General features: G+C 70.4%; 96 protein-coding genes, 2 tRNA genes, 1 other RNA gene and 6 pseudogenes (1 of these 105 only partly in view). 50 read left to right on the top strand and 55 right to left on the bottom strand.

The features are described from left to right. Nucleotides 1-499 precede the first annotated feature (499 nt). Together BLR33_RS05285 and BLR33_RS05290 are read left to right on the top strand one after the other, a co-directional pair. Nucleotides 500-964, top strand: a complete 465-nt coding sequence (locus tag BLR33_RS05285) for a helix-turn-helix domain-containing protein (RefSeq protein WP_093783068.1) — start codon at nt 500-502, stop codon at nt 962-964. 1 nt (nt 965) lies between these two features. Then, nucleotides 966-1,532: a PIN domain-containing protein gene (locus tag BLR33_RS05290; RefSeq protein WP_093783069.1), complete on the top strand. Its 567-nt coding sequence runs from the start codon at nt 966-968 to the stop codon at nt 1,530-1,532. Between the two features lie 7 nt (nt 1,533-1,539). Here the strand turns inward: BLR33_RS05290 and BLR33_RS05295 are convergent, their stop codons facing one another. Continuing rightward, nucleotides 1,540-3,051 (bottom strand): AAA family ATPase, encoded by a 1,512-nt coding sequence (locus BLR33_RS05295; RefSeq protein ID WP_093783277.1) that lies wholly within the window; start codon nt 3,049-3,051, stop codon nt 1,540-1,542. Between the two features lie 232 nt (nt 3,052-3,283). Further along, a tRNA-Ser gene (locus tag BLR33_RS05300) sits at nt 3,284-3,368 on the bottom strand. Between the two features lie 72 nt (nt 3,369-3,440). Here BLR33_RS05300 and ffs point away from each other — a divergent pair. The 9 genes from ffs (at nt 3,441) to BLR33_RS05345 (ending at nt 14,317) form a co-directional block, all read left to right on the top strand. Beyond that, nucleotides 3,441-3,537: signal recognition particle sRNA small type (gene ffs / locus BLR33_RS05305), an RNA gene on the top strand. 74 nt (nt 3,538-3,611) lie between these two features. Then, on the top strand, nt 3,612-6,218 hold the full coding sequence (locus BLR33_RS05310; protein ID WP_245771167.1) for a DNA polymerase III subunit gamma and tau: 2,607 nt from the start codon (nt 3,612-3,614) through the stop codon (nt 6,216-6,218). A gap of 630 nt (nt 6,219-6,848) precedes the next feature. After that, nucleotides 6,849-7,190: a YbaB/EbfC family nucleoid-associated protein gene (locus tag BLR33_RS05315; RefSeq protein ID WP_093783071.1), complete on the top strand. Its 342-nt coding sequence runs from the start codon at nt 6,849-6,851 to the stop codon at nt 7,188-7,190. Nucleotides 7,191-7,388: 198 nt separating this feature from the next. Continuing rightward, the gene (gene recR, locus BLR33_RS05320) at nt 7,389-7,988 is read left to right on the top strand and encodes a recombination mediator RecR (protein ID WP_093783072.1); all 600 of its coding nucleotides are present in this window, start codon (nt 7,389-7,391) and stop codon (nt 7,986-7,988) included. After that, entirely contained in the window at nt 7,981-8,727 is a 747-nt protein-coding gene (locus tag BLR33_RS05325) for a DUF5063 domain-containing protein (protein WP_245771168.1), read from the top strand. Before recR ends, BLR33_RS05325 begins: the two co-directional genes overlap by 8 nt. Nucleotides 8,728-9,003: 276 nt before the next feature. Further along, the gene (locus BLR33_RS05330) at nt 9,004-10,278 is read left to right on the top strand and encodes an aspartate kinase (protein WP_093783074.1); all 1,275 of its coding nucleotides are present in this window, start codon (nt 9,004-9,006) and stop codon (nt 10,276-10,278) included. 465 nt (nt 10,279-10,743) lie between these two features. Next, nucleotides 10,744-11,310: a SigE family RNA polymerase sigma factor gene (locus BLR33_RS05335; RefSeq protein WP_093783278.1), complete on the top strand. Its 567-nt coding sequence runs from the start codon at nt 10,744-10,746 to the stop codon at nt 11,308-11,310. Then, nucleotides 11,307-12,824, top strand: coding sequence for a hypothetical protein (locus tag BLR33_RS05340; protein ID WP_093783075.1), 1,518 nt, complete (start codon nt 11,307-11,309; stop codon nt 12,822-12,824). The genes BLR33_RS05335 and BLR33_RS05340 overlap by 4 nt, the downstream gene beginning before the upstream one ends. Before the next feature lie 584 nt (nt 12,825-13,408). After that, a complete protein-coding gene (locus tag BLR33_RS05345; RefSeq protein WP_093783076.1) occupies nt 13,409-14,317 on the top strand; it encodes an SURF1 family protein in 909 nt (302 codons plus the stop codon). A gap of 452 nt (nt 14,318-14,769) precedes the next feature. Here the strand turns inward: BLR33_RS05345 and BLR33_RS05350 are convergent, their stop codons facing one another. Beyond that, nucleotides 14,770-16,596 carry a S9 family peptidase gene (locus tag BLR33_RS05350; protein ID WP_407639636.1) on the bottom strand — a complete coding sequence of 609 codons (1,827 nt, stop codon included), beginning with the start codon at nt 16,594-16,596 and terminating at the stop codon, nt 14,770-14,772. 249 nt (nt 16,597-16,845) lie between these two features. Here BLR33_RS05350 and BLR33_RS05355 point away from each other — a divergent pair, with 249 nt between their 5' ends. Then, complete coding sequence (locus BLR33_RS05355; protein ID WP_093783280.1) at nt 16,846-17,295, top strand: universal stress protein; 450 nt, start codon at nt 16,846-16,848, stop codon at nt 17,293-17,295. 119 nt (nt 17,296-17,414) lie between these two features. Here the strand turns inward: BLR33_RS05355 and BLR33_RS05360 are convergent, their stop codons facing one another. Both BLR33_RS05360 and BLR33_RS05365 read right to left on the bottom strand, forming a co-directional pair. Next, nucleotides 17,415-17,981, bottom strand: coding sequence for a TetR/AcrR family transcriptional regulator (locus BLR33_RS05360; protein ID WP_093783281.1), 567 nt, complete (start codon nt 17,979-17,981; stop codon nt 17,415-17,417). Between the two features lie 163 nt (nt 17,982-18,144). Beyond that, entirely contained in the window at nt 18,145-18,666 is a 522-nt protein-coding gene (locus BLR33_RS05365; protein ID WP_093783077.1) for a GNAT family N-acetyltransferase, read from the bottom strand. A gap of 157 nt (nt 18,667-18,823) precedes the next feature. On the opposite strand from BLR33_RS05365, the gene BLR33_RS05370 reads away from it, so the two are divergent. Then, on the top strand, nt 18,824-19,720 hold the full coding sequence (locus tag BLR33_RS05370; protein ID WP_407639637.1) for an NAD(P)-dependent oxidoreductase: 897 nt from the start codon (nt 18,824-18,826) through the stop codon (nt 19,718-19,720). A gap of 23 nt (nt 19,721-19,743) precedes the next feature. Here the strand turns inward: BLR33_RS05370 and BLR33_RS05375 are convergent, their stop codons facing one another. The 4 genes from BLR33_RS05375 to BLR33_RS05390 all read right to left on the bottom strand — a co-directional run bounded on the left by BLR33_RS05375 (nt 19,744) and on the right by BLR33_RS05390 (nt 22,747). Then, the gene (locus tag BLR33_RS05375) at nt 19,744-20,526 is read right to left on the bottom strand and encodes a hypothetical protein (protein WP_093783079.1); all 783 of its coding nucleotides are present in this window, start codon (nt 20,524-20,526) and stop codon (nt 19,744-19,746) included. After that, nucleotides 20,519-20,827, bottom strand: coding sequence for a hypothetical protein (locus BLR33_RS05380; protein WP_093783080.1), 309 nt, complete (start codon nt 20,825-20,827; stop codon nt 20,519-20,521). Before BLR33_RS05380 ends, BLR33_RS05375 begins: the two co-directional genes overlap by 8 nt. Nucleotides 20,828-20,900: 73 nt before the next feature. Continuing rightward, entirely contained in the window at nt 20,901-22,391 is a 1,491-nt protein-coding gene (locus tag BLR33_RS05385; RefSeq protein ID WP_093783081.1) for a C2 family cysteine protease, read from the bottom strand. Then, nucleotides 22,388-22,747: a hypothetical protein gene (locus BLR33_RS05390; protein WP_093783082.1), complete on the bottom strand. Its 360-nt coding sequence runs from the start codon at nt 22,745-22,747 to the stop codon at nt 22,388-22,390. The genes BLR33_RS05385 and BLR33_RS05390 overlap by 4 nt, the downstream gene beginning before the upstream one ends. 465 nt (nt 22,748-23,212) lie before the next feature. On the opposite strand from BLR33_RS05390, the gene BLR33_RS05395 reads away from it, so the two are divergent. Together BLR33_RS05395 and BLR33_RS05400 are read left to right on the top strand one after the other, a co-directional pair. Next, nucleotides 23,213-23,977 (top strand): SAM-dependent methyltransferase, encoded by a 765-nt coding sequence (locus tag BLR33_RS05395; RefSeq protein ID WP_093783083.1) that lies wholly within the window; start codon nt 23,213-23,215, stop codon nt 23,975-23,977. Nucleotides 23,978-24,204: 227 nt separating this feature from the next. After that, the gene (locus BLR33_RS05400) at nt 24,205-25,137 is read left to right on the top strand and encodes a DUF5996 family protein (RefSeq protein WP_093783282.1); all 933 of its coding nucleotides are present in this window, start codon (nt 24,205-24,207) and stop codon (nt 25,135-25,137) included. Here the strand turns inward: BLR33_RS05400 and BLR33_RS05405 are convergent. The 7 genes from BLR33_RS05405 to BLR33_RS05435 form a co-directional block, all read right to left on the bottom strand. Then, the gene (locus BLR33_RS05405) at nt 25,112-25,306 is read right to left on the bottom strand and encodes a hypothetical protein (RefSeq protein ID WP_245771169.1); all 195 of its coding nucleotides are present in this window, start codon (nt 25,304-25,306) and stop codon (nt 25,112-25,114) included. The genes BLR33_RS05400 and BLR33_RS05405 overlap by 26 nt on opposite strands. An 80-nt stretch (nt 25,307-25,386) precedes the next feature. Beyond that, a complete protein-coding gene (locus BLR33_RS05410; protein WP_093783084.1) occupies nt 25,387-26,400 on the bottom strand; it encodes an ADP-ribosylglycohydrolase family protein in 1,014 nt (337 codons plus the stop codon). A 44-nt stretch (nt 26,401-26,444) separates the two neighbouring features. Further along, nucleotides 26,445-27,125, bottom strand: a complete 681-nt coding sequence (locus BLR33_RS05415) for a response regulator (protein WP_093783085.1) — start codon at nt 27,123-27,125, stop codon at nt 26,445-26,447. Nucleotides 27,126-27,177: 52 nt separating this feature from the next. Then, nucleotides 27,178-28,731 (bottom strand): sensor histidine kinase, encoded by a 1,554-nt coding sequence (locus BLR33_RS05420; protein ID WP_093783086.1) that lies wholly within the window; start codon nt 28,729-28,731, stop codon nt 27,178-27,180. A 357-nt stretch (nt 28,732-29,088) separates the two neighbouring features. Then, complete coding sequence (locus tag BLR33_RS05425; RefSeq protein ID WP_093783283.1) at nt 29,089-29,628, bottom strand: DUF1453 family protein; 540 nt, start codon at nt 29,626-29,628, stop codon at nt 29,089-29,091. Between the two features lie 301 nt (nt 29,629-29,929). Next, nucleotides 29,930-32,422 carry an alkaline phosphatase family protein gene (locus tag BLR33_RS05430; RefSeq protein ID WP_093783087.1) on the bottom strand — a complete coding sequence of 831 codons (2,493 nt, stop codon included), beginning with the start codon at nt 32,420-32,422 and terminating at the stop codon, nt 29,930-29,932. Between the two features lie 231 nt (nt 32,423-32,653). Continuing rightward, the gene (locus BLR33_RS05435; protein ID WP_143031630.1) at nt 32,654-33,853 is read right to left on the bottom strand and encodes a hypothetical protein; all 1,200 of its coding nucleotides are present in this window, start codon (nt 33,851-33,853) and stop codon (nt 32,654-32,656) included. A gap of 358 nt (nt 33,854-34,211) precedes the next feature. Here BLR33_RS05435 and BLR33_RS05440 point away from each other — a divergent pair, with 358 nt between their 5' ends. From BLR33_RS05440 to BLR33_RS05455, 4 genes are all read left to right on the top strand, one after another. Beyond that, nucleotides 34,212-37,172, top strand: a complete 2,961-nt coding sequence (locus BLR33_RS05440; RefSeq protein ID WP_093783284.1) for a DEAD/DEAH box helicase — start codon at nt 34,212-34,214, stop codon at nt 37,170-37,172. Then, on the top strand, nt 37,169-38,455 hold the full coding sequence (locus BLR33_RS05445) for an SWIM zinc finger family protein (RefSeq protein WP_093783089.1): 1,287 nt from the start codon (nt 37,169-37,171) through the stop codon (nt 38,453-38,455). Before BLR33_RS05440 ends, BLR33_RS05445 begins: the two co-directional genes overlap by 4 nt. A 440-nt stretch (nt 38,456-38,895) precedes the next feature. After that, nucleotides 38,896-40,029, top strand: a complete 1,134-nt coding sequence (locus BLR33_RS05450; protein ID WP_093783090.1) for a chitinase — start codon at nt 38,896-38,898, stop codon at nt 40,027-40,029. Nucleotides 40,030-40,431: 402 nt separating this feature from the next. After that, nucleotides 40,432-40,665 (top strand): hypothetical protein, encoded by a 234-nt coding sequence (locus BLR33_RS05455; protein WP_093783091.1) that lies wholly within the window; start codon nt 40,432-40,434, stop codon nt 40,663-40,665. 337 nt (nt 40,666-41,002) lie between these two features. On the opposite strand, the gene BLR33_RS05460 is transcribed toward BLR33_RS05455, so the two are convergent. The 8 genes from BLR33_RS05460 to BLR33_RS05495 all read right to left on the bottom strand — a co-directional run bounded on the left by BLR33_RS05460 (nt 41,003) and on the right by BLR33_RS05495 (nt 51,016). Further along, the gene (locus tag BLR33_RS05460; RefSeq protein ID WP_143031631.1) at nt 41,003-42,403 is read right to left on the bottom strand and encodes a hypothetical protein; all 1,401 of its coding nucleotides are present in this window, start codon (nt 42,401-42,403) and stop codon (nt 41,003-41,005) included. Between the two features lie 418 nt (nt 42,404-42,821). Continuing rightward, on the bottom strand, nt 42,822-43,100 hold the full coding sequence (locus BLR33_RS35045) for a hypothetical protein (protein WP_093783093.1): 279 nt from the start codon (nt 43,098-43,100) through the stop codon (nt 42,822-42,824). Between the two features lie 573 nt (nt 43,101-43,673). After that, nucleotides 43,674-44,048, bottom strand: a complete 375-nt coding sequence (locus BLR33_RS05470; protein WP_093783094.1) for a hypothetical protein — start codon at nt 44,046-44,048, stop codon at nt 43,674-43,676. A gap of 788 nt (nt 44,049-44,836) precedes the next feature. Then, nucleotides 44,837-45,628 carry an adenine nucleotide alpha hydrolase family protein gene (locus tag BLR33_RS05475; RefSeq protein ID WP_245771171.1) on the bottom strand — a complete coding sequence of 264 codons (792 nt, stop codon included), beginning with the start codon at nt 45,626-45,628 and terminating at the stop codon, nt 44,837-44,839. Nucleotides 45,629-45,854: 226 nt separating this feature from the next. Further along, entirely contained in the window at nt 45,855-46,499 is a 645-nt protein-coding gene (locus tag BLR33_RS05480) for a hypothetical protein (protein ID WP_093783096.1), read from the bottom strand. A gap of 124 nt (nt 46,500-46,623) precedes the next feature. Continuing rightward, nucleotides 46,624-47,535 (bottom strand): phospholipase D family protein, encoded by a 912-nt coding sequence (locus BLR33_RS05485; protein WP_093783097.1) that lies wholly within the window; start codon nt 47,533-47,535, stop codon nt 46,624-46,626. Then, nucleotides 47,532-49,400, bottom strand: a complete 1,869-nt coding sequence (locus BLR33_RS05490) for an ATP-binding protein (RefSeq protein WP_093783098.1) — start codon at nt 49,398-49,400, stop codon at nt 47,532-47,534. Before BLR33_RS05490 ends, BLR33_RS05485 begins: the two co-directional genes overlap by 4 nt. Then, the gene (locus BLR33_RS05495) at nt 49,397-51,016 is read right to left on the bottom strand and encodes a DEAD/DEAH box helicase (protein WP_093783099.1); all 1,620 of its coding nucleotides are present in this window, start codon (nt 51,014-51,016) and stop codon (nt 49,397-49,399) included. The genes BLR33_RS05490 and BLR33_RS05495 overlap by 4 nt, the downstream gene beginning before the upstream one ends. A gap of 418 nt (nt 51,017-51,434) precedes the next feature. On the opposite strand from BLR33_RS05495, the gene BLR33_RS05500 reads away from it, so the two are divergent. From BLR33_RS05500 to BLR33_RS05545, 12 genes and pseudogenes are all read left to right on the top strand, one after another. Continuing rightward, complete coding sequence (locus BLR33_RS05500) at nt 51,435-52,616, top strand: cysteine desulfurase family protein (protein ID WP_093783100.1); 1,182 nt, start codon at nt 51,435-51,437, stop codon at nt 52,614-52,616. Nucleotides 52,617-52,673: 57 nt separating this feature from the next. Beyond that, nucleotides 52,674-53,774, top strand: a complete 1,101-nt coding sequence (locus tag BLR33_RS05505; RefSeq protein ID WP_093783101.1) for a DUF4007 family protein — start codon at nt 52,674-52,676, stop codon at nt 53,772-53,774. Further along, a complete protein-coding gene (locus BLR33_RS05510) occupies nt 53,771-57,331 on the top strand; it encodes a hypothetical protein (RefSeq protein ID WP_093783102.1) in 3,561 nt (1,186 codons plus the stop codon). Before BLR33_RS05505 ends, BLR33_RS05510 begins: the two co-directional genes overlap by 4 nt. Before the next feature lie 2 nt (nt 57,332-57,333). Continuing rightward, on the top strand, nt 57,334-58,170 hold the full coding sequence (locus tag BLR33_RS05515; RefSeq protein WP_093783103.1) for a phosphoadenosine phosphosulfate reductase family protein: 837 nt from the start codon (nt 57,334-57,336) through the stop codon (nt 58,168-58,170). Nucleotides 58,171-58,766: 596 nt separating this feature from the next. Further along, on the top strand, nt 58,767-60,059 hold the full coding sequence (locus BLR33_RS05520; RefSeq protein ID WP_093783104.1) for a DGQHR domain-containing protein: 1,293 nt from the start codon (nt 58,767-58,769) through the stop codon (nt 60,057-60,059). A gap of 1,004 nt (nt 60,060-61,063) precedes the next feature. Continuing rightward, nucleotides 61,064-61,333: a hypothetical protein gene (locus BLR33_RS34665; protein WP_143031632.1), complete on the top strand. Its 270-nt coding sequence runs from the start codon at nt 61,064-61,066 to the stop codon at nt 61,331-61,333. A gap of 2 nt (nt 61,334-61,335) precedes the next feature. Then, complete coding sequence (locus BLR33_RS05525) at nt 61,336-63,339, top strand: DNA sulfur modification protein DndB (RefSeq protein WP_093783105.1); 2,004 nt, start codon at nt 61,336-61,338, stop codon at nt 63,337-63,339. 140 nt (nt 63,340-63,479) lie between these two features. Then, nucleotides 63,480-63,736: pseudogene (locus tag BLR33_RS35850) on the top strand (transposase domain-containing protein); the annotation flags it as partial. A gap of 273 nt (nt 63,737-64,009) precedes the next feature. Further along, nucleotides 64,010-64,249, top strand: coding sequence for a His/Gly/Thr/Pro-type tRNA ligase C-terminal domain-containing protein (locus tag BLR33_RS37085; RefSeq protein ID WP_245771212.1), 240 nt, complete (start codon nt 64,010-64,012; stop codon nt 64,247-64,249). Nucleotides 64,250-64,555: 306 nt separating this feature from the next. After that, nucleotides 64,556-64,996, top strand: a complete 441-nt coding sequence (locus BLR33_RS05540) for an HAD family hydrolase (protein ID WP_245771172.1) — start codon at nt 64,556-64,558, stop codon at nt 64,994-64,996. Further along, nucleotides 64,993-65,214 (top strand): annotated as a pseudogene (locus BLR33_RS36895) (NAD(P)-binding domain-containing protein); the annotation flags it as partial. The gene BLR33_RS05540 and the pseudogene BLR33_RS36895, both read left to right, overlap by 4 nt. 33 nt (nt 65,215-65,247) lie before the next feature. After that, the gene (locus tag BLR33_RS05545; protein ID WP_322987136.1) at nt 65,248-65,841 is read left to right on the top strand and encodes a DUF1932 domain-containing protein; all 594 of its coding nucleotides are present in this window, start codon (nt 65,248-65,250) and stop codon (nt 65,839-65,841) included. A 21-nt stretch (nt 65,842-65,862) separates the two neighbouring features. On the opposite strand, the gene BLR33_RS05550 is transcribed toward BLR33_RS05545, so the two are convergent. The 3 genes from BLR33_RS05550 to BLR33_RS05560 all read right to left on the bottom strand — a co-directional run bounded on the left by BLR33_RS05550 (nt 65,863) and on the right by BLR33_RS05560 (nt 67,851). After that, on the bottom strand, nt 65,863-66,423 hold the full coding sequence (locus tag BLR33_RS05550; protein ID WP_093783107.1) for a guanylate kinase: 561 nt from the start codon (nt 66,421-66,423) through the stop codon (nt 65,863-65,865). A 27-nt stretch (nt 66,424-66,450) separates the two neighbouring features. Continuing rightward, the gene (locus tag BLR33_RS05555) at nt 66,451-66,918 is read right to left on the bottom strand and encodes an NUDIX domain-containing protein (RefSeq protein ID WP_093783108.1); all 468 of its coding nucleotides are present in this window, start codon (nt 66,916-66,918) and stop codon (nt 66,451-66,453) included. Nucleotides 66,919-67,320: 402 nt separating this feature from the next. Next, entirely contained in the window at nt 67,321-67,851 is a 531-nt protein-coding gene (locus tag BLR33_RS05560) for a suppressor of fused domain protein (protein WP_143031633.1), read from the bottom strand. A 363-nt stretch (nt 67,852-68,214) separates the two neighbouring features. Between BLR33_RS05560 and BLR33_RS05565 the strand changes: the two genes are divergently transcribed. Beyond that, the gene (locus BLR33_RS05565) at nt 68,215-68,904 is read left to right on the top strand and encodes an SUKH-4 family immunity protein (RefSeq protein ID WP_176930136.1); all 690 of its coding nucleotides are present in this window, start codon (nt 68,215-68,217) and stop codon (nt 68,902-68,904) included. A gap of 19 nt (nt 68,905-68,923) precedes the next feature. Here the strand turns inward: BLR33_RS05565 and BLR33_RS37275 are convergent. From BLR33_RS37275 to BLR33_RS05605, 10 genes and pseudogenes are all read right to left on the bottom strand, one after another. Next, nucleotides 68,924-69,097: pseudogene (locus tag BLR33_RS37275) on the bottom strand (ISL3 family transposase); the annotation flags it as partial. Nucleotides 69,098-69,219: 122 nt separating this feature from the next. Next, nucleotides 69,220-70,206, bottom strand: a complete 987-nt coding sequence (locus BLR33_RS05570; RefSeq protein ID WP_245771173.1) for a thiopeptide-type bacteriocin biosynthesis protein — start codon at nt 70,204-70,206, stop codon at nt 69,220-69,222. Next, nucleotides 70,188-71,336: a lanthionine synthetase C family protein gene (locus tag BLR33_RS05575; protein WP_093783111.1), complete on the bottom strand. Its 1,149-nt coding sequence runs from the start codon at nt 71,334-71,336 to the stop codon at nt 70,188-70,190. The genes BLR33_RS05570 and BLR33_RS05575 overlap by 19 nt, the downstream gene beginning before the upstream one ends. Further along, nucleotides 71,333-72,148 carry a thiopeptide-type bacteriocin biosynthesis protein gene (locus tag BLR33_RS35860; protein ID WP_245771213.1) on the bottom strand — a complete coding sequence of 272 codons (816 nt, stop codon included), beginning with the start codon at nt 72,146-72,148 and terminating at the stop codon, nt 71,333-71,335. Before BLR33_RS35860 ends, BLR33_RS05575 begins: the two co-directional genes overlap by 4 nt. Before the next feature lie 234 nt (nt 72,149-72,382). Next, nucleotides 72,383-74,265, bottom strand: a pseudogene (locus BLR33_RS35865) (lantibiotic dehydratase family protein); the annotation flags it as partial. A gap of 78 nt (nt 74,266-74,343) precedes the next feature. Beyond that, complete coding sequence (locus tag BLR33_RS05585) at nt 74,344-74,532, bottom strand: FxLD family lanthipeptide (protein ID WP_093783113.1); 189 nt, start codon at nt 74,530-74,532, stop codon at nt 74,344-74,346. Between the two features lie 64 nt (nt 74,533-74,596). After that, entirely contained in the window at nt 74,597-75,826 is a 1,230-nt protein-coding gene (fxlM, locus tag BLR33_RS05590) for a methyltransferase, FxLD system (protein WP_093783114.1), read from the bottom strand. A gap of 524 nt (nt 75,827-76,350) precedes the next feature. Next, complete coding sequence (locus tag BLR33_RS05595; protein ID WP_093783115.1) at nt 76,351-77,241, bottom strand: helix-turn-helix domain-containing protein; 891 nt, start codon at nt 77,239-77,241, stop codon at nt 76,351-76,353. Between the two features lie 63 nt (nt 77,242-77,304). Then, nucleotides 77,305-77,847, bottom strand: coding sequence for a DUF6907 domain-containing protein (locus tag BLR33_RS05600; protein ID WP_143031634.1), 543 nt, complete (start codon nt 77,845-77,847; stop codon nt 77,305-77,307). A gap of 88 nt (nt 77,848-77,935) precedes the next feature. Then, a complete protein-coding gene (locus BLR33_RS05605; RefSeq protein WP_176930137.1) occupies nt 77,936-78,310 on the bottom strand; it encodes a recombinase family protein in 375 nt (124 codons plus the stop codon). 177 nt (nt 78,311-78,487) lie between these two features. Here BLR33_RS05605 and BLR33_RS05610 point away from each other — a divergent pair, with 177 nt between their 5' ends. From BLR33_RS05610 to BLR33_RS05620, 3 genes and pseudogenes are all read left to right on the top strand, one after another. Beyond that, the gene (locus BLR33_RS05610) at nt 78,488-79,828 is read left to right on the top strand and encodes a transcriptional regulator (protein WP_093783118.1); all 1,341 of its coding nucleotides are present in this window, start codon (nt 78,488-78,490) and stop codon (nt 79,826-79,828) included. A 59-nt stretch (nt 79,829-79,887) separates the two neighbouring features. Then, nucleotides 79,888-80,442, top strand: coding sequence for an NUDIX domain-containing protein (locus BLR33_RS05615; RefSeq protein ID WP_245771174.1), 555 nt, complete (start codon nt 79,888-79,890; stop codon nt 80,440-80,442). A 9-nt stretch (nt 80,443-80,451) separates the two neighbouring features. Further along, a pseudogene (locus BLR33_RS05620) lies at nt 80,452-81,098 on the top strand (HAD family hydrolase). 162 nt (nt 81,099-81,260) lie between these two features. Here the strand turns inward: BLR33_RS05620 and BLR33_RS05625 are convergent. Next, nucleotides 81,261-81,734: an HAD family hydrolase gene (locus tag BLR33_RS05625; protein ID WP_093783119.1), complete on the bottom strand. Its 474-nt coding sequence runs from the start codon at nt 81,732-81,734 to the stop codon at nt 81,261-81,263. Between BLR33_RS05625 and BLR33_RS35870 the strand changes: the two are divergent. Continuing rightward, nucleotides 81,659-82,455, top strand: a pseudogene (locus tag BLR33_RS35870) (transcriptional regulator); the annotation flags it as partial. The gene BLR33_RS05625 and the pseudogene BLR33_RS35870 sit on opposite strands and share 76 nt — an antisense overlap. Before the next feature lie 506 nt (nt 82,456-82,961). Here BLR33_RS35870 and BLR33_RS34670 read toward each other — a convergent pair. The 6 genes from BLR33_RS34670 to BLR33_RS05655 all read right to left on the bottom strand — a co-directional run bounded on the left by BLR33_RS34670 (nt 82,962) and on the right by BLR33_RS05655 (nt 88,991). Beyond that, complete coding sequence (locus BLR33_RS34670) at nt 82,962-83,255, bottom strand: hypothetical protein (protein WP_143031635.1); 294 nt, start codon at nt 83,253-83,255, stop codon at nt 82,962-82,964. A gap of 516 nt (nt 83,256-83,771) precedes the next feature. Further along, nucleotides 83,772-85,496 (bottom strand): relaxase/mobilization nuclease domain-containing protein, encoded by a 1,725-nt coding sequence (locus BLR33_RS05635; RefSeq protein ID WP_093783120.1) that lies wholly within the window; start codon nt 85,494-85,496, stop codon nt 83,772-83,774. Beyond that, the gene (gene mobC, locus BLR33_RS05640) at nt 85,497-86,030 is read right to left on the bottom strand and encodes a plasmid mobilization relaxosome protein MobC (RefSeq protein WP_245771175.1); all 534 of its coding nucleotides are present in this window, start codon (nt 86,028-86,030) and stop codon (nt 85,497-85,499) included. It abuts the gene before it with no gap. 480 nt (nt 86,031-86,510) lie between these two features. Then, a complete protein-coding gene (locus tag BLR33_RS05645) occupies nt 86,511-87,275 on the bottom strand; it encodes a DUF2637 domain-containing protein (RefSeq protein ID WP_143031636.1) in 765 nt (254 codons plus the stop codon). A 103-nt stretch (nt 87,276-87,378) separates the two neighbouring features. Then, nucleotides 87,379-88,071, bottom strand: coding sequence for an ATP-binding protein (locus BLR33_RS05650; protein ID WP_093783122.1), 693 nt, complete (start codon nt 88,069-88,071; stop codon nt 87,379-87,381). Continuing rightward, complete coding sequence (locus BLR33_RS05655; protein WP_093783123.1) at nt 88,068-88,991, bottom strand: hypothetical protein; 924 nt, start codon at nt 88,989-88,991, stop codon at nt 88,068-88,070. The genes BLR33_RS05650 and BLR33_RS05655 overlap by 4 nt, the downstream gene beginning before the upstream one ends. Nucleotides 88,992-89,353: 362 nt before the next feature. On the opposite strand from BLR33_RS05655, the gene BLR33_RS05660 reads away from it, so the two are divergent. The 3 genes from BLR33_RS05660 (at nt 89,354) to BLR33_RS05670 (ending at nt 91,922) form a co-directional block, all read left to right on the top strand. After that, complete coding sequence (locus BLR33_RS05660; RefSeq protein ID WP_245771176.1) at nt 89,354-89,872, top strand: helix-turn-helix domain-containing protein; 519 nt, start codon at nt 89,354-89,356, stop codon at nt 89,870-89,872. 164 nt (nt 89,873-90,036) lie between these two features. After that, nucleotides 90,037-90,384, top strand: coding sequence for a helix-turn-helix domain-containing protein (locus BLR33_RS05665; RefSeq protein WP_093783124.1), 348 nt, complete (start codon nt 90,037-90,039; stop codon nt 90,382-90,384). Nucleotides 90,385-90,407: 23 nt separating this feature from the next. Then, nucleotides 90,408-91,922 carry a LacI family DNA-binding transcriptional regulator gene (locus tag BLR33_RS05670; protein WP_093783125.1) on the top strand — a complete coding sequence of 505 codons (1,515 nt, stop codon included), beginning with the start codon at nt 90,408-90,410 and terminating at the stop codon, nt 91,920-91,922. 225 nt (nt 91,923-92,147) lie between these two features. Here BLR33_RS05670 and BLR33_RS05675 read toward each other — a convergent pair whose 3' ends face one another. The 5 genes from BLR33_RS05675 to BLR33_RS05695 form a co-directional block, all read right to left on the bottom strand. Then, complete coding sequence (locus tag BLR33_RS05675; RefSeq protein WP_093783126.1) at nt 92,148-93,539, bottom strand: Mucin-2; 1,392 nt, start codon at nt 93,537-93,539, stop codon at nt 92,148-92,150. Nucleotides 93,540-93,706: 167 nt separating this feature from the next. Continuing rightward, a complete protein-coding gene (locus BLR33_RS05680; protein WP_245771177.1) occupies nt 93,707-94,678 on the bottom strand; it encodes an EcsC family protein in 972 nt (323 codons plus the stop codon). A 38-nt stretch (nt 94,679-94,716) separates the two neighbouring features. Beyond that, nucleotides 94,717-95,451, bottom strand: coding sequence for a hypothetical protein (locus BLR33_RS05685; protein ID WP_176930138.1), 735 nt, complete (start codon nt 95,449-95,451; stop codon nt 94,717-94,719). A gap of 204 nt (nt 95,452-95,655) precedes the next feature. Continuing rightward, nucleotides 95,656-95,729 (bottom strand) — tRNA-Pro (locus BLR33_RS05690). A gap of 468 nt (nt 95,730-96,197) precedes the next feature. Then, nucleotides 96,198-97,133: a metallophosphoesterase gene (locus tag BLR33_RS05695; protein WP_093783128.1), complete on the bottom strand. Its 936-nt coding sequence runs from the start codon at nt 97,131-97,133 to the stop codon at nt 96,198-96,200. 232 nt (nt 97,134-97,365) lie between these two features. On the opposite strand from BLR33_RS05695, the gene BLR33_RS05700 reads away from it, so the two are divergent. Continuing rightward, a complete protein-coding gene (locus BLR33_RS05700) occupies nt 97,366-97,824 on the top strand; it encodes a GatB/YqeY domain-containing protein (RefSeq protein ID WP_093783129.1) in 459 nt (152 codons plus the stop codon). A 252-nt stretch (nt 97,825-98,076) separates the two neighbouring features. On the opposite strand, the gene BLR33_RS05705 is transcribed toward BLR33_RS05700, so the two are convergent. Then, complete coding sequence (locus BLR33_RS05705; protein WP_093783130.1) at nt 98,077-100,410, bottom strand: transglycosylase domain-containing protein; 2,334 nt, start codon at nt 100,408-100,410, stop codon at nt 98,077-98,079. Nucleotides 100,411-100,996: 586 nt separating this feature from the next. Here BLR33_RS05705 and BLR33_RS05715 point away from each other — a divergent pair. After that, entirely contained in the window at nt 100,997-101,329 is a 333-nt protein-coding gene (locus BLR33_RS05715; RefSeq protein ID WP_093783131.1) for a WhiB family transcriptional regulator, read from the top strand. Here the strand turns inward: BLR33_RS05715 and BLR33_RS05720 are convergent. Together BLR33_RS05720 and BLR33_RS05725 are read right to left on the bottom strand one after the other, a co-directional pair. After that, nucleotides 101,311-102,660: an ArsA family ATPase gene (locus tag BLR33_RS05720; RefSeq protein WP_093783132.1), complete on the bottom strand. Its 1,350-nt coding sequence runs from the start codon at nt 102,658-102,660 to the stop codon at nt 101,311-101,313. The two genes, BLR33_RS05715 and BLR33_RS05720, sit on opposite strands and share 19 nt — an antisense overlap. A 121-nt stretch (nt 102,661-102,781) precedes the next feature. Beyond that, nucleotides 102,782-103,918 (bottom strand): ArsA-related P-loop ATPase, encoded by a 1,137-nt coding sequence (locus BLR33_RS05725; RefSeq protein WP_245771178.1) that lies wholly within the window; start codon nt 103,916-103,918, stop codon nt 102,782-102,784. 92 nt (nt 103,919-104,010) lie between these two features. Here BLR33_RS05725 and BLR33_RS05730 point away from each other — a divergent pair, with 92 nt between their 5' ends. From BLR33_RS05730 to BLR33_RS05755, 6 genes are all read left to right on the top strand, one after another. Then, on the top strand, nt 104,011-104,175 hold the full coding sequence (locus BLR33_RS05730) for a DUF4177 domain-containing protein (RefSeq protein WP_086020382.1): 165 nt from the start codon (nt 104,011-104,013) through the stop codon (nt 104,173-104,175). Further along, a complete protein-coding gene (locus tag BLR33_RS05735) occupies nt 104,172-104,639 on the top strand; it encodes a RidA family protein (protein ID WP_093783134.1) in 468 nt (155 codons plus the stop codon). Before BLR33_RS05730 ends, BLR33_RS05735 begins: the two co-directional genes overlap by 4 nt. Nucleotides 104,640-104,686: 47 nt before the next feature. Next, nucleotides 104,687-105,049, top strand: a complete 363-nt coding sequence (locus BLR33_RS05740) for a DUF952 domain-containing protein (RefSeq protein ID WP_093783135.1) — start codon at nt 104,687-104,689, stop codon at nt 105,047-105,049. Between the two features lie 61 nt (nt 105,050-105,110). Then, nucleotides 105,111-105,971, top strand: a complete 861-nt coding sequence (locus tag BLR33_RS05745) for an NUDIX hydrolase (RefSeq protein ID WP_093783136.1) — start codon at nt 105,111-105,113, stop codon at nt 105,969-105,971. Then, complete coding sequence (locus tag BLR33_RS05750) at nt 105,968-106,804, top strand: MBL fold metallo-hydrolase (protein ID WP_093783137.1); 837 nt, start codon at nt 105,968-105,970, stop codon at nt 106,802-106,804. Before BLR33_RS05745 ends, BLR33_RS05750 begins: the two co-directional genes overlap by 4 nt. After that, entirely contained in the window at nt 106,801-108,099 is a 1,299-nt protein-coding gene (locus BLR33_RS05755; protein ID WP_093783138.1) for a cytochrome P450, read from the top strand. The genes BLR33_RS05750 and BLR33_RS05755 overlap by 4 nt, the downstream gene beginning before the upstream one ends. 105 nt (nt 108,100-108,204) lie before the next feature. Here BLR33_RS05755 and BLR33_RS05760 read toward each other — a convergent pair whose 3' ends face one another. Beyond that, nucleotides 108,205-109,032: a diacylglycerol kinase gene (locus BLR33_RS05760; protein ID WP_093783139.1), complete on the bottom strand. Its 828-nt coding sequence runs from the start codon at nt 109,030-109,032 to the stop codon at nt 108,205-108,207. Nucleotides 109,033-109,167: 135 nt separating this feature from the next. Here BLR33_RS05760 and BLR33_RS05765 point away from each other — a divergent pair, with 135 nt between their 5' ends. Then, a complete protein-coding gene (locus BLR33_RS05765; protein ID WP_093783140.1) occupies nt 109,168-110,451 on the top strand; it encodes an adenylosuccinate synthase in 1,284 nt (427 codons plus the stop codon). Nucleotides 110,452-110,547: 96 nt separating this feature from the next. On the opposite strand, the gene BLR33_RS05770 is transcribed toward BLR33_RS05765, so the two are convergent. Then, nucleotides 110,548-112,590, bottom strand: coding sequence for a serine/threonine-protein kinase (locus tag BLR33_RS05770; RefSeq protein WP_093783141.1), 2,043 nt, complete (start codon nt 112,588-112,590; stop codon nt 110,548-110,550). 585 nt (nt 112,591-113,175) lie between these two features. Between BLR33_RS05770 and BLR33_RS05775 the strand changes: the two genes are divergently transcribed. Beyond that, nucleotides 113,176-113,862 carry a GntR family transcriptional regulator gene (locus BLR33_RS05775; RefSeq protein ID WP_093783142.1) on the top strand — a complete coding sequence of 229 codons (687 nt, stop codon included), beginning with the start codon at nt 113,176-113,178 and terminating at the stop codon, nt 113,860-113,862. Nucleotides 113,863-113,949: 87 nt separating this feature from the next. Continuing rightward, nucleotides 113,950-114,597: a hypothetical protein gene (locus tag BLR33_RS05780; protein ID WP_093783143.1), complete on the top strand. Its 648-nt coding sequence runs from the start codon at nt 113,950-113,952 to the stop codon at nt 114,595-114,597. A gap of 225 nt (nt 114,598-114,822) precedes the next feature. Here BLR33_RS05780 and BLR33_RS05785 read toward each other — a convergent pair whose 3' ends face one another. Beyond that, a protein-coding gene (locus BLR33_RS05785) for an SLATT domain-containing protein (protein ID WP_093783144.1) crosses the window boundary here: on the bottom strand, nt 114,823-115,343 show its 3' portion. The gene runs 223 nt beyond the window's last position; only the last 521 of its 744 coding nucleotides appear in the window; the start codon falls outside the window, past its right edge; the stop codon is at nt 114,823-114,825.

The following is a 115,343-nucleotide window of genomic DNA, read 5'->3' on the forward strand; positions in this document are numbered from 1 at the left end:
GGTGCCTCACCCGCCCCGCCTCGCGACCGACCGACCGACACCACGGCGTCACGCCGAACCGAACCCCGAAAGCCGGCGCTTCGTGCACCCGGGGGTTACGTGACCTTGCCTGGCGCGCGATCAGTGGAGCTCACCCGTTTCCCTGGTCCTGGCGGGTGGGGAGTTCGTGAGCCGGACGGGATGTGTGGCCGAGTCGATGCCATGGCGGCGTCGCACGCGCACGGTGGTAGCCGCGGCCTTCCATACCGCCGATCAGGACTTCAGCCGTCCGGTGGGCATCGGCGTCGATGATCGGTCCGGTCGCGGCACCTGTCCATGCGTACCACCGCCGACCTGCGAATCCCGGAGGTGCTACGAGCACGAGAGTTCCGAGTGCCCGGGTTGCCCCTTCGATCGAGGGGCGAGCCGAAGCGTGACTCGTGAGATCGTTACCATCGGTACGGTTGCGAATATTTCGAATACTGCGGATACTGCGATTACTAGGGGAAGGAGTGTCCACATGGCTGCAGCAACAGAGGGCCGCAAGATCGCTCCCGGGACGGTCGACGCCGGAAGCGCGCAGCGAGCCCTGCGCAGGATCCGCGACTATCTCGCCCACAGCACCGACGCCACCACCGACATCACCATCCTCGGTGAACACGGTGACGACGATCCGCTCGTTCTGCCCCGGGCTACCGTCGAGATGTTCGCAACGATGCTTGCCGCGCTTGCCAACGGCCAGGGTGTTCAGCTCATGCCGGTCAACGCCATGCTGACCACGCAGCAGGCAGCAGACATGCTGAACGTCTCGCGGCCCTACCTGATCGGGCTCCTGGAGAGGGGCGAGATCCCGTTCGAACTCGTCGGTCGGCACAGGCGTGTCACTTTCAACGACGTCATGGAGTACAAGCGCAAGGACGACCGCGACCGCAAGGCCGCGGCCGACTCCCTCACCAGCCTCGACGAAGAGCTGGGGCTCCTCTGATATGGCCTTCGTTGTCCTGTATGACGCCAACGTGCTCTACCCCAACACCGTCAGGGATCTGCTGATCCGCCTGGCCCGGCACGGCATCGTCCAAGCCAAGTGGACCGAGCAGATCCTTGACGAGGTGCAGGAGGCACTGCGGCGCAACGGTGTCGGAGATGAGGAGAAGCGCACAGAGCTCCGCAGTCGTATGAACGCAGCGGTACGGGACTGCCTGGTCACCGGCTACGAGTCGCTCATCGAGGGACTCAAACTGCCGGACCCGAACGACCGGCACGTGCTCGCCGCGGCCATCAAGAGTGGCGCACAGGTCATCGTGACGGACAACCGTAAGGACTTCCCGGCCGACTACCTCACCAATTGGGACATCGAACGCAAGACGGCCGACGACTTCGTCATGGACTTGATCGACCTGGACGACCGGGTCGTCTACGGCTGTGTGATGGAGATAGCGAACAGCCGTACACGGAAGCCGGTCACTTTCGATGACGTCTTGGACCAGTTGGAGAGGTCGCAGTTGATCGGGGCGGTGAGCATGCTTCGCAGCGGCCCGAATTCAGGCGTCTGAGACAATGTCAGCGCGGTGGAACGTTCCCGGCAGACTGGTCCGACGATGATGCCTGGCCGTAGAGAATGGGCAGATCGATCAACCGGACGGCGGGGTCGGCTGCTGCTGCGGCGTGCGCCTTGTCGTTGAAGCCGGCTCCGCTGAAGCACATGAGCTGCGTGTTTGTGGTGTCATAGCGGCCCGTCAGAGTGACCAGGTCGCGGATGTGCCGAAGACGTTCGATGTGAGCAGCACCCATGATGTCGTTCCATTTGGCCTCTCCGACGGCCAGGAGCGGCGGCTTCTCGCCATCGGCGATCCCGATCACCGCCACGTCGACCTCATGACCGGTTTTGGCTTTGGGGTCGTGGACGACGCCTTGTCCGACGCGGGCGGGCAGGCCGCCGAGGAGCTCGGGGTCGGCGTGATGCAGCGCCCAGTCGCGGCAGACCTGCTCGAAGTGCGGTCCGAGAACGTTGCTGACGAAGCGGCGCCGACTGGCCTGCCAGACCCTTGCTGCACTGCCCGGGCGTTCGAGCTGGTCCCAGACCGGCCGCATGATCGCGTGGTAGAAGCCGATCAGCGGTTCGGAGATGCGATAGGTGGGCCTGTTGTCGCGGAAGACGTCAGCATCCCGGTGGAGCAACCCGGCGTCTTCGAGGACGTTGATGGGGTGCGCGATGTCAGTGGCCTTCCGTTCCAGGTAGCCGGCCATGCCCGCGCGGGTGGCGTTGCCGTCCGCGACGGCGGCCAGGACGGACAGGTACAGAGCGGTATCCCGCAGGTCGGGCTCTTCGGTCAGCAGATAGCGCGCCTCACGGAAGAGAGGAGTTTCCGGATTGAGTACGGTGCGGACGACCCAGGCGTCGAAGTCGTCCGGGCCCTTCGGGCTGTCCCCGCGTGCGAACTCGCGCCGGTATGCGGGAGTGCCGCCCACGATCGCGTTCACCTTCATGGCCAGGTGGGGATCGGAAATGTCCCAGAACTCGGCGGCGAGACGGTGGTCGAGGGGACGGACGACCAACTCCAGTCCGGCCCGTCCGCGCAGTGGGGCACTGCCAGACAGCAGCCGGCCCATGAAGGGCAGGGCCGATCCGCACAGCAGCAGCCGGGTACGGGAGCCGGCGCGCTGGTCACGCAGAGGCCGCAGCGCCTCCTGGACGATCGACGGCAGCTCCGGGTTGGCCTTGACGAGGTACGGAAACTCGTCGATCACCACGGGGACAGGACTCTCGGCGTCGAGTGCGAGCAGTGCATCGACGGCCTCTGACCAGTTGGCGAAGTGGAACGGGCTGGCAGGGCGGACGTGAGCGGTCAGCGCCGCGCTGATCCGCCGCAGCGACTCGGCGTCGGCGGCCTCGGTCGCACCGAAGTAGAATCCTCCGGCGGCGCGGCAGGCGGCATCCAGCAGGAACGTCTTGCCCTGGCGACGACGCCCGGAGACCACGCCCAGGGTCGCTCCTGGCTGAGGATCGGTGATGAACCGGCTCAGCGCCGACCACTCGTGGTCCCGGTCGAACATGTCGGCGGGCTTGTCCATGGCCCGCCCCATATAGAGAAGTACGTCTCTATAAAGCGTACCCCTATATCTGCATGGTTGCGGCGCGTACCCGCGGTCCGCGGGCTCCGTGCCCTCCGGGGTGCGCGCAGATGGATCACGGCAAATGTCGCTGATGTCGGAGATGAGCAAGACTGGAAGTGAGACCGGAGAATGCCGAAGACCCCGGCCGCTGGAGCGGTCCGGGGTCTTCGTTCTGGCTGGTCAGCCGGTGCGGAGGATACGAGATTCGAACTCGTGAGGGGTTGCCCCCAACACGCTTTCCAAGCGTGCGCCCTAGGCCTCTAGGCGAATCCTCCGGGGGAGACATTACAGGGTGGAGGGGGGTGGGAGCGAACTCGTTCGCGGGGTGGGGGTGGGGTAGGGTTGGGCGCAGCCCCTCACGTGGCGCTATCTCGCTGAACTCCCCCAGGGCCGGAAGGCAGCAAGGGTAGGTGGGCTCTGGCGGGTGCGTGGGGGGTCTTCGCGTGTCGCACCCCCGTAAAAGCCCCCCACCGCGGCTCGGGGTCCGCTTGTCGGTGGGCGCCGATAGGCTCGTACTCGTGTCGCTCGCCCTCTACCGCCGCTACCGGCCCGAGACCTTCGCCGAGGTCATCGGGCAGGAGCACGTCACCGACCCGCTGCAGCAGGCGCTGCGGAACAACCGGGTCAACCACGCGTACCTGTTCAGCGGGCCGCGCGGGTGCGGGAAGACGACCAGCGCGCGCATCCTCGCCCGCTGTCTGAACTGCGTGGAAGGCCCCACCCCCACCCCCTGCGGCGTCTGCCAGTCCTGCACCGACCTGGCCAGGAACGGGCCGGGCTCCATCGACGTCATCGAGATCGACGCCGCCTCGCACGGTGGTGTGGACGACGCCCGCGACCTGCGCGAGAAGGCGTTCTTCGGCCCCGCGAGCAGCCGCTACAAGATCTACATCATCGACGAAGCCCACATGGTCACCTCCGCCGGCTTCAACGCGCTGCTGAAGGTCGTCGAGGAGCCCCCGGAGCACCTGAAGTTCATCTTCGCGACCACCGAGCCCGAGAAGGTCATCGGCACCATCCGGTCGCGCACCCACCACTACCCCTTCCGCCTGGTGCCCCCCGGCACCCTGCGCGACCACCTCGCCGCGGTCTGCGAGCGCGAGGCGATCCGGGTCGAGGACGGGGTCTACCCGCTGGTCGTCCGGGCCGGCGCCGGCTCCGTGCGCGACTCGATGTCCGTCATGGACCAGCTGCTGGCCGGCGCGGGGGACGACGGCGTGACGTACGCCATGGCCACCGCCCTGCTCGGCTACACCGACGCCGCCCTGCTGGACGACGTGGTGGACGGCTTCGCGGCCGGCGACGGCGCCGCCGTCTTCGAGATCGTGGACCGCGTGGTCGAGGGCGGGCACGACCCGCGCCGCTTCGTCACCGACCTGCTGGAGCGGCTGCGCGACCTGGTGATCCTCGCCGCCGTGCCCGACGCGGTGGAGAAGGGCCTCATCGACGCCCCGCGCGACGTGGTGGACCGGATGAAGGCGCAGGCGTCGGTCTTCGGCGCCGCCGAGCTGAGCCGCGCGGCCGACCTGGTCAACACCGGGCTGACGGAGATGCGCGGCGCGACCTCCCCGCGGTTGCAGCTCGAACTGATCTGCGCCCGCGTGCTGCTCCCCGCCGCGTACGACGACGAGCGCTCGCTGCAGGCCCGGCTGGAACGGCTCGAGCGCGGCGCCGGCCCGGTCGGTACGGGCGGGTACGGCGGAGCGGGCGGCGGTACGGACCCGGCGGCGTACGGTGCGGCAGGCGCGTCGGGCGTCGGCGGCGGCACGGGTACGGGCGGCCCGGCGGGGCCCGCGGGTCCGGCGGCGGCTCGGGCGGCACTCGGCCGTACGGCACCAGGCGCAACGGGTACGGCAGGTACGCCGGCGGCTGCGGCAACCGGGCCGGAGGGGCAGTCCATCGGGGCGCCCCAGGGCGTACCGGCACCGGCGAACCCGGCCGCGTACTCGGCCCCCAGCACCCCGGACCCGCAGGTCGGCCAGGCAGCGGACCCCGCGTACCAGAACGCGGCACCGTCCCCGCAGGCCGCGCCGGCGTACCCGCAGCAGGGCGCCGCGAGCGGTACGGCGGCGGGCGGTACGGCGGAGAACCGTCCGTCCGGTCGCCCCGGCGCCTGGCCCGTGGTGAACCAGGGCGGAGCCCAAGGCGGCCAGGGCGTACCAGGAGGGCAAGGCGGCCAGGGCACCCCGGGCACGAGTCAGCACGGTGCGCCGCAGAGCCCGCCCCCGCAGAGCGCCCCCCGCCCCGGTGCCTGGCCGACCGCGGCGTCCCCCGGCGCCGGCGCGCCGCCTCAGCAGGCCCCGGCGCCCCAACAGCAGCAAGCGCCTCGACCGCCCGCGCAGCAGCAGCCGCCGCCGCAGCCGAGCGCCGTGGCATCCGTCGGCGACCCCTCTCGGGTACGCGAGCTCTGGCCCCAGATCCTGGAAGCCGTCAAGCACCGGCGGCTGACGTGGATGCTGCTGCTCAACAACGCCCGCATCGTCGGGTTCGATGGCGAGACGCTGCAGATCGGCTTCGACAACCCCGGGGCGCGCAACAGCTTCGCCAACGGCGACAGCGAGGACGTGCTGAAGCAGGCGATCGCTTCGGTCGGCGGCGGCCAATGGCGGATCGAGACGCTGGTGGACCCGGGTGGCGGCGGGGGCGGCGGCCGCGGTGGCGCACCTCGCGGCGGCGGTCCTGGTCCGGGGGGAGCGCCCCAGGGCGGGTACGGCGGAGGGTCGTCGTACGGCCAGGGCCCAGGCCAGGGTGCGCCCGGTGACGGGTACGGCGCCCCGCCGGCAGCTCGCCGTGACACCCCGGGTACGGGCGGCGGCCAGGCACAACAGCCGTCGGCTCCCGGCCCGAGCCCGGCGCAGGCCCCGAACAGCCGCGCCCTTTCCGGCGGGCAGGGCAGCGCGGGCCCGGCCCCGGGTGCGGGCCCGGCGCCCGGCGCCGGCACCGCGAACGCGACGGCGTACGCCCCCTCGGGGCCGTACGCCACCGGCATGTCCGAGCCCCCGCCGCTCGAGGACGACATCCCCGAGGACGACGACCCCGATCTGGTCGACTCGGCGCTCAGCGGCCACGACCTGTTCATCAAGGGCCTTGGCGCCACGGTGATCGAGGAGATCCAGCACGAGTGAGCGGGCCCTGCGGGGCAGCGGATCCGCTGCCGCGGCTGGCACGGAGGGAGGGGCGGGGGCGACGCTTCCGTGCGGGTTGTACGGGTTCGATGCGGTCACCCCGTCGGCTTGCGCTCGGGCTGTACGCATGTCGGGGCACCCTCCCAGCCCGCCCTCGGGTTGTACGAACCCGACGTGGGCACCCTGTCGGCTACGGCTCAGGCGGCGCGTCATGACGGGACACCCTTCCCGCTTGCGTGCGGGTGGTACGGACCCGACGAACCCCGTACGGACCCGACGAACCCCGTAGGGACCCACACGAACCCCGTAGGGAACCGCCCCGCTCCGAGAACCGTTTCCCACGTGTGCGGGCCGTACGGAAAACCGCCACAGCCCCGCCACACCGATCCTCCCTACGGCGTAGGGCGCGGCGCCGTACGAGCACGTAGGCTCGACACGCGACCAGAACGCGGTACGGCGCTGCAGCCGGACGGCGGACACGGCACCCCGCCGCGGCCCGCCCGACAGCTCGGCGACCGGCCGTCCGACCGGCCGTGCGAGCACCGGCAGCACCGCAGGTACAACCGCACGTACAGCAGAAGCACGACGAGGCACCCCGCGCAAGCGGCGGCACAAGGCAGGAGCGATTCCGTGATCCCCGGTGGCGGTCAGCCCAACATGCAGGCGCTGCTCCAGCAGGCGCAGAAGATGCAGCAGGACCTCGCGGCGGCCCAGCAGGAGCTCGCCGAGGCGATGGTGGAGGGCTCGGCCGGCGGCGGCCTGGTGCGGGCCACGGTGACGGGCGCGGGCGAGCTGCGCGCGCTGGTGATCGACCCGAAGGCGGTCGACCCCGACGACACCGAGACCCTCGCCGACCTGGTGGTCGCCGCGGTCCACAACGCGAACGAGGCGGCGCAGTCGCTCCAGCAGGAGAAGCTCGGCCCGCTCGCCCAGGGCCTGGGCGGCGGCGGTTTCCCGGGCCTCGGCCTCTGAGCGGAGGCCGGTACGCGGCAGCCGAGCCGAGCGGTACGGCGCCGTACCCGTGGAACGGCGCGGCACCGGCCCGTACGGTGTGGGCCCCGGCGGACGGCCACCGGACCCGGCACCACATCAGTCCGGAACCCCGACCCCTCTGATCATCCGACAACTCCCCCGTAGCGACCCCGAGCGAGCGACCAAGGAAGGCGCGGCGTGTACGAAGGCGTGGTGCAGGACCTCATCGACGAGCTGGGCAGGCTGCCCGGCGTGGGTCCCAAGAGCGCTCAGCGGATCGCCTTCCACATCCTGCAGGCGGACCCGGCGGACGTGCGGCGCCTGGCGCACGCGCTGTCCGAGGTGAAGGCGAAGGTGCGGTTCTGCGCGGTGTGCGGCAATGTCGCGGAGGACGAGCAGTGCCGGGTCTGCCGCGACCCGCGCCGCGACCCGGCGGTGATCTGCGTGGTCGAGGAGCCCAAGGACGTGGTGGCGATCGAGCGCACCCGCGAGTTCCGCGGCCGATACCACGTGCTCGGCGGGGCGATCAGCCCGATCGAGGGCGTCGGCCCGGACGATCTGCGGATACGGGAACTGCTCACCCGCCTCGCGGACGGCACGGTGACCGAGCTGATCCTGGCGACGGACCCGAACCTCGAGGGCGAGGCGACGGCGACCTACCTGGCCCGGATGGTGAAACCGATGGGTTTGCGCGTGACGAGACTGGCCAGTGGCCTACCTGTGGGTGGCGACTTGGAGTACGCGGACGAGGTCACGCTGGGGCGGGCCTTCGAAGGGAGGCGGTTGCTCGATGTCTGACGCAGTCGTGGACAAGGACGACAGGGAAATGACCAGCGCTACGACGGGCACGGCGGGCGCCTCCGGCGCCGCGGGCCGCGGTGGGCGGCCGGACCCGGTGCGGCAGGAGCCGGACGGCTTCGCGGTGCAGATCGGCGACCAGATCGAGAGCTTCATCCTCTCGGTGCGCGAGGTGGCCAAGGGCGACGACCCGGACAGCGCGGTGCCCTACCTGCTGCTGGAGGTCTCCCAACTGCTGCTCGCGGGCGGCAGGTTGGGCGCGCACGAGGACATCGTCCCGGACGAGCGGTACGAGCCGGACGCCGGCCCGGAACCGGACGAGGACGACCTGCGGCAGCGCCTGGCGACCCTGCTGGAGCCGATCGACGTCTACTCCGAGGTCTTCGACCCCTATGTGCCGCGCTCGGCGCCGGTCGCGTGCCGCATCTCCGACGACCTCGCGGACGTCGTCGCCGACCTCGCCCACGGGCTGACCCACTTCCGGGCCGGGCGGGTCTCGGAGGCGCTGTGGTGGTGGCAGTTCTCCTACCTTTCCAACTGGGGGCCCACCGCGAGCGCGTCGCTGCGCGCCCTGCAGTCGCTGGTGGCGCATGTCCGGCTGGACAGCCCGCTGGACGAGCTGGACGGCCTGGACACGGGCAACGAGGCGGACGACGAGGAGACGCTGGCCAAGGAGGCGGGCCGGGTGATGGAGGCCGAGCTCGGCACGATCGGGCTGCGGGAGCGGCGGCGCCGCTAGGTTCCTCCGGGACGTACCGGTACGGCTCAGCGCATAGCGGCACGTACCGGGTACGCACCCGCTCGGCTGGTGGACGGGAGTCGGTGGCGCGGTCCTGGCGCGAGGCACTTGCTGCTGCCCTCACTGGTGCTGGTACTGGTGCCGCTGCCGGGCCTTCGCGGTGATCACCTGCTGGGCCCCGCGTCTCAGCATGCGATACGTCCGGGGCGCAGGGTTGCCGCTCGTTAGACTGGGCTGACCGCATTCGGACGTATTCACCCTGAGCGAGGAGCGCACGTGGCCCTTGTCGTGCAGAAGTACGGCGGCTCCTCAGTCGCCGATGCCGAGGGCATCAAGCGGGTCGCCCGCCGGATCGTGGACACCAAGAAGGCCGGCCACCGGGTGGTCGTGGTGGTGTCGGCGATGGGCGACACCACGGACGAGCTGATCGATCTCGCCGAGCAGGTCTCGCCGATCCCCTCCGGCCGCGAGTTCGACATGCTGCTGACCGCCGGCGAGCGCATCTCGATGGCGCTGCTGGCGATGGCGATCAAGAACCTGGGCCACGAGGCGCAGTCGTTCACCGGCAGCCAGGCCGGCGTGATCACCGACTCCGTGCACAACAAGGCGCGGATCATCGACGTCACCCCGGGCCGTATCCGCACCGCGCTGGACGAGGGCAACATCGCCATCGTGGCCGGCTTCCAGGGCGTCTCGCACGACAAGAAGGACATCACCACGCTCGGACGCGGCGGCTCCGACACCACGGCGGTGGCGCTGGCGGCCGCGCTGGACGCCGAGGTGTGCGAGATCTACACCGACGTCGACGGCGTCTTCACCGCGGACCCGCGGGTGGTGAAGAAGGCCCGCAAGATGGACTGGATCGCCTTCGAGGACATGCTGGAGCTGGCCAGTTCCGGCTCGAAGGTGCTGCTGCACCGCTGCGTGGAGTACGCCCGCCGCTACAACATCCCCATCCACGTGCGTTCCTCGTTCTCCGGACTTCCGGGCACCTGGGTCAGCAACGAACCGCCGCAAGGAGACAGGCCGATGGAGCAGGCGATCATCTCGGGCGTCTCGCACGACACGTCCGAGGCCAAGGTCACGGTCGTCGGCGTGCCGGACAAGCCGGGCGAGGCCGCGACGATCTTCCGGGCCATCGCCGACGCCGAGATCAACATCGACATGGTGGTGCAGAACGTGTCGGCCGCCGCCACCGGGCTCACCGACATCTCCTTCACCCTGCCCAAGGCCGAGGGCCACAAGGCGATCGAGGCGCTGACCAAGGCGCAGACGGTGATCGCCTTCGACTCCCTGCGCTACGACGACCAGATCGGCAAGATCTCGCTGGTCGGGGCCGGGATGAAGACCAACCCCGGGGTCACGGCGACCTTCTTCGAGGCGCTGTCCAACGCGGGCGTGAACATCGAGCTGATCTCCACCTCGGAGATCCGGATCTCGGTCGTCACCCGGATCGACGACGTCAACTCGGCTGTGCAGGCGGTGCATTCGGCGTTCGGCCTGGACAGCGAGAGCGACGAGGCGGTCGTGTACGGGGGCACCGGGCGCTGATCCCGCCCGGCGCCGACTGCCGCGGCTCCAGGCGCCGCCGGCAGTTTGTCGGCGCTCGCGGCTGCCCACAGTTGCCCACTGCTGCCCAGGACTGTTCGTGACAGCGGAAAGCGCTCCTCCTCGGCGGCAAACTCGGCCGCAGCCGGCCGGAACCGTCCGCCGTGGGGGAGCGTCTTCATGTCAGCGCCCTGCCCTAGGGTGGGTGGCACGCCGAGGACGGACCGGGGGGCCGCGCGGCGCTGACGGGGGCACCGAGGAAGAGTTGGTACGCATGGGCATAGTCGGCGGTCGATCGGTGAACCTGCCCTGCGCGTACAACCCTGGCGGGGGGATACGTGTCCAACAGGCGTGGCGGAGGCTTGGGGAATCGAGACGGCGTTCGGGCGACGCGGCGGCACCGTGCTGCCCCCGCGTATCCCGCGGCCGCGCGCGGCGGACCACGGTGCGGGCACCGTACGCGGTGGGCTGCCGGTGATCGCCCCCTGGCCGGTCCGGGTCGCGGGCGCCGAACGGGAGGGTGCTGACGCGCCGATGGCCGTGGGCACCACCGTCGACCACCTCACCGAGACCTACCGCGCGCACTACCGTTCCCTGCTCGGCCTCGCCGCGCTCCTCCTGGACGACACCGCCTCCTGCGAGGACGTGGTGCAGGAGGCGTTCATCCGGGTGCACTCCGCGCGCAGCCGCGTGCGCGACCCCGAGAAGACGCTGGCCTACCTGCGTCAGACGGTCGTCAACCTCTCCCGCTCGGCGCTGCGCCGGCGCATCCTCAGCCTGAAGCTGCTCGCCAAGCCGATGCCGGACATGGCGAGCGCGGAGGAGGGCGCGTACGAGCTGCTGGAGCGCGACCAGCTCAAGGCCGCGATGCGCAAGCTGCAGCGCCGTCAGCGCGAGGTCCTGGTCCTGCGGTACTTTGCGGACATGACCGAGGCGCAAGTGGCCCAGACGCTGGGCATCTCCCTCGGCTCGGTCAAGGCATACGGTTCCCGAGGACTCGCCGCGCTTCGTGTCGCGATGGAGGCGACGACATGACCCGCCCCGCCCCCGAAGAGGGCACCCCGCCCATGCCGGAGCAGCCGGATCGCTCGGAGCAGCGGCAGGTGCGGCCCGAGCGGAGCGAGGGGCCGAACGAGGCTGCGTTGAGCGGGGCCTCGCCGGCCGCCCCGAACGAGGGCGCGCCGGGCGAGGGTTCGTCGAAGGAAAGCGTGCCCGGCAACGAGGGGCCGGGCAAGGACGCTTCGGCGGACACCCCAGGCGCGGGCACGGCGGCCGAGAGCGCGTCGGCGGAGCCGGCAGCGGACGCGGTCGCCCCGGAAGGGGAGCCGGTTGCCGAGTCGGTGCCGGGCCAGGCCGGACGCGGTGGCGAGCCGACAGCGCTCGATGGACCCTTGAACGCGGCCAAGCCAGGCAAGCCGGTTGCCGCGCCCAAGACCGCGGCGCCCGAGACCTCACTACCCGAAACCGTCGTGCTGAAGGCGGCGCCCCGGGCTGTCCCGCCTGTGCCGCACATCTTCGACGTGACGCCCGAGGGGCACGACGACCTCGACGGGCTCAGCGTCGATGAAGCCGCGCTGCGCAGCCTCATGCACCAGGCGGTGGAGGGGCTGTCGGCGTCGCCGGACGCGTTGGACCACCTGCGGCGGGCCGTACCCCTGCGGCGGCAGCGCCGGCGGCAGGCCGCGGTCGGCGCGGTGGCCGCCGTACTGCTCGCGGGGCTGGCGGTGCCGGCGGTGATCCGCGCGGCCGACACCTCGGACCGTACGAACGCCGCCCCCGCCGGGCTCAGTTCGTCCGCGGGTGCGGCCTCGCCCTCCGGTGACCGCGCCCGCACCTCGGGCGCCGAGCCGCCGCGGACGGCAGCCACCTCGGGCGGGGCGACGTCCAAGCCGGTCGCGGGCGTGGGGCCCACCGGCGGGCCGACCCCGAGCGGCACCGGGCAGGCCGTTCCCGACTGCGCCAGCACCCAGCTCGGCGACGGCACCAGTTCGGCTGGCTCCCCCGACGCGGACGGCCGCGTCTACGGCTGGTTCCGCGTCGCCAACGTCTCCACTTCGCCCTGCGCCGTGCCGGGCCCGGGCCTGGTCACCGCCATCCCCCAGGGAACGGGCACCCCGGGCTCGATCCAGGTCGTCGCCCACACCGCGGGCGACGCGGCCACCGGGCTCCCCGTACCCGACTCCATCGGGCCCGTCGTCCTGAGCCCCGGCCAGGACTACGAGGTCGCCTTCGCCTGGGTGCCCACGGCCGGCGGTTGCACCGACGGCGACCCGACCACGCCGCCCGCCAGCCCCACGGCGACCCCGACCGAGACCGCCACCGGCGGTACCGACGCGGGCACCGGCACGGACAGCAACCCGGGCTCCACCGGCCTCGCTCCCACCCACGACACCTCGACCACGGCGGCCCCGCCCTCCGCCATCGAGCTCGACCACACCCCGGCCGCAGGCGCCCCCGTCGTCCCGGGCCCGGTCATCCCCAACGCCTGCTCCGGCACCGTCTACACCACCGCCGCCATCCCGGCCCCCGTGGACGCGCCCGCGTCCTGATGCCGGTCCCCGCGGGGCCGTCCCGAGTGGACGGTCCCGGGCTGACGCTCTCGCTGGGGCCGCGCGCCTGGCCCGCCGTTCAGCGGTTGCCGTCCGGGCACAGGGGCGGCCACAGGCGACAAGGGCCGCGCTCGCGCGGGAGTTCGCCGCTCGCATCGGCCAACGGGTGCCCTTTCATCAGAGCGCCGCAGGTGCTGGCTGCCGGGTACGGGCGGAGGCCGCGGTGCCCTACTGTTCTCGTTCACAGCCGCCCACCCTCCCTGCGAAGTGGCAACTCGCCCGCGCCCACCTCGCCTCCGCCCACATCGGCCCCTGACCCACCTCGCCCGCGCCCACCTCGGCCGCCCTCGCCCCGACAGCGCCCGACACCGCACCCGCGGCTGCGTCCTTCAGGGGACCCCGTCTGCGAACCCGTCCGCGAGCCCGCCGGTGAACCCACCGGCCAACCCGCCGGCAGACCCGCACCCCGTCTCGCCCCTCCGGCCCCCTCCGTACCTCACCGGACACGGCCCTCTACCTGGGGCGCCGTCCGGCCCACGGGGGTGGGTGCCGAGGGCCCAGGAAAGGCACGTACCGTGGGGGCTGTGTACCGGTTCCTGCTCACACCTCGCTGGCTCGCCGTCAGCCTGCTCGCACTGCTGGCCGTGCCGGTGTGCGTGTTCATGGGGAGCTGGCAGCTGAGCCGGTTCGAGTGGCGGGTCAACGAGCACCGCACCGCCGCCCAGGACCAGCGCAAGGTCGCCGAGGCGCCCCCGGTGCCGCTCGCCAAGGTGCTTCCCGACCCGCGGGCCGACGTCCAGGACGACGACGCCAACCGCATCGTCAGCGCCACCGGCAGCTACGACACCGCGCACCAACTCCTCGTCCCCGGCCGCACCCTGGACGACCGCAACGGCTACTACGTGCTCACCCCGCTGCGCCTTTCCGGCGGCGCGGCCCTTCCCGTCGTGCGGGGCTGGCTGCCGGGCAGCGCGAGCGCGGCCCAGCACCGGGGCACCGTGCCGCCCGCCCCCGCGGGGACGGTCACGGTCACCGGCGCCATGCAGTACCCCGAGACCACCGAGTCCCCGGACGTCGACACCAGCGGCACCCTGCCCTCCGGCCAGCTCGGCATCATCAGTGGCGCCTCCCTGGTCAACCTCCTCCCGTACCCCGTCTACAACGGCTGGATCACCGCCACCCACCCCGCGGCACCCCTCAAGGCGGTGCCGCCGGCCGAGGCCCCGGGCAGCAGCCTGGACCTGAAGGCGTTCCAGAACCTCGGCTACACCGGGCAGTGGTTCGTCTTCGCGGGCTTCGTGGTCTTCATGTGGTTCCGCTTCGTCCGCCGTGAGGCCGAGGCCCGGGCCGACGCGGCCCTCGGCATCCTCCCCGGCGACCCGGACGGCCCCGACGACGGTCCCGACACCCCCGAGGCACCGCTCACCCCGGGCCCCGACGGCGCCGAGGCCCCCGCCGAACACGACCCCACCCCGGCCACCCAGGCGTCCTGACCGCCCCATCGGCGGACCGGTTACCCGGCCCATCGGCGGACCGGCTGCCCGGCTCGACAGCTGACCGATTGCGCGGCTCATGGGCGTGAGCCGAGTCCGAACCGTGCCTTCAGACCGGGGCCTGCCCGGCGGGCAGGTGCCCGTCCTTCGGCCGGCCCCGGACCAGCCCCGGCCGCCCAGCACCTGCCCGAGCCCCGGCCGGGAGCCGCCCGCCCAGCACGTGCCCGAGCCTCGGCCGTTGTCCGAGCTTCGGCCGCCGCGCGAGCCTTGGCCGGGAGCCGGCCGCCCAGCACCTGCCCCAGCCTCGGCCGGGAGCCGCCCGCCCAGCACGTGCCCGAGCTTCGGCCGCCGCCCGAGCCTCGGCCGGACCCCGCCCGCCCGGCGCCCGACGAACCGCCCCCGAGCCCACGGCCGGCCCTCATCCGGGGCCGGCCCCGCGCCGACGCCTGCGGCTACGGCGCCACGTGCCGCAGCGCGAAGGCCAGCTCCAGGCGGACCTGCTTGATGCGCTCCTCCACCACCAGCGAGCCGTGGCCAGCGTCGTAGCGGTAGACCTCGTGGGGCTTGTCGAGGGCGCGCAGGCGCTCGACGTAGTTGTCGATCTGGCGTATCGGGCAGCGCGGGTCGTTCGTGCCCGCGCTGATGTAGACGGGGGCTGCGACCTGCTCGACGTAGGTGAGCGGGGACGATGCCTCGTACCGCTCGGGGACCTCCTCGGGGGAGCCGCCGAACAGGGTGCGGTCCAGCGCCTTGAGCGCCTCCATCTCGTCCGCGTACGCCGTGGGGTAGTCGGCGACGGGGACCGCGGCTATGCCGACCGTCCATGACTTCGGCTGGGTGCCCAGGCCGAGCAGGGTGAGGTACCCGCCCCAGGAACCGCCGGTCAGGACCAGGCGCTCGGGGTCGGCGAGCCCCGAGGCGACCGCCCACTCCCGCACGGCCGCGATGTCCTCCAGCTCGATCAGGCCGACGCGGTGCTTGAGCGCGTCGGTCCACTCACGGCCGTACCCGGTGGAGCCGCGGTAGTTGACCCGGACGACCGCGAAGCCGTGGTCGACCCAGGCGGCCGGGCCGGCCGCGAAGGCGTCGGAGTCGTGCCAGGTGGGGCCGCCGTGGATGTCGAAGACGGTCGGGAAGGGGCCGTCCCCGGCGTCGGCGGGGCGCTGCACGAGGGCGTGGATGCGGCCGCCTGGGCCGTCCACCCACACGTCCTCCACCGGCACCGATGCGGGCGCCCGCAGGCCCGGGGCCTCCAGGACCACGCCGCCGGCGGTGGAGCGTACGGCGGGCGGCTGCTCGGCCGAGGACCACAGGTACTCCACCGTGCCGTCCGGGCGGGCGGTGGCGCCGCTGATGCTGCCGGCGGGGGCGTCCAGCGCGGTGAGGGTGTGGTCCGCCAGGTCGTAGCGGAACATCTGGCCGCGGGCGTGGAAGTCGTGCACCAGCAGCAGGGCGGAGCCGTCCGGGTACCACTCGGCGTGCACGTCGCCCGGCAGGTCGATGGCCAGCGGGGTCTCCGTGCCGGTGGCGGTGTCCCAGATCATCGGCAGCCAGCGGTCGGTGCGCTGGTGGCCGACGAGCAGGCGGGTGTCGCCGGGCACGGGTGCGAAGCCGAGGCAGTCGAGGCCGAGCTCGCGCCGGCCGCCCTCGGTGTCGTCCAGCTCGGCGACCGCCGAGCCGTCGGCCACCCGCACCACGCGCAGCGCGCTGTGCATCGCGTCGCCGTGCTCGGTGTGCTCGATGACCAGCAGCGTGCCGTCCTCCGACAGGTCGCCCACGCCCGCGGACTCCGGGTGCCGGTATATCTCGTGATCGGTGCCGTCCGGGCGCACGACGTGCACGGTCGTGCCCTCCTCGTCCGTCGAGCGGCCGACGACGGCGAGGCCGCCGGGCCCGAGGGCGAGCCCGGCGGGGTAGGAGGGGGCGAGGCCGGGGGCCGCGGGGACGTCCTCGCCGCCTTCGAAGGGCTGCTTCATCCAGACGCCGAACTCGTCGCCGTCGGTGTCGGAGAACCACCACACCCATTCGCCGTCCCGGCTCAAGGTGCCGTCCGTCGTACCGTTCGGGCGGTCGGTGACCTGGCGACGACCGCCGGTGGCGCGGTCCCAGGCGTAGATCTCGTACGTACCCGTCACGTTCGAGACGAAGAGGCTGCGGTCGGGGGCGTCCTCGGCCCACTCAGGAAGTCCGACGCGCGGTGCGCGGAACCGCAGCTCCCACGCCGGCATGGCGCCGGCTTCCGACATGGGCCCGACGGCGGACCCGGTGATCTGGTTCATGCCCCCATCATGCTCTGCCGCACGCACATTCGGTGAGGCCCGCTTCGCAGCCTGTGGAAAACTCTGCGTATCCGCTGGTCAGCGCTGCGTGTTTCGAGGGGCCGCGGATGCACGCGGCACGGGTTTGGCGGCCGGCGGCGTGGGCACTCGCCGGCGGTACGGGACCGCGCACGTGAGGAGCAGCACATGGCCGACGCGATGGCCGACCGGCTCGGGGAGCCCGCGAGCGCGCCGACGAGCGAGTCGGCGATGGAGCACGGACGCATCGTGGTGGGTGTGGACGGCTCCGAGCCGTCGCTGCACGCGTTGCGCTGGGCCGACCGGCAGAGCGGGCTCACCGGGGCGGCGCTGGAGGCGGTGACCGCGTGGGAGATGCCGGCGTCGTTCGGCTGGGGCGGCGCGGTGCCGGGCCTGCCCGAGGGGTACGACCTGGGAGCCAACGCCGCCGAGGCGCTCGCCGACGCCGTCGCCCAGGCGCTGCCGCCGGACCGGGCCGACAAGGTCAACCAGGTCACGGTGATGGGCAACCCCGCGCAGGTGCTGCTCGACCGGGGCGAGGGCGCGGAGTTGATCGTGGTGGGCGTCCGGGGCCTGGGCACCTTCCGCGCCACGCTGCTGGGTTCGGTCAGCCACACGGTGACGGTGCACGCCCCGTGCCCGGTCGTCGTGGTGCGCGGTACGTCGGAGCAGGGGGACTGAACGGCCGCCGTGAACACCGGATGCGTAGGCGGCCCCGTTGGCGCCAAGCGCCGCGACACCCGTACGGCGCGGTCGACCACTGTCGTGGGCCCTCTCCGCGCGAGGGACACAACCTGCGGTTACACCCCTTCGCTGACCACCCTGCTGTCCAGCAGCGGGCCCAACTCCCGGGCCACGGTGTGCAGGGGGCCCGGGTCGCGGGCGGCGCGGGACATGATGATCGCGCCCTCGATCGCGCTGATCATGAGTGTGGCGAGCGAGTCGGCGTCGGCCGCCGGGACGCCCATCTCCGTGAGGGCCGCGGCCACCGGGGCGGACCAGGTGCCGAAGGCGGCGGCAGCGGCGGCGCGGGTGGACTCCACCGAGTCGGCGCAGTCGACGGTGGCGGCGGCGACCGGGCAGCCCGCGCCTTGACCGAGCACCTCGTACTCGTCCGTCCACTGCTTGACCATGGCCGCCAACAGCCCACTCGGCGTGGGGTGTTCCATGGCGCCGACGAAGCGGGCGACGCGCCGTCCGGCATAGCGACCGCCCCAGGCCACCGCCTCGTTGACCAACTGCTCCTTGCCGCCGGGGAAGTAGTGCTGCAGTGACCCGCGCGGGGCGTTGGCGTGCGCGGCCACCTCGCGCATCCCGGTGGCGCCGACGCCTCCGCGGCGGATGAGCTGCGCGGCGCTGAACACCATGCGCTCGCGCGGCCCGATGGTCTTCGGGGGCTGCGGGGCGGGTGCGGGGTCCTTTCCGGGGGTCGGCACGGCGTCCTCCTCGGGGGCGGGTGGGGGGTTGCGGCGGGCTTTCAACGGGTGTCGGACGGGCGTGGAGCAGGTGCTGCACGGGATGCGGACGGTTTCAGCCCAGCTTATAGACGCCGGTCAGGCCGTCCGGCCCGTATGTGTGGTGGACAGGTTCGAAACGGCGGGCCAGCACGCCGAGCAGCGCGGAACGGCCGGGCAGGACGAACGCGAGGACGTGGGTGACGCCGCGGGCGCGGGCTCGGGCGGCCAGCACGTCGAGCATGGCGCCGCCGGCCCCGTTGCGCTGCCAGAAGTCGACGACGAGCAGACCGAGTTCGGCCGGGGCACCGGGCTCGCACGGCGCGGCCAGGCTGCCGAGGCCGACCGGCTCCGCCCGGCTGCCGCGATGGGCGATCACCGCGTCGTGCTCCTCCGGGCGGGCCGCGAGCACACCCTTCGCGTACGCGGGCGGCAGCGCGCGCACCGGCGCGAAGAAGCGCCGCTGCACGGTGTCCGGCGAGCAGCGCGCGAACAGCCCGTCGAGCGCGCGGCCGTCCCCCGGCCGTACGGGCTCGACCGTCCACGCCGGGCGACCCGGTGCGGCAGCGGTCTCCGATCCCGCTATGACCGTCGTCATAGAGTCCATTATTATGACGCCGGTCATAGGTCGGCAAGCCCGCGGTGCGCGGGCGGCTACGAAGGGCGGTGGGCGCGTGGGCGCGGTGGAGGGGGCCGGCACGGCCGGAACGGACGCGGCAGGACCCGGCGCAGACGTCACGGGTACGCCCGCGCCGGTGGGCTTCATCGGGCTGGGCACCATGGGCGGGCCCATGGCCGTCAACCTCGCCCGCGCCGGTGTCCCGCTCCTCGTCTGGAACCGCACGCCGGAGAAGTGCGCGGCGGCAGCGGCCGCCGGAGCGCGGGTCGCCGACTCCGCACACGACGTCCTCGCCCGCTGCCGGACGGTGTTCCTGATGCTGGCCGACGAGACCGCGCTCGACGCCGTACTCCGGCGCGGTACACCGGAGTTCGCGGCCACCGTCAAGGGGCGCACCCTCGTGCACATGGGCACGACCGCGCCGGAGTTCTCCGCCGCGCTGGAGGCCGACGTCCTTGCCGCGGGCGGCAGTTACGTCGAGGCGCCCGTGTCGGGCTCCCGGGTGCCCGCGCAGGAGGGGCGGTTGGTCGCGATGCTCGCCGGGCGGGAGGAAGCCGTCGCCGCGGTGCGGCCGTTGCTCGCGCCCATGTGCCACGAGACCTTCGTGTGCGGGCCGGTGCCCGACGCCCTGGTGATGAAGCTGGCGGTGAACCTCTTCCTGATCACCACCGTCACCGGCCTCACCGAGGCGTTCCACTTCGCGGTACGACACGGCCTGGACCGCGACCGCTTTCTCGCCGTGCTCGACGCAGGGCCGATGGCCAGCGCGGTCTCCCGGATGAAGGCGCCCAAGTTGCGCGACCGCGAGTTCTCCGTCCAGGCCGCCGTGGCCGACGTACTGAAGAACAACGCCCTGATCGCGGCGGCCGCCCGCAGTTCCGGCACCGCGTCACCGCTGCTCGACGCCTGCCACGCCCTCTTCGCCGAGGCCGTGCGACTCGGCCACGGGGACGCCGACATGGTGGCCGTGCTGCACGCGATCGAGGCGCGGACGGACGCATCGTCCAAGGCGGAGGCGGTCCAGCAAGCTTGAGGCCCGCCCGCCGCCGCGGGCGTTCAGCCCGTACGGGTCAGCGTCACCGCCGTCTGCCGGACCGCGGTCACCTTGAACGTCACCCCGCCGAACTCCACCGTGTCCCCGGCCGCCGCGTCCTTGTAGGAGGCCACCGCGATCCCGGCGCAACTGGCGCCCAGCACCGCGGTGCCCGCGCCGGTGTCCACCGAAGTGGCGGCGACCGACAGGCCGGTGGGCAGGACGTGCAGGCCACCGTTGACCGGCAGTGTCCAGTCCGAGCCCTTGGGCGGGAAGCCGGCCGAAACAGCCGCGCGCACCGAGGAGTTGGTGCTGAAGCACAGCTTGTCGTCCGCGGCGCCGCCCTTGGACTTCAGCGAGGCGGGGGCGGCCGCGAGCGCGGTGCGCACGGATGCGTCCAGCGGTTCCAGGACGACCCGGTACGAGCAGATCTCCCGTACGGCGTAGGCGTGTCCGCCGAACGAGACCTGGGCGCCCAACTCGGCGGTACGGGTCTGCTGGCCGTCGGCATAAGCGGCGCCGTCGCGCAACGTGGCCGTCCGGGTGGTGCCGTCGGCGCTCGCCCCGGTGTACTGCACCCCGCCGCCCGGCAGTTCGAAGCCGCCGCCGAGCGAGACGTGGACGCCGCCCGCCGGCGCGGTGCCCACGCAGACCGGTCCGGCGTCGTGCGCGGCCGAGCCAGTGGCCGTGGCCGGGGAACCGGTGGGAGTGGCCGGCGAGTCACCGCCGGAGGAGGAGCCGCAGCCTGCGAGAGCGAGCAACACCGCCGCTCCCGCGACCGCGTGGACGGTACGGGCGCTACGCATCGCCGCCGCCGTTCCCGCCGGCGGCCGGCTCGAGCACGATCCGCTCGCGGTAGTCGATCCGCGCCACCCGCCAGGCGTCGCCGGTGATGTCGACCACTTCGCCGGGGACCAGGTCCTCGTAGCGCGCCACCGGCTCGCCGCCGCTGCTCACCATGAGCGTGCCGTGCACCTGCGGCTCCTGGTAGATGCTCGCCACCAGGCTGTAGGAGCGTCCGTCGTGCTCGATGTCGTAGGGGATGTGGTAACGCACCGCCCAACTGCCGTCATCGGCCTGGAACGGGTACTTCACATGCTCGGTCATGGCGCTCTCTCGTCGGTTCTGGCGTCGGTACGGTGCGCACGCGCGCAAAGGATTCTGACGCTGCGTCAGCACGCTACGGGACGTCGTACGACTCGGGGTCCTGGAAGTACTTGTCGAACTGGTCCTGCGTGACCTCGATCGGCGGATAGCCGCTGACACCCCAGGGGTTGCCCAGGATGATCTTGCCGTCGGCGGTGAACCCCCGCACGTAGTAGGCGTGGTTGGAGCAGTAGCGGTTCCCCCACTCGGCCGGGTGGTTCTTGTCCAGGCTCTCGTCGGCCGGTGTGGAGACGGTGATGGCCTTGCCCGAGTCGAAGTCCTTCTTCAGGGTGGAGAAGCGGTCGTCCGGCACCGACTGCAGGCCCAGGAAACCGCCGCTCTTGGTGATGTCGTGGCCCGAACTGCCGGTCAGGAAGGGCGCGGAGGCCTTCGGGTCGTCGCCCTCGATGCCGCCGTAGCCGTTCTGGCCGTTCTCGTCGTGGTAGACCTGCGCGAACGCCTTCTCGTAGTACGCCGGCCAGGTGTCGCCGTTGCCGTAGGTGCTGATCGGGTTGCCGTTGGTGTCGGTCGGCAAATCCGGAGTGACGGTCACCCACTGGTAGTTGCCACTCTTGTCCCACACCCGCACGCTCACCGTGCCGTTGGGGTTCTGCTTGATGCCGTCCTGGATGAACTGCGGGTCCCGCTGGGCGACCGAGGCGAGTGACGCGACGTACCAGCAGTCGCCGAACTGGCGCTGGTTGATGTCGTCCGCGGAGACCGGGCCGTTGAAGAGCGGGTCGCTCGGGTCCTGCCAGTGGATACCGGAGTTGTTCAGGCCGTTCTGGCTGTTGCCGCCGTCCTTGTACGCCGCGGAGTTGGTGAAGGTCGGCTGCACCTCGGGGAAGGCGGTGGTGAACTTGGTCAGGTTGTCCGCGCCGATCCGCGACAGCAGGGTGCTCAGCGCCTTGTCCCGCTGGTCCTGCGGCAGCCCGTTGTGGTCGAAGGGGTTGAGCCAGGAGTCGTCGGTGTTGCTGAGCAGGGCGTTGTAGCGGGCGAGGTCGGCCGGGCTCGCCTTGGCGAAGACCGCGTCGAGTTCGGCGGAGGTCAGGCCGGTCAGCTCGTCGGTCACCTTCTGCAGGTCGTCGCGGTTGCCGTTGGTGCCGAAGTCCTTGTCGTTCAGGGCCTGCAGGTCCTTCAGCGCGTTGTCGACCTTCTTCGCGTCCGGGCCCTTCTCGTCCAGGAAGACGACGCTGGGGTCGACCGGGTAGCCGAGGTCGGCGAACTTCTGCAGCGACTCCAGTTGGGCGATGCGGCGCTTCATCGAGGACTGCATGTCGGACAGTTCGCTGCCCAGCGAGCCCGGCAGCCGGCTGGGCCCGAAGAAGGGGATGCTGACCACCTGGCCGACCAGGTTCTGCAGGTCGGGGTCGCGGGAGGCGCTCTGGCCGGCCGGCAGGTTCTGCTGCGCGGTGGTGAGCACTCCGGCCAACTTGGTGTGCAGGCCGCCCGCGTTCTGCGACAGGCCGTCCAGCTCCTTGGCGAGCGAGGTCAGTTTGACCGGGTCGAACCCCTTGAACGTCATCGCTTGCCTCCGGCCTTGGCGTTGGCGTTGGACTTCGCGGTCTTCGCGTCGCCCTCCAGCCGGGTGGCCTCGCTCTCCCAGCGGGCGGCGTCCGTCACCAGCGCGTTCGCCATCGAACTCAGCTTGGACTGGCGAGCCTTGAGTGTGGCCGTGCACTGGTCGGCGTACGGCCCCTGCCATATCGCGGTGTCGCCGCCCGTGCCGACCACGAAGTCGTCGGCCCGCGGTGTCGCCTTGCGGACGGCGTCGTCCAGGTACGGCCCCAGCGTCTTGGCTATCGCCCGTGCCTGCCTGGCGGCCTCCCTGAGGTTCTGGGCCCGCCTGTTCAGGTCCGCGGCGTCGTCCGTCGCTCCCACGATCTGCCCCCGTCGCTCCACTGCGCCGCCGGTACGGCGGCCTTGCGTTTTCCCCGGCCGCGCCCGGTAAGGACCGCTTCGTCACGGTTACGGGCGCCGCCGCACGGCAGCGGCTGACCGCGGCCAGTCAGGCAGCATAGCGAGGACGCGCCCGGCGGCAAGGCAACGGAATGTCGCAGAACGCCTACGAAATCGGGTGCGGCGGGCTCGGGGCGTGCCCACGCGGCCTCGGCGGGGAGGTCGGCGCGGCCCGTACGCGCGGCCGAGTCGGGCGGTACGGCCGGGTCGGGTGGTACGGCGGGGCCGGGCGTACGGCGGCCACGGCGAGCTCGGCGGTACGACGCGGGTAACGGCGCCGCTGCCGCCCGTACGCGCGGCCGGGCACGGCCCCCCGCTCCCCGCGCGGACGCGCCCCGCCGAAAACCGGTGTCCCGCTCCGGCCCGGCGCGGCTAACGTGCCCGCACATGACCGCACCCGACGGACCGCCCCGGCTGACGCGTCTCACCTTCCACGGACCGCTTTCCGAGAGCCGGGCGGACCGGCTCGTCGCCCGGCTCGCCGCCGGCGCGCCCGCGACCGTGCTCGACATCGGCTGCGGGTGGGGGGAGTTGATGCTGCGGCTGCTGGCCGCGGTACCCGGTGCCCGCGGAATCGGACTCGACCTCAACGAGGAGGACCTGGCCCGCGGGCGGCGCAACGCCGAACTGCGGGGCCTGGCCGACCGGGTGGACTTCCTCGCCGAGTCGGCGACCGGCACCGGGCGCGGACCCGCGGACGTCGTCCTGTGCCTCGGTGCCGCCCAGGCGCTCAGCTCGCTGGAGCCGCCCGGGCACATCCCCGCTGCTTTCGAGGCGCTGCGGGGGCTCGTCGCGCCGGGCGGGCGCGTGCTGTTCGGGGACGGCTTCTGGGAACGGCCGCCGACCGAGGGGGAGTTGGCGGCGATGTGGCCGGGCGCGCATGCGGGGGAGTTCACCGACCTGGCCGGGCTGGTGGACCTCGCGCACGAGGCGGGCTTCCGGGCCGCGTGGATCGACCCGGCGACGCTGGAGGAGTGGGACGAGTTCGAGTCCGGATACCGCGCCGACGTCGAGGAGTGGCTGGCCGCGCACGGGGACCATCCGCTGGCCGCGCAGACGCGGGAACGGGCCGACGGGCACCGCGCGCGGTGGTTGCGGGGCTATCGGGGCGTGCTGGGGCTGGCGTACCTGACGCTTGTCCCCGTGGGGTAGCGGGGCCCCCGCGCGGTTGCAGGTGGCTACGTACGGTCGCTACCCGCCACCGTGCCCGGCCGCACGCCGGTGGGGGAGGTCGCGCAGGTTGCCGTGCCCCACTGGCCGTACGGTCCGCCTCTGGCCGTACGATCCGACCCCCCGGACGGGTCGTGGCGCTGGCGGAGGGCGGGGCGCGGTTCGAGGATGGGAGCGTGCGGGGGCTGGTCGGATGGGTGGAGTGCGTCGTGGAGATGTTTCCCTCGCTGCCGCTCGAGTCGTGGCGGGAGAGCAAGGAGACGCTGCACCGCTTCCTGCAGGTCGTGGGGAAGGTGCGGCTTGAGGCGAGCCAGCGGCGGAACCACTGGTGGAACGTGCCCTTCCACATCACCGGGCGCGGGATCACGACCCGGCCCACCGGACCGTACGGCGGCGGCGACGCCTTCTGCGTGGACTTCGACTTCGTGGCGCACCGGCTGGTGGTCCGTACGCTGAGCGGGCGCGAGGTGTCGTTCCCGCTGGCCGGCCGCTCGGTCGCCGCGTTCTACGCCGACACGGTCGCGGCCCTGGACGCCCTCGGGATCCAGGCGCGGCCGCAGCACCCGTACCCGTACGACCTGCCCGACGCCGGGCGGCCCTTCGCGGAGGACGAGGAGCACCGGTCGTACGACCCGGCGGCGGTCACGCGCTACTGGCAGGTCCTCACGCAGGTCTCCCTGCTCCTGGAGGAGTACGCGGCCGGCTTCTCCGGTAAGACCAGCCCCGTCCACCACTTCTGGCACACCTTCGACATCGCGGTGACCCGCTTCTCCGGCCGGGAGGTCCCCGTCCCACCCGAGGCGGACCCCGTCACCCGGGAGGCGTACTCCCAGGAGGTGATCAGCGCGGGGTTCTGGTTCGGCGACGAGAACGTGCCCGCGCCCGCCTTCTACTCCTACACCGCGCCCGAGCCCGCCGACCTCACCACCCGGCCGCTCCACCCCTCGGCCGCCCAGTGGTCCCCCAACCGCGGCAGCCACCTCGCCCTCCTGACGTACGAGGACGCCCGCGCCACCCCCGACCCGTGGACCACCGTCCTCGACTTCTACGCCACCGCCTACCGCGCGGGCGCCGACCTCGCCGCCTGGGACCGCACCAAGGAGTGCCCCGACGGCATCACGGACCCCCACCTGCGGCCGTAGCCCGCACCCCGGAGGACTCCGCCCGGCGCTCGCGCTCGGCGTGCCGCCGCTCGATTTCCTGCCGCTCCGCCTCGGCCTCGGCCAGTTCCTCCTCGGTGATCCGCCCGTACTCGGACTCCCACCACACGACGGCCTCACGCAACCGCTCCCGCTCGCGCTGCCGCTCCACGGCCGTCCCCTCGTGCCGGTCGCCGTCCGCTTCTTCCCGCCCCGCACCCCGGCGACCAGCGGGAACCGGCGCACGGCGGGTCACGCGTCCCACGCCGTACCCAGGGCGAGGAGGCGGTCGCGGTACTCGAGGGACGCTGTCCATTCCTCGGGCCATGCCTGCGCACCGTGGTGGGCTCCGGCGAAGGCGCCGGCCAGGGCGGCGACGGAGTCGGAGTCACCCGAGGAGAAGGCGGCGCGGCGGACCACCGCGGTGGGGGCGTCGGGCAGGAGGAGGAGGAAGCAGTGCAGAGCGGTGGCCAGGGCTTCCTCGGCGATCCAGCCCGCGCCGGTGGCCAGGCACGGGTCGGCCTCCGGGTCGGGGGAGGCCAGAGCGGTGGTCACGCGGTCGAGTGCGGCCAGGCACTCGTCCCAGCCACGGGTGGCGTACTGGGAGGGGCCGGGGTCGGGCGCGTGGTCGGCCAGGTCCCCGAGCCAGTCGGCGCGGTAGGTACCGCGGTTCGTATGGGCGTACTCCCGCAGGGCGGGCAGGAGCTGGGCCGGCTCGATGCCCTCGGCGAGCACGCGGACGGCGTGCGCGGTCAGGTCGGAGGCGGCCAGCGCCGTGGGGTGGCCGTGGGTGAGGGCTGCCTGCAACTGGGCTGCTCCCGAGCGCTGTTGCGCGTCGAGCCCCGGAACCAGCCCGAGCGGCGCGACCCGCATGTTCGCCCCGCACCCCTTCGAGCCGGTTTCGCTCGCCGTCTGCCAGCGCCCGCCGCGGCTGAGAGCCTCGCAGGCGCGCAGGCAAGTCCCGCCGGGGGAGCGGTCGTTGTCGGGCGAGAGGTACCACCGTACGAAGTGCTCGCGAACGGCCGGTTCCATCCGTGCGGCCGTCAACGGCCCCTCCGCCAGCACCTCCTGCAGTGCCTCGCCCAGTGCCAGCGTCATCTGCGTGTCGTCGGTGACGTACGCGCGGCCTCCGGCGAGCGGCAGCGGCATCTCCCGCCACGGCCCGCACTTGGCCGCGATCTGCGCCATGTCGTTGAACTCGGTCGGGAAACCCATCGCGTCCCCGATCGCCGACCCCACCAGCGCGCCTGTCGCCGCCCGCTTCACCGCATGCCCTCCCCGGATCGAAGACGACCGTACCGCGGGGGAGTTCAGGTGTTCGTCGGGTTGGTGAGGCCGTGGCGCCAGGCCCAGGCGATCAGGGCACCGCGGTCCTCCAGGGCGAGTTTGGACAGGACGTGGTTGAGGTGGGTCTTGACCGTGGCCTGGCTGACCACCAACTCCCTCGCGACCTGACGGTTGTTGAGCCCGTCGGCGACCAGGCGGACCACGTCGATCTCGCGCCGGGTCAGGCCCTCGGCCTCCGGCGGGAGCGTGCGCGGGGCGGCCGCGGCAGGCGGTGCGGCGGACTCGCTCACCACCAGCTGGACCAGCCGGCGCTGCACCGCGGGGTCCAGCACCGTACGCCCCGCGGCGACTTCGCGGACCGCGGCCAGCAGCGCCTCGCTCGTCGCGTCCTTGGTGAGGTAACCGGCCGCGCCCGCACGCAGCGCGGGTATCACGGCGTCGTCGTCGGCGTAGGTGGTCAGGATCAGGACGCGCGTGCCGAGGTCCGCGGCCAGCACCTCGGCTGTCACCTGCGCACCGTCCAGGCCCGGCATCCGCAGGTCGACCAGGGCGACGTCGGGCCGGGTCTCGGCAGCGAGCCGCACCGCGTCGAGCCCGTCACCGGCCTGCCCGACCACCTCGATGTCGTCCGCCGAGCCCAGCAGCAGCACGACCCCGTCGCGCACCACCGCCTGGTCGTCGGCGACCAGCACCCGAATCGTCACGCGTCCGCCTCCCTGCCGCCCGCGCGCGGCGCCCCGACGGCGCCCGGCACGGTCACGCCCCCATCTTCCCGCGGCCGCCCTCGCCGCCCGGGGACGAGGGCCCGGACGTGCCCGCGTGCGCGGCCCCGCCGCCGGGCTCCACCGCGGACGCGGCCCCGGCACCTGGCCCGGCCGCGGCCTCCGGGCGGGACCCGTTCGTACGCGCGGCCCCGGCACCCGGTCCGCCCGCGGGTCCCGGCGCGGCACCGGAATCCGTACGTTCGGGGGCGGCGCCGGAGCCCTCCGTACGCACCGGCCCCGCACCGGAAACGTGTCCAGCCCCTGGTCCAGTCCCGGAACGGTCCACCGGTCCGGCGTCGGAACCGTTCGTACGCCCCAGCCCGGCACCAGTGCCTTCTGTACGCCCCGAAACGGCGCCGGAACCGTCCGCGGGTCCAGCCGCGCCGCTCCCCTGCGGCAGGACCGGCACCCTCAGGACGATGCGCCACCCCGGCTCGCCAGGGACCCGGCCCGCGCTCAGGGAGCCGCCCACCGATTCGATCCGCTCGGCCATGCTGCGCAGCCCCGTGCCGCTGCCCTGCACGCCGGAGGGCGCGCGGCCCGCGGGCAGGCCGTGGTCGCGGACCGCCACCCGCAACTCCCGTTCGGCCCATGCCGCGTTGACCTCGATCGCGCTGCCGGTGGCGTAGCGGGCCGCGTTCGTCAGCGCCTCCTGCACCGCCCGGTAGACCGCGTGGCCCGCCTCCGGCGCGACCCGGCCGGCCCGGCCGGTGACGTGCAGCCGCGCCTCGCCGGGGAAGCCGCCGACCAGCCCGGCGAGGTCGGCCACGCCCCGCAGCGGGGCGGCCCGCAGCGCACCGACCGCAGCGCGCGCCTCCTGCACGCCGTCCCGGGCGAGCTCGGCGGCCCGGTCCAGCGGCTCGGTCAGCGCGGCCGTGGCCCCCTCCCGCCCGGCGATCGCCCGCACCGCCTGGAGCTGCACGGACAGTCCGGCGAGGCTGTGCGCCAGTACGTCGTGCATCTCGCGGGCGATCCGGCTGCGCTCCTCCAGCGCCGCCGCCTCCTGCTGGGCCTGCCGGGACGCCTCCACCTCCGCGAGCAGCGCCACCGCCCGGTCCCGTTCGGCCTGCAGGGCGGCGTGCTCCACGGATCGGTCGGCGATGAACCAGGCGCCGACGCCCGAGAGCAGCCCCGACGTACTGTCCGAGATGACCATGATCGTCACACCGAAGCCGACCGCCAGAGCGGCGACCAGGGCGTTGCGCACCGGCCCCGGCGGCACCCGCAGCGGAAGCACGGAGGCGCCGGCCAGGATGGGCACCTCACCCAGCCCGTTCGGCACCAGGACGGTGATCGCGAAGCCGGCCCCGATGGTCAGGGCGACCCCGACGACACCCCATCGCGGGCCCAGGAAACGGCGCCCCATCAGCATCCCCAGCTCGGCGACCGCGCCCAGCACGCCGACCAGCGTCTTCAGCGCGGCCCCGTCCGCGGCGACCACCGACACCGCCACGCAGGCCACCATGGCCGACAGGCCGATCATCCCGCGGCGATCCAGCCGCCACCGGCCGGCCGGCGTGCTCTCCAGCCCGGCGGTACGTGCCATGGTCGCGGGCTCCTTCCAAGGGGGGCGGGGTCAGGTGTCGGGCGTTGTCGGGATGCTGCCGGGGTCGTACGGGGCCCCGCGCGGGTGCGACGGGAGCTTTACGCGGGTCGCGCTGCGGTCGTACTCCCCCACAGGGGGATCCACACGGTCACCAGGGTGCCAGCCGCGCGAACCGTACGACTGGGCTCGTACGACCCGACTCGTACCACTGGGCTCGTACGACCCTGCTCGTACGACTGGACGCGTACGGACCGTCCCGCTCGTACGACCGCAGGTCCGGGGTGCCCACCGGGCCCGGACCTGCGGTCTGATGTCGCTGCCACTCGGGCCGTACGACCGTGCCCACGCGTACGCGCCTCAGACGTACGCGCCCTCGCGCCGCACCGGCGCCTTCTCGCGGCCCGCGCGGGCCATGGCCAGCTGGCCGCGGACGACGATCGTGCCCAGGCGGACGACGACCTCGCCGAACGCCATGAGGATCAGCGCCACCACCCACGCCTGGCTGCTGGTGATGTCGTGGTGGACGGAGAAGCGGCCGACGTGGGCGGCGCCGGAGGCGTGCGAGGTCCACACCGCGAAAGCGAGCCGGAAGCCCATGCTGATCACCCACAGCGCGGCCGCGCCCAGCGACGCCCTGATCCGCACGTGCCCCTCGGCGACCCGGACGCGGGTGAGGAAGCCGCCGAAGAGGCCGAAGAGCACACCGGCGCCGGCGCCGGCCGCGGCGAGCACCAGGTCGTTCCCGGCGGTCGGGATGTCGTGCAGGTAGGTGCTCGCGGCCCAGCCGATGATCGCCAGGGGCAGCAGGATCGTGCGGGCGGTCAGCCGCTCCTCGCGCATCTGGCGGAAGACGATGAGGACGAGGGCGATGTCGATGATCCAGTCGGTGGTGGTCATGGCATCGAGCATCCGCTCGCGGGCGCCGCGTTCCGTCAACCCAGGGGTGGAACGCAGGTGGAAGTACGCGTCCACCCGGGGCGGGACCGCCCGCGGGCCCGCGCGGCCTCGGCATCACCCTCAGGGCTGAGCGACGGGGCCGCCCGCGTCTCGGGGATGCGGACGGCCCCGGCCTCCTGACCAGGTACGACCCGGGTCGTACTCGGCCACGAGCTGGGTACGACCCGGGTGCGACCTGGGTGCCGTGCGGGTGCTGTCCGGGGAGGACCCCGAGTGCTGTCCGGGGACGACGCTCCCGGTATTACGCCACGATCAGCCCGGTCGGGCCCGTGGTCAGGCCGAGCGGGGTGCTGCCGAGGAGCTTCAGCGACTTCGTGTCGATCGCGTCGATCGTCGCCGAGGCGTTGGTGGCGACCCACACCGTCGAGGCCGTCGCGGTGACCGTCGTCGGGATGTGGGCGACGCCGATCGTCGCCGTCACCCGGTTGCGGGCCGTGTCAATCACCGAGACCGTGTCGTCCGCGGAGTTGGTGACGTACGCGCGCGAGCCGTCCGGGCTGACGGCGACCTGCCACGGGGTGCGGCCGACGCGTACGCGGGTCACCACACCGTGGGTGCGGGTGTCGATCACCGACAGGGTGTCGTGCCAGGTGTTGACGACGTAGAGGCGGGTGCCGTCCGGGTGCACGGCGACACCGTTGGACTCCGCCTGGTCGGCGAGCAGGCCGCGCTGCCGGCCGGTGTGGGCGTCGATGACGGACAGGCCGTCGTAGCAGGTGACGTAGAGCGTGCGGCCGTCCGCGCCGGGCGCGATGGAGTGCGGGGCGGCGCCGGTCCTCCAGGTGGCGGTCACCTTGTCGGAGGCGGTGTCGATGACCGAGAGGGTCTGCGAGCCGCCGGCACCGGTGTCCGGGCCGGTGTTGGCGACGTACAGGCTGCGGCCGTCGGGCGAGGTCGCCAGCCCGTGCGGGTAGGGGCCGACCGCGATGGTCGAAGTGACCTTTCCCGTACCGGTGTTGTAGACGGAGACGGCGTTCTCGCCCGAGCTGCTGATGTACAGCTTGCCGCCGTCCGCGGTCTTCGCCAGGCCGTACGGGCTCACACCGGCCTTGACGCTGGCGACGAGTTGCCGGGTGGCGGCGTCGATCACCGCGAGGGTGAAGCTGACCACGCCGACGGTGTAGACGTGGGTGCCCGTGGTGGGGCCGACGTCCGGCACTGCCTCCTGGATACCGGGGAAGTTGGTGCCCGCGGTGCCGCCGGGGAAGTCCGAGCGGTGCGTGGTGGCGTTCTCCACGATGCGGCTGATCGCGTAAGGGCGGGTGCCGGCAAGGGCCTTGGGCTCGGCGGTGGCCCGCGCGGAGGCCGGCGCGGGCGTGGGCCCGGTGGTGTCCTGGTGCGGGGGCGTCTGGACGGCGCCGGGGATCGTGGCCGGCGGGAGGGTGGCGACCTCGTGCTCGGCCGCCCAGAACTCCCGCTTGGTGTCGGGGAGTTGCGGGAACGGGCGGCGCGGCCTGCCGAAGCCGAGCGCGGAGGTCAGGTCGCCGAAGGTACGGCGGCGCCAGTCACTGATGTTGGTCTCGCGCACGCCGGTGATCCGCTCCAGGAAGCGCAGCACCGAGGTGTGGTCGAAAGGCTCGCCGGCGACGTAACCGCCCTGCGTCCAGGGGGAGACGATGATGCACGGCACGCGCACCCCCGCGCCGATCGGCACGCCGTCCACGAACTCCCCGGGCGTGCCGGCCGGCGGCATCGGCGGGACCATGTGGTCGAACAGGCCGTCGTTCTCGTCGTAGTTGACGATGAAGACGGTCTTGCGCCACACCTCGGGGTTGGCCGCGACCGCGTCCAGCCGGCGGGCGAGGAAGTCGGCGCCGGCGGCGGGCGTGTAGTCGGGGTGCTCGCTCTGGCCGGAGGTCGGGATGATCCACGAGACGGTCGGCAGGCGGCCGTTGATCGCGTCGCGGGCGAACTGGTCGGCGGGGCCGATCGTCAGGCCGTGCTCGTACAGCGGGTCGCCCGGCCGGGCGTCCTGGAAGGTCTGGAACCACTCCAGCGGGTTCGTCGCGTAGTCGTCCTCCTGCTGGTACACGTGCCAGGAGACGCCGGCCCGGGTGAGGCGTTCGGGGTAGGTCGTCCAGCGGAACGGCGCGGGGATGACGTTGCTCGTCACGGGGCCGCCGGCCAGGCCGTCGGGGTCGATGGTGCCGGTCCAGTGGTACAGGCGGTTGGGCCAGGTCGGGCCGAGCAGCGAGCAGAAGTAGGCGTCGCACAGGGTGAAGGACTCGGCGAGCGCGAAGTGGAAGGGGATGTCCTCGCGCCGGTAGTAGCCCATCGTGTAGGGGCCGTTGGCCTGGCCGTCGGCGGCGCGGTGGGCGGGAAGCCACTGGTCCATCCGGCCGCCGTTGACGGCCGCGTGCTGCACGGTCCAGGCGTGGCTCGTGGACGGGATCGCCTGCGAGCTGGTCGACTTGGTGTCGAGGTGGAAGGGCAGCAGGTAGCCGTCGGGGTTGACGGTGTCCGGCTGGTAGAAGACCGAGCGGCCGGTGGACAGGGTGATCGCGTCGGGGTCGTCGAAGCCGCGCACGCCGCGCATCGTGCCGAAGTAGTGGTCGAACGAGCGGTTCTCCAGCATGAGGATCACGACGTGCTCGATGTCGTCGAGGGACCCCGGGTGCCGGGGCGTGTCCGCGAGGGCGCGCTGCAGGTTCGGCGGCAGCAGCGTTGCGGCGGCGGCCGCCCCACCGACACCGAGCGTGGATTTCAGGAGCCGTCTGCGCGAGAAATCAGCCATGACACCCTCACTGCCGAAGATCGTGGTCGGTCCACACAAGACACCACCCGGTCGTACGCCGCCAAAGACCGAGCTGTCGTCGCCGAAAAGGTGTCGTGAACCGCGGGCGGCGGAAGGGGGTGGGGTGACGTGTGGGGTGAACGTTTCCTCGGGGGCGGATGGGGTCTTTTGCGGCAGGTCAGGGACCCTGCCGGAACGTTCCGGCAGGGCCGTTCGTCGTCGTCGGACGCTTCAGCGCGCGGGCGGCGACTTGAGGGCGGGCACCCTCGGCAGGGACGGGGGTGCGGCGAAGGGCACGACGTGCACGGTGGCCGAAGCCGTTGCCGTTTCCTGGAGTTGGTCGCCGGGGAAGGTGATCCGGTAGACCACGGACCCGACCGTGTGGGGCACGTCGGTGAACGCGAAGTGCCCGTCTGCGGAGAGCGGGGCGTCGGGCAGCGCCGTCCCCTTCGGGTGCGCCGGGTCGGTCCGGCTGACGTGCACGACCTCGCCGGCCACGTAACTGCCGGGAGCCACCTGCCCGTTGATGGCCAGCTGGGCCGTTGGAGTGCTTTTCGCGGGCGCGTTCACCCGGATGGTGGTGGCGGCGGGCGCCGGGAGCTGCCAGGGCACGATGAAGCCGTACGAGGATTCACCGATGTTGCCGGCGCCGTCGAGGACCTGCACGTAGAGCGTGTGCGGGCCCCACGAGGGGGCGAGAGTGAGGGTCGCCTCGCCGTCCGGGCCGATGGAGGTGGCCGATCCGCCCACGCCGAGCGGGGTGTCGAGCGACCACCTGAAGGATCGGACACCGCTCACGGCGCAGCCCGGGTTGCCGGCCGCTCCGCATCCCGCGGGCAGGACGTCGTGGGACTCGATGGTGAACGTGGTCGACTGCCCGTCGGACTTCCGCGGCGAGCCGCCGGTGCCCGCCATCGGGTAGTCGGGGTCGGTGACGCTCGTGACGACGGGCCGGCCCGCGTCCACGGTGACGTAGCAACTGTCGGTCGCCGGTGAGTAGTCGGCGCCGTCGTACGTCTGGGCGGACCAGACGTAGGTGTGGCCGTCCACAGGGGCCAAGGGCACATAGACCCACTGGCTGGGCACGTTGAGTCCCTCGACCTCGCCGTCCGCCTGAGCGGTGGGGTCGTCCAGGTCCTGGAGGTGGACGACACCTGTATAGGTGACCCCGTTCACGGTCGGGCGCGGCACCGTGAGGGAGAACGTCTGCCCCGCGGGTGCCGGGATTCTCGTGCTGACCCAGGCCGGGCTGTCGGCGGTGCCGCAGTCCTCGTGCGGGAGGAGCGTGGGCGGCGGCAGCGCGGGGTCGATCGGTCCCTCGTCCGCGTAGGCGGGTGCGCCGGCGAGCAGGACGCCCATTGTCCCCGCGACCAGCGCTTTTTGGGCTGTGCCCCGCCACGTCCCTTGGCGTTGATGCCTGTCGATCCTCATCCCAGCCCCTCCCCCCCCGGGCCGCTCGGGCCCGCTCCGAATACCCCCCCGTGCACGTGTGGTGCGAAGTGAGCAGGATAGGTGCGGGCTCGGACAGCCACCGTCGTTGGGGCTCCTCGCGGGGGTATGGCGGTTCGTTTCCCGGGAGCCCGCGCCGCGTCGGCGGCAAGGGCGGTGGGCTCGCGGTGTGGCCGGTGGGGCGGGGATAGCCTGGAGCTTCGGGGCGTCGCCGGACGTGGCAGGGTTCCGTGCGGCGACGGCTTCGGGAGCGGGTGCGATGGTGGTGGGGCGGCGGGCGCCGGGGCGGGGCGCCGGCGTGGCGGGTGCGGGGCGGGCCGATGCGGGCGGGGCCGGGCGCATGGGGGAGAGAGGCGGGGCCGGGGCTGCGGGAGGCGCGGGCCCGGATCGGGGGCGGTTGCTTGCCGCGCTGGCCGAACTCGCCGCGTGTGACGCCGTGTTCCTGCCCGCCGACCCTCCCCGCGAGGGCCGCGTCGCCTTCTGGAGCCCCGGTGGTGAGCCGCCGGATCTGGGGGTGGAGCCGCAGGAGTTGACCGTGGTCCGCCCGGCGGGGGCGGGCGTGGGCGAGGAGCGCGTACGGGCCGTGGCTGTCGCCGTGGACGACGCCGTGCCGCTGCTCACCCGCTGCCGGGCGCTGGGCGCGAGCGGTCGGGCCTCGGCGAGTACGGCGTTCTGGGGCGCGGCCGCGGTGCTGGGGCTGAATCTGCTCGCCCGCGGGCGGGTGCTGCCCGGCGTATCGCCGGAGGGGTTCGACGCCTGGCGGGTCGGGCCGCTGGACACCGAGGACCGCGAGAAGCTGGACGCCCTCGCGGCTGCCATGCCGCCCGAGGCCCGCGCCGTACCCGTACCGGGTCTGTCACCGCTCGCGCTTCCTGCGGCCGACCCGCTGCTGCGGGCGTTCCTGGACGCGATGGCCGACACGCTGACCCGTACGCCCGCCGCCCGCCATCTGGCCGGCGGGCCGGCCTTCGCGGCGCGTGAACCCCAGCAGGTGCCGGAGCAGCGGGTGTGGGCGGCGGAGGTCGCAGCCGGCCGCGACGCGGGTCTGCAGGTCTCGCTGCGGCTGGAGCTGACCGGCCCGGTCAGCCAGGGAACCGCGGATCAGCCCGGCCAAGGGGAGCCGGACGCTGCGGACTTGGACGCCGGAGGCAGCTCCTTCCGGGCCGTGGTCCAACTGCGCAGTCTCGCCGACCCCACCGTCCTCGCCGACGCCGCGGACCTGTGGGCGGGCAGCGCGGCGGCTCCCGAACTCTTCGGCCCCCGGGCCCGGGTGGACACCCTGCTCACGCTGCGCCGCGCCGCCCGCGCATGGCCGCCGCTCGCTCGGCTGCTCGAAGCCGCCGCCCCCACTGGCCTGTTGCTCTCCGACGAGGAGGCGCAGGCCCTGCTGGGCGAGGCCGCCGAGCACTTGGCGGCGGCGGGGGTCGCCGTGCACTGGCCGAAGAACCTGGTGCGGGAGCTGACCGCGGCCGGCGTCCTGGAACCCGCTCGCAAGAGCACGACGTCGTCCGCCGAGTCGTTCCTCTCCTCCGGCGCGCTGTTGGAGTTCCGGTGGCGGGTCGCGCTCGGCGACGGGCAGGAGCTGACCGAGGAGGAACTGGAGCGGCTGGTCGGCGCGCACCGTCCGGTCGTACGGCTGCGCGACCAATGGGTCGTCGTCGACCCGGAGTTGGTACGGCGGCTGCGGCGGGCCGCCCGGTCAGGAGCACCTTCGCTGTCCGCGGTCGACGCCCTCGGGGCGGCGCTGACCGGGAGCGTGGAGGTGGACGGCGAGCAGGTCCCGGTCGCCGCACGTGGGGTGCTGGAGGAGCTTCGGGCCCGGATCGCCGATCCCGACACCAGCGCCGCACGCGAACCGGCCGCCGCACCGGCGGCGTTGAACGCCACCCTGCGCGCCTACCAACTGCGCGGCCTGAACTGGCTGCACCGGATGACCTCCCTCGGCCTCGGCGCCTGCCTCGCCGACGACATGGGGCTCGGCAAGACCGTGACGCTCATCGCCCTCCACCTGCGCCGCCAGGAGCGGGCAACCACCGCGGGCCCGACCCTCGTTGTCTGCCCCGCCTCGCTGCTCGGCAACTGGGAGCGCGAGATCCGGCGGTTCGCCCCCACCGTGCCGGTCCACCGCTTCCACGGCGCCGGACGCGAACTCCCAGCAATGGAAGCCGACTTCGCGGACGGATTCGTCCTCACCACGTACGGGACGATGCGCCGCGACGCCGTACGGCTGGCCGACCACCCGTGGGGCCTCCTGGTCGCCGACGAGGCCCAGCACGTGAAGAACCCGTACGCGCACACCGCCCAGGCGCTGCGCACCATCCCGTCCCGCGGGCGGGTCGCCCTGACCGGCACCCCCGTCGAGAACAACCTCTCCGAACTGTGGGCACTGCTGGACTGGACGACCCCCGGGCTGCTCGGCACCCTCCCTTCTTTCCGCAGCCGGTACGCCAAGGCCGTCGAGGGCGACCGCGACGAGCGCGCGGCTGGCCAACTCGCCGCCCTGGTACGCCCGTTCCTGCTCCGCCGCCGCAAATCCGACCCCGGCATCGCCCCCGAGCTGCCGGCCAAGACCGAGACCGAGCAGTCCGTGACGCTGACCAAGGAGCAGGTGTCCTTGTACGAGGCGCTGGTCCGCGAGCTGATGGCGGAGATCGAGGGCACAGAAGGCATGGCCCGGCGCGGACTGGTGATGAAGCTGCTCACCGGCCTGAAGCAGGTCTGCAACCACCCGGCGCAGTTCCTGAAGGAGGACGGTGCCCGACTGGAGGGCCGGTCTGGGAAGTTGGAACTGCTCGATGAACTCCTCGACACGGTGCTCGCCGAGGACGGATCGACCCTGGTCTTCACCCAGTACGTCACCATGGGGCGGCTCATCGAACGCCACCTGGCCGACCGCGGCGTGCCGACCCTCTTCCTGCACGGCGGCACCGCGGTGGCCCGGCGCGAGGAGATGGTCGACGCCTTCCAGGCGGGCGAGAAGCGGGTGTTCCTCCTCTCCCTGAAGGCCGCGGGCACCGGTCTGAACCTCACCCGCGCGGGCCATGTCGTGCACTACGACCGCTGGTGGAACCCCGCGGTGGAGGACCAGGCCACCGATCGTGCCTACCGGATCGGCCAGACCCAGGCCGTCCAGGTGCACAAGCTGGTCGCCGAGGGGACGGTGGAGGAGCGGGTCGCCGAGATGCTTCGGCAGAAGCGCGAGTTGGCCGACGCGGTCCTGGGCTCGGGCGAGGCCGCGTTCAGCGAGCTGAGCGACGGCGAACTGGCGGAACTGGTCGCGCTGCGCGGAGCCGGACGGTGAAACGCCGCGGTTCCGGGGCGAATTCGAAAGCCGGCACGCGCACGTTCGAGGCGCTGCCGCCCACCAAGAACAGCCGGGCGCCCTTCGCCGAGTCCTGGTGGGGGCGGGCGTGGGTCGCGGCGCTGGAGGAGTCGTCGCTGGACGCCGGTCGGCTCCAGCGCGGCCGGACCTACGCGCGCGGCGGCGCGGTCGGCGACATCACGGTCGGCCCCGGATCGGCCGCGGCTCAGGTGCGGGGCAGCCGCCCGGCCCCGTACCGGTCCACCATGCGGGTACGGCAGTTCACCGATCAGGAGTGGGACCGCCTGCTCGACGTGATCGCCGAGCGGGCCGCGAACATCGCCGCGCTGCTGGACGGTGAGATGCCGCCCGGGCTCGCCGACGATGCCGAAGCGGCGGGTGTCGTGCTGCTGCCGGGCCCCCAGGACCTCGAACCGCGCTGCAACTGCCCCGACTGGGGCTACCCGTGCAAGCACGCCGCCGCCCTTTGCTACCAGGTGGCGCGCCTCCTGGACCGGGACCCCTTCGTGCTGCTGCTCCTGCGGGGGCGCGACGAGCCGTGGCTGACCGCGGAGTTGGGCCGCCGCAACATGGCCCGGGCGGCAACCGAGGCGACGTCGGGCACTTCGGACGTACGAGCCCCCGCGGCCGAACCCGCCGAGGCCGCCTTCCGCGCCGAACTGCCGCCTCTGCCCGAGCTGCCGGAGCCACCGGTGCGGCCCGGTCGCGGCCCCCGGCTCACCGAGGCGTCGGCTCCCGCGCCCGGTGTGGACCCGCAGGGGCTCGAACTCCTGGCGGCGGACACGGCGTTGCGGGCGTACCGGCTCGCGGTGGCCGCCGCGGACGTCGACCGGCACGCGGACACGGAGTTGCCCGCTCTCCTCACCGAGTGGCAGGACGCGGTGCGCATCGCCGCCGCAGAGCCGGAGGCGTGCGCCCGTATCGCTGCGGGCTGTGGCCGCCCGCGAGCCGAAGTCGCCGTCGCGGCCGAGGCGTGGAGCCACGGTGGGGCACCCTCGCTGGACGTGCTGGAACGGGCGTGGACCCCACCGCCTAGGGCCATGGAGCGGGCGCGTGAGGCGCTGAGGGCGGAGCGGGTGGGCCCGGCGCTGCCGCTGCGGACATGGCGCAACCGCTTGACGGTGGAGGGCCAGGACGCCCAACTGCGCCTGGGCGAGGACGGCTTGTGGTACCCCTACGTGAAGGAGCGCGGTTCATGGTGGCCGCGCGGTGCGCCGGACCCCGATCCGGTGGTGGCCCTGGCGGTGGCGCTGGGTGAGTGAGGCGGGAGTGTGCTCGGCGGCCGGCGGCCGGGTCGGGTCAAGCCGAGCGCGCGGCCGCCTCGGGCGCCCCGGGCGCAGCGCGCGACGACGGCGAGGCTCGGTGTGCGTGGGGCGCTGGCCGGTAGCAATGCCGCTCTGCTGCGCGGACGGCGCAAGTGACCCATGGGTGCCTGCCGTTGAGCGGGCCGTCGGCAGGCACCCGGCCCGCCCCGCGTCCTCAATGGGTCCTCGGTACGTTCTCGGCTTCGTCCGGAGCGGCTCGGCCCTTGACAGATCATTGGCCTAGACCAAATATGGGCGCAGTCAAGCGAGTCAGGTCAATTCCGTTGCTTCGAGGTGGCCTTGACGCGCGAATCTTGCCCGGATGGCCCGCCCGTTCCTGGCCCGATGCTGTTCCGCTGGTAGTTCCGCTGCTCGAATTTCCTCTGGTGGGAGCGTTGATGAGACGATCTGGACCTGTTCGCGCGTTGCTGGCCGCCTCGGCGGCAGCCGCCGTGTCCGCCGGGCTGGTGGTGGCGGCGGGAGGCGCCGCACAGGCCGCTCCGGCATTCCGGGCGCCCATGCCGGCCCATGTGGTCGCGCCGTACTACGAGACGTACTCCGGTGGGAGCCCTGCCGCACTCGCGGCCCAGTCCCACAACACGTACCTGACCCTGGCGTTCCTCCAGACGCCCACCGCCGGTTCCTGCACGGCGACATGGAACGGTGACCCCACGACGCCGGTCTCCACGTCGGTCTACGGCAAGGACATCGCCGCCCTCCAGGCGCGGGGCGGCAACGCCATCCCGTCCTTCGGCGGTTACGCCGCGGACACCACCAACACCGACATCGCCGACAGCTGCACCGACGTGAAGTCGATCGCCTCGGTCTACGAGGGACTGGTCACCACCTACGGCGTCACGCGGATCGACCTCGACGTCGAGGCCGACTCGCTGTCCAACACGGCCGGAATCGACCGCCGGAACAAGGCAGTTGCCCTGACCGAGGCGTGGGCGAAGCGTACGCACCGCAGCGTCGAGTTCTCGTACACGCTGCCGTCGACGACGACCGGTCTCGGCGCCACCGGCGTCGCCCTGCTCCAGAACGCCGTCGCGAACCACGCCCGGGTGGACGTCGTGAACATCATGACGTTCGACTACTACGACGGCGCGTCGCACGAGATGGCGACCGACACCGAGACGGCCGCCGCCGGCCTGCACGACCAACTGGCCGCGCTCTACCCGAAGGTGCCGTCCTCGCGGCTGTGGAGCCGGATCGGCGTCACCGAGATGCCCGGAATCGACGACTTCGGCCCGGCCGAGACGTTCACCCCGGCGGACGCCGTGACGGTGGAGCGCTGGGCCGCGGCAAAGAAGATCAACACCCTCTCCTTCTGGGCGCTCCAGCGTGACAACGGCACCTGCCCCGGCACGACGGGTGCTGGCGCCTGCTCGGGCGTCGCGCAGCCCGACTGGTACTTCAGCAACACCTTCGAGAAGTTCACCCACCCCGACTGGCCCTGGGTGAGCCCCCGTTCGACCACCCCCGCACCGAAGCCCGCCGCGCACCACGCGACCCGCGGCATCCGCATGTGACCTACGACCGGGGTCCCGGGCGGCAACGATGTGTGCTGCCCGGGGCCCCGTGTCGTCTGTGCGTGTTCGGGCAGCCGCATTCGCATCAGGCACTTCTGACCGAAGGCGGCCCGGCTCGTCCCCCGGCCCGGCGTCATCGCCTTCCCACCCGGGCCAAGTCGCCCAGTGCGAGCCGGAGTTGCCGCACCGCAGAAGCCGACGCTGATCCCACCCGCACCAGGTGTCCCTTCGGGCAGACCGCCCCGGCCGAAGTGCAAGCGCACCCTTCGCGGGTGCCGCACGCCGCTGCCGCCGGGATACGTTCTCGTGGGCGAGCCGACCGTCGCTCTCCGTGTGCCCCGTGTACACACCGAGCCATCCGATTCGGCTCCCGATCTGGCCGTGAACGATTCAGGAGTGCCCATGCTCAAGAAGTACGCCGTGGCCGCAGCTGTCGCCGTGAGTGTCGTGGGAGGCGTCTGTCTCTCCACCGGCACCGCGTCCGCTGCGACGTTCGTTCCTGGCGGCGTCTACCCGTCGCTGTCCGCCTGCGCCGACGCCGGCAACGCCGGTTTCCCGGAGGGCCGTTGGGTCGGCTGGCACTGCGACCCGCTCGGCGGCGGCCAGTACGAGCTGTGGGTCCAGCCCACGTACTGATCCGCGCCCGCGCCGCCCCGAACCGCCGGGGCACCGCCGAGCCTTGATCGGAAACGCCCCGCGAAGAGCGCCTGCCTGACGAAGCGCGCTCCTCGCGGGGCGTTTTCCACGGCAGCCGCGGCACCCGATGGCTGGGTTGTCTCTCGCCGAGAGCGAGTTCTGAGGAGTGCGGCCGCCCTCGGGCGGGTGGGTCGTCCGGTTATCGAGAGGCGAGGTTTCTTCTCCGCGGCCACCGGGGCGGGCAACGGCGCGCCCTTGGGCTTGCCTGACGTAGGCGCTCAAGGCCGGAGGGCCGGATCCCGTCGTGGGAACCGGCCCTCCGGGGGTGGGGATGGGCTCAGTTGACGGTGAGCGCCGCCGTGTCGTTCGACGTGTTCGTGTCGAACGCCGGCTGTCCGGCCGGGCCCCAGTTCATGGAGACGGAGCCCTGCGCGCCCGGAATCACCTGGTCGACGCGCACGGTGACGGAGAAGTCCGTGACAGCGCCGGCGCTGGAGACGATGGTCTGGTCCGAGCAGGAGTAACCGCCGCCCTGCTGGCGGCAGTTGGCGGAGGAGCCGACGGGCGACGTGCCCGGCGGCAGCGTCACGTCGACGACGCCGACGATGTCGCCGCTGCGGTAGAAGATGGTCGCGGGACCGTTGTTGGTCATGGAGAAGTTCAGCGTCACGGTGTCGCCCTCGGCGGCGGTGGCGCTTGCGCCGGTCACGGAGAAGTCCGCCGTATTGGCGGCCTGCAGGCTGGTGATGCGGTAGTTGCCGTGCGAGCCGCGCTCGGACAGCGACACGACGCCGGACGGCGCGTCGGTGGCGGTCCCGGGCGTGATGACCCTCAGCGTCAACTGGCCGCCGGTGCCCTGAGTCCACTGGTGCCCCGCGGCCGACTGCTGGATGCCGGGGTCACCGGTCGGCGCGACCATCGAGTCCAAGTAGGTGTAGTACGCGGTCGGTTCGACGTTCAACCGGACGGCCGGCGCGAGCGCGGCCTTCTCCCCCGGCAGCACCACTCCGGGGATGGTGCACAGCGCCATCTCCGCCACCATGGGATCGCCGCCGGTGCTGTACTCGCAGTTGGCGAAGTGCTTTGCGAACCCGACCCCGGGCGACGCCCACAGCAGCACCTGCGTGCCGTCGGCAGCGCGGTCGCCGCGGTTGGTGAAGCGCACCGGCTCGTTGACCGTCGACCCGACAGCCAGGTCGGTCCGGTTGGTCGGCTGGGCCTGGTCGTAGGCCGGTCCGCCGATCTCCACCGTGCCCTGGCCGCCGACGATTTCCGCGTTGTCCGCGGTGCCGCTGATCGTGTAGCTGCCGGACGACCCGACCGGCGCGCCGGCCTTGGCCTTCACGGTCATCTGCGTCTCGGCGCCGATCGTGCCGACACCGGTGAGGTCGTCGTAGTAGAACAACTCGCCGCAGCTGGCGACGTGTTGGACCACGGTGCAGTTGTCCGAGAACGTCACGGTGGCGATCTGGGAGAGCTGCGTCACGTCGATGGTCAGCGTGGCGCTGGTGCTCAGGCTCTTCGCCGTGGTCGTGAACGAGAGGTAGGGCAGCGCGGTCCTCGACACCCCGGTCAGGGTGGCCGGGGAGACCGCGACCGGCGCGATCTGCTGGAGCGCGATGACGGGCTGGTCGGCTGCCTGCGCCGGGACTGCCGCAACCCCGGTGAGCGCGAGGCCCATTGCGGCGCCGACGGCTGCGGTCAGCGCCATGGCACGGCGCTTCGAACTGTGTTTCATGTGGTTCCCCCCACAGAGTGTGCACAGGTTGTGCGCAGGACAGGCTAGGCACTGGCTGCGGCTGTTGACCATGCCGTTCTCGCGCCTGGGCGGGGCCAAATCCGGCTGATCCAGCGTGAACACCCTCTGGCTTTGCGAATATTTGACGAGCGTACGAGGGGGCCGTGACCCGACGCCTTCGCCCCGGCCGCCGCGCTGGTTCCGGTCCGCCGCGCCGTGGAGTACGGGTCCTGGTCCGCCGGGCGGGCGGGTGGAACCGATACGGGGGCCGGGTGCTGGGGTGTCGGTCCCGCTCCGCGTCAGGGGGCGTTCCGGCGGACTTCCCGCGGGAAGGTGGGTGCGAGGTGCCGATTTCCAGGGCGCGACCCGGCTCCGGCCGCAGTTCGGTGAACGATCACGTCCTGGTGCCGGCTGCTGCTCACGCGCGAGTTCGCCTTGACCGGCGGCGGACGGGCGTTGGCAGCTTCCAGCGGTACATGAGGGCGTGCGCGACGCATCTGGCGTCGGCGCGGTCGTACCCCGTCGCTTTGCGGATCTCGACGATCGCTTCCTCGAATTTCCGCTGACGGAGGAGCTCGCGTGCTCGGTCCTGTGCGGATTTGGGGACCGTCAGCCCCAGGCCACGAATGATGTCGCGATCCCAGTGCTGCCTGCGCGCGCGCCTGATCCGCACCCGCGCCGCTACTGACCAGATCATCGCATCTCCGAGGCCCCACCAGCCTGTTCGGGCAACCGCGGGTGAGGATACGCGGGCCTGCCGACGTACGACCCGGGCTTTGGCCCCGGTGTCGGTCCTGCGTTGCGGAGGCTGCGTTCGATGAGGCCCTGGGTTGGTCGATCGTGCCGGTGCAGCGCAGGGCGGCTCCCGTGGTGAGGCCGAACGGTGAGGGGACGGTCCGATTCGGTAGAGACAGTCGTCCGTCGCACAGGCCCGTGGTCGTCATGCGCCGCAGCTGCCCGGAGGTGAGCGCGTGGAAAACGGCCAGGGCGGCCCCGGCCCACCTCCTGGTCGTGGAGGGTGTCGATGTCGACGGGCAGCGGGATGGTGGCGGTCGGCATGCCGCAGACGATCCAGACGACGGGTCCGGGCGGTCGGGCGTACGTAACCCCTGGGCGCGAGGCGTGAGGATGTACAGCAGGAACGGGCCGGCCAGCGGGAGTCTCCGCCTGAGTCGGTCGACGAAGCCAGGGCCGGTCCGGGGCTGAGGTAAGGAGACCGACGGGGATATGGCCGGAAGGTCCATGCCGCCACACGGGAGTCGTGTGGCGGTCAGTCGTCGTCCAGCCGCTGGAGGATCCGTTCGAAGTCGCCTTCGTCGAGGGTGCCGCTGATCGCCTCGGTCATGTTGGTGACGCCGGCTTCGCGAACGATCAGCCCGTCCGAGCACCAGAAGTAGCGGCCGTCCGCTGCTTCGCCGGTCTGGGCCCATCTTTCCATCAGGCGCTGCACCTCGGCGACGGTGAACACGGTTGCGCTCCAGCGCGAGCCGTCGGTGAGGCGGACCTCGACATCGACATTGCACACCGCGTCCAAATCCTCGCCGGCGCTGGGCAGGAAGGACGCCACGAACCTGTCGGTCCGGATCCGGTACCAGGGCTCGTCCCACCAGCCCTTGGCTTTCTCCCGAGGCGCATCGTCCGTCATCGGGCGAGTATCCCGAGCGGATCGCCGGGGGAACAACGAACTTTGCGCGAGGGCTTCAGAGCTGGTCCGGGATGTCGCGCTACCGTCGCGCAACGACCGCCCGACCAGGACGACCAGGACAAAGCCGCGGGCGAATCCGCTTCCGCGCGGCTGCGACAACGAGGTACGACCGCAGCTCCGCCGTCGATCACACGTGCACGGAGCGCTGAGACCCGTGCACGTAGCGCTGAGAGGCGACGGCTCATGCGTTCGTCAACGCAGTGAGGGGCGGTCGCCCGAATCGGAAGACCGCCCCTCACCTGCGTGTTCAGCAGTTCGGGTGGCGGGATTTGAACCCACTGCCTCTTCGTCCCGAATGAGGCCCTGATCGTTCCCTGACCTGCGGGATTCCGGAAACCGCAGGTCAGCGGGTGGGTGGGGGTTGGCCTAAGTGGGTCTGGGGTGGCGGTACTTCCATGATCGTCTCCCAATTTTCTCCCAGGAGTCCCAACCGTGGAGGGCCGGCTATGGCAGTGCTGGCGAAGGAGGGAGGTGGTGGATCTGTGAATGCGCGGGTGGCGTCCAGGTCGTTTGTACGACCTGGACGCTACCCGCGGCGAAGTAGAGCGGTGTTCTGACTGAGGCTCCTGAGCTGCTGATGAAGGGGATCTGCCATGGGAAGTAATGGATGTCGAGTATGAGGGATTGTGACCATATTGCCGCTGGTGCTCGGAGGTTCTCCGCAAAAGTTCCGGCATGGCGAGGAGGGTGCGGCTTCCGAGGTCCCTCGGATCCAGGCCGAACCGAGTTCAGGTCATGCACCAACCGGAGTCGCAGCCGTCGTCCTCCGTTTCCTCCGGCGGGGTCTCACACTGGGCGGGGATGGCCTCCGCAAGTGGCTTACCGAAGCGGGTGAGGTAGACCGAGTCGCGACCGAGGGCGGCGCGTCGGCCGTTCACCGTCTTCTCGAGTGCGATCGCTCGCTCGAAGAGTTCCGGTTCTGTTCTTCGCTGCTGTCGCCAGGCATCGACCGTGCGGAAGGGGCAGAAGAAGCACGAGCTTTTTGGCGGTACAGGGAGGCCAGCGTCCCTGATGATTTGCTCGCAGTCGTTGCGCCGTAGTCGAAGGTCCAGCAGCGGGTAGTCGATCTGCTCGTGAGGTTCGCTTCGGCGGCGGTTCGCGCGGTGGATCTCGTCGACTGAGATGCCGATTCCGACGGTGGCTGGAGCACTAGCAGTTGCTCCGTGCAGCCGGAGCCACCGGCCGACGACCTTGATCTTGAAGTCTGCGGTGCAGGATCTGCGCCCGGGTGCTCCATTGGCCATCCGCACGGGGATGGGGATCGATCGGGTGTCGGGGCGGTTTAGCCTCTGCATGAGTGTCTCGGTGGTGCCGTCCCGCCGTGTGCGCCGAAGCTGGTGGAGTTCGACGCCCGTGCCGGAGGCAAACGGCACGGCTATGTCGCGGATGTAGGCGAGGGTCGCAGGGTGCTCGCTGTCGTCGCCAACGTTGGCGAAGAGGAAGGTTGGGTAGTCGATTTCGCGCTTCGCCGCGAGGACCAGGAGAGCCGTGGACTGGACCCCGCCGCCGTAGGAAATCACTCGCACGAGTTGGCCTCCCGTCCACGGGACGTGGCGTGCTGCGCACCGCCGTTTTGGATGGGCGCCGTGACGGCACAGATGCCGTGTGACATGAAGCCTCCTGACGTGAGTGGATCTCGTGAAATATTCTATGGATGAGACTTCGCGTGTCAACTGTTTATTTCACACGCGGCACACAAGTGCCAGCACTCGGGATCACCCCGAGTAACTGTCGGGCGAGGCGTGCTTACTGCTTTGGCCGGATGACCGTGGTGTGCCCCTCCGAGAGCATCTCGGTCACGAAGGCGACTGCTGCCTCTTGCTCGGAGCGGGTGAAGCTCTGCGGCTTCGGCAGCGGCTTCTTGGGTGGTCGCGGTTTGGTTGCCGTCCCGCGGCCTCGCGGCTTCTGCGGGAGGCGCTCGCCCGACTGAAGCCGCTCGATCGCTTCTGCCACGAGACCGCGCCCGCGCTCGTTGGCGTCGTGTGTGACGGTGTCGAGCAGCCAGAGGGGGGAACGGGACAGCAGCAGGTCAGCGTCGACGATCTGCTTGCGGTGTCGCCAACGGGCTACGGTCTGCTGGGTGGTGCCGAGTACTAGAGCGACTTCCTGAATGCCCAAAATGACGGGCAGGAGCTCTGGGCTCTCGACCCGACGTCCACCGGGAATCTTCGCTTCGTATTGCCGCAGGCGCTCTTCGCTGACGCGTCTGCCGGCCTTGCCATCCAGGGCGAGGACGGAACCCAGCAGCCAGTACGGGTTGCCGGAGGCGACAAGATCCGGGGGCTTCAGCGTACCGTCAACACGCCACTTCGCGGACGTCTGTCGTTCGACGCCAAAGAGTTCAGCCACTTCGGCGTGTCCCAACAGGTACGGGATCTGTGCTGCTCCCATGTCCCGTGCCTTCTCCGCCGTACGCGCCGCGATCGAGCCCTGGTGGGCGCCACCAAGATATCGCGCTGATCAGGTCCGTGCTGGGCCCTGCTGTCGGAACCAGGGACGATCCTCAGCCCGGTCGCTACGTGAGTTCCTTGCCCTGACGGATCTCCCAAGGACCGATGGGAACGAAGTGGACATCGTCGAAGTAGCGGAGCCAGGCCGCAATCGTTTCGACTGCACGCTGGGCCTGCTCGGCGGAGAGGTCTCCTGCAGCGAGCAGCTCAGCTTGCATTTCGGCGAGATTCATCCGCCCTGCAGCTGTGAGTCCCTGCAGCTCGGGCATGGCATGGAGGCGGCCCAGGATTGCGGAGCCGAACGCCTGCTCATCAAGGCCAGGGCCGATGTCGAGGTACGTCAGGTCCCGGATTACACCAGCAAGCACATCGCTCCCGATATGCCGGTGTCGCCCGTTGTAGACGCGGTAGAGCCGATCCGGGTTTCGTGTCTCCGGTAGCCATCGCGCTGGTTGCTCGTCTTGGCCAGGCACGACAACGCGGGGGCTGTCTTCGTCACTCTGCAAGAGGGATGCCTGCTCACGTATCTGCTCCGCCAGCTCAACCGTCCCGGGCACTGCCGTAGCCTCTATGGCGGCCAGTACGCGTTCCACCTCCGGGTGGGCCTTGCCGGTTTCGATGAGCAGTTCGATGTTCGCCGCGGGTACTCGGCCGGTGGCCTTGCCGGTGAGGTTGGCGGACCCCACAAGGCAGCGATCATCGGCTACGTAGAGCTTGGCGTGCAGGTTGTGGCACAGCCGGACGGTGGCACGCCCGTCCCGTTGCGCAAGCTCGGCGATCTCAGGATCGGAGACGCCTGCGGCTACCTCGGGAACGGACCATCGGGTGACGCATGTGATCTCCCCGACTTTGGTCGGCACGGCATCGAGCGCTGCCTGGAAGACCTCTTTCTTGATGAAGGGGGCAACCAGGACGACACGGTCGGTCGCGGTAGCGAGGAGCTGCTCGACCTGCTGCCAGACGTGATCAACCGTCACTCGTCATCCTCGTCGTCGGCGTCGCTGGCGCCGAGGAACTCGCTGGCGAGGCGACCCCAGTCCTGGCGCATCCGCTTCGCGCGTTCGCGGGGTTTCTCTGGCTGCTCGTCTTCGAAGCGAGCCCAGGAGATCAGGATGAGTTTGAAAGCGTTGGCCGCGGCGGTGAGGCGCGCAGCGAGTTCCTCGCGACTCGCGCCCTCGATGTCCCCGTCGAGGACCGAGATCAGGTCGCTGTAGACCGGGTGGTCCATATTGAGGGCGACCTGCAGCATGCCAGGGATGTATTCGACGTTGAAGAAGGCTGGCGAGTCGGGGTTGCGACTGGTGAGGAGGCGGACGTGCTTTCCCTGCGACATCGTCTCTTCGATGATGCGCTGGGCATCGGCCGCGTTGTAGCGGTGTGTCTCGACCAGGCTCTCAAACTGGATCTGCTTACTGATCTCTTCGGGAGTCTCCTCGGCGAGCTGGTCAGTGAGGCTTGGTCGCGTCTCGGTGCGCCGGCGCTGGACCGCTACCTCAGCCTGGATCTCGACGGTCTCGTGCCGCTTGCGGCTGGAGCGCGTGCCCTCGGTCTGATGCGCCAGCTCGGTGCGCAGACGGCCGAGGAGCTTCTCGCGGATGTGATAGACGATCTCGATCAGGGGAAGGCGCCGGTCGCCCTCCTCACGCAGTTCTTCCCGGTACTCCTCCCAGGACAGTCCTGCGGCTTCCTCGCGCCAGTTGAAGTGGGCGAGACTGGAGAAGATGTTTGCGGCCTGCTTGTTGTTGGTGACGCCGAACACCTCGTCGAGAGCCGGGGGAAAGTCGATCTCGACGCCCCACCATCGCTCGACCGGGTCGTAGGAATTGATCCAGCCGGTGTCGAGGTCAAGTTCGCGGTCGGCCCGGATCAGGGAGATCCCGAGGTTCTTCGCGGCGTGTTTGCCCCAAGGGGTGTCACCAGGCTTGAGGCTCGGTGCCACGTTCGCCGGCCAGGGCTCGCCCTCGATGTCGGTTCGGCGGGCGGCGTCAACTGCGATGGAGGAGCGCACCAGGACCGGGTAGTCCTGGCCATCGGCGCCGCGAACCATGAACCTCTCCATGCCGACCTCCCCGGTGTTGCCAGCACCGTAGGCGCGGAACATCGGTTTCTTGTCGAACGGGGTGGGCGTGGAACTCGGGCTCATGAGGTAGAGCGGGTCGTTGGGACGGGTGTCACCAGCACCAGGCAACTGGGCCCAGCCACGCACCGGAACGAGCTTGATCCGCTTGCCCTTGGCGATGAGGCGGCGGTAGATCCGTCCGATCAGATTCTCCGTGTTCGTGACGGTGGTCTGCGCGCCCCGCCACTGCACGCGTTCGAGTTCAGTCCACTGTACAAGGGTGCCGGAGCGGCCGAGGCCCTCGGACAAGTCTTGCCACTCGCCAGGCACCGCGTCGAGCTCGGGTTCCGGTACCTCTTCGCAGCCGGCGGCGATCTCCTTGAGATCCAGATAAGTGTGCAGCGCGTTCTCCGGGCCGTTGGTCCAGGACCAGACGTCCACGCGGTTGCACTGCGAGATGCTGGAGTTCGGCAGGCCGACGCCGAACCGGCCAATGCCTTTGCGTTGCTGTCGGGTGCCGGCACCGAAGCGAAGAGACTGCCGGAGCGTTTCGGGGTCCATGCCGTGTCCGTTGTCGAGGACAGCTATCTTCTCGACGCGATACCGCGTACGGAGCCCGGTGTGCTCGGTGCCCTCGACGACGAACAGCTCGACGAGTTCGGCCTCGGCTTCGAGGCCGTTGTCGATGAGTTCGGCGATGGCGTGCGCGGTGGACTTGTAGCCGCTGTCCTGCAGAGCCTTGACCGTCAAATCGGAGGTGACGATCGAATACTTGGATGTCATCGGGTGCTCCACACGTCTTCCCAGTTGGTGAATGCTTCCGCTACGTCGCCGAAGCCCGGGAGTTCGGGGTCGATGACGGTGACGATGTCGCAGGTCGGGGTTCCGCCGGCCTGCGGGCCGCGGATGACCCGTCCGACCATCTGGCTGTACAGAACCAGGGATCGGGTCGGGCGAGCGATGACGGCCGCGCTCGCGGCGGGTGCATCGAATCCGGTGGTCAGGACGCCGTAGTTCGAAAGGACCATCGGCCGGCTGCTGGTGCCCTTGAAGCGTGCGATGGCCCGGTCGCGGTGACGCGGAGGGGACTCGGCCGTCACCTGGTCTGCGTCAAGGCCGAGAGCGGACAGGATCGCTACAAGCAGGCGGCTGTGTTCGACGGATGCGGCGAAGAGCAGGATTCGTTCATGGTTCTTGCTCAAGTCAAGGACTGTCCGGACGACCTGGAGGTTCCACTGCACGTTGCTGGCGAGCCGGGCCATGAGTGTGTCGGGGATGTCGAAGGATGCGGCGAGGGCCTGCTTATCCCGACTGCTGAGGGTGGTGCCGGATTCCGCGGCGACGGTGCGAAACGTCGGTCGGGCGAGGTAGCCCTGTTCGATCAGGGCGGTGACCGGGTTGTCGTAGCCGTCGATCTCCAGCATCACCTTCTGGTGGGCGAAGAAATCGGCGAGCCTCTCGTCTTCGGTGAGGTCCGCCCAAGTCCGACCGGGGGTCGCGGTCAGGCCCAGCAAGCTGGAGTCGCTGCGAAGGGTGAGCGCATCGACAGTGCGGCGGTAGGTCGGGGCGATGGCTTGGTGGGCCTCGTCGAAGGTCGTGAGGGTAGTACGGATGCCCAGCTTGTCGAGGAACGTCGTATCGGTGTTCGCTGCAGCGCTGGCCTTGTCGAGGCCGAGCACGATGATGCCGTCGTTGACGCCGTCGAGGTCGGTAGGTGCGTCCCCCCACATGCGCACGATGGAGATCTCACGGTTACCGAGGGCGCCCCATGCCCTCTCGGCCTCAAGGGTGGCCTGCTCGAGCAGCTCGCGGCCCCGCGCGAGCCAGACCACGACGGTCGGCTCGTGCCGCCGCAGGTGGTCGCAGATGATGTTCATGGCGGTGCGGGTCTTGCCGACGCCGGTGGGCAGGTGCAGGACGACCCGTCGTTCGCCGGAGTACAGCAGTCGCTGCACCCGGCAGGCAGCGAGCCGCTGGTGGGGGAAGAGCGCGTACTGCGGGGTGCAAACACTGCGCAACGCGGTGGGGATCTCCGGAGCCCGGTCGATGATGAGCCCGAGGAATCCGAGCAGCGTACGACGCTGCTCCTGCGACCACGGCAGTGAGGCGAGGAGATCACTGGAGGGATCTACGATGCCGACGCCGAGACGCTCGGCGAGTTCGGTGATTTTCTGCTCGGGGAGCATCTCGAGGAACCGCGAACGGTCATCCGGATCCCCGATGATCCGCTCGGGTGAGACGGCGGAGGCTGCCACCCTGCGCAGCGCCGTCTCCGCGTCCTGATCGCGGTACAGGAGGTCCAGCAGGTTGCAAGCGTTGTCGCCCAGGAGGCTGCGGACATACGGGAGAGGCGCGGAGTCCAGGACGGACTCAAATGCGATGCCAGGTGATCCGATCACGACCCGACCAGGCTGAGGTCGATCCCGCTGTTACCCACGCTTTGTGCCCCTCCATAACGCTCGTTTGCGCCTCCACGCTGGTGGGAGAGACCCACCTCACACCACCGTCTGCGATCAAACCCTAGCCCTATACGCCGACAGCCTGCGCGTGGTCTCGGAAGTCCGTGAAGGTGGAGCCGAAGACCACGCCCTTCTGTGCAGAACTTGCCTGTCCTGCATGAGCTTTCAACCCTATCGGGGAGGCGTCGATTTATGCGAACATTTGTTCGTAATCAGTGCTTCGGTACCGCATGGAAGCAGCGGAACCGCACGGCTTCCCTCGGGGTGTCGGTCGCTCCGGCTAGGATCACGGGTACAACTGGTGGATGGTCTCGACCGTGAGTTGGAAGCCGCCAGCTCGGCAAGTAGAACAGATTGAATGGGGTGGAAAGTGACTTTTCAGTCACCGGATGTGGGTCTGGTCTACCTCGACTACAACGCTACTGCTCCTACTCGCCCCGAAGCCCTCCAAGCCACTCTTGCCGCGATGAACAGCGTGGGGAACGCCTCGAGTACGCACCGATCCGGCCGCGGTGCCGCCGAACGTGTGGATCTGGCGCGCCGTCAGCTCGCTGACCTGCTGAACTGCTCCCATGGGGAGATCGTCTTCACATCAGGTGCGACGGAGGCGAACAACCTTGCACTGCGTGCGGCGTTCGCATCCGGCGGGCGGCTAGCGACGAGCGCGGTGGAGCACCCGGCCATTCTTGAGACAGCCAAAGCGATCACGGCAGATCAGCCGGGAGCTCTGGTCGTGCTGGCCGTGGACGCCGACGGCCTGGTGGACATGGACGCCCTGCATGCTGCTCTGGCGACTCGGGACGTCGGCGTGGTGTCGCTGATGGCGGCGAACAACGAGACAGGCGTGCTGACCGACCTTGCGCCGGTCACCAAAGCCGCGCACGAGGCGGGCGCCCTGGTCCACACCGACGCGACGCAGATGGTGGGCCGACTGCCGATCGATCTCGCCGAGACGGACGTCGACCTGCTATCGCTGTCTGCTCACAAGTTCGGCGGCCCGCAGGGCGTGGGAGCGCTGTTCGTCCGCCGCGGTGCTGCGCTTCCATACCGCCCGCTGCTGTTCGGTGGTGGGCAGGAGCGCGGCTGGCGGGCCGGCACGCTGAATGTGGCGGGCATCGCTGGTGCAGGGGCTGCGGCTGAGGCTGCCCGCCTCGGCATGGCCGCCGAGGTGCCGCGAATTACACGGTTGCGGGACCTGCTGGAGGCGGCGCTTGTATCGCAGGTTGGCGACTGCCGCGTCAATGGAGCAGCTGACCGCCGGCTGCCGGGCGTCACCAGCATCACCTTCCACAGCGCCCCGGCGGACGCCGTCCTAGCGTCGATGCCTGACGTGGCCGCTTCGGAGGGGAGCGCATGCTCGTCGGGCGCGCCGAGCCCGAGTCATGTGCTCCTGGCCATGGGGCGGAGCCGGGAAGAGGCAGAGTGCACCGTCCGGTTCTCTCTGGGGTACGGCACGACCGCTGACGACATCGACCGAGCCGTAGCCTCGACGGTTCGTGCAGTCCAACATGTGCGCGCCACCCTCGCATCCGCAACGTAGCCGCACCTGCCCAGCAAGATCCACTTTTACCTGAATGGACACGGGAGAACACCTCGCATGTCAGATAGCCGGCTCGCGAACGCCGCCAACTTCTCCTTTGCGCGCCACGAGACCTTCGCACCGCGCTTCGGGTGGCTCCACAAGGCGTACATGCAGGTGAAGAAGAACCCCGAGACGTTCCTTGCCGATGATGCCCCGGTGCTTCTCGGCGTGGGCAAGAACATGGCCAACTCTATGCGGTACTGGTCGAAGGCATTCAAGCTGACCCGCGAGTTCTACGGTGACGACGCCAACTCCCGGGCGATGCTGTCCTTCCCCACCTGGGAGGCGCGCTGGCTGCTCGACGAGGACGGCGCTGACCCATACTTGGAGGAGCACGGCAGCCTGTGGCTGCTGCACTGGTGGTTGCTGTGCTCGCGGCCCGGCGCCAAGAGCTGGGCGCCCTCCTGGTACGTCGCCTTCCAGCTCGCCCCGTTCGCCCGCTTCACGTCCGCGGACCTGACGCAGCTGATCGTGCGTCACGTGAACTTGTCCTACGACGAGGCCCCGGTCGAGGCGTCTGTCGCCAAGGACGTGGACTGCATCACCAAGATGTACGTTCCCGCCAAGCGCGCGAAGGGTGGCGCGCCTGGCGCGTTCGAGGACCTGATGGCCTGCCCGTTCCGTGAGCTCGGCCTGATGGAGGCGGTGGACCGGCCGACATCCGGCAGGCAGGAGTGGGAGTTCACCACTGGCACGCGCATCACGCTGCCCGACCGGATCGTCGCCTACGCGTGCCTCGACTACGCGGCGAGCACCGCTCCCGAAGCCAGCTCCATCTCCTTGGCCCGGCTCGCGAACGAGAACGGCGCCCCAGGGCGTGCCTTCCGCATTCGGGAGCCTGAGCTCGCCGCGGCTCTGGAGCGAGTGGCTGCGACCACCCCGGGCCTGCAGGTCGTCGAAGCCGTGGGCCAGCGCAGTCTTGTCTTCGCATCCGATCCCTTCGAACTCGCCTGGGACGTCCTTGACGCTCAGTACGACAACGTCCGCAAACGGCCGGGCTTCCCTACCCGCGACGAGTGGGCTCGCGCCTACCCGAAGCTCGCCGCGGCCGAAGCACGAGAGCTGCGCCAGGGCGCTACCGAGCAGCAGCTCACCCTGAACGGAGATGACGAGTGACCACCGCGACCCAGCGGCCCAAGACTGTCCGCAAGACCACCGGTGGCCTCGAGTTTCCCATCGGCGTGGAACTCGTAGGTTCCCGCATGCGCTCCACCAACCTAGAACGCGACGTCCTCGACGAGCTCCACTCGCCGTATGTCGGCGCCCGCGCCCTCGACGTACTCGACCGTCTGGGCAGCGCACTCGGGGACCTGCGCCGCACCCGATCCTGGTCGTTCACCGGCCCCTACGGCTCCGGCAAGTCGACGCTCGCCAACCTGATCGACGCGCTCCTTGGGCACGACAAGGTCCGCCGCGCTGAGGCGCAGGAGGTGCTGGCGGGCACCAGCAGCGGCCTCACCCAGCGGTTCTTCGCAGCGTGTGAGGAGCTCGCACCGGTTGGCTTCCTGGGTGCCGTGACGACTGCACGCCGTGAACCGCTCGTCGCCACGCTTTCTCGGGCCCTGCACACCGCAGCCCAGCGTCGCTGGCCTAGCCGCACCCCAAAGTCCGTATCGACGGCGCTCGCGCGTTGCCTGGACCCATCGACCGCGCAGCCGCAGGACATCATCGCGGCGGTCGCCGCCCTGTGCGCGCAGCAGCCGCTGCTTCTGATCGTTGACGAGTTCGGCAAAACTCTTGAGCACCTCGCCGGGAATAGCCAGTTCGCCACTGCCAAGGAGGACCTGTTTCTCCTGCAGGAACTGGCTGAGAGGAGCGCGGGTCCCAAGGGTCTGCCGCTGTTCATGGTGACGCTGCAGCACCTCTCGTTCACCGACTACGCCGCGCAGTCCAGCGAGCTGCAGACCCGCGAGTGGGCGAAGATTCAAGGTCGCTTCGAAAGCGTCACGTTCATCCCCCATCTCGGCGACTCCGTGCAGCTGATGCGGCGGCGTCTCGACCAGTCGGGCGTGGCCGAGACGGGTCAGAAGCTGATCTCCGCCTACGCGCAGGCGGCGGAGGAGGCGTGGCGCGAGCACGGCCTGAACGATGTCGTGGTCCTCGCAGCGCAGGACTTCAAGGACCTGTATCCACTGCATCCTCTGACTGCGATCGCGGCGCCGTTCCTCGCCTCTCAGATCGGCCAGCACGACCGCAGCCTGTCCGGGTTCCTCAACAACGACGAACCCCACACGGTCCGCCGCTCGCTCGACTCGTTCTCAAAGGCCAAACCGCGCCGCGCCAGCACCGTCAAGCTGCCCCAGCTGTACGACTTCTTCCTTGATTCCGGCCGGACGTCACTGCTTGCCTCAAGCAACGCAAGCCGCTGGATCGAGATCGAATCTCGCATCACCCAGGCCAACGGCCTGTCCACCGTGGACCAAGACCTGCTGCGCACCATCGGCATGCTGAACCTGATCGATGAGGACGGTGCCTTGCGGGCTACCGCCGCGATGATCTACTTCGCTTTGCATGAGCCCACCGAGGCTGCTGTAGCAAAGGAGTTCTCCGCCCTCGAAGAGCAGCTACAGGATCTCGTCGAGCGCGGCTTCCTCGTCCACCGGCGCTTCAATGGTGAGTACCGGTTGTGGCGCGGCACCGACGTGGACATCGACGCGCGTTTGCGCGAGGCCCACGGCCACCTCGACGAGCCCACCGTCATCCAACGGCTCGGCGACTACCTTCCGCTCGCGGTCGCGGCCGGCAGACACAGCCAGATCACCGGCATGCTCCGCGCCCTGTTCGTCCAGGTCACCAGTGCACAGACCAAGGCCATCACCGGGCCCGATGAGCTCGCCGACCACGCTGACGGCCTTCTTGTCTTCCACCTTGGCACCGTCGATGACCGGCCCGTCGTGGAGTCCACTCTGCCAGTAGTCCTCGGCGTCACCGAGGAACCGGGCCTCGTCCTGCGAGCCGCGTTCAACCTTGTTGCGCTGGAGGAATTGCAGCTGGACAAGACCCTCGATGCAGTTGCACGGCGGGAGATCAGCGAGCGAACATCCATGGCGAAACGCGAGCTGCTTCAGCTGCTGGGCGCTGCGTTCTTCCCGCCCACCTCGCGGGCGACATGGCGGCTGTGGCGCTCGGGGATCGCCGCCGACTCCGAAGTCGGCGAGGTGATCGAAGGGCGCAGCCTCAGCGGCCTCGCGTCCATCGCCTGCGACCGGGTGTTCCCGGCAACACCGCACATCCGCAATGAAATGCTCGGCCGGCACGAGTTGACCAGTCAGGGCGCCAAGGCTCGCCGCGAACTGCTGACTGCCATGCTGCTCAAGTCCGGTGAGCAGTACCTGGGGATCCAGCTATACCCGGCCGAGCGCGCCATGTACAGCGGCGCGCTCGCGTACATGGGCCTGCACCGGGAGAACGGTGGCGCGCGCGACGACACGTCGACATCACTGCTGCCCTACGGCTTCTCCCGACCAGGCCCGGCCCAGGAACACACCCGTCCGGTGTGGGAGGCCCTGGAGGACGCACTGTCGCAAGCGAACGAGCGCACGAGCCTAGAGCAGATCGTCCGGGTTCTCATGATGCCGCCGTACGGAGTAAAGGCGGGCGTGGTGCCGCTGCTCGTGGTCACCGCGCTGATCGTGCGAAGCCAGGACGTCGCCCTGTTCGAGGATGGCTCCTACCTGCCCCGCCTGACGCCTGACGTGGTCGAGCGCATGGTGAAGGCACCCGGCCGTTTCTCCGTGAAGGCCACGCCGGTCGGAGACGGGCTGCGCCACAGCGTGGTAAAGAACCTGTCCCAAGCCCTGAAGGTGGAGCCGCCGCGCTCTCAGGCGCTGCGCAACCCAGCTCTGCTTGCCGTTACACGAGCGCTGATGGAGCGGGTCATGGTGCTCACCCCATACGCGCGGCGCACTAGGCGTATCAGCAAGGACGCCATCGCTGTCCGCTCCGCCCTCTTCGCCGCGCAGGACCCGGATGAGCTGCTCTTCCAGGCCCTGCCAAGGGCTCTCGGCCTGGACCCGATCACCCCGGAGCAGCGCAAGAGCACGACCGGGAACAAGGGCTACGTCGAGCGCCTGACCGCCGCCGTCGACGAAATCTCCGGTGCCGACCGCGCCCTTCGAACTCAGGTGATCGAAACGATCGCCAAGGAGTTCCGCCTGCCCACCGCGTTGCCCGAGCTGCGCCGCGCCCTTGCATCCAGGCTGAAGGGCTTCGCCGGTGTCGCGCTCAACCTAGAGCTGCGCGGCTTCGTCGCCATAGCTCTCAATGAGGCGCTGCCCGACGAGGACTGGCTGGACCCGATGATCGTCCGGTTGTCCCACGCGGCCCTCGGTGACTGGTCCGACAATGACGTCACCGTCTTCCCACGGAAGGTACGGGAAATGGCCAGCGCCCTCGACCGCGTCAGCCACCTGTACAAGAGCAACGAGCCAGCAGATACATCCCAGGAAGAGGTCGAAGCACGGCTGCTCACCCTGACAGACAAGGATGGGGCGGAACAGCGCACCCTGATCTACCTGCCCAAGCAGGCCCAGCGGGAAGCTGAGACCCTCGCTGTCAGTGTCCTGGAGCAAGCTAAGAAGGCGCTCGGCCCGGACGGTGCTCGAATCCTGCTCGCCGCCCTGGCCCAGCGCGTCACTGACCCCGCGACCAGCGAACTTGAGAGGACGGAGTGACTATGACCGACACCACAGCCTCCGACAAAAAAGTCCGGCACGTCCTGGGCTTGTCGGGCGGTAAGGACTCCTCCGCCCTCGCCATCTATATGCGCGACCGCGTGCCAGAGATGGAGTATTTCTTCTGCGACACCGGCGCCGAGCTGCCCGAGACGTATGAGTACCTCAACAAGCTCGAAGCCGCCGTCGGCAAGCCCATTGTGCGCCTGAACACCGACCGCGACTTCGACCACTGGCTAGAGGTTTACCAGGGCACCCTGCCTAGCCCTCAAATGCGCTGGTGCACCAAGAACCTCAAGATCAAGCCTCTGGAGGAGTGGGTCGGCGACGACGAGGTGATCTCCTACGTCGCCATCCGCGCCGACGAGAACCGCCTCGGCTACGTCAGCACCAAACCCAACATCACGGCGGTCTTCCCCTTCCGTGAGGACGGTATCGACCGTGAAGGCGTCAACCGTATCCTCGACGAGGCTGGCACCGGCCTGCCGGACTACTACGAGTGGCGCACCCGGTCTGGCTGCTACTTCTGCTTCTTCCAGCGCAAGCACGAGTGGCTCGGCCTCAAGGACCGCCACCCAGAACTCTTCGACAAGGCCGTTGCCTACGAGGAGAAGGTCCGCCACCAGGGCACCGCCATGCAGGGCCGTGACTACACGTGGTCCCAGGGCGAGTCCCTGCACGAGCTCATAGAGCGCCGCGAGGAGATCCAGGCCAAGCACGAGGCCAACCTCGCCCGAGCTGCGAAACGGATCAAGCCCAACCGACCCCTGCTCGAGGTCCTCTCGGATGCCCTCGACGCCGACGATGACGAGGCCGGCTGCTCCGTCTGCCACCTCTAGCGAAGAACCATGGTCAAGGGTCCACTTGATGGTGACAAATCATCACCAAGTGGACTCTTTTTCGTTCGGCCGCCCGGCTGTCGGCGCTGCATGTAAGGATGTGTCAGCTCATCACATTACGGTCACCAAACGGAGCACAGGGGATATGGCGACGTCAGACATCGCTGCGTGCGGTCATCCGCCATCAGCCGGACGCCAGGGCGGTTTTCGAGATCCAGTTCGGCGTCACGCAGATGATGGACGTACCGGCACATCAGGTCCTGTGAGACGATCTCAGCTGACTCCCTCCCATCGCCATGGGAACAGCTCTCTGCGATCCAGAACATCGTCAATTCGGTACCCGACGAACCTGCCTCTATATCCGTCAAGTGAGCGGCGCTGGTCAGTTAGGCGACGCACTCTGGGCCTTATGGAGCGCTGGTTGCGACCGTCGAGGACGGTCTGCGATCAAGAACCTGAAGGGCCCTCTCTGCACCCGCACAACCCGCCGGTCAGTATGCCGGGCGGCGCCACTCTTCGAGGGCGGTTCAGCACCGTCCCCAAGCGGGCACTCCGCGCTTAGCCCTCGCACTCCCTCCCCGACAACGAGGTACTTGATGCCGTCCAAGACGTTCGTTCCCGCCTTCGAGGCTAAGGTGGGCAATTGGACTTATTACTCCTGCCTGATGAGCTACGCCCAGGTGGCGCGCGAGATCAACTTCGCGCACGAGCTCGGCGGCAATCGTGATCTCGGCACGATGATCCAGCGTGGCGTCGGTACCCGCACGCAGGAGATCACGGAGTACTTGCTCACCAATGAGAACAGGTTCCTCGGCGCGCTCATCATCGCGGTCTGGGGCGGCGATCCGAACTATCTGCCTGTAACTATGGACGCGGAGAACCAGGCCGTTCTTCAAGGACTGGACCGCAACTTCGGCGTCCTAACGTTCGACGGTACGCAGCAGTTCTTCGCGCTCGACGGTCAGCACAGGCTCAAAGCCATCAAGGATGCGATCAAGCAGAATCCGGAGTTGGGCAACGAAGACATCAACGTCATCGTGGTGCCGCACTTCGACACCGCAGACGGTCGTCGTCGGACCCGGCGATTGTTCACCAACATCAACCGGAACGCCAAGAGTACAAACCTGCAGGAGAACATCGCCCTTGACGAGGACGACAGCTTCGCCATCCTCACTCGCCGCCTGTTGGACGAAGACGACTTCCTCAAACGCGACAGGGTCGTTCTCGTCTTCAGTAAAGTCGGTCAGGATGGCGAACTCGTCCTTGCCCAACGTTCCATCAACCAGGCCAGCCCTGCGTGGAGCACTATCGCCGTTCTCTACGACATCGTCAAGGAGATCGGCTACGACCTGCCCTGCACTGCTGGCGTGGCTAAGCAGCGAGCGACTGATGAACTCCTCGACCAGAGCTTCGAACTCCTGACCGTCCGACTTCACGAGCTCCTCGATGCGTGCGGGAACCTCCGCGAGCGCTACCTTGCCGCTTTGTCGGGAAAGGATCTTCGGGCGCCCAAGGGCCGCGATGGAGCTGGCCACCCGTTCATGCGCCCGGCCGTTCAGAACCAGGTCGCTAAGGTCGTACGACACATCCTTGAGTCGGGAACCCTGGAGTGGCTGGAAATCATGAAGCGACTCTCCGCACTCGAGTGGAAGATGACCGCAGCCCCGTTTTCCTCGATGTGGATTGAGACTCCTGAAGGGACGAAAGCTAAGGGGAAGATGGCCAGCGGCAATACGCAGCTCCTGTATGACCTTCTGCAGGTGCACCTGGCGCCACGTTCCAAGGCCCAGATCAGCAGGGCGTTGCGCGCCTACTCCGACGTGATGAAGGCAAAATACCCCATCACGCCTGAGGATCTATTCGCGCTCCTCCCTGTCGACGCCGACTGAGTCTGGACCCTATGAGGTCGCACGAACGGGGCCGTCCCATCCGCAGGAGGCATCTCCTGATCACAGTCGCTCAGGCGTCCCGATACCGAGAAGGTCCATGCCCTGCGGAAGCTCTGCGCGGTGAGCAGGCAGAGCAGTGGGTGGGTCTCCACGACCTCACGGTTAGGGACCTTGGGGACGGCGCAGGACTCATAAAAGGTGGCGAATGCCGACGCCAGGTTGTGCAGTTACACGTAGAGACAGTTGGAATCGAACGTTGCGATTACCTGGTTGATGCTGTGGGCCGAATTTTTCACAGTGGGCTGCACGAGCTTATAGAAGGCATTTGCTGTCGAAGGCAGATCTCCGGACGCGGTGACGACAACTCCGTGGGCTGCACTCTGGAAAGAGGCCACGGATGGTGTCAGATCCCTGGCTGAGCCCGCTGGTTGCATCGCTGTGACTCAGAGCAAAATATAAACATTCCAAGGGGAATTCGCTTGTTCCACTCGTTTAAGATCGAGCTCCTGAGTGTGCGCGAATATATCACACTGGGTCGAGAACGATCATACGCCATCCCGCGAGTTCCCGGGATTTATATCTGGACGGCCGACCTGCGGGACATAGGCGCCAGCGCTGTGAATCGCGATCCTGACGAAGTTTTCACGGAACTCCAGAAGAGGGTTAGTTCGCCTCGTGGCGAGCCGCTGGAATCCGGAATGGTTGGAAATTATCGACACATTGCGATCCAGGATCGCCCTCCTCAACTGACTCCTGCCTCATCTCGGCGGATGGCTGAAATGATAACCGCAAGAAATCTTCATCTAGAGTGGGCCTTCCTATGTGCGACCATGTTTCAGCGCCCTCTCTATATCGGGAAGGCGGTAAATCTGGCAACCCGAATTAGGAACCACGTTAAGCCCGGTTCGCATCTGAGTGGAGAACTGGAGCGCCTTGGTTTGACGGTTAGTGAGTGCACGGTTCTACTACTCCCGGTCCAGTCTCCCGATAACATTGCCGATCTTGTGGCGGCCGAAGAGGAGCGCATTCGGAATCGACGCAGGGGCGTTCCATATTCTCCCTCGCCTCGTGAGATTCTTAACGACGAGAACCAGCAAGTCGAAGAAGTTGACGTTTATGATTGGGACGTCGATGCCGGAGATGATCTTAACGATGACGTGCAGTTGGAGCCAGAAGCATCAGCCGAACTGAAGCAGGTCGACCAGCTGGTGCGCCTTGCTGAATCACTAACCATCAGAGTTGCTCACCCTCTCCTCAACATGAAGATGGACTAGCCATGAGTATCTCGTCAGCCATGGGCCGGCGCCGGGCAGCCTACACAGACCAATATGCTTTTGTAACTGGCGAATATGCGATCGGTGACGAGCGCGTTCCATACTTCTCGATCTCGATGACGATCCGAGAAGCAGATCAGTTTCTGCGTCTGGCACGAGAGTTGGCTTTCGACGATCGTGAGCCAGTCAACTTCGAGGAGCTATTTCAGCGAGCCGTCGATGAAGACCGTGCCACCGGGCCGATTGCGACATACCTGCTCCAGCCGGGATCTCTAAAATTCTTTAACTCCTTCACGGTGGTTCTTCTGCCGGTTGATCCAGATCAGCGAGGTTCTATCACCGACGGCTATGTTGATGATCCGGATGCGCCGTCCGAAGCTCCCAATTCTGGTTTGACGAGAAAGTCAATTGGACCTGTTCAGATCGACTATCTACCTGAGAGTGATATTGGTTTCATTCGATGGAGTACCAAGCGAACTCGGGCAGTAATCCTGGATGGCCAGCACCGCTTCCTAGCCTTCAAGAAGATCCTCGACTCGGAGCGTCATAATCTGCTCAGGCCGGAGACCACAAAGATCCCGGTCCTGCTCTTGGTTCTAGACCCTAAAGCTGGGTTCGTCCCTGCTCGGGATCACGAGAGCGTCCTACAGGCTTGCCGTAGCATCTTCGTCGCGCTCAACAAGCACGCTGTGGCCGTCTCCAAGACACGCACTTATCTCCTGGATGACCAAGACTTGGTTTCGGTTAGTATGCGCCGCCTCATGACGCAACTTAGGAACTCTGACGTCGATCGGCAGCAGCCGACTTATCGGATCCCATTGGCACTGGTTGACTGGCATTCCGACCAGGCGAAATTTGACCGCGGATACTACCTGACGAGCATTTTGGGACTGCACGATACAATTCGGCATGTCTACCCAAGTCGGTGCGATGAGACAGACTACGAAAAGCTGCTAGATTTCATTACGGACACAACCGCAATGATCACCCCCGGCGCCGACTCCCGATGGTCCGAACTAGCAATAAGGGAACGCGTCAAAAAAGCAGAGGAAGACGCCCTGCCATTTATTTTCTCTGTCGAAGAAGTTTCTGCCGCCGCTGAAGCTTTTTCCCGAGGGGTCGGCCAGGCTATCGTTCGTCCGCTCTTGGAGATCACTCCTTATCGCCAGCTTAGGGAGCGGTACGAACTGGAAGGCTTCGTTGGAGGGGAGCGTGAACTGTGGCTAGGCTCAGATAAAGCCGGAAAGCAGTCCTATGTAACCCGCACAGGCGACGACCCGAGCGACCTGGCCCGCCAGATTTCGGACGAGGTTAAATCGGGCAATAACGCCTTCGCCGTCGTTTTTCAGCGAGGACTTCTTCTTTCTGCCGTGAAGTTCGATACTGCACGATCCGAGTTCACGGAACGCTGGAATCTGCCGTCGACTCGGTTCGCCGTCCTAGATTCCTGGATTGATCGAGTAAACACCCGCATCGTTCCCTTTTTGGCGAATGCCAACTTTTGGCTTGGGGTCGGGGTCAAAGGCGATAGGAGCGTCAACTACACGAAGGTCGGCGAGAAGGGAATCAAGGGTTTCGTATCACTTGCCACGATGTGTCCGATCGAAGTGCTCCAAGCGGATGCCTCGAGACTGACGGATTCCATCATCGAGAGCTTTACCAAAGATGAGGCGGCGGCGTGGAATATGGTATCGGATCCCGAAAATTCTTTTCTTCGCGATGATAGGGCGATGGCTGTAGCCGCAGGCCAGAGACTGCAGTTTGCTGCCTACCAGTGGCTGCGTGATCAGTTTGCGCAAATTTCCCGCGGTCGCGCTTCGGGTGTACTTGCTGGGGTAGTTAGGGAAGCCTGTATGGAATTTCGCAATGCGGCCAAAGCGTACATCAAGAATGATCTGCGCGCGGCCAGTGCAACGGTCACCGACGACGAGGTATTGCTGGCAGTTCTCGTGTTGGGTGCTCGCAGGCTGGCCCTCATTTCGGATGCTTGCGCAGAGCGTATTTGAAGCCAGTGCCGGGAACTTAGGGGGGCGGCCAGGTTGTCAAGCGGTTCGGGGAATTTGATGTAGGGGGTTGGGGCTCCGCGCAGGACGGAAGTCGACCAAGACGCCGTACTCACGGGAGCCCCTTTTCCGTCCAGTGTGGCATGCCCGCATGTGTCGAGGCCGGTCGAAGTGTTTTCGCGGCCGGGCACCTTGGCGAACTGACCCAGCTCGTTCCGCCGGATCTGGTCGATGAGGTGCTGTGCGCGACGGGCCGGGTCGAGAGGCGGGTTCGCAAGCTGCCGTCGCGGGTGATGGTGTACTTCGTGCTGGCAATGGAGCTCTTCCCCTGGGAGGATCTCGCGGAGTGTGGTCTTCGCTGGTCGCCGGCCTGCGGACGACCAGCGCCTACCCCTCGGCTGCCGCGTTGCGGCAGGCCCGACGCCGCGTCGGCCCCGAACCGTTGAGCTTGCTGTTCGACCGCCTCAAGGGCTGCATGCTCGGCCCCGAGGGCGAGCGCGTTGTCCCGATCTTGGGCAGCTACGGGATCGGTGTGGAGTGGGCCTTGGCCTCCAACGTGGAGACGCACCACTACGACAAGGGCATCATCTGGCCCGTCGCTGTCGCCCCGTTCGTGGTCTCCGTTGTCGTCCTCGGTACGAGCGACGAGGCGGTGTCCGAGGCCGGCGTGACCATGTACCGGCAACTCCGGAGCGAGCGGGTCGACGTGCTCCTGGACGACCGTGACGAGCGGCCGGGCGTGAAGTTGTGCGACGTCGAGCTGATCGGCATCCCCTACCGAATCACGGTCGGCGCCCGCGGCCTGGCCGGCGGAACGGTCGAGGTCACCACCCAGGCCACCCGCGAGACCCAGTCCGTGCCAGTGGCCGAGGCGTTGGAACACGTCCACAAGCTGCTGACCGCCGTTGCGTGAGATGCCTGCCCGCTGGCGGCTCAGCCGGTGGGACGACTCGGCGAGGAACCAGGCCTCACGTCGAGCACGCGATAATGCAGGGCATGCGGAGACCAATGGTTCTCTTCGATCTCGACAACGCCCTCGTGGATAGGCAAGGAGCGCTTGCCGACTGGGTCACCCAGTTCAGACGTCGATACGCGCTTGGTGACAGGGATACCTCCTGAGCATCGCGAGCGAGCCCATCCTTCCACCTTCGAGGTGATTCGCGCCCGCTACCTCCTGTCCGTCTCAACCGCCGAGTTGTGGCATGCGTACTGCTGCGACATGGCGGCCCTGCTGTCGTGCACGGATGAGGTCCTCGACGGATTGGACGAGTTGCGCGCGGCCGGTTGGCGGGTGGGGGTGGCGACCAACGGCGCTGTGGACATCCAGTGGGCCAAGCTGGGGGCCACCGGGATCGCGGATCACGTCGACGGTGCCTTCGTCTCCGAGGAGGCCGACGCGCGGAAGCCGGACGTTCGCCACTTCGCTTTGGCCGCGGCGCGGTGTGGCGGCGCGCTGGAGGACGGCGGCTGGATGGTGGGGGACAATCCCGTCAACGACGTGGGGGGTGGCCACGCGGCAGGGCTGCGTACGATCTGGCTCGACAACGGCCGTCCCTGGGATCCACGGGTTCCCGCCCCCGACCACACGGTTGCCGACGTCAGCGGCGCCATAGACCACCTGCTTCAGATGGAGGCAGATCACGTGAGCACCGCCTCGTGACGACGGTCGGGCTGCTGCATCCGGGCATCATGGGGTCCGCATTCGGCGCGCAGCTGCGTGCTCGCGGTCACACGGTCCTGTGGTGCCCTGACGGTCGCAGCGACGCGACCCGTCTCCGGGCGGAGGCCGCAGGTCTCCGGCCCGTCGCACGGGCGGAAGTCGTTGCTCGCTCCGAGGTGCTGCTCTCCCTGTGCCCTCCGGCTGCCGCTGAGGAGGTTGCAGCTGCAGTCGCGGCAGTTCGACCCACGAGCGTGGAGGCGATCTATGTCGAAGCCAACGCGGTGACGCCCTCACGCGTGCAGCGTGCCGCCGATCTGCTCGCGCCCACTCCGTTGGTCGACGCCGCGGTCGTCGGGTCGCCACCGGTTGGAGGCAAGACTCCGACTCTCTATCTCGCCGGCGCCCACGACCGGACCGACCGGATCGTGCGGCTCTTCGCGGGTACGGATATCCGGACCCACGTCCTCGGCGACAGCCTCGGTGCGGCCTCCGCTCTGAAGCTCGCCTACACCAGTTACCAGAAGGTCTCCCGCGTGCTGGCCGCCGTGGCGCACGGGGCGGCCGACGCGTACGGCGTCGGGGACGAGCTGCTGGCGATCGCGGCCAAGCGCACCCGCAGCTACCTCGTCGAGACCGACTACATTCCGAAGACCGCCGCCCGGGCCTGGCGTTGGGGTCCGGAGATCGAGGACACCGCCGGCCTGCTCGCGGACGCGGGGCTGCCGGACTCCCTCATGCACGCGGCTGCCGCGACGCTCGCCCGGTGGGACGCCAGCAAGGACCGGCAGCTCACCATCGCCGAGGCTCTGGAAGCACTGCACGAGGAGCCGGACGATCCCAGGTGAGCCGATTCGGCCTCGCTGCGATCAAGGCTGCGGCGTGGCGCGGCGCACGAACGCGTCGACCTGCCGGGCCGCCCTCCCTGGCATGGTGACGTCCGTGTCCACCTGAACCTCCCACCCTTCCCGCGGGTATGAGGCGAGGTCCTCCCGGGTGGCGTCCCACGCAGCCAGGCGGGCCGCCGTGTCCGTGTCGCCCCGACGCTGTGACCGCTCGGACGTGGAAGCCCGGGAGCACCACAGCAGTACGCGCACCCAGCTCACCCCGGAGAGGGCGGCGACCTGCTCTACCCCCGTCACCTGGCCGAGATGAACGACCGGCACCGCCCCGCCCTCGAAGGCCCGGTCGAGGCCGGGCCGGTCGACGACGTAGACGTTGCCGTACCGCTCATTGCGGTAGATGACGTCGCCGCTTGCCTCCAGGTCGGCCAACTGCGCGGCCGTGCCCATGCGGTAACCCGTCGACTTACCGCTGCCGACCTTGAGCCGCCGGAAGGGGACGTACCGCGCGTCGAGCGCGGCCAGAGCCGCAGTGACTGTGTCCTTGCCCGCCGCCGGCGGCCCGTAGAGCAGGATGCCCGACCTCATGGGAACAGTCTGCGGCGGCGACAGCCGTTACGTACCGGCCGTCCCGTGTTCGAGGTACTGCGTCTCGTCGTTTGCCCGCGCGGCGAACGCGGCGTGGATGCGGCGGGCGAGGCGAGGGATCAGCACCGTGTCGAGTTCGTCCTGAGCGTGGAAGGCGTAGGCGTCGATCTCCACGCCGTCCGGGCGGATCGCTGCCTGGCCGTTCTTCCCGAGGATGCCGCCGTCGAAGACGAAGAGGAGCTTGTCGCCCTCGGCGGGGTGGGGCGCCCAGTCGGCGACGAGGAGGCGTCCGATGGGAGTGGCGAGGTTCAGCTCTTCCTTCAGTTCGCGGGCAGCACCTTCCCTCGGCGTCTCTCCGGGGTGGAGGTAGCCGCCGGGGATTTCCCAGCCCGGCTTGTAGGTGGGGTGAACGAGGAGCACGCGGCCAGCCTCGTCGAAGAGCAGCACGCCTGCCGCGGTGCGGGGCCGGGCCACCGGTTCCTGGGGCTCGCTCATGCGGACGACTGTAGTGGCTGGGGCGGAGCGGCCGATTGCGCTCGATGGGGCGTGCGTGGCCCGCCGTTTGCTTGCTGGCCGTCAGCAGTCCGGGGCATGTCCGGTGGACGGGGGAAGGTGCGGTGGCCGTGCAGCCAGTCGGTGAGCCGTCGCGAGGGCTGCCGGCCCGGATCGAGTTGCCTCCACCTCCGCCACCGCCGCGCAAGCAGGCGGCAGCAGGCACCCTCCCGGGACCCGCTGGAGCCGACTGCGACCCGGAACTGTCCGCACTGCCAGCAGCCGACCACGATCGTCGCGCTGCTGGCCACCCCGGAGGCCGCGAGGCCGACCATGCCCCACCACCGCACCGACGTTATTCCGCTGTGGCGCAATCCCTGAGCAGACCTTCTGCCGGTCCCCGGCTCACAGGTCGAGCTGGGGACGAGCTGGGTCGAGAAGGTCAGGGTCCTGGAGGGCGAGTGCGTCTTCGAATGCTCGCCATCCCTTCTCGCGGACGAAGACGGTCTCCTGCTCCGTGATGGGGATGAGCCAGACGATGACGACATCGCTGCCGTTCTCGATGGTGACCGAGAAGAAGTCGTCGTCGAAGTAGACGGGACGCCCTGCATAAAGCGACGACATGGTTCCACCGGGCAACGGAGCGGGAAGCGCCACCACATCGCCGCGCAGGACCGCCTGGCCGCTGGCCAGCAACTGCCCAGTGACGAATTCCAGCACGTCGGGGAAGTGTCCATAGCCAGTAGCGCGGCTGGTGTTCTCGCAGGCCAGCAGCTCCAAGTGGAAGTGTCGATCCGAAGCCGGATGCCGCAACGGAGTTCGGGAGAGGCCGACCGTCGCGAACGACTGGCAGCCTGCGAGCCGGCCCTCGCGGAAGCACGCCACCTGAGGACTGCCCTGCACGGCGTCCGCGGGCGGGGACCAGGCACCGATCATCCTGCCCAGTCTTCTCTCCAAGTGGTCTATAAGCTCCGGCACCAGGCTCTCCCGTCTGTCCCCGAGCGAGTCAGGCCCGGTGACGACCAATGATCCCCTGGACACCAACGATGGCGACGAGACCTGAGCGAGCCAGGTCGACCAATGCGCGCTGCCTCCACTGCCGCCCCTCACCGATCACCAGGGCCCGGCCACCTTCGGTCGCCGGGCCCTCACCCTGACGCTGGTCGCTCCCACGAATCCCCACACCGCTGAACGCCGAACGAACTGAGGCGAGCAGCGTCCCCGGCCGTTTTCGAGGGTCTGACCGCGATTTCGTGATTGATCTTGAGCTGGGTTGCCAGGCCGGGAGATGCTGCTTCCGTGAACAGCGAGCATGGTCCCGATTGGGCGGCGGTCCAGGATGAACTGCAACTCGTGCTGTCGCAGCCGTTGGTGCGGTTGATCACCGCGGGGGACCAGGTGCTCATACCGAACGCTGTGGACTGGGACATCCCCGAAGGCGACCGGCGAGCCCTGGCTGATCTGGGCCTGCCGCGCCTGCAGCTGTTCACGCCCAGGCCGCAGTCGAGCGAAGATCCCGTCTTGGTGCCCAACCTGGCGGGGCCGTACGAGCGCCGCTTGGCCAACGAAGGCCAGCGGCTATATGACCTGGGATTCTGGGGGCCGAGCCCGGACAGCTTTGTGGTCGCGGTGGTCCCCGGCGAGGGACGTGTCCTTTGCCTTCTTCCTGCGCCCGTCACCGCTGAGGAGATCCCCGAAGTTCTCCGGCCCTACCACCCGGGGCTGCACAAGCCGGCGGTCTCCTTCTTCAGCTCGTCGGTGGCACAGTACGTCGAGACCGCCTGGCGCTGGCATGGAGCGCTCGGGGTCATCCGTAAGGCGGATGAGGCTGCTCCGACAGCTCCGGAGGAAGCAGTTGCTGGGCACTACGACGGTCTCTACGCGTGCGTCGAGTTCGTCGTGGACGCCGTGCGACGCCTTGACTCCTCAGTCGTAGCGGATGGTCCTGAGCCGGTCTGGATCGAGCTGATCCGCGACAACTCCATCTGACCTGGCGGGTGCATGGAGGTCACGTTCGGATGAGGATCCGCGTCCGGAGGAGCCGGAAGGGTGCTCGGCCATACATTGCCCGTTTGAGTGTCTTGACCCGATTCATGTCGCTTTCGACCCTGCCGGAGCTCCATTCAAGGGTGAGTCCCGCGGTGACGGCGTCGAGGTCACGCCGAAGGAAGCCAGCGAATGAGCCTCAGGAGAGGGTGACCGACCAGCAGGCCGTTGGGGCGCAGCTCGGCTACGACACGGACTGTCGGGCGGGTGGGGCGGAGGCCGGTGCGGGGGGCGTTTTCATGCGGGCTGGTGGTGGGCCTATCGGCCGAGGATCGCCTCGCGGGCGGCGCGGGACCAGATGGCCTGCTGGCGGGTGGTGAAGGCCATGCGGTTCCAGTGGAAGAGGACGTGGCGGGCCAGGATTCTGCGCGGGCCGAGGGTGAGGCGGTTCTGGGCTGTGGCGTCGGCGAGGGCTTGGCCGCTTCGTGTGAGGTTGTCGATCCAGGGGCGCACGGGGGTGAGTGGGCCGCCGGCCAGGAGGGGCTCGGCGTCCGTGAGGAGGAGGCGGCGCAGGGGTTCGACCATGGGTGTGATGCGGCTGGTGGGGATGTCGGCGGGGAGCGGGCGGTGGTGCTCGACCTGGCCCCAGACATCGCCTTGTTCGCCGAACTCCAGGCGGGCGGCGCGCATCAGCAGGGTCATGGCCAGCAGCGACGTGGTCTTGGCGTCGGGTACCTCGTGGCGGCCGTCGGCGGTGCGGTGGAGGTAGTCGAGGACGCCGGCGCTGTCGGCGTGGAAGAGGTCGTGCGCGAGCGTCATCCCAGTGGGACCGCCGAAGGCGATGGTCTCGGGTTCGTAGGTGCTGGCTCCCCAGCGCGCGATGACACCGACGGAAACTGCGCTGTTGAGGGCGTCGGCGAGGTGGGCTGCGATGTCGGCTGTGGTCGTGTCGGCGGTGTCAGGGCGTACGCGGAGCCGCCAGTGCGGGTGCTTGCGTACGAACCACCACTTGCCGATGGGCCCCGTCTGGAGGGCCGGGAGAAGGCGGTCCCGGAAGGTGAGCGCTGCGGTCGAATGGTCCGCGAACCGGATGTTCACCTGGTGCCATCCAGAGGGGCGGGCCTCCAGCGCGGCCCGTCCGGCCGCTCGGTAGCGGTCGAGGTCTTCGGCGAGGTCGGCGGTGGGGACGCCGGCGCCGCGGGCCGCTTCTTCCAACTGAGCGGTTCCGGCGAGGACCGCCAGGACCGCGGCCTCGACTTTGTCCGTCCGGCACGCGGAGCTTGCCGTCAGGTCAGGAGCAGGCACGTGTCCCACTGCCCTCGGGGTACGGCGTCGCTGCCGGATTCGGCGTCCAAAAAGGCGAGGGTGGCTCCTGCTTCTCCTTCGAGGAAGCCCGTTTCGGCGAAGGGGGCCGCGGCGGAGGCCCGTTCGACGAGGGCGCTGATGCGGCCGGCGAACGCCTGTGGATTCGCTGCGTCCTCGGCCATGCGTTGCGCGGTGCGCACGATGCCTGCGAGACCATGGCACAAGCCCCGGTCAGCCACCTGATCCAGCTGATCGGGGTCGGCCAGGCAGGCGAGCAGCGCGCGTTCGGCCATCCGCTTGCGGTCGGCGTCTTCGGTGACGATGGCGGCGAGCTGCTGGGCGCGGGCGATGCCCGGAGTTCCGTAGCACCAGGAGGGCCCGGCCGGGGGCGTCGGCGCGGAGCCTCGTCCGCTGGTCCAGCGGGGCCAGCGGACGCCGGAGCGGTCGACTCGCCGTATCCCGTCCAGCCAGGAGCAGATCCGGCGGATTGCGGCCTCGTGGCCGTCGACGGTGACTCCCGCGCGCAGGGCGAGGGAGAGCAGTGCGAGCGGGCCGGTGATGCCGTGGGCCATGCCGGCGTTGGCGTGACCGCCGGGCATGGCGGTCTGGTGGGTGGGTGCGTGGCCGACCCACCAGCCGGGGCGCCGCTCGCCGTTGGCAAAGATCGGTTCGGTCAGGCGGACGAGGTACTCGAGGACGCGTTTCGTCTCCGGGCCGCGTGGGTGTCGGCGCAGGAGCAGGGCGCCGACTCCGGTGAGGCCGCGGAGCAGGTCGTACTCGGCGAACGTGGTGACGCGGCCTGCGTTGGTGCGTTCGTGGGCGGCGGCGAGGCGCCGGCGGGTGTGGGCGGCCACGACCGTGTCGAGGGTGTGGAGGGCGCCGGCGTAGCGGTCCGTGCCGTCGGCTGCGAGGTGGAGGACGAAGGCCATGGCGGGTGCGCCGAGGTAGAGGCCGGCGTCGGGACCGTCGATCAAGGGGCCGACGCCGGACAGGCTGCGGTGCACCTCCTCCCAGGTGCTCACGCCGCGGCGGGCTTGCTCGATATGCAGCAGGGCGGTCCCGAGGGGGCCGTGGGCCAGGGATTGCCCGTACGACAACGAAGTGTCGGCTGCCGGTTGGGCGCCGGTCACCGCAGGGCTCCTTCGGTGCGGACGGTCCAGGAGAGGGCTGCCGCGCGGGCGGTGCGGCGGCATGTGGCCTCGGCAGTGGGGTCGACGCCCGCGACGCGGTTGTGGTGCATGTGCAGCAGCGACGGCAGCACGCTCGCCGGATCGGACCCGGCGTCCTCCAGCGCCTGGCGGTAGCGGCCGAGGGCGTCGCGCCGCAGGTCCCACGCTTCGCCCACACCGGATGCCACCGTGGAGCCAACGAGGCCGGCCAGGGCGCTTGGGGTGTCGGGTCCCGCGAGGTGCGTGGCCAGCGCTTGGGCGTGCTGCGGAGGGGCTTGGCCTTCGCCGCGTGGGAAGGTGCGGACGAGCCAGTCGAGGCCGGCCCGGCGTGAGCCGAGCAACCCGCAGGCGATGTCCACGAACGACGCTGCGGCTGCCCCCGGTTGGTCGACGGGGTCGAGGCGCATCTGCGCGAGCGCTGCGGCAGAGTCCGTGGCGAAGTACGCCTCCGCGGCGTCCAGCGCCGCGCCGGTGCCGTAGCGGCCGGTCTCCGGGCGGTCGGTGTCCCAGGCGATGTGCTGGATCAGTCCTTCGTCGCGGAGTTCGGATGCCCACGCCGCCACCCTCTGCGCTGCAAGGCCGAAGGCGTCAGTGCCCGCCAGGCGAAGTCGCAAGCGGACGTGCGGTTCGGGATCGGTGTATCGGACGAACCATGCCTCGGGGGCGGCGTCCCAGTCCGCGAGCAGGCGCGGCAGGTGCGCGGTCAACAGCTCCGGTACGCGCGCCGCGTTGCCGTAGAGCTTGAGGTACGCCCGATCCGAACCGCCCGGCATGCGCCCGTGGCTCCGCCTTGCCACGACCGCCTTGCGCAAGGCAGGGGCTCGTGTGGGTTGCTGGTCCGCCGCGAACGGCAGCACGACTTCGTGGGCGTGGCCGATCCACCCGAAGGCGCTTTCGTTCGGGGCCTCGTGCAGGACCGCAGTGCCGTGGCGGTCCAGTTCGTGCCGTAAGAGGTCTCGGTGGGCGGCCACGTCAAGGTCGAGCCGCAGGCGTTGGTCGTCGGAGCCGACGTAGACCGTGCGGGGAACGCCGTACTGGATGCGCCAGTTCGTTAAGCCGATCATCCAGTCCTCGGATCGGGCCAGGTCCTGTGTACGCAGTCGCCAGCAGGCGGCGGACAGGACGGCACGGCCGTACCGGACCTCGGGCAGGAATGGGAGGCGTGCGGCGGAGCCCCAGGCGAACGGGACGAGGATCGCGGCGTGCGAGCGGTGCACCTCGCACAGGAAGCGTACGAGGGGATGGGTGGCGTGGCTCAGTTCGACGGCGTTCATCACCGACGGTTCGACGATCCGGCCCGTCGAGAGGGAGACCAGGTAGAGGCGGGAAGCGTCGGCGACGACACCGAGATCGTCCAGGTCGAGGGTGGCCGCGGGGTTGTACTCGCCGACGGACAGCACCTCGGGTGCGACTACGGGGGCGCGGCCTACGTTGAACGTCTGCTGCTTCATCGGGGGTGCGGAGACCTGAGCGCGCACTGCTCCCGCGGTCAGCGTCGGCAGGGCCCTGTACGCAGCCGCGTGCCGATCGAGATCGCTGGCCGGCAGCATCGACAGGAACCGGCCGGTCGTCGTGCCGGCGGCCAGGCTCAGGCCCACCGTCGACAGGCTGAACCGTCCTTCATCCAGGTCATGTGCAGACCTTGCGAGGACGCTGAAGCACAGCTCGACGTGTGCTGGGACCTGGGTCGGCTCGCCGATGGACAGGGCCTTGACGTCCTCTTCGGTGAGGGTGACCTCGCGTCGGCCGGTGAGGGCGGCGTCCTGGGCGAGTGCGAGGAGGTATTCGTCACGCGGCGTCGTGCCGAGGACGGGTCTCGGCAGCACGGTGCCGCGGTAGCCCGCGGGGACGCCGAGCCCGGTGTCGGGGTCGGTGAGGTCCCGCAGGGGCACGATGGTGCCCACGCTGTAGCGCTCGAGGAAGCGCACCCGGTAGTCGTTCCAGGCCGGCGAGCCGTTCGGGTACGGCGTGATGCGCGCCATGATCTTCAGGGCCTGCTCGGCCTCGTGCACGACGGACTGGGGCAGGATGATCTCGGCGTCGGGACGGGTGGTCACCATCAACGGGCGGTCCGTGATCGGCGCGAGAACGGTCATCGCTCCAGCGGCACGTGCGCGGAGGTCGGACTGGTCGTCGGGCTGCGCGCCGTCGTGACGCCGAAGGATGCGGTGGATCTCCCGTAGCGATGCGGACACCGGCGGCTCGGCACCGGCCAGTTCGAGCCGGGAGATCAGGTAACCCAGTGCATTCCCGGTCGTCATCGGTGGCTGGAGGCTGGTCAGGAGGACGCGGTGGGCGACCAGTTCGGCGATCAGCGTCTCGACGGCAGGGAGGGGCGTGTCGGGGTAGTCCGCTCCGACCTTGTCCACGAGGTCACGGACCGGGATGGGGGCGCGGGCCAGCGTGAGCGCCTTCTCGCCGGCCCGCGTGCGACGCAGGCTGGTACTCGTCGGGCCATCCGCGCCCGGCTGGTAGGGGACAACGATACGAGCGCCACGCGCGGTCCACGTCGGGTCCGCGACGACCGTCAGGCTCCGCAGAACGGCCCGGTCGCGCTCCAGCGTCGTGACGATCTCGCCGAGCCAGTCGGCGTCGACGCCCGCGAACGCCCGGTGCGGTACTGCATCCGCAGCAGGTACCGGGCGAGCGAGCGTGCGCAGCTCTCGATGCGCGACGGCTGCGCGGTGCCGTCGAGGACCTTGTGGACGGCCTGCGCGAGCGTGGGCGCCGCGTGGGCGATGGCCTCAGCCCAGGAGGGGTTCGCCCATATCTCCCCTACCCACGTGCGGAGTTGGGCCGGGTCGGCGGAGTCCGTGGGCCAGGAAGGCATTGTGGCCGCGACCGGTACGACGGACGCTCTGATCATTCCGACATCAAGCGCGTGGTACATCGTGCCTCCTTCCGTCTTCCGTCTGTTGGGCCCGGGGCCGCACGGGAGCAACCCGCGCGGCCCCGGACCGGGCTCATGTCATCCGCCGATGCAGGTGCTGTTGGAGCAGGCGGATGCGCAGGTGGAGGTGCAGTTGTCGCTGGTGTCGTTGAGCAACGAGCCCAGGACCGGGGCCGCACTGACGGTCTCGATGTCGAGGTCGAAGTCCTCGTCCGTGCGGTAGTCGGTCGCCGCCTTGAGGACCGTGCCGGTGCTCTGCTGTGCCATCTGGTGCCTCCTGAAGAGGTGGGTAGGGAGGTGCTGTACCGCCTGGCCGCGGGCCTCGGACGGGCTACGGCCAGGTGATCGTGATCCGCGTGTGCCGCCGTTCGATACGGCGGCCCGCGGGAATCCGGTCGTCCGGCGTACCCGCCGGGTGGACCTCGATACGCGCCTGGTCGTTGCGGTGTTCGCGGTCCCAGGTCCGGATCTCGGAAGCCAGGCGCTCGGCGAGCCCCCGGCCGTGGGGGCCGTGCCCGATCGCGCCCAGTTCGTAGCGGTCCTCGGCATCGGTGGCGCGCACGGTGCGGTAGGCGAGGCTGCCGCCGTCCACGAGGGTCGGGACACCGAGGGGCGAGGCGGAGGTGACCAGGCCACGCTTGCGGGCACCGGGCTTCGCCGCCATCAGCGGCAGGTTGTCCAGCGCCGTCGTCAGCCACAGGTCCAGGTGCTCGTTGGACTCCGAGCCGCCCAGCGTGACCCCCGACCAAACCGTTGCCCGCGGCGAGTGCAGGGCCTCGGCGAGAGCCCTGGCATCCGGCTCGGGGTGCCCGTCGAGCCGCAGCGCGATCTCCTCGTCCTCCACGTCGTGGAGGACCGCGAGCCGGACACGGTTCTCGCCGGCGCCCTGCATCGGGACGAACCCGCACAGCTCGAAACCGTCGCTGACCAGTCGGTCGCCCTCTCGGACGAAGGCAACCGTGCGCGTCATGCCCCGCATCCGCAGCGGCACGATGAGCCTGCCGCCCTCCTTGAGCTGGTGCATCCAGGCGGGAGGGATGTCGGCGGCCTGCACCGTGACGACGATCCGGTCGAACGGACCCTGGTCCGGGGCGCCGTTCTCCGCGTCGGCGGTGAGAACGGTGACGTTGCGGTAGCCGGCCGCCTGGAGGAAGCCCGTCGCGCGGGCCGTGACGTCAGGGTCGATGTCCATGGTGATCACGCGGCCGTCCGCACCGACCATCTCCGCGAGGTAGGCGGCGTTGGGACCGCCGGACCCGATCTCCAGGATGGTCATCCCCGGCTGGATGCGGGCCTGCTCGATCTGCATGGCCTGCACCCGTGCGGCCGAGACCGAGCTGATGTCCACCCCGGTCGCGTCCGTCTTGGTCACGGCGGCGAACTCCGCGTCGTACGCCTTGGCCACGTCCACATCGGGGGTGGCCAGGTGCCGGAGGACGGCGCGGAAGGCCGCGATGACCCGCGGGTCCCGAGCGGCGCCGAGTTCGATGAGGTGCTGCACCATGGCGTCGCGCAACTGCTCTGCGGCGAGGTCGCTTTGGTTCGGCTCGGTCGTCGTCATGACGAGGAATCCTTCGTGCGGGGGTCGGTTCGCGTGCGGTGGGCAAAGGCAGCGCTCGGGCAGCCCCGGCCCGTCCGGCGGGAATCGCCGGATACCCGGGTGGCCCGGCGGGGCCAGCATGAGGGCTATGCGTCGGAGGGCGCGGTCAGGCGTGCCGGGGCGGTGTCTTCACCCCGTGGCGGAGCCCTCGCGTTCAACCACAGTTGGGGCGGATCCAGGGCAGGCGGCGGTGTCGTCCAGCCGGAGAGGACCAGGACTGTGACTTGATCGCCCGACGGGGGCCGGATTGGCACGCGCCTCGCACGCGAACACGTCGCGCTCACACCCAGCACCGTGGCTGGCCCCAACCACCCCACGGCGGCATTGCTCCGCGGCGCGATACGGAATTCGCTCTCGTCGGTGGCGGTGCGCAGGAGCGCGAGGTAGGCCGCTTCCAAGTCCGGGAAGCTGGCCGGCGCCAGTGCCGAGTCACGCGTCAGGGGTCCGTGCATGAGTCCTCCGTGAGTTCGTGGGTGAGCGTCGGTTCATGCCGGTCGGGTCTGGGCGTGCGCTGTGGTGTCCACGATCTGGCGGTCGTACTCCAGGCGGAGGCCGTCGATGAGGGAGAGCGAATCGGCGTGCGGAAGGGCGGTGTTGAGGAGGAGGTCGTGGGTCATCCGCGCGAGGGAAACGGTGGCCGGGTCCGCGGTGGCCTTCACGGCCTCGCCGGTCACGATGTGGGCGATCGGGTACTCACCCTCCGTCTCGGTGATGCGCAGGGCGCTGTCCAGGCCGTGGACCACCGATGCCGTGTAGGGCAGGACGTGCACCGCCGCCCGTCCCTGCCGCATGAACTCTGCAAGGGCGTCGAGTTGAGCGGCCATGGTCTTCGGGCCGCCCAATGGCCGCCGCAGGGCGGACTCATGGATCACCGCCCAGTACGCCGGCGAGCTGCGGGTGCGCAGGAGGGGGCGGTGGGCGGTGCGGGTCGTCCACCGCCTGTGCTGCTCGGGGAGGTCACGTGCGGGGCCGTGGGCGCGCCGGAACGCGGCGGAGTACAGGTCGGTCTGCAGCAGGCCGGGGATGAAGTGCAGGTCCCAGTCCCGGATCGTCACCGCGTGCTGCTCCTGGTCCGCGATGTCCAGGAGCACTTCCGGCCCGGGGCCGGATCGGCCGGCTTCGATGTGGCGGACGAAGAAGCCGTTGGTCTCCAGCAGTTCGTCCAGCCGGGGTGCGAGGTCGGGGTGGAGCAGGCGGCGGCCGGTCTCGAGGTTCGCCACGAACGACGGTGTCACGTAGAGCAGTTCGGCCAGCCGTGCCTGGCTCCAGCCCTTGGCCTCGCGGTAGTAGCGCAACTCGGCCCCGTAGAGCAGCCGTGGGGACGCGGAGGACAGGCGGGGTGAGGGATGGCGCTTGCGGGCAGGGGAGTTGGACATGGATATGCCTTCGGAGTGGTCCTGTCTGGGGTCGAGATCGGACGACTGCGCAAAGCGCTCGGGTTACGTGTCTTCGCGGATGCGTTCCCATTCCTCGCGGGCTTCGACGAGGGCCTTGCCGGCGACCTGCTCCAGCAGGTCCAACTGGGCGCGCATCGCCGCCAGGAAGGCAGCCAGCCGGTCGGGGTCGAGGTCGATGACCGAGCACTCCGGCGCCAGCTCGATGTTCAGCAGCGGCACGCGCCGGGCCGGGTCCTCCTCGTAGGGGTAGCAGTCCAGCGAGGCCCGCATGACCGGGTACTCCACGGGTGTCTCCCAGTCCTCGAACGCCTTGGACTGGACCGCGATCGACGTTCCCGGGAACGCCGCCCAGAGGGTGAGGTCCTCAAGATGCCGGGTCAGGGACTCCGGCGGGACATCGGTCTCGCTCGGGTCTTCCTCCGCCCAACTGCCCAGCGGCCCCGAGTGCTTCTGCCCGTCGGTGGTGGTGATCGTCCACCGCCGCACACTCCCCTCAAGGGACGACGCGGACTCGGCAGAGGCAGAGATGCTGCCTTGCAATAGGGTCGGGGCGGCGGGGCCCGCGGCCGAGTTCGTCGTACTCATCGCTTGTCCTCGGACATTGGTAAGCGGTTGGGGGTAAGGCCGACGGAGGCTGGTGATCTGTCGGGCCGGTCGGCAAACCCGGGTTCGGTCATGCCACACGCGCCAGGGAGCGCAGGCGCCCCCGCTGAGTGGACGAGTTGTTGTCGCCGGAGATGACGGTGTTCGTGGTGCCACCGCTGCCGCGGACGCGTCGCAGGTACTCCGCCTGCACAGCGAGGTCGTTCGACAGGCGACTCCAGTCGTAGATCAGCAGGCGCCGGTCGTCTGTGCCCTGCGACATCGAGTGCAGCAGTCGGTCAAGGGCGGGACGCCGGTCGTAGGTGAATGCGTCAGTACCGCTGTCCACGTACCAGCCGACAATCTCCCAGCCCTGTCGGCGTGCGAAGGCGGAGCACGCCTCCAGGCGATGTCGCAGGGCGTCCCGGTCAGGTGTGGTGTGGCGGTCGTAGATGTGGACTGCCACGGTCCGGGGGGCTTCTCCCCGCCCGCGTCGGGCGGACGTATTGGTCATGTGGCCAGGGTTCACCTGTGCGGGCGCGCCCGGGACTGTGTATGCGGCCCGTGCGCGGGTGCGCTGAACACACAGTGTGTGAAGTGAAGGTGGCTACGCTGGAGGAACTGAGAGTGATGCGAGGATCACATGGAACCGAACGCGCTGCTCGACGCCCTGATGGACGAGGCCGGTGTGTCCCGCGCAGGTCTCGCGTCCCGCGTGAACAAGGAACATCTGGCCCGGACAGGTAGGGCGACCCGGTACGACCACACGTCCGTGATCCGCTGGTTGGGCGGCCAGAAGCCCCGCGGCATCGTCCCGGACCTGATCTGCGATGTTCTCGCCGCGAAGCTGGGGCGCCCCGTTGCTGGTGCCGATATCGGCATGGACGCCCCGAACGGTGGCGCGCCCACGGCGACTCCCTTGGCGCGCTTCATCGAGCGCTCAACGGCCATGTGGCGTGGCGACGGCCGCAGTCAAAATGCTGCCCCGCAGCCGCCGGTGATCACTGGGCTGGCTGCAGTCGGGCCGGTCTGGGAATGGGAGAACCCGCCCGATGACCTGGACGTCTCGCGGTCCGGTTCAGTCCGGATCGGGCAGGGCGACCTGGCGATCCTCTCGGTCGCCCGCACCCACTACGAGGCGATGTACCGCCAGGTCGGCGGGATGGCCACTCGTGGGCGGGTCGTGCGGTTCCTCACCGACCACACCGCGCCGCTGCTGCGGGGGTCCTACTCGGACACCACAGGGCGCGAGTTGTACCGCGCGGCCGGGGGCCTCGTCGCCGTCGCCGGGATCTGCGCCTACGACTCCGACGCCCCGGGACTGGCACAGCGCTACTTCCACCAGGCGCTGCGCCTGGCGAAGGCCAGCGGTGACCGGGCTTTTGGCGGCTACGTGATAGCGCTGCTCGTCAACCAGGCCATCTTCATGAAGGACTTCCGGCAGGCGGTGGCCTTCGCGGAGGCCGGCATCCGTACCGCAGGCACCCACATGTCTCCAGCATTGGCAACGGACTTGTACGCGATGCAGGCGAAGGCGTTCTCGCGGATGGGCGACCAGTCGGCAGCGCACCGGTGCATGCTCGCCGCCGAGACCGCTGCGGACAGGATCCGGGCCGCTGAGGAGCCGGCGGAACTCGGGTACGTGCAGCCCGGTCTGGTCGAGGCCCAGCTCGCGGAGGCGCTCATGAGCCTCGGGGACTGGGCTCCGGCAAGCACGTACGCGCAGCAGGCCGTGCAGGCACGGGCCCATGCTCGCGGGTCCGTGCACCGGATGGCGACACTGGCCAGCGCGGAACTCGGGCGGGGGGACACCGATCGGGCCGCGGCCCATGCCGTTGAGGCATTGGAACTGGCGCAGGGGCAGGAGTCGCAGCGGCTGCGGGGCCGGTTCGTCCGATTGCGCCATGCGCTGTCGGGCCAGGGGTCGAAGGCGGGGCGGGACGCCGTCGACCGTATTGACGCCGTCCTCTCCGTGCCGCTGTGACGATCGGCGGTGCGGTAGCGTCGCCAACGACCGGTTCGGGACAAGGCAGGGGCGCGCGCGTGTCGGTGTGGAAGAACCTCGGTGAGAAGACCGTCTACCAGAACCCCTGGCTCACGCTGAACCTCGCCGATGTCGAACTCCCGGACGGGCGCCACCTCGACCACTACCTGATCCGGCAGCGGCCCGTCGCGCTCGCCACTGCCGTGAACGAGCAGGGCGAGGCTCTGCTGCTGTGGCGCCACCGCTTCATCACCGACTCGTGGGGCTGGGAGTTGGCGGCCGGTGTCGTCGAAGTCGAGAAGGGCGAGAGCGCCGAGGCCGCAGCCGCGCGGGAGATGCTGGAGGAGACCGGCTGGCGCCCCGGGCCCCTGAAGCACCTGCTCACCGTGGAGCCGTCGAACGGCCTATCCGACGCCCGGCATCACGTCTATTGGGCACAGAGCGCCGAGTACGTCGGGCATCCCGAGGACGACTTCGAATCGGAGCGCCGCGAGTGGGTGCCCTTGGCCTCGGTGCCCTCGCTGGTCGAACGGGGCGAGATCCGTTCCGCGAACTCCGTCGCGGCGCTGCTCCTCCTCCACCACATGCACGCTGCCGGTACGACAGCCCCATAAGGAGACGCTGTGCGCCCGGTGCTCTGGGACATCGATCACACGCTGATAGCGACCCGTGGCGTCGGCCGCGAGCTGTCGGCACTCGCCTTCGAGCGCACCCTCGGAGAGCCATGCGGACCCAGGCCAGGATCGACGGCATTACCGAGGCGGTGATCTTCCGGGAGACGGCGAGGCTCCACGGCATCGGGACGACCCGCCGCGACTTCGAACGCTTCGCCGCCGCACTTGCGGCCGCCCACGTCGAGCACGCCGCCGGCCTCCGCGAGCGCGGTCACGCACTCCCCGGGGCGGCACTCGTTCTCGACCGGCTGGCGGCCGTGCCCGGCGTCGTGCAGACCGTCGTCACCGGGAACGTGCGAGCCGTCGCCGAGATCAAGCTCGCCGCCTTCGACCTTGACCGCCCCATCCAGTGGGACCTCGGCGCCTACGGCGAGGACGCCGACGAGCGCGCCAACCTGGTGCTCCTTGCGCTCCACCGCGCCGGTGACGTCGACCCCACGGAGGCGGTGCTCCTCGGCGACACCCCCGCCGGCCGGGACGCCGGCGTGCCCGTGATCGGCGTCGCCACCGGAGGCAGCAGCGCCGAGGAACTACACGAAGCGGGCGCAGCGAGAGTCCTCCCCGACCTGACGGACGCGGACCGGGTGATGGAATGAGTGACGGCAGTCAGCCCGTAGGCCGAACGTCCCTGCCGCGGCCGATCCGTAAGAGCGATCAGCGCTCGGATTCCCCGATCCCCATCGGTCCCTGGTCGGCGGGGAGAACCGGTCCGGCAGGAAATTCGGCGCTCTCCGTTCAACTGCCCCCTCTGATCGGGGTCAGCGGGGTAAGCGGCTGGTGGTCAGGCGGTCCGCCAGGTCGGTCAGCGACTCGACTCGCAGGTCGGCGGTGCGCACCAGGTCGGGGTCGTCGGCCCACAGGTACCCACATGGGCCACGTCGCAGGTGCGCGGTGGACAGGCCGGCCGCAGCTGCCGCGTGGACGTCGTTGACCGGGTGGTCGCCCACGTACAGCACCTCTCGCGGTGCGCACTCGGCGGCAGCGACGACCCGGTCGAAGAAGAGGGGATCGGGCTTGGCGACACCCCACTCGCCGGAGGTGGCTGTCACGGTCGCGGGCAGGTCCAGGCCGCGCAGGAGTTCGCCCGCCCGGATGGTCTGGTTGCCTGCCACGATCACGCGGTAGCCAGCGGAGCGCAGTGCGGTCAGGGCGGAGAAACCAGCACGTCTTCCCGCTGTTGCGCCGGACCTATACCGAGGAGGTACGGGGGGCGCTGTGCGAGGCGGCGGCAGAGCAGACCTACCTGCTCGGGTGTATGGCCTACGACAACGGCGAACACGGCATCGCCCAGCGCTACCTGGTGCAGTCCCTGCGCCTGTCCGAGGAATCCCGCAACCCCGCCCTGGGCGCCCACGTCCTGGCCGGCATGGCCGACCAGGCCACCCTCCTGGGCAAGCCCGAGGAAGGACGGCGCCTGGCTCAGGCTGGCCGTGCCGGACTCGCCAAAGGCACCTCGCCTGTGTGCCTGGCAGACCTGTGGGCCGTGGAAGCCCGCGCCCTGGCCATGCTCGGCGACAGGGCCGGAGCCGCGCATGCCATTGTGCAGTCCGAGTCGCCTACAGCCGCGTCCGCCTGGAGGACGAGCAGGAGTAGGTCGCCTTCATCGACCCCGCCTACCTCCACGGTGAACACGCCAACACTTTCCGCGACCTCGGCGACACGGACGCGGTCGAACAGCACGCCCGCCAGTCCATCGACCAGGCCCGCGCCCAACGCCGCGCCCGCCGAGGGGCCATGTCCTAAGCAGCCGTGGCCGCCACCCACCTCCAGCGCGGCGGACTCGAAGCCGCCCACGCTGTCGGCCTGCGCACCCTGTCCCTCTCACGGCACGTGAAGAGCTCCCGGTACGTGGAGGCGGTCCAAGACCTTCGACGACGGATGCAGCTGTTCGGGAACCACCGACTGGTCGCGGACTTCAACGAGCGCGCCAAGGAATTGGTGGCGGCTGCGTAACGGAGTGGTGGAGGCGATGGCTGTTGGGACGCCGCCCACCCCGACCACCTCGTCCTCGGCCTGGGCACCTCCCTCGAACGCCTCGCCTGGACCCGCTCACGTGGCTGCTGGCCGACCCTGATTTCGGTCCCCTCGCTGATGCCACGCCTTACGAAGCGCTGGACGCCATTGCACGGCCACGCTCCTGCCCGCTGCCCGCTGCCGGTCGGCAGCTCGGTCCGCAGATAAAGCACCAACCACCCGGTCACACGTTCGCTCAGCATGACGTACTGGCGACTTTCCAGCACGGAGCGTAACGGCCTATTGGTTACTCTGTGTATCTAGTGCTCGTACTGTCGGCGCGTTTTTGATGGGTCCCTCTCATTGTCTCGGGATCGGCCTGAGAGGTGTGGCTCGGTGAACTTTGCTTGCAGCTTCTAGTGGGCCGGATTGAAGGGATCCTTCTTCTTCAGCCCGGCCCATTTTGCGAGAGCATTCAGTGTTGCTGAGATGCTATATTTCGCGAGTCAGCGGCGTTGGTATTTTTCCCATGCTGCGATTATTGCTGCTGCCGCAGTGCCGATCGCAGTAATTGTTCCGACGCTCGCGTTCAGTGCGACAAGTATGACGCAGAACATCAAAACTAAAACGAGTGGAACGACACTAGCCCAACTACTGCGCCTCGTATCGCCGTCGGTGCCGTCTGCGGTTTCTTCCGTCTGCTCGTTGGTAGGAGGCACAGTTTGGTCGGCCATTATTTCGCCGTCTGTGCTATCATTTTTTTCGTCGGACTCGTTCGGAGTCTCGGCTGCTTCATTCAACTGGCTAGTCCTGGATTGAGTTGAGGCATAAGGAAGCCCCCGGGTGGGTTTCGGGCTAGGAAGCGCCCCGGGGGTTTCCACTATAGCCTCTCGCCTAAGACTCCGTGAAGCTGTACCGGTGTTATGCCTGGACCCGTGGGGGGAATAGCGGTTGACCTGGCTGAACGCGTTAGCGGGCCATGCTAATAGCCAAGATGGCCGATGGGGCAGGTGCCGCTCGATTAGCCGTGGGGGGCCAGCAGCTGTGTGTCGGCTGCCAAAAGGGGCACTTCCACCTCTCTGACCTGCATCTTTGCTAAATTTCTCACCTAACGGCCTATCGGGAACCGACTGGGGCTTTGTGGCGGGCCGCTTCCGTTTGGGTCGTGAGCGGCCTTCCAGAGGTTTTCGCAGGTCAGGGCCTCGGAGGGACTTATGGTTTATGCACTTATGAGCGTTTTATACCAGGCGTCCCGAGGGGGCTGTTCGGCAGTGGCCGACTGGCATGCAGCAGGCGGCAATGACTATCCGTAGTCATTATTGCCTGCGGCGTGGGGAGTGCGATAGAGAGTTTGCACTGTGAGTAGTCGGCGCGATCGTGTTCGACGGTCCTTGAACCGTGCCAACTCCGGTCAACCGGACGCTGCGGGCTTGGGCTGCTTTGGCACGGGGGCTGGGGGCGGGGCGTTGGGTGAGGCGGCGGATGCGCCAGGTCAGCACCTGGGCGGGGGAGCGGGCGTCGGTGAGGGCGCGTTGGTCGGCTGCTTGTTGGAGGAGCCGGGCGGGGTCGTGGCCGGCGGTTTCGGCGTCGGCCAGGGTGGTGGCGAGGGCGGGCCAGGCGGATTCGGTGAGGATGCGTTCGGCGTAGGCGGGGACGGCCTGGCGTATCCGCGCGGCCTGGTTGTGCATGACGGACTCAGTTAGCTGGCGTTGGGTGAGGGTGGCCAGAGGCGCCGGGGCGGTGTGGTCGTAGGCGGTTTGAAGGTGGGTGAGGGTGCGGTGGGCGGCTTGGACTTGCTGGTTGTGGTGGCGGGCGGACTGCCAGCGCTGAATGGCGACGAGGGCAAGGACGGCGGCGTCGAGGAACATCGCCAGTGTCGCGCCGTCGGCGGCGATGGGCTGGCGGGCGATGGCGCGGATGGCACCTCGTAGGGCTTTGGCATGCTGGTGGTCGGCTTTGATGCGGGAGCGGCTGGCGCGTTCGAAGGCCAGAGCCGCCTGGCGGACCTGCGCACGGACGACCTTGGGGGTCACCACCGGGAGGACGTCGAGGGCTTCGGCGAAGGCGGTGATGTGGGCCTGGGCGGTGGCGTCGTTGCTGTGGGTGAGGTGGTGGGGGATGCGTTCGATGGCTGCGGTGGCTTGGTGCCAGGGGTTGGGCCGGCGTGTGCCGACTACGGGGGTGGGCTGGAGTGGGGTTGCGGTGAGGCGGGCGTGGATCTGCGGGTAGGACAGGTCGGGGGCCAGGGTGGAGCCGGAGAACCAGACCGGTTCGCCGGCTGCGTTGGTGTCCCCGGGAAGGGCGACTTTGTAGCCGCGGATGTCGCCGGAGGGGAAGCGCAGCATCTCCACGAGGATGTTGCTGCGGTTGAGGTGGTGGAAGAACTCTTCGGTGCTGGTGGAGACCGCGACGATGGTGCGGATGGTGGCGCGGAGTTGCTCGCGGGGGGTGTGGTGGTGGCCGGTGCGGTGGGCTTTTTCGGTTTCGGCGCGGGTGGGGCGTTTGGCGGCGGTGAGGTCGCCGCGGATGACGATGCGCAGGTTGTAGTCGCGCTCGACGGCTTCGAGCTCCTTGTCGGCGCGCAGGTAGTCGTTCCAGTGGCGGGCGGTGCGCAGGTCGCCGCGGATGGTGGTGGCGGCGATGTGGATGTGGTCGTCGGCGTGGCGTACGGCGACCCAGCGGCACCCGTCCGGGTCGCTGGCGGGGGCGATGCCGGTGGCGGCCACGATGCGGCGGGCGATGTCGGCCCACTGGGCGTCGGCGAGGAGGGGGTCTTCGGGCGCGGCGCGGACCGAGCACTGCCAGACCGGCTTGTCGGGCACCTGCTGGTCTTTGCCGCGTGCTTGGTTCAGACGGAGTTCGAGTGCGTTGGTGAGCTGCTGCATGGCGGTCTTGGAATCGGGGTCGCGGCCGGGGTCGGGGGCGAAGCCGTCCCAGGAGGCGACCAGGTGCGGGTCGGTGTGGTCCTTGGCGCGGACGGTGTCGTAGAGGTAGGCGAGCAGGCGGCGCATCTGCTTGCCCCGGGTGATCTTCGCGATCATTCAGGCCGCCTTCCGGCCAGCCGCGTGGTGGGCGGTTGTCTCGATGTTGGCGATGGCGGCCCGGACGCAGTCCAGGGTGTGCTGGGCCTGGGCGAGCAGGGGGATGTCGGCGGGGTAGGGGGTGCCGCCGGCGTTGAGGCGGTGGGCGATCTGGTTGACGTTGGTGCCGATCCGGGCGACCTGGGTGCGCAGGGCGACGAGTTCGTCGATCAGGTCGTCGGTCTCGGTACGGCGGCCGGGCAGGGGCTGGGTGCCTTCGACGAAGGCCATGACGACCGCACCGACCAGGTGTGCGCCGGCGATCTCCATGGAACGGGCTTTGGCCTTGATGGCCTGCTGCTCGGTGTGGCTGTAGCGGACGTCGACGCGGTATGTGCGCTGCGTGCCGTCGCGCTTACGGCGGCGGGCGATGCGGCGCACGGCGGCTTCGGCAGCGGCGCGGATCAGGCTCGGCGGATCGGCGGGCGGCGCCTCGGCGGACGCGGCGGTGGTTGGTCCCTCCGGTGCTCCCTGGCGCCGGAGTTCCTCCGTCACCCCCGGGGCGGAGGGGCCTGCGGGGGACCGGCCATTGGACGGTCCAGCGCCATACCTTGCTCCGCCGGGGGCTGGGCTGGTCATGGCTGTGGTGACCGCGTTGTTGGGGACGTTGGCACGTACCGTACCGGGTTCGTGGCCAGGCTGGGACCACCTGACACGGGCTGGACGGCGGGTTGGCTGTTCGTGTCGTGGGGCATGGTGTTCGGTCCGTTGCTGTGAGGGCGGCGGTGGGTGTGGCGGGGTCCGCCCTGGTGTCGAAGGACGGGGGAAGGCCGTGTGGGGGTGATGAGTTTCCGAACCGTCGGGCGTTTCGGAACTGAACGGCGCCGCGTGCAGAAATCGAGCAGTGGCGCGGAGGCTGGTTCGGAGGGCGAGGGCTGGGGTGGCTTTCGTGCGTTGGTCCGCGCGCTGGGAGGGATGACCGGATGGGCGGACCAGCTGGGGCCGGTCCGCCGGTTGAGCTGGGGAGACTTCCGGTCAGTGGCCGTCGCGTTCGCGGCGCAGCGTGGCGATGAGCTGGGTGAGGCGGTCCTCGCTGATGGTGTGGCCGGCAGCGCGGATGGCCTCGCGGACCACGGCGCGGGTAGGGATTTCGTGCAGCTGGCAGGCGGGACGGGCGAGGATGAGGAGTTCGTCGAGTTCCGCGCTGGGCGGCCTGCCGATGCGGCGGGCCGGGTGGGCCGTTTCGTGGCGTGCCGGGGTGGGTTCGGGGCGGGTGTGCTGGATCTCCTGCTCGGGGCCGACCGGAGTCTCGTGCTGATGCTCGACGGTCTCGGGCTGCGTGACGGCGCCGGTCGCCGGTGGGGCGTTGTCGGCGCGGGTGATGAGGATGTGGAGGTGGACGGCGCCGGCGAGGGCCAGCGGGGCGATGGTGGACAGGATGCCCACGGTGGTGTCGTCCAGGTGCAGGCCGGTGATGTGGGTCTGCTGGTTGAGGCGGACGGCGTGGAGAGCGTTGGCCCAGACGCTGGCCGTGGTGGCCGCGGCGAACAGGGTCCAGATGTAGAGGCGGGCGCGGAAGGGCGCGGTGCGCAGGACGAGGAGGGCGCGCACCCCGTAGGCGATGAAGCCGTCGATGACCAGGGGGAAGAGGTAGGTCAGGGCGGGGCGTATGTGGATGGCTATGGCGATCTGCTGGAGGGAGTCGTACGAGAGGGTGCAGCCCGCGGCGCCGAGGAGCGCGACGGCTGCGCGGTCCCAGGCGGTCGCCTGGTGGGCTGTGGTGCGGGTGCTCGGGGGCATGCGGGAACTCCGGTGTGGGTTCTGCTTCCGCGCGCGGGCAGGCGTCAGCGGAGGAGCGAGGCGGGGGCGTGACGGCGGGGCCAGGGGGGCGGCCCGGGGCCGGTTACAAAGCGGCGGCGTGCCTTCTGCGGTCGTGGCCGGCGAGGATGACGCGGTCGGTCATCTCGGCGAGGCGGGAGGCGACGCGGTCGCCGACGGCGTCACGGAGCTCGGCGACGGGCAGATTGGTGGTGATCAGGGTCGGCAGGAGCTGGTTGTAGCGGTGGTTGACCAGGCGGTAGGTCAACTCTTCCGTCCACGGGGACTGCTTGGCCGCGCCGAGGTCGTCCAGCAGCAGGAGCGGGCTGCGGGCCAGGCGCCAGAGCTGCTGCTCGGGGTCGCTGCCGTGCTGGGGGCGCTGGGCGGCGTACAGGTCGGCTACGGTCGTCCCCTCCCACCGCAGCCTGACCCCGGCCCGGAGCAGCGTGCGGATCGCACCGTACGCCTGGTGGGTCTTGCCTGTGCCGGTCGGCCCGGCGATCAGCAGCGACGGCCCCGTCGCGATGCCGGGTACCCCACCGGGGCCCGGCCTGCCCGTGCGGGCGATCTCGGTGACCCAGGCGGTGATGCGCGGGTGGTCGGCGAGAGCGTGGCGGTACCGGGGTGGGATGCGGGCATCGGCAAGCTGCAGCGCAGTGACCGGCTCCGGCTCCGCGATGACCTCGGCTCGTGGGTCGATGCCCCGGTCGGTGAGGATCGCGGTGAGACGGCGCACCGCCCCGGCGGCGGTGCGGGGTTCGCGGGTGACGGTGGTCACAGGTCACCGCCGTAGGCGTCCTCGACGTCTGCCGGGTTGGTCCACGCGCGGTGCGGCGTCCGGGGGTTGGCCCCTGCCGGAGTGGCGTTCATCGCTTCGTTGACCAGGCTCGGCAGGACGCTCGGGCTCAGTCCCTTGGCCCGGAGCCGGTCCAGTCCCGCGCGGATATGGTCGGCGGCGATGTCCTCGCCCAGGAGCTGGTGGACTTCCCGGCCGAGGTGCCCGAGGACCTTCTCCGGCGGGCGGTGCGCGCATGCCGCGACGTACTCGCCGATGAGCTGCTTCGCCGAGACGGTGGGGCTGGGCGCGGGGGCGCTCGCGCCCCCCGAAGGGATTGATCCCAGGTCCAGGATCCTAGGTCCTAGATCCGGACCCTGAGGGCTCATCGACGACTCACTGAGTCCTCCGTGAGCCCTCGGTGAGGGCTCATTGAACCCCACCTGACCTGCGGGTCCGCGGTTCAGTGAGCGCTCATGCGTCTGCTGTGAGTCCTCGGCGAGTCCTCCGTGAGGGCTCACTGACTCCTCACGGAGGACTCGCTGATCTCGTCGTGACGGTTCACTGCTCCCGGCGGCCTCGTGGCGGGGGCAGACGGGTGCGCGGAGGCCGCTGGGGCGGTTGATCTTCTGGTGGCGTTGCCAGGTGACGATGTGCAGGTACTGCTTGCCGTCGTCGCCTTCGTAGCGGCAGATGAGGTCGGCTGCGGCGAGCTGGGTGAGGTCGTCCTCGACGCCGAGGGGGCCGTGGTCGGGGCGCAGCGACCACAGCAGGCCGGCGATGACGGCGGGTTGGTCGCGGAATCGGCCGTGGTCGTCGGCCTGGGTGAGCAGGCCGAAGAAGGTCCGCTCGGCCGACAGGGACACCGCGGCCAGGGACTCCGAGGCGAAGGCTTCGGGCTTGATGGTGCGTATCCGGGCCACGCCTCAGCACCCCGCCTTCGGGGCGGGCTGCGGTGAGGGGGATGCGAGCACGGCGGGCGGGGCCGTACGCTGGTTCACAGAAGTTCCTCTCCTGGCGGGCTTCGGGGCGGCAACCCCGGGGCCGTATGCCGGTCGTGATCGTTCAGGGATGGGCGGTCTTCGAGGGTTCTGCTTCAGCCCCCGGCGTGTCAGCGCCGGGGGCTTTGTCGTGTGCGGGTGGTCGGTGGGCAGGGTGCGGGGGATGGTAGGAGAATACCACGTCTCTGCGGATCGCAGCAACTACTTGCAATCGGCAGAACGGCGTGTATCCTAGTAGTCTCCTGCGGATTGCAGTGAGGTACTACGGACGGAAGGAGGCGTGGGTGGGCGACAACGAGGAGGACCTGCCGGGCCCGAGCATCAACCAGCTCGCCGGCGAGGAGAACGTCGCGGTGCGCATCAAGCTCGAACGGGACTCCCGCGGCTGGAGCACCAACGCCCTGTCCGACCGCCTCAACGCTGCCGGCTACGAGATGAACCCCTCCGCCGTGTGGCGGATCGAGAACGGCCAGCGCCGGGTCACGGTCGACGACGCCCTCGGCTTCGCCGAGGTCTTCGGCATCTCGCTGGTCAACCTCGTCGGCCCCCCGAGGCTCGCCGCCCACGCCCGCGCGATGGAGCTGGTCGAGGACATCCGACGCGCCTACCGCGCCTCCCACATGGCCAACCTCGCCGCCGCCCAGGCCCGCGACGCTCTCGACGCCTACCTCGACGAACACCCCGACGTCCGCGAAGAAGCCGAAGCCGCCGCGTCCCTTGCCGTTGCCGAAGAACTCACCGGCCTGCCCCAGCCGTACCAACTGCGCAACCGCCCCAGCCCCAACCGGAAGGACACCGAATAGCCCCGCCTGCAAGCCCCCGCACCGCACCGCCCATCCCTGAGTACCACACCGGCGAGCCCACGGAGTTGCCGCTCCCCGCGCCGCCAGAAGAGGACACCCTGTGCGTCACACCGCCATGCCCGCGATCCCTCCTGCCCGCGCCCGCGCAAAGGAGGCGACCGCCCATGCCTGAACGCCCCCACCACGAGGCCCCCATGTCCCGGCTCTACCGCCCCGAGGACATAGCCGACGTCCTCGGCTGCTCCGCCTGGTGGGTCCAGGACCGTGCCCGCCGACGCCTCATCCCCTTCACACGGGTCGGCCGCGCGTACCGCTTCACCCCCGAGCACCTCGCCGAGATCATCCGCCTCAACGAGGAGCGCCCGACACTGATGCCGAAGCCCGACGTCGCCGCTCCGAGGCCGGCTCCCCAGCCATCCGCGTCCAGGGGTGCCCATCCCGCCCAGGCAGAACGCCTTCGCGCGCGTTCTCCCCGTCGGCTACGCCGCGACCAGTTCGACACGGCCGCGTAGAGCGACACTGGAGAGGAGGACCCATGGGTTTCGCGGAGAAGCGGGGAAGCTACTGGCGCGGCCGGTTCAAAACCGCACCAGGCAAGCACGGCACCGTCGTCGACGCGGCAGGTGCGGTGGTCAAGTTCCCGACCAAGCGGGAGGCGAAGCGGGCCGCGGACGAGGCCGAGTTCGCCTTCCGGCGCGGTAAGTGGCGCGATCCGGGGCTCGGGCAGGAGACGTTCGGCGAGTACGCCAGTCGCTGGTATGCCGCCCAGGACCTTGCCGCATCGACCATGCAGAGCTACCGGCGCCACATCGAGGAGCACCTGCTCCCGGACTTCGAGGACAAGGCACTCGGCGGCATCCTGCGGACCGACGTCGCACTGTGGGAGAAGAAGGAGAAAGCGCGGTATGCCGCCACCAGCGTGAAGACCTGGCGGGCGGTGCTCCACCTCATCCTGGCCGACGCCGTCGACGAAGGCCTCATCGAGGCCAACCCGGCCACGACACGGCGCGGACGGGGCAAACGCGCCGGCCGCTCCCGCAACCGCGGACCGGAGAAGGTCATCACCGATCCGCTCGGCGCCCTGCTCATCGCCGAGCGGGCCGCCCTCCTGTCCGGGCGCGACGACGAGTTCGTCGCCGTGATCCTCATGGCCTTCACCGGTATGCGCTGGGGTGAAGTCGTCGGCCTGGAGACCGGCTTCGTACGCCCCGGTGCCGTCCGCGTCGAGTGGCAGCTGTACCAGCTCGACGACGGTGAAATGGTGCGCTGCCCGCCCAAGGACGACAGCTACCGCACCATCGACCTGCCGCCCTGGCTGACGGCCCTGCTGGCCGACCACATCGCCCGGACCAAGCCGACCCCGTGCTCCTGCCACGGCAAGACGTACGTCTTCCGAGGCCAGCGGGCAGCCCGCACCGGAGGCCACCACGGCGCGAAGCTCGTCGACGTCGCCCGACGGGCCGGCACCTCCGCCGGCACCGTGTCCAACGTCCTCAACCACCCGGACCGGGTCACCGAGTCCACCCGTCTCCGCGTGGAGAAGGCCATCGCCGACCTCGGCTTCGTACGCGGCGGCACCATCGTCGGGCACACCCCGCACTGGCGCCGCAGCAGCTTCGCCACGTGGCTGTTCGCCCCGGCCGTCTCGGGACGGTACCCGGCGAGGGGCGGGTCCCGACCTGTGCCGCTCGTCGGCGAGCCCTGGCCGGGCATCCCGGTGCGGGGCCGCAACTCCCAGGGCCGAGCCGACGCCTGCTGGGCCCCGATCGCCAAGGGGCTCACCCCTCACGGCCTGCGCCACACCCACCGCACGGTGATGGAGGACCTGGGCACGGAGAAGGTCCTCATGGACGACCGCATGGGCCACTTCGACGGCTCGGTCTCGGCACGGTACGCCCACGTCACGCCCGGCATGCGCCAGCGGCTGCGGGCCGGGCTCACCGCGCAGTGGGAGGCGGCGCTCGACGCGCGGCTGAGCATGCACCCGAGCTCACCGGTCGACACGCTCGATCGATTGCTGCGTGCCCGCGCGGCGTCTCGGGAGCCATAGGTCCTCGGATTCGGCAGGAAGGCCGCGGGTAGCTTGCCCCACCACTTGTAATCGGTCCGTGCTGCGAGCACTCGCAGCACGGACCGGTGCGCGATCCGTTCTGGCGATGTTGGCCTTCGCGGGCGGCGAGAAGCGCTCCTTCGGTCGGGGACCCTCAGAATCTCGCCATTGTCTCGCTGATGGACCACGCCGACGACGCGATCGCGTCCCCTGGTCACTCGGTGGTCAGGCAGGAACGTCGGCGCGGTTCAGGACGGCGGTCATCTCGTCCTTGGGGAGGGCAGGGTTGGCACCTGCGGCGAAGGCCAGTTCAGGGACGTGAAGTGCTTCGCGGAGCCGGTCGAGTGGGAGGCGTGGGTCACTGACCGCCGCCTGGCGTGTCCAGACTGCGGGGTCATGGCTGAGCCGTTCGAGCAGCGTGGGAGTGGCGGCCGGGTCCCGGACAGCCAGCCGCCGGTAGTTGCCGTCCGGGTGGTCCGCGTAGCGCGCGGCGAGGCCCTCGCGGGGGAAGCGAGGGTGCGTCTCCGCCATCCAGGATGAGAATGTGCCGCCGAGCCGTGTGTACACACGCATCAATACTTCCTGCGGGGTGTCGGGGTGGTGCACGCTCAAGAGGTCTTCCACCAGGGGGTCTTCGGTGCGTGCGAGCAGGCGTATGAGGTCGGGCGGCAGGTGGGGGCTTTGGGCGGCGGCGCGCAGGAGAAGCGGATGGGCGGAGGTCGCGGCCCGCCGCAGCACCTCGGGGTCGGCGAGACCGTTCCGTACCCACTCCACATTCCTCCTGTCGAAGGCCTCCACCGTGAAGTCGATCGTCATGCGCTGCGTCTCACCGAGTTCGGGCCTGAGGGAGACGGCGAGCCGTACGGCCTCGTCGGTGTCGATGGCGAGCCGCTCCACGAGGTCGGTGGGCAGTGACGGGTTCTCGGCGAGGGAGGCCAGATGCGTCCGCGCGGCGACGCATCGTTCAGCGTCGGCGCGGTGCAGGAGTCCGTGGCGCAGCGCTTCAGCGGCGGACTTCGGATCACGGATGAGTTCGGCGGTGACGCGCGCGTTCCGTCGGCACTCCCACAGTGCGGCGGCCCGCCGCACCTCAGGGGCGGGGTCGGCAAGCAGCGCTGACCGTTCGTCCGGCGGCAGATCCTGCCATGCGCGCACCGCGACTCGGCGTGCTGCCGGATCGCGGTGCGTCGCCAAGGCGGCTATGAAGGACGGGGCGAGATGGGGGGAGTCCAGCAGGGCCGTCCGTACGGAAGGGGCGGAGTCGTCGAGCAGGCGGGCGCACACATTGTCCGGCAGCGGTGCGACCGTCGTACGCGGGTCGCACCACTCGGGTCCGTACGCGAGAGCGGTCCGCACTTCGGGGGAAGGGTCATCCGCGAGCCGGGCCCGTTGCACGGGCTCGGCTCTGGCGCTCATCGCGAAGTTGATCCGAGCGGCCGGGTTCGGGTGAGCCAGGATTATCTCGACGGCCGTCTCGGGGAGTCCAGCCCGCTGGAGGGCGTGGCGGGGCGGGCCGTCACCGCCGCCGTCGAAGGCGAGCAGGCGCAGCAGCAACGGTGTCGGGAGCGCCGGGTTGCGCGCGACTCCGTCCAGCGCGGACGCGTGGAACGCGACCATGATTCCCCTACCCCTGTGTCTCCGCCGGCTGGTCCACGGCCATGATCCCCCGCCCGTCAGGCTGCCAGGCGATCAGGCCGTCATGATCGGTCGGACAGTACCCGAGCCGTGAGACGCGGCTTGCGGAGGACTTCGCGAGCCAGATCAGCCGATGGGGGTCGCCGTCCTCACGCGGTGCCACTCTCGTGGTCGTCGTCCTGGCCGCTCGCGAGCGCGGTTGGCAGTGGCAGCCCGTATTTGTCGCACAGGAACCGGGTCTGGCAATACCGTTGGGCGTCGGCCGCCACTCTGCCGAGGATCGCGGCATTCATGCCGGCTCCGACGAGGACACCCACGACCGGTACGACCTTGGCGACGTTTTCGACTGACACCTTGGACCCGGCCGGGCCGAGCTGCTGCATCAGCTTCTCAAGTGCGGCCAGGAGATGGTGGTCCTGGCGGAGTTTGTCCGACCACCGTATGCGCCCTCTGACTGCCTCCGCTGCCCGAGCGGTGTCACGCAATGGCTCGACCTTGGCTGCCTGTGCCACGAAGGACCGGCGTACCAGGCGCTGGATGAAGATTTGCTCGTCGGGATCTTTAGCGTCGTAGCCGTAGGAGTACGCGATGCGCGCCGCGATCGATGTGCTCAGCACCTGGATGACGAGGATGTCCGCAGTCATCGCGACGGGGATACCGGCGACGGGGACCATGGCCAGCAGTCCCATAGCGCCACCTTCGACTGCGCCGGCGGTGCGCCACGTGAGGGCGTTGAAGGTCAGCAGCCTGTCGCAGGACTTGAGATCCTGCTGCCGCAGGTCGGTGAAATGGTTGAGTTCCACACCTCGCTTGCGAGCGAGCTTCTCGACGTTCTTCGGGTCGTTCAGCTCCAGTGCCCAGTCGTTGACAAGATCGAGCAGCGCTGCCGCCGCCGCGAGTGCCGGTCGCGCCGCCTTGGTGGTGACGGCATCACCTGCGCGACGGATCGGTTCCTTGACGGCCTTGGGCACAGCGCCCCTGACACGGCTCACCGCGCTTCCCGCGGCCTCACCAGTGCGACCGAGTGCCGCATTTGCCCAGTTCGGAAGACCGCGGCGATTGTCGCGGCGCTCCCAGTGCTCGTTGAGCGCGGTCCACACCTGCCCCTCGTAGGCACTCATCCGAGGCGCACCGTCGACGAGCGGGCCGGCGTGAGGGCTCATTGAGGTTCTCCTTTTCGGCTGTGCTCGTCGGATCCGTGCACTGATGGTTGGGTTGGGAGACCCGGCGTTGGCTCGGGGTCGATGAAAACGGCGAGGTAGCGGAACTCGCCCCGGGGCCCGTCCTGCATGGAGTACGGCTGCCAGTTGAGGGCGTAGGAGCCGTGCAGGATTCGCGTGTTCCGCTCGTAGCCGCCCCCGCCCCAGAGGAGTTGGCCTTTGAGGCTGCGGGCTTCGTGGATGCGGAACTCGCGGTCGCGGGTGTTGTCCTGCTTGGGCGGCATCCACAGGCCGGCCTCGTTGGTGATGAGGAGAGCCAGGCCGTTCTGGTCGGGGCGGTCGCCGAAGCGCTCCAGGCGGGTGATGTCGGTGACGAAGCCGAGCCGGGCCAGGTCGGTGGCCGAGTGGGACCTCAGGGCGTAGTCCTCTGGAGGGGACCCGGCTGTGCCGGTCCACGTCGCCGTGCGGTACTTGAACTCGATCGCCGTGCGTGCCGAAGGGCCCATGCACAGCAGGTCGAGGTATTCGGCGCCGACCGCGGCGGGAGCGTTCTGGCGCACCTCCAGTCGGGACTGGATGGTGGGCGCCAGCTCCCACAGGACGCGCGCGAAGCTGTGCTGAAGATCCCGCTCGGAGTGGAAGACGGGTCGGTCCTGGCGGAGCTTGGCCATGACCTTGGACAGTGGCACCTCGCCGGCTATGAGTCCCGGCTCTTGCTGGTCTGTCCCGCGCATGCTTCCCCCTCGGCGGCAACGAAGCCGTGAGGGCGACCGTAGCGCCGTAACGCGGCTCGTCTCAGGCGTTCCGCCGAGTCGAGCCGCTCCTGCCCGGGAGCCGCCTGACGAGTTTGGCTCCCAAATGGCTCCCAAGACGCCCCTGGGAGCGACTCAGGGCCCCGATCCTCGGAAGGATCAGGGCCCTGAGCTGCTGCTTTGGAGTCGGGGTGGCGGGATTTGAACCCACGGCCTCTTCGTCCCGAACGAAGCGCGCTACCAAGCTGCGCCACACCCCGGTGCAACGACGATTACTCTAGCGGACCCGGGGCTGGAGACGAAATCCGGTTTCGGGAGGCCCGGGGGCCCGCCGAGGTCGGGGCCACCGGCGCCGTCTCGGCAGGACGGCCGAGGTCAGGGCAGGTCGTCTCAGGGACTCGGTCAGCCCGCAAGCCCGCCCCTCCGCTGACGGGGCGCCCACATCCCCGACACCTCGGCAAGCCCTCTGCTCGCCGCCAGGCCCGTACATGCCGCCACCCCGCGCCCGGCTCACCGCTAGGTTCGCACCGACAGCTCCGCAAGCCCTCCCGCTCACGGGCGCCGCCCTCCCGACAGCTCGGCAAGCCTGCCTGCGCAAGGCGCCCCACCTCCCGACACCCCGGCGCCCCCTCCCCCTCAAGGGCACCCCCCACCCCGACACCCCGGCGCACCCCCCCGCTCACCGTTCCGTCCGTGCGCGGGCGCTCCCCCACCCCGTCGGCAAAGTGTTAGCTCACGGTCGGGGTCAGTGTCAGCAGGGTTGCCTCGGGGGGGCACGCGAAGCGGACCGGGGTGTAGCGGTTCGTGCCGCAGCCCGCCGACACGTGGAGGTACGAAGTGGAGCCCCCGGCCGTGTGCGTGGAGAGGCCCTTCACGCGGTCCGTGTCCAGATCGCAGTTGGTGACCAGCGCGCCGTAGAAGGGGATGCAGAGCTGGCCGCCGTGGGTGTGGCCGGCCAGGATCAGCGGATAACGGTCCGCCGTGAAGGCGTCCAGCACGCGCAGGTAGGGGGCGTGGACCAGCGCCAGGTTGAAGTCCGCGTCCGGGTCGGGGCCGCCGGCCACCGCCGCGTAGCGGTCCCGCTTGATGTGCGGGTCGTCCAGGCCGGTGAGGCCGATCACCGGGCCGTGGTCCAGCTTCACCTGGCCCCGGGCGTTGCTCAGCCCCACCCAGCCCGCCGCGTCGAACGCGTCCCGCAGCTCGCCCCACGGGTTGCGGACCACGCCGTGCGCGCTGTGGTCCTTGCCGTTCAGCCCGTGCTGGCCGCGGGCCTTCTCCACCAGGTACTTGCCCGGGTTGCGGAACTTCGGGCCGTAGTAGTCGTTCGACCCGAAGACATAGGTGCCCGGGAAGCGCAGCAGCGGGCCCAGCGCGTCCAGCACCTCGGGGACCGCGGTGGGGTCCGAGAGGTTGTCCCCGGTGTTGACCACCAGGTCCGGGCGCAGCCCGGCCAGCGACTGCAGCCACCGGCGCTTCTTCTTCTGGCCCGAGACCATGTGGATGTCCGAGAGCTGCAGCACCCGGATCGGCTGCATGCCCCGCGGCAGCACCGGCACCTCCACCCGGCGCAGGCGGAAGGACCGGGCCTCGTAGCCGGCCGCGTACGCCACGCAGGCCGCGCCGACTGCCGTCACACCAAGGGGAATTCCGTAGAGCGCGCGCATGCCTCCATCGTGTCAGAAGCCGCGCCGCCGCAGTGCCACGCGTCCGGCCGCCTGTGGACAACCGGCCGGGGCCGCCGGCCGGACCGACCGCCGGTGGCAGGGCATTTCATACGGTATGCGTGCACGCCGGGTGTCCGCCCGGTGGGGCTTCCGTGGGGGCACCTCGCCCTCCCCGCTCCCCGTCCCCTTTAATGCGGCGCACTCGCGCCCCCGTGGTGCGAAAATCGGGACCATGACCACGACCCTCAAGCAGCGGCTCCAGGACGACCTCACCACCGCGATCAAGACGCGCGACGAGCTGCGCTCCGCCACGATCCGGCTGACCCTCAGCGCCATCACCAAGGAGGAGGTGGCGGGCGAGCAGGCCCGCGCGCTCTCCGACGACGAGGTGCTGAAGGTGATCGCCCGCGAGGCGAAGAAGCGGCGTGAGGCGGCCGAGGCGTTCGCCCAGGGCGGCCGGGCGGAGTCCGCCGAGCGGGAGCGCGCGGAGGGCGAGGTGCTCGCGGAGTACCTGCCGAAGCAGCTCGGCGACGAGGAGCTGGCCGGGATCGTGAAGGCGGCGATCGCGGAGACCGGCGCGTCCGGGCCGAAGGCGATGGGCCAGGTGATGAAGGCGGTGAACCCGAAGGTGGCCGGCCTGGCGGAGGGCGGCCGCGTCGCCGCCGAGGTCAAGCGCCAGCTCGCCGGCTGACCCGGGCCGCACCGCGGAGCACGCGCGGCCGCGCACCGGGGCTGAGATGCCGTACGCCATGCCGCAGGTGCCGTACCTCGTGCCCTACCTCATGCCGCGCGCCATGCGTCGCGTGAAGCCCCCGTGTGCCAGGAGCGGCCCCCCCGCGGGCCGCACGCAGCACCCCGGCAACGTGTAAGGGGCGCCCTCCCACGGAGGGCGCCCCTTACTTGCGTTCATAGGTGCCCAGGTACGTCACCCAGGCGCCGAGTCCTATGGGCCCGTACCTCCGACGATGTTGCCCCCTGAGGGCAGCATCCCGCCCGTGCCCGAGGTCGTGCCGCCGGAGGTCCCCGCGTCGGTGCCTCCGGTCGTACCCCCGGCGGTGGTCCCGCCAGTGGTGCCGCCGGTGATCACCCCGGTCGTCGCGCCCATGACCGTGAAGCCGCCGTGGCCCCCGTGCCCGCCGTGACCCTTGCCGTTGTCGCCGCCTCCGCCGTTGGCCCCGCCGGTCGCGGCCGTGTTGCCGCCGTTCGGCGGCTGCTGGGACTTGCTCGGGTCCGGGACGTTCAGCGGGACCGTGACGAAGTTCTCGGCCGGCTCGCCCTCCAGGGCGCCGCTGACCGCGTCCTTCCAGATCGGCGCCGGGCCGTCGGCGCCCTGCACCTTGTCGAAGTAGCGCGGGCCGATCGTCACGTCGATCATCTGCCGCTGGTGCTGCGGGTCGCCCATCCACACCGCGGCGGCGAGCTGCGGGGTGTAGCCGGCGAACCAGGCGGCGTAGCGGTTGTCGGTGGTACCGGTCTTGCCCGCGGTCTGGCGGCCGGGCAGGTTGGCCGCGGCGCCCGTACCGTCGTCCACCACGTTCTTCAGCATGGTGTTCAGGGTGTCCGCGGTCTGCTGGGACATCGCCTGCGAGCAGATCGACTTCGGCACCGCCAGGTGCTTGCCCTGCGCGTTGGTCACCGAGTTGATGACGATCGGCGTGCAGTAGACACCGCGGTTGGCGAAGGCGGCGTACGCGCCGGCCACCGTCAGCGGCGAGACCTCGTTGGTGCCCAGGGTCAGCGAGGCGCCCTGGACCAGCGGCTTGCCGTCCGCGCGGCCGACGCCCAGCTTGTCGGCCATCTTCAGGATCGGGCAGAGGCCGACGTCCGCCTCGAGGGCGACGAAGTAGGTGTTGATCGACTTCTGCAGCGCCTCGGGCATCGCGAACGGGCCGACCTCGGTGGTCATCTCGTTCTGCGTGGTCTTGTCGCTGTGCAGGACCTGGCCGCCGCAGGTGGTGACGTCCGGGTAGGGCATCTTGTACGGCGAGGGGTAGACCTGCGACGGCTTGAAGCCCTGCTCCAGGGCGGCCGCGGCAGTTATCGGCTTGAACGTCGAACCGTTCTGGAAGCCGATTCCGCCGCCCATGGACTCGTCGACCGAGTAGTTGATCTGGGTCTCGTTCTTGCCGAAGCCGTACGGCTTGCTCTGGCCCATGGCGACGACCTTGCCGGTGCCGGGCTGGACCATCGTCATCGCCGCGGCGATCGTGTCGCTCTTGTAGACGTGCTGGGCGATGCCGTCGAGCAGCGACTTCTGGGCCTTGGGCTGGAGCGTGGTGCGGATGGTCAGGCCGCCGGTGTCCCACAGCTTCTGCCGGGCCTCCTTGGTCTTGCCGAAGGCCGCGTTCTGCAGGAAGGTCTCGCGGACGTAGTCGCAGAAGAAGCCGGCGCCGTTGACTGCGGTGATGCAGCCGTTCTTGGGGGTGCTGACCTTCAGGCCGAGCGGCTGCTTCTCGGCGGCCTGCGCCTGCGCCGGGGTGATGTCCTTCAGCTGGGCCATCCGCGCGAGCACCGTGTTGCGCCGGTCGGTGGCCGCCTGCGGGTTGCTGATCGGGTCGTAGTTGGTCGGCGACTGCACCATGCCGGCCAGCAGCGCGGCCTGCGTGAGGGTGAGGTCCTTGGCGTGGGTGCTGAAGTAGCGCTCCGAGGCGGCCTCGATGCCGTACGCCTGCTCGCCGAAGAAGGTGATGTTGAGGTAGTTCTCCAGGATCTTCTTCTTGCCGAGTTCCTTCTCGACCTGGATCGCGTACTTCATCTCCTTGATCTTGCGGCCGGCGGTCTGCTGGGTGGCCTGGGCCACCTTGTCGGCGTCGTTGCCCGCCTCCTCCACGAAGACGTTCTTCACGTACTGCTGGGTCAGCGTGGAGGCGCCCTGGGTGCTGCCGTCGGAGGCGTTGTGGCTCAGCGCGCGCAGGATGCCCCTGAGGTCGATCGCCCCGTGCTGGTAGTAGCGCGAGTCCTCGATGTCCACGATCGCGGTGAGGATGTTCGGGCTCATCCGATCGATCGGCACCACGGTGCGGTCGCGCGAGTAGACGGTGGCGATCAGGCCGCCGTTGGCGTCCAGGATCTTGGACGCCTGGCTCAGCGGTGGCTGCTTCAGCTCGCCCGGCAGGTCGTCGAAGCCCTTCACCGTGCCCTTGGCGGACAGGCCGAGGGCGCCGGCGGCGGGCAGCGCGATTCCCGCCAGCACCGCACCGGCCAGCACGCTGACACCGAGGAACTTGGCGGCCTGCTGGGCCGAGGACAGCCCCCCGCCGGAACGCTTGTGAGCCATGGGGTGCAGCCTAAACCGTCAACCTGGGGCCGCCCGAGGCCGAGGACCCTTTCCGGGCGGACGCATACGAGACCGTGACATTACGGGGTCGTGACCCGGTGCGGACGGGGCGGCGGACCATGGCGGACCGGGCGGCGAATCGGGCGGCGGACCGCTGCGGACCGGGGCGGCGGTGCGCCCGGCGTGCGCCCCCGGGCGGGCGGCGGCGCGGAGGTTGCGAATCCCCGGACGCGGCGGGGGTCGGTCGCCTACTCTGGTCCGGACAGCACACGATCTCCCCGTGACCATGCGTCGTCCCACCTCACTCTTGTGAGTGATGAGAACTGCCCGAAATTCGGTATATGCCGGAGGTCTTGGCACTTCCCGACGGCGAAGTGCGGTGATCCGTCCGCAAGAGTCCCTTTTCTCCACCGGTCACTCCGGTGGGTGATCTGCCGCGCACGCATAGTCCATTCGGGCCATGCAAGATTGGGCCTGAAAGGGCTGTTGCGCCGCGCCTACCTTCCGTAACGTCCTCAACTGGCACCGGTGAATATGCCGGGTGCCGCCGTGGGGGAGCCTCGATTCGGGAGAGGACGGCGCCAGCATGAGCAGCTGGGTAACCGACTGGAGCACGCAGGCCGCGTGCAAGACCACTGATCCGGATGAGCTGTTCGTCCAGGGTGCGGCCCAGAACCGGGCCAAGGCGGTGTGCACCGGCTGCCCGGTGCGGACCGAGTGCCTGGCGGACGCGCTCGACAACCGGGTCGAGTTCGGGGTGTGGGGGGGTATGACCGAGCGTGAGCGCCGCGCCCTGCTGCGCCGCCGCCCGACCGTGACGTCGTGGCGCCGGCTGCTGGAGACGGCCCGCACGGAGTACGAGCGCAGCACGGGCCTGCTGCCGATCGAGGACGACGAGGACTACGCGGCGGCCGGCTGACCGCCGCCGAGCCGCAGGCCGATCTCCCGCAGGCCGGCCAGGTCGTGCACGTCGCCCGGCAGGGCCGTGACGTCGACCATCGGCACCTCGGGGTGCACGGAGACGAACCGCTCGCGGGTGCGCCGCTCGCGCGCGACCACCTGCATCCGCTCGGCGTGCAGCCGCAGCAGGGCCGCCGCCAGCAGCTCCGTACGCTCCTGTGCGTCCGCGGGGGTGTCGGCGCCGCCGTGGCCCGCCCGGCCGGTGCGCTCGGCGTCACTGGCCTCCAACTCAGCTTTCCCCGGGGGGAGATCGACAATGCCGGCGCCGTCCGGGTTTTCCGCCCCCGGCCCGTCGGCGCCGCCTGAGCCGCCGCTGCCCGCGTCCTCGCCGCCGGCCTCCGCCTCGGCCACCGCGTCCTCCAGCGCCTCGGCCGCGGCCACCGCCCGCTCCGCGGTGAGCCGGTCCGCCTCGCTGCCGTGCACCCGGTTGAGCACCATCCCGGCCAGCGGCATGTCCTCCGCGGCCAGCCGCTCCACGAAGTAGGCGGCCTCGCGCAGGGCGTCCCGCTCGGGCGCGGCGACCACCAGGAAGGCCGTCCCCGGCGCCTGAAGCAGCCGGTACGTGGCGTCGGCGCGGGTGCGGAAGCCGCCGAACATGGTGTCCATGGCGGCCACGAAGGTCTGCACGTCGCGCAGCAGCCCGGCGCCCATCACCTTGCTCAGGGTGCCGGTCATCATCGACATCCCGAGGTTGAGGAACTTCACCCCGGCCCGCCCGCCGACCTTCGCCGGCGCCGTCAGCAGCTTGATGAACCGCCCGTCGAGGAAGGAGCCGAGCCGCTTGGGCGCGTCCAGGAAGTCCAGCGCGCTGCGGCTCGGTGGGGTGTCCACCACGATCAGGTCCCAGCTGCCGCGGGCCTGCAGCTGGCCCAGCTTCTCCATCGCCATGTACTCCTGGGTGCCGGCGAAACCGGCGGACAGCGACTGGTAGAAGGGGTTCTCCAGGATCGCCCGGGCCCGGGCCGGATCGGAGTGCTGGACCACGACCTCGTCGAAGGTCCGCTTCATGTCGAGCATCATCGCGTGCAGCGAGCCGCCGGCCGACCGATCGATTCCGGCCACCTCGCGAGGGGTGTTGTCGAGTTCCGTCAGACCCATCGACTGCGCGAGCCGGCGCGCGGGGTCGATGGTGAGCACCACCGCGGTGCGCCCGCGCTCGGCGGCCCGCAGGCCCAGGGCGGCGGCCGTCGTGGTCTTGCCGACGCCGCCGGAGCCGCAGCACACGATGATCCGGGTCTTCGGGTCGTCCAGCAGCGGGTCGATCTCCAGCAGGGGGCTTTCCAGGCTCATCGGTTGCTCGTCCGTCGCTCGTCGGTGGGCTGGTCGGTGCGCTGGTGGCCGGGTGGGCCGGCGGTGGGCCGGCGGCTCGTCCGCGGGTGGGGCGCGGGGCCCGCCCGCCGGGCCGGCCCGCTCACCCGTCACCCGGCGGCTGCTCGTCGGTGCCGGCCTGCGCGGCCTCGCGCGCGTCGGCCGCGGCCGCCTCCGCGAGGTCCGGGCCGTCCTCGGGGACCGGCCCGTGCGGCGGCGGCACCGCCACCGCCTGCCGGCGCAGGCTGTCCGCCAGCCGGTAGAGCCCGCCGAGGTCCACACCGTCCCCCAGCAGCTCCAACTCCCGTACCGGCAGGCCGAGTCCGGCGATCTCGGCGCGCTGCTCGCGCTCCAGAACCACCCGCTGGGCATGCTCGTGGGCCTGCGCGAAGAGCGGCTCGACCAGGCGCTCGGCCACCCCGCCGCGCCGGGCCCCGCCCAGCCCCGCCTGGGAGAGCGCCTTGGCGACCGCGGCCCGCCGCTTGCCGTTGCCGCCGACCTGCGCGGCGGCCACCTCGGCCAGCTCCGCGTCGCCGAGCAGCACCGGCCGCACCATGTTGACGATCACCGCGCCCACCGGCAGCCCGGCCGCCCGCAGTTCGGCGACGCCGTCCATGGTTTCCTGGACCGGCATCTCCTCCAGCAGCGTCACCAGGTGGATCGCGGTCTGCGGGGACTTCAGCACCCGCATCACGGCCTGCGCCTGATGGTGTATCGGGCCGACCTTCGCCAGCCCCGCCACCTCGTCGTTGACGTTCAGGAAGCGGGTGATGCGGCCGGTGGGCGGGGCGTCGAGGACGACCGCGTCGTACACCGGCCAGCCGGCGCCGTCCTTGCGGCGCACCGCCTCGCACACCTTGCCGGTCAGCAGCACGTCCCGCAGGCCCGGGGCCACGGTGGTGGCGAAGTCGATCGCGCCGAGCTTCTTCAGCGCCCGGCCGGCCCGGCCGAGCTTGTAGAACATGTCGAGGTAGTCGAGCATCGCCAACTCGGCGTCGATGGCCAGGGCGTGCACCTCGCCGCCGCCCGAGGCGGAGGCGATGCGGCGCTCCTCGTACGGCAGCGCCTCGGTCTCGAATAGCTGGGCGATGCCCTGCCGCTCCTCGACCTCGCAGAGCAGCACCCGCCGGCCCTCCGCCGCGAGGGCGAGGGCGAGCGCGGCGGCGACCGTGGTCTTGCCCGTGCCGCCCTTGCCCGTCACGACGTGGAGTCGGACGGCTGATGACTGTTGAGGGCTCACCCTTGCGAGCCTAACCATTCGGCGGCCCGGCCAGCGCGCGGGCGGCCCGTTCCCCGTGCGGCGGGCCGCGGACGAGGCACTAAAGTCGCGGTATGGCGAAGAAGTGGGAATACGCGACCGTGCCGCTCCTGGTGCACGCGACGAAGCAGATCCTGGACACCTGGGGCGAGGACGGCTGGGAGCTGGTCCAGGTCGTGCCGGGGCCGAACAACCCCGAGCAGCTGGTGGCCTACCTGAAGCGGGAGAAGGACGCGTGAGCGGGACCGTCGCCGCGCGCCTGGCCGAGCTGGGCCTGGTGCTGCCCGACGTGGTGCCGCCGCTGGCCGCCTACCAGCCGGCCGTCCGCTCGGGCGCCTACGTCTTCACCTCCGGCCAGCTGCCGATCGTGGACGGCAAGCTCGCCGAGACGGGCAAGGTCGGCGCGGAGGTCTCCCCGGAGCGCGCCAAGGAACTCGCGGCCACCTGCGCGCTGAACGCCCTGGCGGCCGTCGCCTCGGTCGCGGGTGACCTGGACCGGATCGCCCGCGTCGTCAAGGTCGTCGGCTTCGTCGCCTCCGCGCCGGACTTCACCGGTCAGCCGGGCGTCGTCAACGGCGCCAGCGAGCTGCTGGGCGAGGTGCTCGGCGACAAGGGCGTGCACGCCCGCAGCGCGGTCGGCGTGGCGGTGCTGCCGCTGGACGCCCCCGTCGAGGTCGAGATCCAGGTCGAGCTGGCCGAATAGGCCGGACGGGCAGCCGGGCCGGGGAGCGGGCCGGTTACGGTGGCCGCATGGCGGACACCACGCACTCCCCGGACCGGCCCGCGCCCCGCATCCTGCACCTCACCGAGCGCGCCCTGTGGCAGGAGGCGCAAGCCGGCGGCACCTACGAGGTCTCCACGCGCGGCCGCACCCTCGGCGACGTCGGCTTCATCCACTGCTCGCTGCCGCACCAGCTGCCCGGCGTGGCCGCCCTGCTCTACGCCGACGAGCCCGGGCGCGACGACCTGGTCGTCCTGACGATCGACACGGCGCTGCTGGACGTCCCGGTCCGCTACGAGCCGCCGGTCCCGGGCGCGGAGCCCTTCCCGCACATCTACGGCCCGCTGCCGGTGACGGCGGTCGTCTCGGTGCAGCCCTGGCCGCTCCGCTGAGGCGGAAGCCCAGGTGGGGGACCCCTCGAACAAAGCGGCGCGGCGACGTACGCTCTCGGCCATGACGCCTCAGAACGCCGCACCCTTCTCCGACGGGTGGGCCGACCGGCTGCGCGCCCTCATGAGCGGCGAGCTGGTCCCGGTCGAGCCGCGCCCGTCGGCCACCGTGCTGCTGCTGCGGGACGGGCCGGCGGGCACCCCCGAGGTGCACCTGCTGCGGCGCCGCACCTCCATGGCGTTCGCCGGCGGCATGTACGCCTTTCCCGGCGGTGGCGTCGACCCGCGCGACAAGCGGCGGGTGCGCTGGGCCGGGCCGCCGCTGGACTGGTGGGCCGCCGCGCTCGGCACGGTCGCCCCGCACGCGCAGGCGGTGGTGTGCGCGGCGGTCCGCGAGACGTTCGAGGAGTCCGGCGTGCTGCTCGCCGGGCCCGACGAGCGGACCGTCGTCGCCGACACCACCGGGCCCGGCTGGGAGGCCGACCGCGCCGCCCTGGTCGCCCGCGACCTCTCCTTCGCCGACTTCCTCGCCCGCCACGACCTCGTGCTGCGCTCGGACCTGCTGGCGCCCTGGGCCCGCTGGATCACCCCGGAGTTCGAGGAGCGCCGCTACGACACCTGGTTCTTCCTCGCGCTGCTGCCGGACGGCCAGCGCACCCGCGACGTCTCCGGCGAGGCCGACCGCACGGTGTGGCTGTCGGCCGCGGACGCGGTCGGCGGCCACGACAGCGGCGAGCTGGCCATGCTGCCGCCCACCGTCACCACGCTGCGCTCCCTGCTGCCGTACGCGGCCGCCGCCGACGCGCTGGCCGCCGCCCCCGGCCGGGACCTGGCGCCGGTGATGGTGCGCGCGAGCCTCGACGACACCGGGCAGGTCCTGCTCGATTGGCCCGGCCACGGCGACCTCACGCGGGAGGCGCGATGACCACCGCCGCCACCCCGCCGGGCCGCCCGCAGCCCTCGATCGGCGGGCGGGCCACCGCGCGGGCGCTGTGCGTGCTGGCCCCCAACCCCTCGCCGATGACGCTGGACGGCACCAACACATGGATACTCTCCGAGCCGGACTCGGCGCTCGCCGTCGTGGTGGACCCCGGGCCACTGGACGAGGGGCACCTGGCCCGGGTGGTCGCCGCCGCCGAGGAGCAGGGCAAGCGGATCGCCCTGACGCTGCTCACCCACGGCCACCCCGACCACGCCGAGGGCGCGGCCCGCTTCGCCGAGCTGACCCGCACCCCGGTGCGCGCCCTGGACCCGGCGCTGCGGCTGGGCGAGGAGGGCCTGGCCGAGGGCGACACGGTGACCACCGGCGGCCTGGAGCTGCACGTCGTGCCCACCCCCGGGCACACCTCGGACTCGCTCTGCTTCCACCTGCCCGCCGACCGCGCCGTGCTGACCGGCGACACCGTCCTCGGCCGCGGCACGACCGTCGTCGCCCACCCCGACGGGCGGCTCGGCGACTACCTGGACTCCCTGCGCCGGCTGCAGTCACTCACCACGGAGGCCGACGTCGCCACGGTGCTGCCGGGGCACGGGCCGGTGCTCGACGACGCGCGCGGCGCCGTCGAGTTCTACCTCGCGCACCGCGCCCACCGGCTCGCCCAGGTCGAGACCGCGGTGGAGTCGGGCCTGCGCACCCCTGCCGAGGTGGTCGCCCACGTCTACGCCGACGTCGACCGCGCGGTGTGGCCCGCCGCCGAGCTGTCGGTCCGCGCCCAACTGGACTACCTGCGCGAACACGGGATCATCGACCTGCCATGACCTACCCCAGCACCTCCCCGGAAGCCCAGGGCACCCCTGGCGCCGCCGACGCCGGCACCGCCCCGCGGGCCGACGGCCCCGCCGCCGCCTTCGCCCCCTGGTCGCCCTCCTTCGTCGCCGACCCGTACCCCGCCTACGAGGAGCTGCGGGCCGCGGGCCGCGCGCACTGGTTCGCGCCCACCTCGCAGTGGCTCGTCCCGCACCACGACGACGTCAGCGCCCTGCTGCGGGACCGCCGGCTCGGCCGCACCTATCTGCACCGCTTCAGCCACGAGGAGTTCGGCCGCCAGGCGCCGCCGCCGGAGCACGAGCCCTTCACCGTGCTCAACGGCAACGGCCTGCTCGACCTGGAGGCCCCCGTCCACACCCGTATCCGGCGGCTGGTCGCCAAGGCGTTCACCCCGCGGATGGTGGACGACCTCGCGCCCACCGTGCGCGAACTGGCCGAAGGGCTCGTCGCGGACCTGCGCGCCGACGGCGGCGGCGACCTGCTCGCCCAGGTCGCCGAGCCGCTGCCGGTCGCCGTCATCGCCGAGATGCTCGGGGTGCCGCCCGCCGACCGCGGGCTGCTGCGCCCCTGGTCCGCCGCGATCACCGGCATGTTCGAGCTGAACCCGGACGAGGAGACCGCGCGCCGGGCCGTGCGCGCCGCCGAGGAGTTCAGCGCCTACCTGCGGGAGCTGATCGCCGCCCGCCGCCGCGACCCGGGCACCGACCTGGTCAGCGCCCTGATCGCCGCGCACGACGACGGGGACGTGCTGACCGAGCAGGAAATGGTCTCCACCTGCGTGCTGCTCCTCAACGCGGGCCACGAGGCCACCGTGAACACCACCGTCCTGGGCTGGCTGCACCTGCTGCGCCACCCCGCCCAGCTGGCCGCCCTCGCCGGCGCCGGCGGGCCGGAGGACCTCCGCGACGCGGTGGAGGAGATGCTGCGCTACGACACCCCGCTGCAGATGTTCGAGCGCTGGGTGCTGGACGACATCGAGGTCGGCGGGACGGTCATCCCGCGCGGCTCGGAGGTGGCGCTGCTGCTCGGCTCGGCCAACCGCGACCCGGCCCGCTTCACCGACCCCGGCACCTTCGACACCACCCGGCCCGCGGCGGACAACCGCCATCTGTCCTTCGGCGCCGGCCTGCACTACTGCCTGGGCGCCCCGCTGGCCCGCCTGGAGCTGACCACCTCCTTCCACACCCTCCTGCGGGACGCGCCCGGGATGCGGCTGGCCGAGGAGCCGCAGTGGCGCCCCGGCTACGTCATCCGCGGCCTGGAGCGGCTGCTGGTCACCTGGTGACGGGCTTGGTGACCGGCCTTGCGCCGGTGCGCTTCGACGCAATGGAGCACACCTCGACACCATGGGCGCGGCCGCGGTCCGCACCCATGGACGCGGCCCGCACCGCTAGCGCGGCACCGTCAGCCGCCAGGCGGACGGCTCCACGGTCCAGGTGCGGCTGCGGACGGGCCCGGTGATCGCCGAGTCGGCCCGGTAGCGGAAGTCGCGGCCGGAGACCGTGATCGTCCGGGCCCGCGTCAGCACTTGGGCCGAGCCCGGGGCGCGCCGGACATGCACCTCGGCGAGGCCGGCCGGCGCGGGCCGCACCGACACCTCGTGCACCGGCTCGTCGAGGTCGGCGAGCAGCACCCCGTCGGCCTCGACCCGCAACCGCTGGCGGCGCGGCGGCGGGTTGCCGTTGACCGGGATCGGGGCGGTCAGGGTGCGCACCAGGGAGCGGGCGGTCTTCTCCACCGGCGTCCACCAGTGGGCGGCGGTGTGGGCGACGGGGGTGCCGCAGGGCAGGCTCAGCGTGCCGAGCACGATGCCGCCGCTCTCGTCCACCAGCAGGTCCAGCACGCGCTCCACGCCGTCGAGCACCGCGCGGGCGGCAGCGGGCACCTGGGCCGGCACCCCGAGCGCCTTGACCAGGGTGGAGCGCGGGCCGATCGGCACCACCGAGACCGTCGACTCGTGCAGGGTGCGCTCCTTGCGCAGGGCCAGGACGGTGCGCAGCAGCGCCGCGTCGTCGCCCAGTACCACAGGGTGACGGCGACCGCGGTGGGCGAGGGCCTTCTCGACCTCCTCGGCGGACTCGGGGAACGCCATCTTCACGGAGGCGGCGCCCGCACACAGCACGTCCTTGGCGATCCTGACGGATTCACCGTCGGTGGCGCGTGCCGCGGGGTCGACGACCACGAGCAGAGGATGCTCGGCCGGGACGTGAGCCGACACCTTGGTCCTTCCTCAGGTAAAATCTCGGTGCAAGAGCCCCTTGCCGCCTTTGCGCCAGGGGCTTCGTCTATTCCGGGGCAGGGTCGACGGCTCTCTGCACGTTGGACATGCCCCGCCCGGAAGGGGTGTACGCCTGTGCCCGCACTTGTGCTGCTCGGTGCTCAGTGGGGTGACGAGGGCAAGGGGAAGGCCACCGACCTGCTCGGCGGCTCAGTGGACTACGTGGTGCGCTACCAGGGCGGCAACAACGCCGGCCACACCGTCGTGGTGGGCGACCAGAAGTACGCACTCCACCTGCTCCCCTCCGGCATCCTCTCACCGGGCTGCGTCCCGGTGATCGGCAACGGTGTCGTGGTCGACCCGGCGGTCCTGCTCTCCGAGCTGAGCGGGCTCGACGAGCGCGGCGTGGACACCTCCAAGCTCCTGATCAGCGGTAACGCCCACCTGATCACGCCGTATCACCAGACCATCGACAAGGTGACGGAGCGCTTCCTGGGCAGCCGCAGGATCGGCACCACCGGCCGCGGCATCGGGCCGGCCTACGCGGACAAGATCAACCGGGTGGGCATCCGCGTGCAGGACCTCTTCGACGAATCGATCCTCCGGCAGAAGGTCGAGGCGGCGCTGCACGACAAGAACCAGATCCTGGTGAAGATCTTCAACCGGCGGGCGATCACCACCGACCAGGTCGTCGAGGAGTACCTCGGCTACGCCGAGCAGATCAAGCCGTACGTCACCGACACCACGCTGGTGCTCAACAAGGCGCTGGACGACGGCAAGGTCGTGCTCATGGAGGGCGGGCAGGGCACGCTCCTGGACGTCGACCACGGCACGTACCCCTTCGTCACCTCGTCCAACCCGACCTCCGGCGGCGCGTGCACCGGCAGCGGCGTCGGTCCCACGAGGATCACCCGCGTGATCGGCATCCTCAAGGCGTACACAACGCGTGTGGGCTCCGGACCGTTCCCCACCGAACTGCTCGACGAGGACGGCGACCGGCTGCGCACCGTGGGCCACGAGTTCGGCGTCACCACCGGCCGCGACCGGCGCTGCGGCTGGTTCGACGCGTTGATCGCACGCTACGCCACCCGGGTGAACGGGCTGACCGACTTCTTCCTCACCAAGCTCGACATCCTCACCGGCTGGGAGCGCATCCCGGTCTGCGTCGGCTACGACATCGAGGGGCAGCGGGTGGACGAACTCCCGTACAGCCAGAGCGACTTCCACCACGCGAAGCCGATCTACGAGTTCCTGCCCGGCTGGTCGGAGGACATCACCAAGGCCAAGACCTTCGCCGACCTGCCCAAGAACGCGCAGGACTACGTCAAGGCGCTGGAGGAGATGTCCGGGGCGCCGATCTCGGCGATCGGGGTGGGCCCCGGCCGGGACGAGACGATCCAGATCAACTCCTTCGTCTGAGCCGCCCGCACACTCTGGTGCACAAGTGGGCCCCGCCCTCCTGGAGGCGCGGGGCTCACCCCTTTCCGGCCGTGCATGTGCACTCCTGACGGTCCGTCAGCCCGCCTTGGTGTACGTCAGTGGCGCCTTGCCGTCCTCGTTGTCCCGGCGTAGGTGGGTGGCGTCGAGCAGGGTGAGCGTCGTCGGGTCGCCCGGCGAGCAGGAGGAGAGCGGGTCGCCGCCGGTCACCTGGGACGCGCTGAGCGCCACCGGCGGCCCGGCCGAGGTCACGCGCATCCGCCAGGAGCAGGAGTAGGCGGCGCTCTCGCCGGTGAGCACCACGGTGCCGTCGGCGCGCACGGTCAGCGTCCGGGTGTTGTCGCCCTGGTCGGCGCTGACGAACGAGGTGCGCCACACGCCCACCATGCCGGCGGGCACGAGGCCCTTCGCGGGCGGCGTCCCCGGGGCCTTGGCGCGCCGCCCGGGCGCCTGGGAGGCCGGCGAGGCGGGCGCCTTGGCGTCCTTCGAGCCGCCGCTGCCGTGCCGCAGGGCGGTGTACGCGGTGGCGCTCCCGGCGACGACGACCAGAGCGGCAATGGCGGCGAGAAGGGTGCCGCGACGCCTCACCGGGCCCCGGGTGGGAGGCGGTGGTGTGGGGGACGCGTCGTAGGGCGCGGTGACACCGGTGGGGTAGCTGGTGGGGCGGCCGGTAGGTGTGGGGGTGCTGGGCGCGGCGACGCCGGACGGTGGACTGGTAGGTGTGGGCGTGCTGGGTGCCGTGACGCGGGATGCTGGGCCGGTGGGGGTCGGGGTGCCGGGCGGTATTGGTGGCCGGGTGGGCTCCATGGGCGCGGGCGGGGGTGTCGGGTGGGCGGTGCCCATGGGTGCCGGGCGGTGCCCGGGGGACGGTGTGGAGACCTCGGTCGCCGCGTGCGGCGGCTCGGGGGCTTCGGGGGCTTCGGGGGCTTCGGGGGCTTCGGCGGCTGGTGGCCGGGGTGCCGGTGGGGCTGCCGGCTGAGGTGCGGGGGAAAGGGGCGCGGGCTCGCGGGGAGCCTGGCTCGCCTGGGGCGGGGCTCCTTGAGGCGCGGTCGCCACCTTGGGTGCGGGGTCCGCGTCCTGGGTGGCGGGGCTTTGCGGCGGGGCCGGTGGCGTGTCCGCCTCCGCCTCCAGTTCGAGCAGGCGGACGGCGTGGCGGCCGAGCCTGGCCACAATGGCGGCGGGCAGCCAGGGCTCGGGCTCGTCCGCGACGCGGGCGGGCGGGTCCTGCCGCGCGCCGGAGCGAGCGCCGGGCTCGCCGGGTGCCGCCTCCTCCACCGCCGCGTCTGCTGCCGCTTCCGCCTCCGCGAGCATCGCGTGGATCTCCGGCAGCGAGGGCCGCGCGTCGGGCTCCTTGGCCAGGCACGCGGCCACCAGGGGCCGCAGCCCGGCCGGGACGGGCGCGAGATCGGGCGGCTCCTGGACGATGCGGTACATCTGCGCGTGCACCCCGCTGGCGGCCGCGCCGAAGGGCTGCAACCCCGTGGCGGCGTAGGCGAGGACCGAGCCGAGGCAGAAGATGTCGCACGCGGGCGTGACCCGGTCGCCCCTGACCTGTTCGGGCGACATGAAGCCGGGCGAGCCGACCATCGCGCCCGTGACGGTCAGCGAGCCGTCGGCGACCGTCTCCAGGGCGCGGGCGATGCCGAAGTCGATGACGCGGGGCCCGTCGATCGTGATCATCACGTTGGACGGCTTGAGGTCCCGGTGCACCAGGCCCGCGGCATGGATGTCGCCCAGCGCGTGCGCCAGGCCCGCGGCGAGGACGCGCACCGAGCGCTCGGGCAGCGGCCCGTACTCCTTGGCGACGACCTGGTGGAGCGAGGGCCCCGGTACGTAACCGGTCGCGACCCAGGGGACCTCGGCCTCGGTGTCGGCGTCGAGCACCGGCGCGGTCCAGCGGCCGCCGACCCGGCGGGCGGCCTGCACCTCGCGGCGGAAGCGGCTGCGGAACTCCTCGCGCTCGGCCAGGTCGGGGCGGACCAGCTTCACCGCGACCGTGCGGCCGCGCGCGGACCTGGCCAGGTAGACCCGCCCCATGCCGCCGACGCCGAGCCGCCCCAGCAGCCGGTACGCGCCGATCCACCGCGGATCGTCGGCCCTCAGCCCGTCGCTGCCGTCCATCGCGCGCCGCCCCCTCCCGCGCCCCGGCCGCCCGGGGTTCCGTGGCGGCTGCCCGCCGCTCACCGGCGAAGAATATGCGCCGCCCGGCCGTGCGGTCATGGGCCGACGCCATGGCGTCGGGAACAATCCGCCGCCATGGAGGCCAGGTGCCTGCGCCTCCTTGGTGTCCAGACGCCCTGCCGCAGCCCGCCGCCACCACCTGCCGCTGTGACCTCGCCCACAGCGGACACTCCGGCCCTCGGCAAGCCGCCGGGCACCCAGGCGCCCGGACGCCTTGCGGGTACGGCACGCGAGCCGCCACCCGCATCCCCCCGCGCCCGCCGGGCAGACGATCACACGAACGCGGGCGGCGCACATCCGTACGAGCCTCGCCTATCGTGTCCGCAGCCGACGCGGAACGGCAGGGCGGGACGGAGATCGCGGACCGACGGGGCCCGGAAGATCGGCGTGCCCGGCCCGCAGGAGGCGCGCCCCGGGCCGCGGCGCAGGACGTACGCACGACCCGCGCGGGCTTGCGCGCAGGACCGCGTAGGACCGGGCAGGGCCGGCAGGACCACGCGGGACGACGCAGGACGAGGTGACGGTATGGCGGAGGGGGTCGGGCCCCTGGTGCGGCGCAGCAGCCTGCGCCAGCAGATCGCCGACGCCCTGCGCGACGAGATCATCACCGGCCGCCTCCAGGCCGGCCGGCACTTCACCGTCAAGCAGATCGCCGAGACCTACGGCGTGTCCGCCACGCCCGTGCGCGAGGCGCTGGTGGACCTGTCGGCCCAAGGGCTGCTGGAGGTCGAGCAGCACCGCGGCTTCCAGGTCCGGCAGTTCACCGCCGAGGACTTCCGCACCCTGACCGACGCGCGCACCCTCGTGGTCAACGCCGCCTTCCGCCGGCTCGCCGAGCACGGCATGGGCGACCTGCCCGACGACGCCATCGCCTCGGTGCGGCGGCGGGCCGAAGCCGCCGCACGGGCGGCGCGGGCCGGTGTCCTTGACGTCCTCATAGGCTGCGACCTGCGCTTCTGGGGCGAACTGTCGGCCATGGGCGGCAACCCGCACCTGTCGGAGTTCCTGGACCGGGTGCGCACCCAGGCGTGGATCTACGCGGTGCCGCACCTGCGCTCCCTGCCGGACCTGGCGGGCGTCTGCTGGGCGGGGCACGTGGAACTGGTGGACGCCGTCGCCGCCCGCGACACCGCCGAGGCCCTGCGGCTGACCAAGGAGCACCACACCCACACCCGCGCCCTGATCGAGAAACTCGCCCCCGCGCACCCCTGATCCCCCGGACGCCCCGCGACAGGCACGCATGACGGCGCCGGACGCGTCATCCTAGGCTGTACGTTCCCGACCGGATGGAGTCCGTACGTGGCTTGCGACTTGTGGCTGGTGCCCCTCGTGGACGTGCTCTGCCACAGCCCGGAAAACCCCTTCGCCGAGGAGATCGCCCGCTACGACAACGCGCTGGGCGAGGCCGGGCTGCCGCCGATCCCGGTCTACGGCTACATGCCGGGCCTGTCCGGCGACGTCGCCCCGATCGCCTGCTTCGACTACGACGCCCTGCACTTCCTGCGCCGCGCCTACCTGCTCGCCCTCCAGCGCCTCGAAGTCACCCCCGTGGACGCCCTGGGCGGCGACTACGAGCAGCTGCTGGAGATGTTCGAGTCCACCGCGCAGTCCTCGCACCTGGTCTGGCACTACGACCACGCCGGCGCCTACGTGCCGCTGGACTTCCCGCAACCGGTCGTCAACGACGAACTCCTGGAGGGCGGCGGCCCGCTCGGCTCCAGCAACGGGCTGCTGCGCGAGCTGGAGTTCGTCGCCCCCGCGATCGGCATCGACCCCAAGAACCCGCCGGCCCCGCCCGCGCCGCCCACCCGCCACACCGCCCTGGAGGAGCCCGCGCAGACACCGGCGCTGAACGGCCCCTTCGCCCGGGAGCACCACGTCTGGCTCGGCCTGCACGCGGCGGCGACCCGCTCGCTGGGCCAGGGCTCGATGATCGTGTTCAGTTAGGCAGCCAGGTAGGCAGTCAGCCAGGCAATCAGACAGTCAGGACGCTGAGCAGTCAGGGCGCTGGGCACTTAGGGTGCCGGGCAGTTGAGCCGGCACCCATGCGCCCAGGCAGTCAGGACGCTGGCTGCCAGGTGCCCAGGTGCCCAGGTGCCCAGGTGCCCAGGGCGCTGGGCGCCATGGTGTTCGCCCTGGACGTGTGTCGCGGCCCGCGTCCATTGCGGCGGGTCAGCGGGGTGCCTCGGGCGGGCGCTGGCGCGGCATGGTCGGGCGGGTGCTGGGGTGGGGGAGCCGCGCGGGCGGGGGCGGATCGCTGCGGGCCGGCGCCTGGACGCGCAGCGGCGCCGCGGCCGCCCCCGCACCGAAGCCCGCCATCCAGTCGCACGTCTCGGCGCGCACCAGGTCGGAGACGTCGTCGCAGAAGCGGCGCAGCAGCCTCAAGCAGCGCTCGGCGGCCTCGGCCGCGGTGCCCTCGGTGGGCCCCAGCACCTCCCGTACGCTCTCGGTCGCCCAGTCGAAGCGCAGCGCCTCCACCCGGCGCTGCACGGCCTGCGCGGTGGCCACGTCCCGCATCCAGCCGGCCGTCAGGCCCATCAGCCGGTCGAAGCCCACGCAGGCGCAGGCCAGCAGCAGGCACAGGTATCCCCAGCCGAGCAGGCCGTGGCCGGCGCCGGCGAGCTGCGCCAGCGGCAGCGCCGCGGCCGCCACCGCGCCCGCGGCCGCACCCGCCCGCAACCCCTGGGCGCCCC

This window comes from Actinacidiphila guanduensis, from assembly GCF_900103985.1.
GTDB classification, from domain to species: Bacteria; Actinomycetota; Actinomycetes; order Streptomycetales; family Streptomycetaceae; genus Actinacidiphila; species Actinacidiphila guanduensis.

Bases quoted from the DNA above. Each gene is read 5' to 3' on its own strand.
- BLR33_RS05285 (WP_093783068.1), top strand. From the start codon at position 500: ATGGCTGCAGCAACAGAGGGCCGCAAGATCGCTCCCGGGACGGTCGAC.
- BLR33_RS05290 (WP_093783069.1), top strand. From the start codon at position 966: ATGGCCTTCGTTGTCCTGTATGACGCCAACGTGCTCTACCCCAACACC.
- BLR33_RS05295 (WP_093783277.1), bottom strand. From the start codon at position 3,051: ATGGACAAGCCCGCCGACATGTTCGACCGGGACCACGAGTGGTCGGCG.
- BLR33_RS05325 (WP_245771168.1), top strand. From the start codon at position 7,981: ATGTCTGACGCAGTCGTGGACAAGGACGACAGGGAAATGACCAGCGCT.
- BLR33_RS05340 (WP_093783075.1), top strand. From the start codon at position 11,307: ATGACCCGCCCCGCCCCCGAAGAGGGCACCCCGCCCATGCCGGAGCAG.
- BLR33_RS05350 (WP_407639636.1), bottom strand. From the start codon at position 16,596: ATGAACCAGATCACCGGGTCCGCCGTCGGGCCCATGTCGGAAGCCGGC.
- BLR33_RS05355 (WP_093783280.1), top strand. From the start codon at position 16,846: ATGGAGCACGGACGCATCGTGGTGGGTGTGGACGGCTCCGAGCCGTCG.
- BLR33_RS05360 (WP_093783281.1), bottom strand. From the start codon at position 17,981: ATGGTGTTCAGCGCCGCGCAGCTCATCCGCCGCGGAGGCGTCGGCGCC.
- BLR33_RS05365 (WP_093783077.1), bottom strand. From the start codon at position 18,666: ATGACGACGGTCATAGCGGGATCGGAGACCGCTGCCGCACCGGGTCGC.
- BLR33_RS05375 (WP_093783079.1), bottom strand. From the start codon at position 20,526: ATGCGTAGCGCCCGTACCGTCCACGCGGTCGCGGGAGCGGCGGTGTTG.
- BLR33_RS05380 (WP_093783080.1), bottom strand. From the start codon at position 20,827: ATGACCGAGCATGTGAAGTACCCGTTCCAGGCCGATGACGGCAGTTGG.
- BLR33_RS05385 (WP_093783081.1), bottom strand. From the start codon at position 22,391: ATGACGTTCAAGGGGTTCGACCCGGTCAAACTGACCTCGCTCGCCAAG.
- BLR33_RS05395 (WP_093783083.1), top strand. From the start codon at position 23,213: ATGACCGCACCCGACGGACCGCCCCGGCTGACGCGTCTCACCTTCCAC.
- BLR33_RS05420 (WP_093783086.1), bottom strand. From the start codon at position 28,731: ATGGCACGTACCGCCGGGCTGGAGAGCACGCCGGCCGGCCGGTGGCGG.
- BLR33_RS05425 (WP_093783283.1), bottom strand. From the start codon at position 29,628: ATGACCACCACCGACTGGATCATCGACATCGCCCTCGTCCTCATCGTC.
- BLR33_RS05430 (WP_093783087.1), bottom strand. From the start codon at position 32,422: ATGGCTGATTTCTCGCGCAGACGGCTCCTGAAATCCACGCTCGGTGTC.
- BLR33_RS05435 (WP_143031630.1), bottom strand. From the start codon at position 33,853: ATGAGGATCGACAGGCATCAACGCCAAGGGACGTGGCGGGGCACAGCC.
- BLR33_RS05440 (WP_093783284.1), top strand. From the start codon at position 34,212: ATGGGGGAGAGAGGCGGGGCCGGGGCTGCGGGAGGCGCGGGCCCGGAT.
- BLR33_RS05450 (WP_093783090.1), top strand. From the start codon at position 38,896: ATGAGACGATCTGGACCTGTTCGCGCGTTGCTGGCCGCCTCGGCGGCA.
- BLR33_RS05455 (WP_093783091.1), top strand. From the start codon at position 40,432: ATGCTCAAGAAGTACGCCGTGGCCGCAGCTGTCGCCGTGAGTGTCGTG.
- BLR33_RS05460 (WP_143031631.1), bottom strand. From the start codon at position 42,403: ATGAAACACAGTTCGAAGCGCCGTGCCATGGCGCTGACCGCAGCCGTC.
- BLR33_RS35045 (WP_093783093.1), bottom strand. From the start codon at position 43,100: ATGATCTGGTCAGTAGCGGCGCGGGTGCGGATCAGGCGCGCGCGCAGG.
- BLR33_RS05470 (WP_093783094.1), bottom strand. From the start codon at position 44,048: ATGACGGACGATGCGCCTCGGGAGAAAGCCAAGGGCTGGTGGGACGAG.
- BLR33_RS05480 (WP_093783096.1), bottom strand. From the start codon at position 46,499: ATGGGAGCAGCACAGATCCCGTACCTGTTGGGACACGCCGAAGTGGCT.
- BLR33_RS05490 (WP_093783098.1), bottom strand. From the start codon at position 49,400: ATGACATCCAAGTATTCGATCGTCACCTCCGATTTGACGGTCAAGGCT.
- BLR33_RS05500 (WP_093783100.1), top strand. From the start codon at position 51,435: ATGGGGTGGAAAGTGACTTTTCAGTCACCGGATGTGGGTCTGGTCTAC.
- BLR33_RS05505 (WP_093783101.1), top strand. From the start codon at position 52,674: ATGTCAGATAGCCGGCTCGCGAACGCCGCCAACTTCTCCTTTGCGCGC.
- BLR33_RS05515 (WP_093783103.1), top strand. From the start codon at position 57,334: ATGACCGACACCACAGCCTCCGACAAAAAAGTCCGGCACGTCCTGGGC.
- BLR33_RS05520 (WP_093783104.1), top strand. From the start codon at position 58,767: ATGCCGTCCAAGACGTTCGTTCCCGCCTTCGAGGCTAAGGTGGGCAAT.
- BLR33_RS05525 (WP_093783105.1), top strand. From the start codon at position 61,336: ATGAGTATCTCGTCAGCCATGGGCCGGCGCCGGGCAGCCTACACAGAC.
- BLR33_RS37085 (WP_245771212.1), top strand. From the start codon at position 64,010: ATGTACCGGCAACTCCGGAGCGAGCGGGTCGACGTGCTCCTGGACGAC.
- BLR33_RS05540 (WP_245771172.1), top strand. From the start codon at position 64,556: ATGGCGGCCCTGCTGTCGTGCACGGATGAGGTCCTCGACGGATTGGAC.
- BLR33_RS05550 (WP_093783107.1), bottom strand. From the start codon at position 66,423: ATGAGGTCGGGCATCCTGCTCTACGGGCCGCCGGCGGCGGGCAAGGAC.
- BLR33_RS05555 (WP_093783108.1), bottom strand. From the start codon at position 66,918: ATGAGCGAGCCCCAGGAACCGGTGGCCCGGCCCCGCACCGCGGCAGGC.
- BLR33_RS05560 (WP_143031633.1), bottom strand. From the start codon at position 67,851: ATGATCGGTGCCTGGTCCCCGCCCGCGGACGCCGTGCAGGGCAGTCCT.
- BLR33_RS35860 (WP_245771213.1), bottom strand. From the start codon at position 72,148: ATGCCGGGCGGTTCGGATCGGGCGTACCTCAAGCTCTACGGCAACGCG.
- BLR33_RS05585 (WP_093783113.1), bottom strand. From the start codon at position 74,532: ATGGCACAGCAGAGCACCGGCACGGTCCTCAAGGCGGCGACCGACTAC.
- fxlM (WP_093783114.1), bottom strand. From the start codon at position 75,826: ATGACGACGACCGAGCCGAACCAAAGCGACCTCGCCGCAGAGCAGTTG.
- BLR33_RS05595 (WP_093783115.1), bottom strand. From the start codon at position 77,241: ATGTCCAACTCCCCTGCCCGCAAGCGCCATCCCTCACCCCGCCTGTCC.
- BLR33_RS05600 (WP_143031634.1), bottom strand. From the start codon at position 77,847: ATGAGTACGACGAACTCGGCCGCGGGCCCCGCCGCCCCGACCCTATTG.
- BLR33_RS05610 (WP_093783118.1), top strand. From the start codon at position 78,488: ATGGAACCGAACGCGCTGCTCGACGCCCTGATGGACGAGGCCGGTGTG.
- BLR33_RS05635 (WP_093783120.1), bottom strand. From the start codon at position 85,496: ATGATCGCGAAGATCACCCGGGGCAAGCAGATGCGCCGCCTGCTCGCC.
- BLR33_RS05645 (WP_143031636.1), bottom strand. From the start codon at position 87,275: ATGCCCCCGAGCACCCGCACCACAGCCCACCAGGCGACCGCCTGGGAC.
- BLR33_RS05665 (WP_093783124.1), top strand. From the start codon at position 90,037: ATGCCTGAACGCCCCCACCACGAGGCCCCCATGTCCCGGCTCTACCGC.
- BLR33_RS05670 (WP_093783125.1), top strand. From the start codon at position 90,408: ATGGGTTTCGCGGAGAAGCGGGGAAGCTACTGGCGCGGCCGGTTCAAA.
- BLR33_RS05675 (WP_093783126.1), bottom strand. From the start codon at position 93,539: ATGGTCGCGTTCCACGCGTCCGCGCTGGACGGAGTCGCGCGCAACCCG.
- BLR33_RS05680 (WP_245771177.1), bottom strand. From the start codon at position 94,678: ATGAGTGCCTACGAGGGGCAGGTGTGGACCGCGCTCAACGAGCACTGG.
- BLR33_RS05685 (WP_176930138.1), bottom strand. From the start codon at position 95,451: ATGCGCGGGACAGACCAGCAAGAGCCGGGACTCATAGCCGGCGAGGTG.
- BLR33_RS05695 (WP_093783128.1), bottom strand. From the start codon at position 97,133: ATGCGCGCGCTCTACGGAATTCCCCTTGGTGTGACGGCAGTCGGCGCG.
- BLR33_RS05700 (WP_093783129.1), top strand. From the start codon at position 97,366: ATGACCACGACCCTCAAGCAGCGGCTCCAGGACGACCTCACCACCGCG.
- BLR33_RS05705 (WP_093783130.1), bottom strand. From the start codon at position 100,410: ATGGCTCACAAGCGTTCCGGCGGGGGGCTGTCCTCGGCCCAGCAGGCC.
- BLR33_RS05715 (WP_093783131.1), top strand. From the start codon at position 100,997: ATGAGCAGCTGGGTAACCGACTGGAGCACGCAGGCCGCGTGCAAGACC.
- BLR33_RS05720 (WP_093783132.1), bottom strand. From the start codon at position 102,660: ATGAGCCTGGAAAGCCCCCTGCTGGAGATCGACCCGCTGCTGGACGAC.
- BLR33_RS05730 (WP_086020382.1), top strand. From the start codon at position 104,011: ATGGCGAAGAAGTGGGAATACGCGACCGTGCCGCTCCTGGTGCACGCG.
- BLR33_RS05740 (WP_093783135.1), top strand. From the start codon at position 104,687: ATGGCGGACACCACGCACTCCCCGGACCGGCCCGCGCCCCGCATCCTG.
- BLR33_RS05745 (WP_093783136.1), top strand. From the start codon at position 105,111: ATGACGCCTCAGAACGCCGCACCCTTCTCCGACGGGTGGGCCGACCGG.
- BLR33_RS05750 (WP_093783137.1), top strand. From the start codon at position 105,968: ATGACCACCGCCGCCACCCCGCCGGGCCGCCCGCAGCCCTCGATCGGC.
- BLR33_RS05755 (WP_093783138.1), top strand. From the start codon at position 106,801: ATGACCTACCCCAGCACCTCCCCGGAAGCCCAGGGCACCCCTGGCGCC.
- BLR33_RS05770 (WP_093783141.1), bottom strand. From the start codon at position 112,590: ATGGACGGCAGCGACGGGCTGAGGGCCGACGATCCGCGGTGGATCGGC.
- BLR33_RS05775 (WP_093783142.1), top strand. From the start codon at position 113,176: ATGGCGGAGGGGGTCGGGCCCCTGGTGCGGCGCAGCAGCCTGCGCCAG.